Below are 115,343 nucleotides of genomic sequence, written 5' to 3'. Positions count from 1 at the left end.
CCGTTCCGCCGGGCGCCGTCCGCCAGTCGAGCAGCAGGCCGGGGCCGGCCGGAGCGGCGTCGTGCGCGACCGGCGTCGGCTCCGCACGCGGATCGCGCTCCATCCGTACCTCGGACAGGGGTTTGTCGCCGGCCGGGAAGTGCCGCACGGTGCGGTAGCCGACGCGGGCGTAGAACGCCGGGTTGCCCCGCTCCACCACGGCGTCGAGTGCCACCCGGGACACCCCGCGCGCCAGTGCCTCCGCCTCCAGCTGCCGCAGCAGCCTGCGTGCCGCCCCGGTACGCCGACAGGAAGGGGAGACGGCCAGCCGCCGCACCTCCCAGACCTGGGGGGAGCTGCGTACGGCCCGCACGGTGCCCACCACCCGGCCCGAGAGCTCGGCCACCCAGAGCAGTTGTCCGGCGGCGAGATCGTCCAGGAGTTCGCCGGTGTGGACCCGCGCCCCGTCGGCGGTCGGCAGACCGGGCACGAGATCGCCCGCGGAATAGGCGGCCCTGACGACCCGGGACACCGATTCGGCCAGTTTTCCCGGAACGGAACTTATGAGGTTCACGTGCATCCCCAAATGATAAGCACCGTCATAGATGTATCGGCTGTCTGTGACAATCTCGGTATCGGAAAGTCCGGCGCCGGCGACGAATACGGCTTCAATATCTGGCGCAACACGTTCCCTGCCGAGGACCTTCCCGCTCCGGGATCCTCGGTGACGGTCGCCGGAGTGGAATTCGAGTTCCCGCCGCGAGCGACCGGCAAAGGCGACAACATCCGCTGCCGTGGGCAGCTGATCAGCCTGCCGCCGGGCCCCTACGACTGGTTCTACCTCCTCGGCGCCGCCGAACGGCGCACCGAGGACGAGGTGGAGCTGCACTACGCCGACGGTGCGACACGCACCGAGTGGCTGCGGATGTCGGACTTCTGGCCCGAAACCGAGGCCTGGTTCGGCGAACCGGAGGCGTTCCGCGCGAAGGGCCTGCGCTACCCCCGGCACACCCAGCAGGGGCATCGGCCCGTCATCTGGCAGCAGCGCATCCCGGTGACCGTGCCGGGGGAGCTCGTCGCACTGCGCCTGCCGGACAACCCCGCCATGCATGTGTTCGCCCTCACCGCGGTGACGGACACGGAGGTGCGCCGTGCGGGTTGAACTGGACAAGGTCCGCCACTGGCGGCACGAACTCGGCCACTGCCTGCACACCACCGCCGGGGTGCTGATCGCCCAGCGCGGCATGGACCCCGTGGTCGTGCTCGGTGCCGCCTGGGGGTTCCACTACCCGGGCGATCTGCGGAGGGAGGAGTACTACCTGCCCGGGTTCGCCGACTCGCTGTTCAGCGGTCTGGCGCCCTACCACGGGATCCGCTCGCGCTGGCACACTCCGGCGGACCCCGCGCAGGGCTGGCAGGAGGTACGCGCCGAGCTGATCGCGGGCCGCGCCGTCGCCGTGGCCGCGGACAACTACCACCTGCCGTTCCGGCCCGCGTACCGGGACGTACACACCAACCACCTGCTGGTGGTCCACGGCTTCGACGACGAACGGGCCGAGGTCCTGGTGGCCGACCCGGTGCCGCCGGCCTTCCAGGGGACGATCCCACTGGATGCCCTCACCGCCGCCCGCGACTCCGGGAATCCGGCGCGGCACGACCGCGACATGTTCTTCACCGCCAATCCGATCGGCAACCGCTGGCTGCAGGTGGACTTCCCGTCCTCGCCCCCGGAGTTCGACCCCGCCTTCGTCCACCGGGTGATCGCCGGGAACCTGCGCGGCCTCACCGCCCCGGACGATCCGCGGACGTCGGGGCTGGCCGGTCTGGACGACTTCCTGACCGGCGCCTGGGAGCGGCTGCCGGACACCGCGGAGGTGGTGGACGAGGTGTTCATCGTGGCCGGACCCGTCCTCGCGGTGACCGGTCTGCACGCCTCCTTCCTGGAGCTGTCCGGACGGCGCTTCGGCGACAGTCGTCTGCTGGAGCTCTCCCGGCTCGTCGACGCGGTCGCGCACCACTGGTCGGCGCTGCGGATCGCGGTCGCCACCGCACGCTCCGACCGGGCCGGCGCCGTGGCGGGCCTGCGGCGCCGCTCGACCCGGCTCGTCGCCGCTCACGAACACGCACTGGAAGCCATGGCGGACTACCTGTCAGGGGTTTCCCCTACTGTCCCCGAGCCCCCGCTTTCGACAGCCTCTAGGTGTTGAATGCGTTCCCATGGGTGGAGGAAATAAATGATCGTGGCCTGCCCTGAATGTGTCTCGGACGTGGAAGTCAAGGAAAAGCCCGAGCTCAACGAAATCATCGAATGCGGTGATTGCGCGGGTGAACTCGAAGTCATTTCCCTCGACCCGCTGCTCGTCGCCGTGGCGCCGGAGGTCGAGGAGGACTGGGGCGAGTGATCAGCGTCGGGGTCGTCGGCGGCGCCGGCTATATCGGAGGAGAACTGCTCCGTATCCTCTCCGGACACCCGGAGGTGGACATCACCGCGGTCACCTCGGCCCGGCTGGCCGGCCGCAGGGTGGACGGAAGTCACCCGAACCTGCGGGGCCGCGTCGATCTCACATACGTCGCTCCGGAGCGACTGCCCGAGTGCGACGTGCTGTTCCTCACCGGCTCGATGGGCACGGACACGGACCATCGCCACGCGCTGGTGGCCCGGGCCAAACACGTCTACGACCTCAGCCCGGACCTGCGCCTCACCGACCACGACCGGTACCGGGAGTTCTACGGCGAGCATCCCGCCCCGGAACTCCTCGGCACGGCGACCCGAGGGCTGCCGGAAGCCGACCGTGCGGCGCTGCGCACCGCCGACTCCGTCAGCGTGCCCGGCTGCATGGCCACCGCCGCCATCCTGGCCCTGCGGCCGCTGGCCGTCGCCGGACTGCTGGAGCCACGCGTCACGGTGGACGGCAGGGTCGGCTCCAGCGGATCGGGCGCCTCGGCCGGTGAGATGAACCTGCACGCCGAACGCAGCGGCGTGCTGCGGGTGTTCGCCCCGCTGAACCATCGCCACCAGGCCGAGATCGCGCAGGCGACGGGCCTGGACGCGCGGATGACGGCCACCGGCGTGGACGCCGTCCGCGGAGTCCAGGTGCTCTGCCGGGCCACCGCGAGCCGGGACCTCACCGAGGCGGACATCCGAGCCGCATATCGGGCTGCCTACGCGGCGGAGCCGTTCGTCCGTGTCGTCACCTACAAGCGCGGCAACTACCGGCTGCCGGAGCCGAAGATCCTGATCGGCTCCAACTACTGCGACGTCGGCTTCGCGCTCGACCCCGCCGACGGTCAACTGCTCCTGGTCGGCGCACTCGACAACCTGGTCAAGGGCGGCGCCGGTAACGCCGTTCAGTGCCTGAACATCCGGATGGGCTGGGACGAGTCGCTCGGGCTCGACTTCCCCGGACTGCACCCGGCATGAGGTGGTTCGATGACTGACGAGATCACGGTGGTCAAGTGCGGCGGCGGGCTCTCCCACGCCCAGGAGGACATCTGCCGCGACCTGGCGCGCCTCCCGGTCGGCCGCACGGTCCTGGTGCACGGCGGGGCGGTCGAACTCGACCGGCTCGCCGACCGGCTCGGCGTGCCGCAGCGCCGGCTGACCACGCCCAGCGGCTCGTCCAGCCGGTACACGGACCCCGCCACCCTCGAGGTGCTGCTGATGGCGCTGGTGGGCAAGATCAAGCCCGCGCTGGTGGCCGCGCTGGCCCGGCACGGCGCCCGGCCGGTCGGACTGACCGGGATGGACGCGGGGTTGGTGACCGCCAAGCGCACCGCCGCCCACCGTGCCGTCCTGGACGGGCGCACCGTCGTCGTCCGTGACGACCACAGCGGCCGCATCCGGGACGTCGACCCCGCCGTGCTGGTCACCCTGCTGGAGGCCGGCTGTCTGCCCGTCGTCTCCCCGCCCGCGCTCGGCGCCGACGGGGCCGTCAACGTGGACGCGGACCGGCTGGCCGCGGCGATCGCCGGTGCGCTGGCCGGCACCCGTCCCGTACGGCTAGTGCTGCTGACCGCCGCGCCGGGGGTGCTGCGCGATCCCGCCGACGAGAGTTCCCTGATACCGCAGATCGAGCTGTCGGACGAGCCGGTGACCGAGGCGGCGGTGCACGGCGGCATGACCGCCAAGCTGCAAGCCGCCCGCGCGGCGCTGGACGCCGGGGTGGGCACGGTGGTGATTGCCGACGGCCGCGTCCCCGACCCGGTGAGCGCCGCGCTCGACGGCGCCGGCACCACGGTCAGGTTCACCGCAACGCTCGGGAGTCTGTGACATGTCCAATCCAGCGAACAACGGCGGGAAGAGCCTCGCGGACACCCGCAAGAGCCTGCTCGCCCTGCGCGCACGCCAGCGCGCAGGCGTGCGGGGCACCGGCGAGCGTGTGGTCCCGGTGGCCCGCGACCGGGAGCTGCCGCTGTCGTTCACCCAGCAACGGCTGTGGTTCCTCGACCAGCTGGATCCCGGAAAGGCCGTCTACAACGCCCCGATCGTCCTGTCGCTCCGTGCCGACCTGGACGAACAGGCGCTCGGCAGGGCGCTGAACGCGCTGGTCGACCGGCACGAGATCCTGCGCACCCGCTATCCGCTGCGCGACGGCGTGCCCTACCAGGACATCGCGGAGCCGCAAGGTGCCGTGCCGTTGCCCGTGACCGACCTCAAGGGCGCCGGCGACGAAGAGGTCAGGGGTTTCCTGCTCGGCCTGGTCCAGGAGCCGTTCGACCTCGAGAAGGGCCCGGTCCTGCGCCCTCACCTGGTGCGCACCGCGGCGCGTGAGTACGTACTCGTCCTGGCCCTGCACCACATCGCCAGCGACGGATGGTCCCTGCCCATCCTGGTCGGCGAGCTGTTCCATCTCTACGAGGCGGAACACACCGGGACGCCGGCGCAGCTGCCCGAACTGGCCGTGCAGTACGCGGACTACGCCGTCTGGCAGCGCGGCCGGGTCACCGGAGCCGTCCTCGACGAACACCTGACGTACTGGAAGGGCCGGCTCGCCGACCTGCCGACCCTCGACCTGCCGACGGACCGGCCACGCCCACCCGTCCCCTCCGGCGCCGGTGCCACCACGGACCGGCTGTTGCCGCCGGAGCTGGGCACCGTCCTGAACCAGCTCGCCCGGACCGAACGGGTCACGCTGCTCACCGTGGTGCTGTCCGCGTTCACGGCCCTGTGCGACCGCTACACCGGTCAGGACGACATCGTCCTCGGCTCGGTGTTCTCGGGCCGCGAGCGCCCTGAGATCGAGTCGCTGGTCGGCTTCTTCGCCAACACGGTCGTGCTGCGCTGTTCCACGGCCGGCGACCCGACGTTCCGCGAACTCCTCGCCCGCGCCAACGAGGCCGTCCTGGGCGCCCACTTCCATCAGGAGCTGCCGTTCGGCCGGCTGGTCGACGAGCTGCGCCCCGAGCGCGATCCGAGCCGTAACCCGCTGTTCCAGACGTCCTTCACGCTCCAGCACGCGGGCGTGGAGTCGGCCCGGATCGGGGACGTCGAGGTCGCCGCGTACCCCGCGGACGGCGACACCGCTCGCTTCGATCTCGCGGTCCAGCTCACCGAAGTGCCCGAGGGCCTGCGGCTGTGGGCGGAGTACTCCACCGATCTCTACGACGCGGACCGGGTGGAGCGGCTCTTCGGGCACTACGAACGGATCCTGTCGGCGGTGGCCGCCGACCCGGACCTCCCCCTCAGCCGGCTGCCCATGCTCACCGAGCCGGAGCACGAGCGGCTGACCGAGGCGAGCTGCAACACCGCGCCCGTACCGGACGGATGCCTGCACGAACTGTTCGAGTCGGTGGTGGACCGGTCACCCGACGCCGTGGCCACCTCCTTCGCCGGCCGCCGTCGCACCTACCGGGAACTGGAGCAGGACGCCAACCGGATGGCATGGTCCCTGCGCCGGGCCGGCACGGGCCCGGAGAGCGTGGTCGCCGTCCTGCTGGACCGGGGCCCCGAGCTGCCCGCGGCCTTCCTCGGCATCCAGAAGGCGGGCGGCGCCTATCTGCCTCTCGACCCCGACCACCCGGCCGCCCGCTGGGAGAGTGTCCTGACCGAGGCACGTTGCACCACGGTGGTCACCACCCGCGACAAGGCCGCCCTGCTCCCGACCGGTGTCACAGCCGTCTGCGTGGACGACCCCGCCCTCGACGAGCAGCCCACCGAACGGCCGCGCCTGGTCGTGCGACCGGACAACCTCGCCTACGTGATCTTCACGTCCGGTTCCACCGGGAAACCCAAGGGCGTCCAGGTCGAGCATCGGAGCATCGTCAACTTCACCCGGGCGAGCATCGACATGTTCGCCCTCCAAGTGGGCGACCGGGTGCTTCAGTTCGCCAACCCGGCCTACGACGTCAGCCTGTTCGACTTCTTCAGCTGCCTGTGCTCCGGAGCCCAACTGGTGCAGGCGCCCAAGGCGACCCTGCTGGACCCCGACCGGCTGGCCGAGCTGATGCGCACGGAGCGGGTCACGGTCACCGATCTGCCGCCGGCCGTCCTCGGACTGCTCGACGAGAGCACCTTTCCCGAACTGCGCGCCCTGTTCGTGGGACTCGAGGCGTTCCCGGGCGAGCTCGTGAACCGGTGGAACATCCCGGGGCGAGAGTTCCACAACGGGTACGGCCCGACCGAGGCCACCGTCGCCTGCATCGACTACCTCTGCCCCGACGGCACGTACACCAGCATGCCGCCGATCGGCACCCCGATGGCGAACTACCGGGCCCACGTCGTGGACCGGTACGGCAACCCGGTGCCGGACGGCATCCCCGGCGAACTCCTCATCGGCGGCGTCGGAGTGGCCCGCGGATACGCCCACCAGCCCGGGCTCACCGCTGAGCGCTTTGTGCCCGACCCGTTCGGCCCCCCCGGCGCCAGGCTGTATCGCACCGGGGACCTGGTGGTCCGGCGGAGCGACGGCAACCTCGCCTTCCTGGGCCGGGTGGACAACCAGATCAAGATCCGTGGGCTGCGCGTCGAACCCGGTGAGATCGAGCAGGCCGTGCAAGGCCATGACGCCGTCGACGAGGCCGTGGTGATCGTGTCGGGTTCCGGCGCCGACGCCCGGCTGGTGTGCTACCTGACCGTCACCGCCGGCCGAGAGGTCACTCCCGAGGAGCTGCGCAGGCATCTGACCGGACTGCTGCCCGCCCACCTGGTCCCCGCGACCTTCGTGGAACTGCCCGAGCTGCCCCGGGCCGGCAGCGGGAAACTGGACCGCAAGCGGCTGCCGGAACCCGGTGCGGGCGCCGTACGCCGGGCCGTACCGCCCAGCACCCGGACCGAGCTGATGCTCGCCGAGATCTGGCGTGAACTGCTCGACGGGACGCTCGAGATCGACGTCCACGACAGCTTCTTCGCCGTCGGCGGCAACTCGCTCAAGGTGACCCAGCTGGCCTCCCGGATCCGCACGGCGTTCGGTGTGGAGGTGGAGCTGCGGGAGCTGTTCGTCCGGTCCACCATCGCCGAGCTCGCCGAACTCGTGGAGACGAGCGAGCTGGACGAGGCATCCGACGACGAACTGTCGGCGATCCTCGCGCATTTGGAGGAGACACAGTGACCAGCTCCGCACCTGCGGTCGCCCTCAGCCACGACGCCTTCCGGCAGGAGGTGCGACGGTTCTTCCGCGGCCCCGAGGCACAGCGCACCCTCGCGGCCGTCGCCGGACACCGGCCCGACGAGGAGGCCGCCCGTCTCAACCTGTACCGGCTGCTCGGCGAACGCGGATGGCTCGCCCCGAACTGGCCGGTCGCCCACGGCGGCCTCGGCCTCGGCGCCCCGGAGGCGGCGGTCGTCACCGAGGAGATGACGCTTGCCGGGGTGCCCGACGACGTCCACGTCCTGAGCATCGACATCGTCGGCATGTTCCTGCTCAAGGCGGGCACCGAGGAGCAGAAGAGCCGGTATCTGCCCGCGCTCGCGCGTGGTGAGCAGACAGCCAGTGTCCTGTTCACGGAACCCGAGGCAGGCTCCGACCTGTCCGCGCTGCGCACTCGGGCGGAGCGCGACGGGGAGGGCTGGCGGCTGTACGGCACCAAGGTCTTCAACATGAAGACCCAGTTCGCCGACTTCTCGCTGTGCGCTGCCCGCACCACCGACGGCGCGGTCGGCATGCACGGGATCACCCTGTTCCTGCTGCCGGTCCGGTCACCCGGCGTGCACATCGAACCGGTGCCGAGCATCCAGAACGACCGCTTCAACCTGGTGGTGATCGACGGAGTACGGCTCACCGCGGCGGACGTCGTCGGAACCGTCGACGAGGGCTGGTGGCAGCTGAACGAACTGCTCCAACTCGAGCGCACGGGCATCGACTTCCACGGCAAGGCACGACGACTGCTCGACCTGGTGATCCGGCGGGCCGCCGAGACGGGCCGGCTCACCGATCCGGCCTACGCCCTGCAACTGGTCGAGCTGGACGCCAAGTTGCGGGCCGCCCGCTCCCTGGCCTGGGAGATGGTCCACAACCTCGCCGCCGACCGAGCCGACCCGGTCACCTCGGCGATGTCGAAGTGGTACGCGAGTGAGCAGTTCCGGCCCATCCTGCGCGCCGGCATGGACCTCGAGGGCGCCGGCGGTGTCCTCTCCGCCTGGGACGGGGAAGCGCCCGCCCAGGGACTGCTGGAAGCGAACTACCGCCTCGGGCCCGCCCATCGCCTGGCATCGGGCACCTCCGAGATCATGCTCTATCTCATCGCGACCAATGGACTGGGTCTGCTGTGAACGTCGCCGAACTCTTCCACGAGGAACTCAATCCGGTCCTGCGTCGCCTCGGCGCCCGAGCCAAGGGCGCCGGGCCCGTACCGCCGGACGAGGAGGAGACCGAGGTCCGCCGGGGCGTGTGGTCCACCCTCGCCGAACTGGACGGCCTGCGCCCGGCGCTGCCGCCCCGGCTGGGGGGACCGGCCGACGCCATGGCGGGCCGGGTACGGGCGGCCGAGCTGATGGGACCCGCGCTCTATCAGAGCCCCTACCTGGACACCATGATCGCGGCCGACCTGCTGGCAGCCGACGGCCGTCATGACAAGCTCCTCACCTCGATGGCGTCGGGGGAACGAACCTGCGCCCTCGCCGTGCGGGAACACACCACGGACGAACCGGGCACGCCCGCGCCCCTCGCGCCGGACCGGGCACGCGGCCTGGTCAGCGGCACCCGGCGCTTCGTCGCCTTCGCCGCCGAGGCCGACTTCCTGCTGGTGATCGGCGAGGACGGCCACGCGCTGGTCCCGGCCGACGGACCCGGCGTGCGCCTGCACCGTCAGGACGACATCGGGCGCGGGGACCTCTACCGGGTCACCCTCGACGGCGCGGCGGCGGTCACCGACGGTCTGATCACCGCGGGACCGCACTACTCTGCCGCCCTGGCCCGTGGCAGGCTCCAACAGGCCGCCTATCTCACCGGCCTGACACGCGCCGCGCTGGAACTCACGGTCGGCAGGCTGCGACAGCGCTCGGCCTTCGACCGCCCGCTGGCCAAGCAGCAGGCTCCCGCCTTCCGGCTCGCGGCGCTGGCCGCCGAGGCCACCGCCGTGAGCAGTCTGGTGCACGCGGTGGCCGACGACGCCGACCGCGGGGCCGACATACGGCTGACCGCCGCGCAGGCCCTCTTCCTCGCCGCCGACCTGGCCCGCGAGGCCACGGCGGAGGCCGTGCACCTGCACGGCGCCGCCGGACTCACCGAGGAGTACGACGTCTCGGTGTTCTACCGGTGCGCCGCCGTGGAGTGCGTGCGGCTCGGCAGTCCGACCCAACTGCGCCTGGAGGCAGCCCGGTTGCTGGCCGCGGCGTACGAACCGACCTCGGAGTGACCCATGAACTCGCTCACGAACCCGGTGCCGCTGCTCCAGGACCTGATCCGCATCGACACCACCAACCCGCCCGGCAACGAGATCGCCTGCGCCGAGTACCTGATCGACCGCTTCGCCCACCGCGACGACCTGGACATCAAAGTCCTGGGCCCGAGCCGGGACCGGGCGAATCTGATCGTACGTTTCCCCGGCCGCGGCGCGGCCCCGCCGCTGCTCCTGCACGGGCACTCCGACGTCGTGCCGGTCACCGGCCAGGACTGGCAGCACCCGCCCTTCGAGGCCAGGCTCGTCGACGGTGAAGTGTGGGGCCGCGGTTCCGTCGACATGAAGGGCGGCCTGGCGATGATGGTGTCGTCGCTGGCCCGTCTGCACGAGGCGGGCCAGCGGCCGGCCGGAGACGTCGTCCTCGCGGTGGTCGCCGACGAGGAGCACGGCAGCATCGCCGGAGCCCGGTGGCTGACCCGCGAGCACCCCGAACTGTTCTCCGGGATCCGGTACGCGGTGGGCGAGGAGGGCGGAGCGGGCATCGAACTCGGCGGGCAGCGCTTCCATCCGATCGTTGTCGCGGAGAAGCGCGCCTGCTGGTTCAGGGTGACGCTGCGGGGCCCCGGCGGCCACGCCTCGCGCCTGGCGCCGCCGCAGACCCCGATGCGGCAGCTCGGACACCTGCTGACCGCCCTGAGCGGCGCGCGGCTGCCGCGCCACCTCGGTCCGGCCGCCCACCGCATGCTGACCGAGCTGGCCGGCCACCTGCCCGACCCGCTCGCCGGCCGGCTGCGCTCGCTCCGGGACGACGACGGTGACGCGCCCCCGGCCGGGCTGCCGGAGGACCAGGCCCTGCAGATCGACTCGTTGCTGCGCAACACGGTCAACCCCACCGTCGTCCGGGCCGGCGACAAGATCAACGTGGTGCCGGGCGAGATCACCGTCGACCTGGACGGCCGCATCCTGCCCGGCGACCACACCAGGGAGGAGTTCGTCTCCGAACTGCGGGCCCTGATCGGCCCCGAACCGCCCCTGGAGCTGCTGGTGGAAGGCTTCGCCGTGGACCAGAGCAGGATCCCGGAGCCCGAGTTCGGCGGCTTCTACGAGACGCTTGCCGACATCACCCGCAAGGCCGACGCGGACGCCGCGCCGCTGCCGATGATGTCGCCGGCCTCCACCGACGCCGGTTTCTTCGCCCAGTTGGGCATCCGCTGCTACGGCTGGCTGCCGATGAAGGTGCCGGCGGGCAGCCCGTACCGGACGCTGCTGCACCGCGCCGACGAGCGGATTCCCGTCGAGGCGCTGGAGTTCGGCACCCAGTGCATGACCGCGCTGCTGCGCGACTACCGGTAGCCGTAGCCGGCCACCGAGGTATTCCTTCACTCCGCGGGAGCCAAGATGACCGAAGACCTTTTCGTGCTGCCCGCCTCGTTCGGCCAGCAACGGCTGTGGCTGCTGGAACAGATCCAGCCGGACACCCCGCTGTACAACGAGGCGGTGGGACTGCGGCTGCGCGGCAGCCTCGACCCGGACGCCCTGGCCGCGGCGATGACCGAAGTGGTGGAGCGGCACGAGGTACTGCGGACCGTGCTGGAGCTGGAGGGCGCCGAAGTCGTGCAGGTGGTGCGCGCGCCGGAGCCGGTGCGGCTCACGGTCGAGGACGTGGACGGCGGCCACGACGCGGCGCTCGCCGAGGCGCGCCGCCTCGCCGAGACCCCCTTCGATCTGGGGCGTGGACCGCTGATCCGCTGCCGGCTGATGCGGGTGGCTCCCGAGGAGCACCTGTTCGCCGTGGTGGTGCACCACGCGGTGGCCGACGGCTGGTCGCTGGGCGTGCTGCTGAGCGAGCTCACGGCGCTCTACCCGCCCGCGGTCCGGGGTGAACGGCTGGATGTGCTGCCCGAGTTGCAGGTGCAGTACGCGGACTTCGCGGCCTGGCAGAAGCAGCGCTGGGACGAGGGTGAGCTCGATGAGCAACTGGCTTACTGGAAAGACCAGTTGACCGAGTGTGAACCGCTCCGGCTGCCCGTGGACAGGCTCCCGGGCGGGACGCCGGACTACGGGACGGTGCAGGCGCCGCTGGCGCCGCCCGCTCTCATGATCCGTCAGCTCCGGGCGGTCGCCTCGGACGGGGACGTCACCCCCTTCATGGTGGTGCTCGCGGCCTACGCCACGGTGCTCGCCCGCTGGACCGGGCAGCACGACGTCGTCGTCGGACTGCCCTTCGCCGGTCGCACCCAGACCGAACTGGAGTCGCTCGTCGGCTTCTTCGTCAACACCCTTCCCGTACGCCTCGACCTGTCGGGTGATCCCGACTTCCTCAGCCTGCTCCGGCAGGTACGGGAACGCTGCCTGGGCGCCTACCAGCGCCCCGACGTGCCCTTCGAGGTGCTGGTCGACACCCTGAAGCCGCAGCGGCGCCCGGGCCGCACCCCGTTGACGCAGACCATGCTGGCCGTGAACAACACATGGCTTCCCCAGGCGTTGGAGGCCGCCGGACTGAGGATCGAACCGGTGCCCCTGCTCCAGGAGCGCGCCCATTTCGAGGTGACCGTCGATCTCGACGGAGCCGACGACGCACTCAGCGGCTCAGTGGTGCTCCAGTCGGACCTGTTCGCTCAGGAGACCGCGGACCTGCTGGCCCGGTCCGTCGTCACCGTGCTGCGAGGTGCGTCGGCGAACCCCGGAGCGGCTGTGTCGCAGCTGCCCTGCCCGCTGGCCGACCGCAGTCCGGCCGTCACGGCGGACGCGGAGGACTCGGCTCAACGGGAGCCGCTGCCCCGTGAGGAGCTCGGCGGCCGGCCGACCACGCGGACCGAGGTGCTGCTCAGCCGGTTGTGGGCCGAGGTGCTCGACGTCGAAACGGTCGGCGTCGACGACGAGTTCTACGCCACCGGCGGCAACTCCCTGCGGGCCGTACGGGTGGTGATGCGCGCACGGGAACTCGGCGTCGAGCTGCCCGTGGAGAAGGTGCTGGGGGAACACACCATCCGGGAGCTGGCGGCCACGGTCTGAGCCGCCGGCCCGGTCTCACAGCTGCCGCAGCCGCCAGATGGTGCGGTTGGCGACCGGGATCACCGACGCCAGCAGGACGAAGGGCGCCAGCCACAGCGTCGTACGCGCACCGATGCCGTCGACCAGCACACCGGCGAGGGCCGCACCGACCGGGATGGTGCCGAAGTTCATCAGCCGGTACGTGGCGTTCATCCGCGCGTGCAGCTCGGGCGGTGTGACCTTCTGGCGCACCGTCACGGCGATCACGCTGCCCGCGGCGGAGCCCGCGTACCCGAGGAAGAGGCCGACCGCGGACGCCCAGAAGACCGCTGTGTCCGAACCGGTGTACAGCGGCAGCAGGAAGTAGGCGTTGGTGGAGAAGGCCAGAGCGACCAGCAGACTGGGGCCGTAGCCGATGCGCTCGAAGAGGAAGGGCACGCAGACGGCCCCGAAGATCGCTCCGATCCCACCGATCACGGTGACCAGACCGTAGGCGAACGTGCCCATGTCGAGCTGACGCACGAAGAAGACCAGAAAGGCCACGTTGACCAGCGATCCGCCGGCGTTGTAGATGGCCGCGTGGAGGGCGATGGCACGCACCGGCGGATTGCCGAACACCGCACGCAGGCCCTCGGCGAGCTCCCGGCGCAGATCTCGCTCGGCGGGCGGCGGCTCGGGCTTCTCCCGGGTGCGGACCGCGATCATCGCCACTGCGGAGACCAGATAGCTCAGCGCGTCCAGGAACAGCACACTGGCCGCCCCGAACGCGCCGGCCAGCCAGCCACCACCACCCGGACCCATCGTCGCGCTCACGGCCTGATCAGCGGTGAGCTTGCTGTTGGCCGAGCCGAGGTGTTCCGGCGCGACGAGGCGCGGCAGGTACGACCGGGCGGCGATGTCGTACACCACGCTGAGAGCCCCGACGAGCACGGCGACCACATAGACGTGCGCGAGGGAGAGTACGTCGAGTACGGCGGCGACCGGGATGGTGACGACCAGCACGAATCGGGCGAGGTCCGTGGCGATCATCACGGGCCGGCGGGCCCGGCGCTCCTGCCACACGCCGACGAACAGCGGCAGCAGGAAGAACGGCAGCGTGTAGAACGCCTCCAGCAGCCCGATCTGGGTGCCGGAGGCGTCCAGTGTGCTCACCATCACCAGCGGGAGGGCGAACAGCGTCATCTCCGAGCCCAGTTGCGACACGAGGTCGCCGGTCCAGAACAGACGGAAGTCCCGCTGCTTCAGGAGGCCGCCCGGCGCGGGCGCGGTCTGCGTCATGACGTCTCCCGAAGGTGGCAGTTGGCGGTCAGACCAGGGCACGCCCATGGGCGCCGAAGCGGCGTCCTGCCGAACTGCGCAGGTCCGCGGTGACGTTGATGCGCCGCAGCCAGCGGTCCGTGCCGTCGTAGCGGGCCTTGAAGGGCCTGCGCCCGTGCACGGCCCGCTTGTTGTCGATGATCAGCAGCTCGCCGGAGGCCAACGCCACGTCCCGCATACGCGCTTCGAAGGCGTCGAGAATGCCTTGCAGCGCCCGCTCGGCGAGGGCGTCGCCCAGGTCACGCTGCATGAACGCCGGGTCGATCCGGACGTAGGGCATGTCCGGGTCGCCGCCCAGAATGGCGATCCGCTCCGGCTCGTGGTTCATCCGTCGTATGCGCTCGAAAGCGGCCGCCTGGCCGTCACCGTCGTCGATCCCGGTGGTCGCCGCGTTGAACTGGGCCGTGTGCGACTCGTCGGGCAGGATCACGAACCGGTCCTCGAAGAGGACCTTGCGGTGCTCCTCGTCGAGTTCCAGATCGTGGGCCGACGCGAACATGGTCGGCACCGCGTCCGGGTTGCGCAGACAGAGCAGCATGATCCAGTCGGCCCGGTGGGGATGGAACGCGTCCTCGTTGTGCCATTCCAGCAACGTCGTGGAGCTCGAGCCGAGTTGCTCCCCCTCGTGCCCCTCGATGGGAAACACGTCCAGGACCAGCTTGCCCCGCTGCTGCGACAGATAGGAGAAGGGGTCGCCGAGCAGGGAGCCGATCATCAGCAGGAGAGCCGTCGCCGTGGTCACCTCGGCGGTGTCCGGCGCGGCGGTGTAGTCGTGCGGTGTCGCACCGACGGCCTGCTCGTCCAGCGGCAGGCCGGACAGCACCAGCCCGCCGTTCGGACGGCCCGTCAGCCGGAACCCGTTCAGCACGGAGCGCATCCGCTCCGGCGCGCGATGTGCGTGAACGGCGATCTCGGCCAGCAGGTGCTCGAGGTCGGCGGGCTTGGCCGCGCCGAACTCCTCGACGAAGGCCTCGGCGAGCGCGCGCAGCGTGTCGGCCTCCGCCGACGTCAGCCGGAGGCATGGCATGCCGTCCTGCGGGCTCAGCGCGGCCTCGAAGTTCTGTGTACGGGTCCCGCCCACGTTGGTCCTCCCTGGCCGCGGGTCATGCTTCATCTCGGGCAACGACATCCGTACCGAGAATGTGCGATCCGCAAGGACGGACACAGTCAGGAGGAATCCCTACGACGTGGCAGCGCCACGTTCTGACAGGGTCGACGCACCGGCAGTGTCGAAAACCCAGGGGGACGAAGACGGTGGAACACGTCATCCAAGCCGACCGGTACGGTGCCACGGAGGACTACGCGGACACGGCCGGACTCTGTGTGCACCATGCCATCGAGCGATGGGTGGCCCTACGGCCCAAGGCGGCCGCCTGCCGGTTCGAGGGCGAGGAACTCAGCTACCTCGAACTGGACCGGCGTGCCAACCGGCTGGCCCGGCATCTGCACCGCCTCGGCATCGGCCCCGAGACGGTGGTGGGCGTCCTGCTCGACCGCGGCCTCGACCTTCCGGTGACGCTCCTCGGCATCCTCAAGTCGGGCGCCGCCTATCTGCCGCTCGACGTACAGCAGCCCGCGAGCCGTCTCGCGTACATGGTCCAGGACGCCGGATGCGAGATCGTGGTCACGACGAGCGGGCCGGCCGCCAGGCTGCCCGACGACGTCCTGCCGGTCTGCCTGGACGATCCCGCCATCGCGGCGTCGCTGGCCGCACTGCCCGGCGACGACCCGCACTACCCGGCCCTCCCCGACAACCTGGCCTACCTGCTGTACACGTCCGGATCGACCGGAGCTCCCAAGGGCACGCTCGTCCAGCACCGCTCGGTGGTCAACATGACCGAGTACTGCAGGCGGGCCTATCGGCTCGAACCGCCGGACCGCATCCTGCAGTTCGCGAACCCGTGCTTCGACGTGAGCGTCTTCGACATCTTCGCCGCGCTCTGCAACGGGATCACCCTGGTCCAGGGGGCGCGGCTGACCCTCCTCGACCCGCGGGCGCTCACCGCGCTGATCCGCGACGAACGGGTCACCGTGATGGACATACCGCCCGCTGTGGCCCGTCTCCTCGACCCCGCCGGACTCCCCGATCTGCGGATGGCCAACATCGGGGGCGAGGCGCTCCCGGGCGAGCTGGCCGACCGTTTTCAGGCAGAGCACCGGCAGGTGCACAACACCTACGGGCCCACCGAGGTCACCGTCACGTCGACGGACTATCTGTGCCCGCCCGGGCTGCGTGAGAGCAGGCCACCGATCGGCCGCCCCATCGCCAACCTCCAGGCCCACGTGGTGGACGAAGCCGGCCGGCAGGTCCCCGTGGGCGTCGCCGGTGAGCTTCTCATGGGCGGGGTCGGGGTGGCCCGCGGCTATCACGGGCGCCCGGCGCTGACGGCGGAGAAGTTCGTGCCCGACCCGTATGGCCCGCCCGGGGCCCGGCTCTACCGCACGGGCGACCTCGTGCGGCGGAGGGAGGACGGCAACATCGAGTTCCTCGACCGGATCGACACCCAGCTCAAGGTGAACGGCCACCGGGTCGAGCCGGGCGAGATCGAGGCCGCGCTGGAGACCCACCCGCGCGTCGGTGCCGCCCTGGTCGACCTCACCGGTGACGGCTCGGACCGCACACTCGTCGCCTTCCTGGCGCCGCCGTCCGACGCGGCCGACGCACCGTCGATCGCGGAGGTCCGCGCGCACCTGCGCCCGCTGCTGCCCTCCTACATGATTCCCGCCCGGATCGTCACCGTGGACGCAGTACCGCTGACGGCCAACGGAAAGGTCGACCGCGCCGCACTGCGCGACCTCGCGGCCGACCGGGACTGAGCCCTCATCACGCGACGATCAGCCGCTGGTCGAACAGCGCCCGGTAGAACGGCTCGTGCCGGGCGCTGAACTCGGCCAGCATCTCGTTGTTGTGGACCGTGACGGCGTACTCGGTCGACTTGGCCGTGAAGCCGGAGCTGTTGCTGACGTCGGTGTGCCAGCGGTCGGAGCGCTGCCACTCCTCACGCCTGCCGGGACTCCACTGCAGTGCCTCGGGCCGCTGCGGCAGGCCCACCGCAGCGCAGAACGCGGCCATGGTCCGCTCCGGCCTGGACACCAGGTCCTCCGAGTCGAGGACCACCGGACGCTGCCCGGTGGCGGACACCGCCTCGTACAACTCGTGCATCTGCTCCAGCCCGATGTCCTTGGCCGACATATCGGGCCGCAGGGCGTAGTACGACGCGGCGATCTCGTCGGGGTGCCGGATCAGGAACGTGTGCCGGACCTCGCGCAGGAAGACGTCGTCCGCGAGCACCGCGGGATAGCGGTAGTCGGTGGTGTCCTTGAGGAACACCGGCTGCCGAGCCGACAGCGCCCGCATCGCCGCGATGAGTTCGACCTCGGTGCGCACGACCCGTCCGTCGACCGTGGTCTCGCCGAAGTCGACGATGTTGCAGAACGGCTCGTGCAGCGCGGCCAGATCGCCGCGTTCGACCATGGACCGGAAGAACGCGGTCGACCTGGCCCTCGGGGCGCTCCACATGGCGATGACGCGGGGGATGTCCTGACGGTCGTTCACGGGCGGTTCCCTCATATGTCGATGGTGCGGATACCGATGCTCTGGCCGAATCCGGAGGCGGTCCAGACGATCGTGTCGGGGCGGGGCGAAGTGAGCGCCGCGGCCGGCACGTCGGCCCTGTAGGCCAGCAGCCGCAGGGGCAGCGGCGCGTCACCGCGCAGCCGCAGCACCACGTCGTAGCCGTCCGCCGGCGCCACCAGGTGGCAGCCCCACTTCCACGGGGTCGAGGACGGCCGGTTCTGCCCGCCCGGCATGCGCCTGCCTTCCACGGTGACGTCGACCAGCTTCGTCCCGCGGGTGTCGGCGTAGAACGACAGCGCGGTCGCCGTCGCGTCCGAGCTGAGCCGCAGCCGCACCTCGCGCACATCGCCGCCGAGGCTGCGCTTGCCGGTCACCTCGGCCTCCGGCAGGGACGTGCTGCCGCCTCGGGCCGGCCCCTTGCGGTAGCCACCGGGGCCGATCAGCGCGGGAACGTCCTTCTCGGCGGGCGACTTGGCGCCCTGCGTGTAGCGGGACACCCAGGGCCGGCCGGAGTCGGCGCCGCTGTACCAGGAGGCGGTTCCGGTGTCGGCGTCCTGGACGTAGAACAGGGCGACCTGTGCGGGGTGGCGTCCGTCCACGCCGTCCCGGGCTCCGCCGACGCCCACCAGGGCCGTCCCCAACAGCGCCACGACCGCAACCGTCACGGGCACCGCTCGGCGCCGGGGGAGCGGCAACAGGGCGGGCAGCAGGGGCAGGAGCAGCAGCGCGACGATCACGAGCGCCGCCGACACGAACGCGAGCCCGATGGTGGGAAACAGGATCGCGAGGAGCGGCACGAAGAGCACGATGGCCGGCAGCGCGGCGGCGCAGAGTGCGGGCCCGAGCCAGGGCGACTTCTCCGGCAGGCGCAGGCCCACGGCGAGTCCCGCCACGCCGAACAGGGCGGGCCAGACGAACAGATACGAGGCGCCGGGCATCGCGACGGCCGTGAGCAGCGCCAGTACGGCGAACCAGCACAGCGCAGCAGCGCTCACAGCGAAGGCGTCGGTGCGCCGGCGCATCCACAGCAGCCAGCACAGACACACCGCCAGCGTCAGCACCACCAGACCGGCGACCGCGGGACCGGGGCGGTACGGATCGCCGAAGGTGAACGCGGCATAGTGCGGCCTGATCATTACCAGCAGCGTCCAGCCCAGATAGCCGACAGCCGCCGAACCGATCAGCGGCAACGGCAGCGTCCCGGCGACCAGGGCGAGCCCGCGCAGCCGTAGGAGTCCGCGCCGACGGGACAGCAGGAGGACCACCGCGATCGCGACGGCGGCCAGTGCCGCGAGGACCGGACCGAGCCACTGCGGATAACTCACCAGCAGCCCGAACACCGTGAAGTACGTGCTGGAGCCGGCCCCCGGCGGGGCGATGTCCTGGTCGGCCAGCTGCCTGGTCGCCGCCAGCACCGTGGAGCCCATGTCCTGCAGGGTCCCCTGCCGTTGGGCGGACAGGTTGTCCAGTTCGGTGTCGTAGCGGGCGGAGCCGCCGACCACCGCGAAGTTCATCCCGGTGAAGCCGGCCTTCTTGAACACCGACAGGTCGGTGTCGTTCGGCAGCAGCCGGTAGATCTCGTCGGACATCGACGTGACGAACGGTGTGTGGTCGGACAGTGCCGAAAGAAATGCCGAGTTGTCCTTGCCGGTCTCGAACATCACCACCGGCCCCGTGGTGCCGCGCGCCTCGAGGTTGAGGATCACCGTGTGCTTCGGATTGCCCGCCGACGGGGAGTCCGTGAAGGCCTTGGCGCCGATCGACCCCGGCTCCTCGCCGTCGGTGAGCAGGAACTCCACCGTGTTGCGGGGCGCCGGACCGGACTTCAGCGCGCGGGCCGTCTCCAGGACGGTCGCGACGCCCATCCCGTCGTCGGTCGCGCCGGGCCCGGTGAAGACCGAGTCGTAGTGGGCGACGATCAGCACGCGGCCCTCTCCCTCGGTACCGGGGAGTGTGGCGCGTATGTTGGCGGCCCGCCCGGCAACCGAGGCGTGGTCCGGATAGCTGTCGGCGGCGGTCGTCGCCTCGACCTCGGCCCGCAGACCCAGCGCGCGGAACCGCTCGACGAGATACTCCCGGACCTCGGCGTTGGCGACCGAACCCATCGGCCGCGGCTCGGCGGCGATCCGCTCGATGTACGGCTCGGCGCGCCCCGCGGAGAACTGTCCCGCCGGCGCCCCGGAACCGGCCGGGCTCGGACCTCGCAGCGGGATGAGGGCCAACGCCGCGAACACGACGAGCCCGAGCATCAGCAGCAGCGTGCCGAGCCGGGCGGGCGGCAGGCGCTTGAACCGAGACAAGGTCCCTCCCAGGTGTCCGGGCCATCCTGCCCTTTGCGACAGAGCGCGGGCTGTCCGTCATTTGCCCGACTGCCGGGTCTCCCTGGCTCATCCGCACCCTGATAACGGCGCACTGTCGGCCACGGTGGGAGGGAGCTGTATGCGCGAGGACCTTCGGCAGAGGCTTGCCCGGCTCAGTCCCGCACAGCGGGAACGCCTGCTCGAGGCCATGCGCACCGAGCGGCTGCAACGCAGGGCCGAGGACACGATTCGCCCGGCGGGCCGGGACCGTGCCCTGCCGCTGTCGTTCGCCCAGTCCCGCATGTGGTTCCTCGACCAGCTGGCGCCGGGGCTGCCGCTCTACAACACGCCGCTGGCGATGCGCCTGCGCGGCCCGCTCGACCGCCGCGCCCTGGCGGGAGCCCTCGACATGGTGGCGGCCCGGCACGAGGTGCTGCGCACCCGGTACGTCGGCACCGACGACGGCCCGCACCAAGTGATCGACCCGGTGGGACCGTTGGCCCTGGAGACCCTCGAGCTGGGCCCCGTCGCCGAGAGCGAGCGGCACGCGCGCGCCCTGCGGGTGGCCGCCGACGCCAGCGCCCGCCCCTTCGACCTCGCCCGCGGCCCGCTGGTGTGGGGACTGCTGGCGAGGTTCACCGACGACGACCACGTCTTCGTCCTCTCGATGCATCACATCGTGCTCGACTCGTGGTCGGTTCCGTTGCTGATGCGCGAACTCGCCGAGTGCTACGAGGCGATACGGGCCGGACGCGCGCCCGCGTTGGCGCCGCTGCCGGTGCAGTGCGCCGACTATGCCCTCTGGCAGCGCGAACGACTCGCGGGCGAGGGGCCGGCAGCCGACCTGGACTACTGGCGCACGACACTGGCCGACCTGCCCGTGCTGGAGTTCCCCACCGACCGGCCACGTCCGGCCGAGCGGACCTGGCTCGGCGAGAACGTCACCGCGACCTATCCGGCCGAGCTGCAACGCGGTCTGGCCGAACTCGCCGACCGCAGCGGGATGCGGCTGCTCCCGGTCATGGTGGCGGGCTTCGCCGCACTGCTGTCCCGCTACAGCGGGCAGCACGACATCGCGCTCGGTTCGGTGTTCACCGGACGCAGCCGGCCCGAGATCGAACCGCTGATCGGCTACTTCGCCAACACCGTGGTCCTGCGCACCGACACCTCCGGCGACCCCGGCTTCCGGACCCTGCTGGGACGGGCCAACGACATGGTGCTCGGCGCGCATTCGCACCAGGACCTGCCCTTCGACCAGCTGGTCGAGAAGCTCGATGTGCGGCGGGACCCGACCCGCAATCCGCTCTTCCAGTTCGCCCTCTACCAGGCGGATACGGACCGCAGCGGAGCCCGGCTCGGCGACGTACTCGTCGAGGAACTGCCCATCGAACTGGGCACGTCCCGCTTCGACGTGGGGCTCGGTTTCTCGGAGCCGCCGTCCGGTGGCCTGCACCTGAGCATGGAGTTCTCGACCGAGCTCTTCGACCGGCCCCGGATGACGCGGCTCCTCGACCACTACCGGCACATCCTGCAGTCCGCCGTGGCGCGGCCGGACACCCCGCTCAGCGAGCTCGCCGTCATGGCGCCCACAGAACGCGAGCAGGTCGTGGCGGGATGGAACGCCACAGCGCGCCCGACCTCCGCACGCACCGTCAGCGACGCGTTCCAGACCACGGTGACCGAGCGCCGCGACGATCCGGCGCTGCGCTTCGGCAACCTGGAGATGTCCTTCACCGAGCTGAACGCCAGGGCGAACCGCCTGGCCCACCTGCTCATCTCGCGCGGCGCGGGCCCCGAACGGCAGGTCGCGCTCGCCATGCGACGCAGTGACCACCAGATGGTGAGCATCCTGGCCGTGCTCAAGGCCGGTGCCGCCTACATGCCGGTGGATCCGGACTACCCGGCCGAGCGGATCGGCTTCATGCTGGCCGACACCGACCCGGTGCTGGTGCTCACCACCGTCGCCGACGAGCAGGTCCTCCCCGCGGGCTGCGGCATCAAGACCATCGTGCTCGACAGTGGGGACACCCTCCGGGACCTGGCCGAGCGGCCCGGCACCGACCCCACCGACTCGGACCGCATCGCTCCGCTCGACCCGGCGCACCCCGCCTACGTCCTGTACACCTCGGGCTCCAGCGGCAGGCCCAAGGGCGTGGTCGTCGAACACCGCAACCTGGTGAACCTGCTGGACAGCCAGCGCCGCCGCGTCATCGACCCGGCGGCGGCCGCGCTCGGCCGCCCGCTGCGGCTCGCGCACGTGCTCGCGCTCTCCTTCGACGGATCGTGGGACGGCATGCTCTGGCTGCTGGCCGGCCATACGATGCACCTGCTGGACGACGAGACCAGGCGCGATCCCGCGATGACGGCCCGTCTGATGATCGATCGGCGCATCGACGCCATGACCTGTACGCCGTCCTTCGCCGAGCAGCTGATCGGCGGCGGTGTGCTCGACGACGAGCGGTACCGGCCCTCGGTGCTGACGTTCGGCGGAGAGCAGATCAGCGAGTGGATGTGGCAGCGGCTGCGGACGACGCCGGGACTGCGGGCCTGCAATGTGTACGGGCCCACCGAGGCGACCGTGCTCGCCACCATCGGCGACTTCTCGGAGTCCGAGCACCCGGTGATCGGCGCTCCCGTGGACAACGTACGCACGTATGTGCTCGACGAGCACCTGAACCCGGCGCCCATCGGCGTGCCCGGCGAACTGTGCCTGGCCGGGGCCGGAGTGGCACGCGGCTACCTCCACCAGCCGGGCCTGACCGCGGACCGGTTCCTGCCGGACCCCTGGGGCGGTCCCGGCGCACGGATGTACCGCACCGGGGACCGGGCCCGCTGGAACGCCGACGGGCACCTCGAGTTCCTGGGCCGCACCGACGGTCAGGTGAAGCTGCGTGGATTCCGTATCGAACTCGGCGAGATCGAGAGCGCGTTGACCGACCACCCGGACGTCGCACAGTCCGTGGTGACCACGCACACCGCGGCCGGGGCGGGCGGTGAGCGACTGGTCGCCTATGTCGTGCCGCGACCGGGCGCGGACCTGTCGCAGGAGGCGCTGAGCGACCACGTCGCACGGATCCTCCCCCGCCACATGCACCCGGCCGCGTACGTCGAACTGGCCGCCCTGCCCTTGACGGTCAACGACAAGCTGGACCACAAGGCCCTGCCCGCCCCGGACTTCGCCCGCGCACCCCACTCACGTGGTCCGAGGACCGAGCGGGAACGCATGCTCTGCGACCTGTTCGCGGACCTGCTCGACCTGCCCGCAGTGGGCCTGGACGACGACTTCTTCGTGCTGGGCGGACACTCGCTGCTGGCCACGCGTCTCGTCAGCAAGGTCCGTTCGGTGTTCGGCGTCGAACTGCCGGTGGGCAGCCTGTTCGAAGCCCCGACGGCATCCGGCCTGCTCGCACGGATCGATGCCGCGTCGGGTGCCAGGGCCCCGCTGGTCCGGACGGCACGCCCCGAACGCGTTCCGCTCTCCCACGGGCAACGGCGTCTGTGGGTGCTCAACCAGCTGGACACCGGCAGCGCGGTCTACAACATGCCGACGGCACTGCGGCTCTCGGGCGAACTGGACCTGCGCGCACTGCGGGCCGCGCTCGCGGACCTGGTGGCCCGGCACGAGGTGCTGCGCACGGTGCTGCCCCAGGCCGACGGTGAGCCGTACCAGCGGATCCTGGACGCGCGGACGGGCGCACCGGTGCTGCGCACGCGGGAGGCGATGGCCGGGCAACTTCCGGAGCTGCTGGAGGAGGCCGCCGCAGAGGGCTTCGATCTCACCGTGGACCTGCCGCTGCGCGTGCACCTCTACCGCATGGGCGAGCACGAGCACGTCCTGTTCCTCGTGCTCCACCACATCGCCGGGGACGCCTGGTCGGCCGTACCGCTGGCCCGCGACCTCTCGGCCGCCTACGCGGCCCGCCTCGGCGGAGAGGCTCCGGACTGGGCACCGCTTCCCGTGCAGTACGCCGACTACACGCTGTGGCAGCGCGACCTGGTGGGCACCGAGGAGACCGCGCCAGGCACAGCGCCGGGGCAGCCGGCGGTCGCAACCGCGGAAGAATCCGCCGAAGGATCCGGGTCCGAGGACACCCTGGCCGTGCGCCAACTGGCCTACTGGACCCGGCAGCTTGCCGACCTGCCCGATGAGCTGGACCTGCCGACCGACCGGCCCCGGCCCGCGTCCACCGGCTACCAGGGCATGCTCGTGGACCTGGACATTGACGCCCAACTCCATGACAAGCTGCTGGAGTTGGCCCGTTCGAACAACGTGACGCTGTTCATGGTGCTGCAAGCGGCGGTGGCGGCGTTGCTGACCCGGCTGGGGGCGGGCGAGGACATCCCCATCGGTACTCCGGTCGCCGGACGGACCGACGAGGCGCTGGACGATCTGGTCGGCTTCTTCCTCAACACCCTGGTGCTGCGCACCGACACCTCGGCCGACCCGAGCTTCGCCGACCTGCTGGCCCGCGTACGGCGGACGGATCTGGAGGCCTACGCGCACCAGGACGTCCCCTTCGAGCAGCTCGTGGAACTGCTCAGGCCGGCCCGGTCGCTGGCCCGCCACCCGCTCTTCCAGGTGAGCCTGATGCTGCACAACACCGCGGAGCCCGAGTTCGTCCTGCCGGGTCTGCGCGCCGACATCGAACCGGTCGGCACCCGCACCACCAAGTTCGACCTGACGTTCTCCGTGTCCGAGCGCCGGGACGAGGCCGGTGCGCCGTGCGGTATCACCGGCGTGGTCGACTTCGCGACCGATCTCTTCGACCGGGAGAGCATCGAGGCGCTGGCGGCACGCCTGGTCCGGCTCCTGGACGCGGTGGCCACCGACCCCGCACGGCCCATCGGCTCAGTCGAACTGCTCGACCCCGAGGAGCGCCACACCCAGGTGGTGCGCTGGAACGACACCGCGACCGAGCGGCCGGCGTCCCGGTGGCTCACCGACCTCTTCGAGGAGCAGGCCGCACGGACCCCAGGGGCGACGGCCGTCCGCAGCGACGACGGCTCCCTCACGTACCAAGAGCTGAACGGCCGGGCCAACCGGCTCGCGCGCAGGCTTTCGGCGGCGACGACCGGCCCCGACCCGATGATCGCCCTGCTCCTGCCGCGCGACGCCGGCCTGCCGGTCGCCCTGCTGGCCGTGCTGAAGGCGGGAGCCGCCTACATCCCGCTGGACGCCGCCTACCCCGCCGAACGCATCCACCGCATGCTGACGGACGCCGCGCCGGAACTCGTCCTGACCACGGCCGAGTACGCCGGTCAGCTGCCGGCGGACGTACCCGTCCTGCGCATCGACGAGGCGGAGCGGGACGCTGCCCGGCTCCCGGCGTCCGACCTGACGGACGAGGAGCGCCCGGCCTCCCGGCATCCGCACCGCACCGCCTACGTCATCTTCACCTCGGGATCGACCGGCCGCCCCAAGGGCGTGATGGTCTCGCACGGAGCGCTGCTGAACCTGCTGCTCGCCATGGGGGAGACGACCCGGATCGGGCAGCGGGACGTCCTGTTGGCGGTGACGACCATGGCCTTCGACATCGCGGCCGTGGAGATGTACCTGCCGCTGCTGACCGGCGCCACCGTCGTCATCGCCGGTCCCGACGCCGTCAGGGACCCGGCTGCCCTGTGCGGACTCCTCGCGACCGGTGCGGCCACGATGATGCAGGCCACTCCTTCGCTCTACCGGGCGATGCTCTCGGCGGACCCCGACGCGCTGCGCGGGCTGTCGCTGCTGGTCGGCGGGGAGGCGCTGGGAGCCGACCTCGCCACCCGTCTCGCGGAGACGGCGGGGCGTATCGTCAACTGTTACGGCCCCACCGAGACGACGGTGTGGTCGTCCCTCAAGACGCTGACCGGCGAAGCGGGGATCCCCTCCATCGGCCGGCCGATCGCCAACACCCGCATGTACGTTCTCGACGAGGCGCTGCGCCCGGTGCCCGTGGGCGTCACCGGGCGGCTCCACATCGCGGGCGACGGGGTGGCCCTGGGCTATCTCGGACACCCCGCCCTCACCGCCGAGCGGTTCGTGCCCGACCCCTTCGGACCGGCCGGCTCACGGATGTACGACACCGGCGATCTGGCCGGCTGGACCAGGTCCGGCGAACTGCGCTTCGCCGGCCGGGCCGATCAGCAGGTCAAACTCCGCGGTTTCCGGATCGAACCGGGCGAGATCGAGGCGGTCCTCACCCGCCACGAGACCGTCGCCGAGGCCGCGGTGATCCTGCGCGAGGACCAGCCCGGCCTGCACCACCTGGCGGGATACGTGGTCGCGGCCCCCGGCGCCGAGATCGACGTGGACCGGCTGTGGACCCACGCCCGGCGGGAACTGCCGGACTACATGGTGCCGGCGAGCCTGGTGCCGCTGCCCCAGCTGCCCCTGACACCGAACCGCAAGATCGACCGGAAGGCCCTGCCCGCACCGGCGTTCACCTCGCGCGGCCGTCGTCCGGGCACATCGGCGGAGCGCGCCCTGTGCGCCCTGTACGCGGACGTCCTGGGACGCGCCGAGACCGGCATCGACGACGACTTCTTCGCCCTCGGCGGGCATTCCCTGCTGGCGGCGCGCCTCGTCGGGCGGGCCCGGCAGGAACTGGGCCTGCGGATCACCATCCGCGACCTGTTCGAGGCGCCGACGGCCGCCGGACTGCTGGAACGGTCGGCCGGCGGCGACCACGCGGGCTTTCCCGTCCTGCTGCCGCTGCGTGAAACAGGGACGAGGACACCGCTCTTCTGCGTCCACCCGGCGGCCGGCGTCAGCTGGGGCTATCGCGGACTGCTGCCGCACCTGCCGCCGGACCAGGCCGTCTACGGGTTGCAGTCCAGGGGGCTGACAGAGCCGGACCGCAAGCCGATGAGCACGGCCGACCTGGCGTCCGAGTACCTCACGGAGATCCGCAAGGTCCAGCCCCAGGGGCCTTACCACCTGCTCGGCTGGTCCTTCGGCGGTCTCGTCGCCCACGACATCGCCACCGTGCTCCAGACGGAGGGACAGCAGGTCGCCACCCTCACCCTGCTGGACAGCTTCCCCTTCACCGACGACACCGAAGCCCTCGACCACGACGACCCGGCGCTCCTGACGGCCGTCGCCGAGTCACTCGGTCATGCCTCGGCCGACGACCGTCTCCTCGCCGAGTTCGGGGAGGCCGGCCTGCGCGCCATGGCCAAGGTCTTCGCGGACAACGTGAACGTGCAACGGCACTTCGCTCCAGGGGTGTTCGACGGCGACGTGCTCTTCTTCGCCGCCATGGCGGACCGCCTTCCGGGTGCGCCCGACGCCGCACAGTGGCAGCCGTACGTGACCGGGGGCATCGAGGTACACCCGGTGGACGCCGTCCACGGGGCCCTGACCGGCCCGGCCGCGGCAGCCGAGATCGGCCCGGTACTCGCCGCCCGGCTGATGTCATGACGATCGCATTCCTCACCCACGGACGGAGCGGGGTTGTACGTGTTCACTGATCTTCCTGCCCTGGTGCGCGGCCACGCCGAACAGCAGGGCGAGCGGCAGGCGTTGACCTTCGCCGCGACAACCCTTGGCACGCCGCGGACCGATCTGACGTACGCGGACGTGGACCTGCGCACCCGCGCCGTTGCGGGCATGCTGCGTCGGCGACTGCGTCCCGGCGAGCGGGCACTGATCGTCATGCCGACCGTGCCCGAGTTCGCCGCGGCCTTCCTCGGCTGTCTCGCCGCCGGCGTCGTCGCCGTACCGCTGCCCGTGCCGGTCGACGACTCCGCCACGCAACGGGTGCTGAACGTGGCCAAGGACTGCGCTCCCGCCGCCGTACTGACGACGTCCCTGGTCCGTCAATTCCTGGGTGACGCCCCGGTCGTGCAGCAGCTCGGCGCCTCGGTCGACTGGATCGACGTGGACCTGGTCGAGGAGGCGGAGGCCGCCGACTGGCATCCGGTGTCCATCGCCGCGGACGACACGGCATTCCTGCAGTACACCTCGGGTTCGACGAAGGCACCGCGCGGTGTGGTCGTCCCGCACGGCAGTCTGATGCACAACGAGGTCGCCATCCAGAAGACCTTCCAGGTCACGCCCGGCTCGACGAGCGTCAGCTGGCTGCCTCTCCACCACGACATGGGACTCATCGGCGGCCTGCTGCAACCGCTGTTCACCGGCGCGCGCGCCGTCATCCTCGATCCGCTCTCCTTCCTGCAACGCCCCGCCTCCTGGCTGGAGGAGATCTCACGGGAGCGGGCCCAGATCAGTGGCGGGCCGAACTTCGCCTACGACCTGTGCCTGCGCAAGGTCACCGACGAGGAGAAGGCGCGCCTCGACCTCAGCTCGTGGCGCCTGGCCTTCAACGGTGCGGCGCCGGTGTCGCCGCGCAGCCTGAGGGCGTTCAGCGAGGCCTTCGCGGGCACCGGCTTCCGTCCCTTGGCGCACACTCCGTGCTACGGCCTCGCCGAGGTCACGCTGTTGGTGGCGAGCGCCGACGCGGCCGCCGAGTGCGAGAGCCGCACCTTCTCCGTCACCTCCCTGGAGGAGGGCCGGGCGGTGGAACGCAGCACCGCCGCCCCGGACGATGCGCCCGGCACCGGGGACGCGGTCCGGGAGCTGGTCGCGTACCGGCTGCTCGATCACGCCGCCGTGCGGATCGTCGATCCGGCCGACGGGCGGCCCCTGCCCGACGGCCAGGTCGGCGAGATCTGGGTGCACAGCGAGAGCAACGGGGCCGGCTACTGGGGCGGCGGCGACGACACCCGCGACGTCTTCGGCGCCACACCGTCGGGCACCACACCGTCGGATGGCGCACCGTCGGGTGGCGCACCGACCTCCCACGTGCGCACGGGCGACCTCGGTTTCGTCCACGCCGGCCGGTTGCACGTGACCGGCCGCATGAAGGACCTGGTCATCCACCGGGGCCGGAACCTGCACCCCGAGGACCTGGAAGTCGACGTTGCCGCGAGCAGTCCGTCGCTGCGGCCGGGCTGCGGTGCCGTCTTCAGCGTCGACGACGACGGGGAGGAGGTGATCGTCGTCTGTCAGGAGGTGCGTCCCGGCCTCACCGACGACCAGTACCCGGCGGTTGCCCGGGGGATGAAGGACGTGCTGTCCCGTCAGTACGGCGTGGCCGCCCGGACCATCGCGCTGCTGCCCCCGGGAGCCGTCCCCAAGACGTCCAGCGGGAAGGTGCAACGCCAGGCGACCCGCGCCCGGTTCCTCTCCGGCGAGTTGCCCGTGCTGTGGTCGCAGACGGCCCGGGACAGGCAGGCCGGGGCGGCGCGACTGACTGACCTGGTCAGCGCCCGAAGCCTGCGGGAGGCGACCGGCCGGGAGCGCCGGACGCTGCTCACCGACGCCCTGTGCGGGTACCTCCAGCGGGTTCTCGGCGAGGACGAGCCGCTGGACGGCACGGCCTCGCCCACGTCGCTGGGGCTCGATTCGCTGACATCCCTCCAGCTGCAGCACGAGCTGGAGAGCCTGCTCGATGTGCGGCTCCGGCCGAGCCTCGTCCTGCGTGCCGGTTCCCTCGCGGAACTGGCGGAGATCGTGCTCGACCACGCGGAGACCACGGGCGGCACGGACGCCGAAGCCGCCGTCGAACCGGCGCCCGCCCCTGCCGACGGGCCGCAGGAGTACGAACTGTCGGAGACACAGCGCGCCCTGTGGTTCCTGCAGCGGACCTCGCCCGAGAGCTACGCCTACAACGTCACCCGGGCCTTCAGCCTGACCGGTGACGTCGACATGGAGCGGCTGTCCGGCGCACTGACCGAGGTGGTGGCCCGGCACGCCACCCTGCGGTTGGCCCTCCACACGCACGACGGTGAACCGCGTGCCCGTATCGAGCCCGTCGCCGACGTACAGCCGGAGACGGTGGACGCGCGGTCGTGGTCGGACGACCGGGTGCGGGACTGGATCCAGGAGCTGGCGACCCGGCCCTTCGACCTGGAGCGGGACCGGTTGCTCCGGGCGGCGGTTCTGCGTCGCGCGGACTGCCGGCTGCTCGTGCTGTCCCTGCACCACCTCGTGTGCGACCTGACGTCACTCGCCCTCGTCGTCGCCGAACTGGAGCGGGCGTACGTCTCGGGCGGCGCCGCGCAGGACGACGGCCGGCAGGAGCGACTGCCCGCCCTGGTACCGGCCGTGTGGGAGCGCACGACGCTGACCGAGCGGGGCGACGAACTCACCGCGTTCTGGAAGGAACAGCTCTCCGGAGAGCTGCCCGTCCTGGAACTTCCCTCCGCCGGCCGACAGCGCGGTCACGCGGGCGGCACGGTCACGTTCGAGAGTTCCGCACCACAGCTGCGGGCGCTGCGACATGTCGCCCGGCAGAACGGCCACACCCTGCACAACGTCCTGCTGGCCGGTTTCCAGGTGCTGCTGCACCGCGTGAGCGGCCAGCCCGACCTGGTGACCGGCGTCCCGGTGGCCGGACGGACGCGCCAGGAACTCGCCGCGCACGTGGGGTACCTGGTCAATGTGCTGCCGATCCGCTCCCGCTTCGGCCGGGGCACCGCCTTCACGGACTTCGCCGCGACGGCACACCGCACGATGCTGGACGCGCTGGACCACCAGGAGCTGCCCTTCCCGGTCCTGACCCAGCAGCTCAACCCGGACCGTACCTCGGGCGCGCCGCCCGTCTTCCAGGCCATGTTCAGCCACTACTCGACGGCACTGCCCGGGGGCCGTGCCGTGGCCGGTGCGGTCCTCGGCGATCCCGCCGCCGAACTGGACCTGGGCGGGGTCGTCCTGCGCGGCTTCGCCGTCGCGGACCCCACCACGCAGTCGGACATCGCGCTCAACGTCGTGGAGCTGCCGGACCGGCTGCAGTTCGGGCTGCAGTACGACACCGCGCTGCTGCCGCGGGAGCAGGCCGAGCGGATCGCGGACGCCTACCGGACGCTGCTGGACGCGATCGCGATGGACCCGCGCACGGACGTGACCGCGCTGTCCCTCGTGGATGCCGACGGCGTACGGGACCTGTTGGAGACCGGGACCGGGCCGCGTATCGAACGCGAGGAGCACTACCTGGCCACGTTCGAGCGGCAGGTGGTCCGCACCCCCGCGGCCGAGGCCGTCGACGACGGCAGCGAACGGCTGACGTACGCGGAACTCAACGGCCGCGCCAACCACGTGGCGCAGCGGCTGCGGGCGGCCGGCGTCGGTCCCGAGACCCATGTCGTGGTGTGCGCCGGGCGCACCGTCGGTTTCCTGGTGGCTCTGCTCGCCATCCACAAGGCGGGCGCGTGCTATGTGCCGATCAGCCCCACGGAGGCACCTCGGAGGGTCGCGGAGATGGCGGCCACGCTCGGCGCGCGGGCGGTGATCGCGGACCGGACGGGCCGGGAACTGTTCGACCAGGCGCTCGGCGAGCGGGACGACATCGCGCGGCCCCACATGTTCGACATCGACGAGGTGGGCGCCGGCCATGTCGAGCAGAACCCGCACTGCCCGACGCCGATGATCGGCAGCGCCTACATCATCCACACGTCGGGTTCCACCGGTGTGCCCAAGGCCGCGGTCGTGACGATGGGCGGGCTGACCAACCATCAGTGGCAGATGATCGAGCACTTCGGCGTGGGGCCGGAGGACTGTGTCGGCCAGACCGCGCCGGCCACGTTCGACATCTCGCTCTGGCAGTTCCTCGCCCCGCTCATGGTGGGCGGTCGGCTGAGGATCGTCGACGACGGGCGGGTGATGTCCCCGTCGAAGCTGCGGGACGCCGTCGTGGAGAGCGGGATGACCCTCATGGAGGTCGTTCCCGTCATGGTGGCCGCCCTCCTCGAGGCCGGTGTCCAGCACGAACCGCACGCCCTGCGGGCGATGATCTCCGGTGGCGAGGCGCTGAGCTGGGACACCGCGCGGGAGTGGCTCGCCCAGTGTCCCGGGGTCGAGCTGTACAACGCCTATGGGCCCACCGAGTGTGCCGACGACGTCAGCATCCACCGGGTGACCGAGAACTCCGACCAGTCCCGGCCGGTTCCGATCGGCAAGCCCCTGGCCAACATGACGGTCCATGTGCTGGACCCCGAACTGCGGCTGGTGCCCAGAGGAATGGTGGGTGCCCTCTGGGTCGGCGGGATGGGCGTGGGACGTGGCTACCTGGGCAACCCGGGCCGCACCGCCGTGGCCTTCATTCCCGACCCCTTCGGCGAGCCGGGTGCGCGGCTCTACCGCACGGGCGATCTCGTGCGGTTCACGGCCGACGGCGATCTCGAGTACATGGGCCGGGTCGACCGGCAGTTGAAGATGCGCGGACTGCGTATCGAGCCCGGCGAAGTGGAAGAAGCCCTGCGCGAGATCCCGGACGTGCTGGACGCGGTGGCCAAGGTGCACCACACCCGGCAGGGCATGTCACTGGTCGGCCATCTGGTGATGGCGGGGGAGGGGGAACCACGGCAGCTCATGGCCGGCGAGTACGAGGACATCAGACGGACGCTCGCCGATCGGCTGCCGCGGCACATGATCCCCACGGTCTTCGTGCGCCGCACGGAGCTGCCCCGCCTGAGCAACGGGAAGATCGACTACGGATCTCTCGACTACCGGCCCGTCGGTTCCGCGGGCGAGATGAGCGCCGAGTTGCTGAGGGATCCGGTGGTCGCCGCGGTCCGGTCGATCTGGGGCGAGCTCCTCGAGCACGAGGGGGTGGCCTGGCAGGACAATTTCTTCCTGCTCGGCGGCCACTCGCTGCTGGCACTGCGAATGATCGACAAGGTGGGCCGGCAGCTCTCGGTCGACATGGAGATTGAAGCGATATTCGCCAACCCGACCCTGAATGAATTCGTCGACGCGGTGCGCCGTGCCAAGCCCGCGGCGCGGGTCAATAAGCCGATACGGCGTATTTCCAGAGTTCCGGTCGGAGGTGACCGTACGCGCCGCCTGGAACCGTAAACATCCAGCTCAGAGCCTGGGGAGTCTGCTGCACGCCGCTATGTGATGGAGGCGTGAGTGTAATTCGTGCTGCCTGGAAATTGGATTCGATGTGGGTCTTGAATTTCTTCTTGAAATTCAGTCGAACGTCGTGTTTGGATGACTGGGCAATTCGGTCCGTGCCCTGGTTCGGGTACTTATCTGAGGAGTTCATATGCAGAGCAATGAGACGCAGGACCTCGCGTTCGAAACCCTCATGGAGGACGAGTACGAGGCCCCGCAGCACTGTCTGATCCCCACCTGCGCCTGACCCGGCGCCGCCGCCCGGTGTTCCCCACCGGGCGGCGGACCACTCTCGTTCGAGGAGGGCTGAGCCGATGCGGGTACGTCTCTCGCGGCTGCTGATCTTCACCAGCAGGAACGGACAGCTGGTGTGCGACGATCCGGTCAACCACCGCCAGTTCGCCCTGCGCCCCGCGGTATGGGACCTGCTGCCGCACTACACGGTGTGGGCACAGCCCCGGGAGTCCGACACCCACGTGGTCAAGCAGCTCCTGGAGTCGGGCCTGCTGATCGAGGAGGGCTCGCCCGAGCACCGGCGTGAGGACGAGCTCGGACCCTGGCGTACCTGGGGCACCGCCGCCACCTACTTCCACCTGGCCACCCGCACCCACGACAGCGAGCGGTTCGTCACGGCGGCCGAGGACACCGCCCGGCTGCGTGAGAAGGGCGAACAGGAGCCCCAGCCCGAGCCGTTCAAGCGCTACGGCACCGAGCCGGTGACGCTCCCGGCTCCGGACCCGCTGCCCATGGAACTCACCCAGGCGCTGCGACGCCGTCGCACCACCCGGCGCTTCGCCGCGCGGCAGCCGGTCGGCCTGCGGCAGCTGAGCACCATGCTGCACTGGGCAGGGGGAGTCCAGCACCGCGTGGACCTGCCCGGCTTCGGCGTCTCGCTGCTGAAGGCGAGCCCCTCCGGCGGGTCGCGCCACCCCATCGAGATCTATCCGGTGATCCGGTCGGTCGAGAACGTGCGACCGGGCCTCTACCACTACGCACCCGACGTGCACGGCCTGGAACCGCTGCGCGAGGAACCCCTGAGCGACGAGGAGATCCTGCACTGGTGCGGCGACCAGAGCTTCGTGGCCCGCGCCCCCGTGCTCTTCCTCTACACGGCGGTCCTGGAGCGCTCGGCCTGGAAGTACCCGATGGGCAGGACGTACCGCGCGATCTACGCCGAGCTGGGACACGTGAGCCAGACGACCTACCTGGCGGGTACGGCACTGGAACTGGGCGTGTTCTTCACCGCCGCGCTCCGCGACGAGACCGTGGAGCGCGACCTGGGCGTGCACTGGAACACGGAGATCCCGCTCGGCGTCAGCGGTTTCGGGACGCCGGACGAGGAGGAGGCCGAGCGGCAGGCGGCGATGCTCGACGGCGGCCCGGCCGGCTTCTCCTATCCGCGCGACGCCTGGGACGGCCTCGGGTGAGCCGCGTCCCCGGCGCACCCTCCATGTCCGCGGCCGCCCGCACGGCCCCAGGTGGAGAGGGAACCCCGTGACCGACGACCGACCCGCGGACAGCCCCGTACGGGTCCTCATCGACCTCGCCCGCGTCGACCGCAATGTGCGCCGGCTGCACGCCCGCGCGGCCGCCCGCGGCGTTCGCGTCCGGGCTCATGTGAAGGGACACCGCACCGCCGAACTCGCGCTGCGCCAACGCGCGGCGGGCGCCGTGGGCATAGCGGTCACCCAACTCGCCCAGGCCCGCCAGTACGTGGCCGCCGGCATCGACGACGTGGTGATCGCGCACCCCTGGCCCGAACCCTGGAGGTGGCGCGAAACGGCCGAACTTGCCCGGCACTGCCGGGTGTCGGCGCACGTCGACAGCGAGGCCGCCGTCGAAGGGCTGGCCGACGCGGCGGCCGAACTCGGCGTCACCGTCGGCATCCGGGTGCAACTCGGCACCGGCCTCGACGCCACCGCCACACCCGACGGCCGCCTCCTCGCCCTGGCCCGCGCGGCAGCCGCCCGCCCGTCGCTGCGGCTCGACGGCGTCACCGCCTACCAGGCACTGCTCAGCGCCGAGGACGCGAAGGACGCGGCGGCCATCGGGCGGTCAACGGCCGCGTACTGCCTGCGGATCGCTGCGCTGATGCGAGCGGCGGGCCTGCCCTGCCCGGGTGTCGCCGTCGGAGGCACACCCACCGCGGACGGGGCCCTCGCCGAACCCGGCGTCACCGAGATCTGCTCGGGAGCGTACGCCCTGCAGGACGGGGGCATGCTCGCGATCGGCGCCTGCGCGCCCGAGGACGTGGCCGTGACCGTGGTCGCGACGGACCAGGAGGCGGCGGACCGGGTGCTCGACCAGCACCCCTACCCGTGGCAGACCGCCCTGGACCACCAGCGGTTGGCCAGCACGGCACCACCGGGAGCCAGGCTGAGCCCGCCGCACATCTGCGCCCTCACCCCGCAGGTCCGGACGGTCACGGTGTACGAACACGACGAGAAACGGCGCATTGGCATATGGCAGGTACTCAACACCCAGGACACACCTCCGGCACGGCCGACGAACCCCGGCCGGACGAAGGGGAGTTGAGCAAACCCGCCCCGCCCGGCCGCCGGAACGCGCTGGGCGTCCTGCGGGTGCGTTCCTTCCGGCTGTTCTTCATCGCCCAGTCCAGCTCGTCGCTGGGCGACTTCCTGGTCGCGCCCGCACTCGCCTTCGCCATCCTGGATCTCACCGGCTCCGCCGCCGCCATCGGACTGGTACTCGCCGCCCGGACCGTCCCCCTCACGCTGTTCATGCTCGTCGGGGGCGTGCTCGCCGACCGGCTGCCCCGCCAGCGGGTGATGCTCGCCGGCGATCTGGCCCGGTTCTGCTCCCAGGCCGTCACCGCGGCACTGGTGTTCAGCGGCGACGCCGCCGTCTGGCAGCTCATGGCCCTGCAGGCCGTGCACGGCACGGCCACCGCGCTGTTCATGCCGGCCGTGACCGGACTGGTGCAGGAGTGCGTCCCGGCACCCCAACGGCAGTCCGCCAACGCCCTGCGCAGCATCTCCCACTCGGCCGCCATGATCGCGGGGCCGTTGCTGGCCACGCTCCTCGTCCTCACCGCCGGGACCGGCTGGGCGATCGCCGCCGACGCCGCGACCTTCGCCGTCAGCGCCTACTGCCTGGCACGACTGGGACTGCCCCGCGACGCGACCGTGCCCACCGGCCGGGGCGGCCACATGCTGAGCGAACTCCGCGAGGGATGGCGGGAGTTCGCCTCCCGCACCTGGGTCTGGTCCATCATCACCATGGCCTCGCTGAGCAACATGCTGTACGCCGTCTTCACCGTCCTCGGCCCCGTGCTGAGCGAACGGGAGCTGGGTGGACGCGGCGCCTGGGGCGCCATCCTCACCGCCTTCGGGGCGGGCGCCGTCCTCGGCGGCGCCGGGGCCCTGTGGCTGCGCACCCGCCACCCGCTGCGCACCGGGCTCCTGGCGACGGCCCTCTTCGCCGCCCCGCCCCTCGTCCTCTCGCAGGCCTCCACCACGGTGCCCGCGGCGGCGGCAGCGTTCGTCGGGGGTGCCGGCCTGATGCTGTTCAACCCGCTGTGGGAGACGACACTCCAGGCAGGCGTCCCCGCCTCCGCGCTGTCCCGGGTCAGCGCCTACGAATGGTTCGGCTCCTACGCCGCCCAGCCGATCGGGCTGATGCTCGCCGGACCGCTGGCCGCCCAGGCCGGCATGCGCACCACCCTGCTGGCCGCCGGGCTGGCACAACTGGCCATCAGCCTGGCCCCCCTCGCCCTGCGGGACGTACGCAGCCATTCCGTCGAAAGGCAGGAACACCGATGACCCGATCCCAGGGCACACCCTCCGGAGCCGGCCAGGACCGCCCCTGGATGAACGCCCTCAGCCGCGGGCGGGTGCCGGGCCCCAGGCTGCCCCAGCAGCGAGTCGTGGACGGAACCGGCCCCAGCACCCGCAGCGTCCACGCCGGCACCTACCAGGACCCGGTGACCGGTGCCGTGGGGACCCCGGTGTTCCAGACCAGCACGTTCACCTTCAGCGATGACACCTACCAGGCCTTCGAACAGGGCGACATCAGGGACGTCCCGATCTACGGGCGGTACGGCAGCCCCAACCAGTGGGCCGTGCAGGAGAAGATCGCCGCACTGGAGAACGCCGAGAGCGCCCTGGTGTTCTCCTCCGGCATGGCGGCCATCACGACGACCCTGCTGGCCCTCACCAACCGTGGTGGCCACATCGTCTCCTCCCGCGATGTCTACGGCGGCACCTTCAACCTGCTGCGCGAGGACATGCACCAGCTCGGCCGCGAGGTCACCTTCACCGATCCGGTCGACATGGAAGCCATCCGCGCCGCCGTCCGCGACAACACCCAGGTGCTGTTCTTCGAGACCCTCACCAACCCGCTGCTGAAGGCCGCGCCCCTGGTCGAACTCGGGCGCCTCGCACGGGAGAAGGACCTGCTCCTGGTCGTCGACGGCACGTTCCTGCCGCCGGTCTGTCTGCGCGCGCTGGAACACGGGGCGCACCTCGTGCTGCACAGCGCCACCAAATACCTCAACGGGCACAGCGATGTGACGGCGGGCGTCGCCGCCGGGCCACGCAAGTACGTCGACCGGATCTGGGCCCAGATGCTCAAGTTCGGCGGCTCGCTCGACTCGATGACCTGCTTCCTGCTGGAGCGTGGACTCAAGACACTGGCCCTCAGGATGCGCGCTCACAGCGAGACTTCCGTCGCCGTAGCCGCGTTCCTCGCCGGCCATCCCGCGGTACGCAAGGTCCACCACCCCTCCCGGCCGGACTACCCCTACCCCTGGCTGCACGAGATGGCGCCCGACGGCTTCGGCGGCATGGTCTCCTTCGAACTGGACGGCGGGGACGAGGCGGCCCTGAAGCTCCTGGACCGGTTGCGCCTGCCCGTGGTCGCCACCAGCCTCGGCGGAGTGGAGTCCCTGGTCAGCCTGCCGTTCAACACCTCGCACAGCTTCCTGACCAGGCGCCAGCGGGCCGAGGTGGGGATCGCCCCGGGCCTGGTGCGCTTCTCGGTGGGCATCGAGGACGCCGACGACCTCATCGGCGATCTCGACCAGGCCCTCGGTGGCCTGTGACCCGGCCGGAGACCCGCGCCACCCGCGAGGGAAAGGACTGAGCAGTATGCGCAACGGACTGAACATCGCCGGAGTGTCGGAGATGGTGCACGAGATACGGGAGATCCCCGCGGAGGCGGTCGCACGCTTCGCGGTGGAGACACCGGCCGGCGCCGCCACCCCGGGAAGCGTCACCTCCCGCACGCTCACGGCACGCAACGGCACCGTACGGATGGCCCGCGACTTCCGGCTGGGCCACCGCCTGACCGTGACCGCCGACGAACCGGACGGCGCCCGGCCCACCCCGTACGAGTCGGCACTGGCCGCTCTCGGGGCCTGCGTCATGGTGACCTCCGTCAACGGCTACACCGCCAGGGGCGTCACTCTCGGCGCGATGTCCATCACGGTCCGGGCCGACCTGGAGCTCGACGCGACGGGACGGCCCGTAGCCGGGCGGCCGCTTCAGAACATCGCCTGGCGCTGCGACGTCGACTGCGACACGGACCCCGACACGGCCCGCTCGATCAACCGGCTGGTGACCGCCTTCAGCCCCAACCACCGGGTGTTCCTGGACGCGGCCCCGCTCGACACCGTCGTCCTCGTCGGCGCCGACGGCCGGACGACCGCCCTCGACGCCCCTGCGCCCGGCGCGGATTCCGAGGCGGCGGGCCCTGCCCGCAGCACCACCGTCGAAGCAACCGTGACCTGGGAGTACGGCTCCGAGGGCAGCTATGTCACCACGGTCGGCACACCCGGCGCCCGCCCGCGGTCGGGCCCCTGGGGCGTGGATCAGGCGAAGCAGATGCTGGGTATCGACCGTGCCCCCAACTCGCAGGAGATCCTGCTCGCCGCACTCTGCGCCGAACTGACCTCACTGCTCCCGGACGGCAGCGTGCTGCGGGCCGCCGGCCTCCTCGACACCCGCGGCATGCTGAACGTCGCACGCGAGGTGCCCAGCCGGTTCCACGGCCTGTCCCTCGAAGCCGTGTCCCAGGACCTGTCGGCGAGAGACCTGTCCCGGGCGCTGGCACGCTCCGTACTCCTCGCCACACTCGCCACGCCACTTGAGGTCGACGTCGAACTGTGGCTCGCCGGGCGGCAGGTGGTGTCCGACCACAGCATCACGGCGGATGCCGAGGCCGTACGCGACGAACTGACCCGGAAGGCCGGGCAGCAGGCCGAACAGACGAACAGCCAGAAGGACGCCGGCCATGACGGCTGAGAGAAGTCACCAGGGGGACCGCATGACACAGCCGGTCTGCACATGCCGGCCCGGCGCGACGGTATGGCTGACGGGCCTGCCGAGTTCCGGCAAGAGCACGCTCGCCCGGCAACTGGCCGATTTGTTGCGCTCGCGGGATCGCCGGGTGGAGGTGCTCGACGGGGACCGGCTCAGGCAGGTCTTCTCGCCCGACCTGGGCTTCAGCCGCGAGGACCGGAACACCAACGTCCAACGCATCGGCACGATGGCCCAGGTACTCGCCCGCAACGGAGTCCTCGCGCTCGTACCGGTCATCGCCCCGTTCGCCGACAGCCGCGAGGCCGTCCGCAAACGCCATCTGTCCAACGGCACGCCCTACTTGGAGATCCATGTCGCCGCGCCGCTGGACGTGTGCGCGGCACGCGATGTGAAGGGGCTGTACGCCAGGCAGGCCGCGGGCGAGATCAGCGGACTGACCGGCGTCGACGACCCCTACGAGGTGCCGGAGACACCGGACCTTCGCGTGCGGACACATGCTCAGCCCGTGCACGAGTCCGCCGCAGCGGTCCACCGGCTGCTCGTCGAACGGGGGCTGGCGTGACGGCCCCGGCCGCGCCCCGGGTCGCGGCCCGCTCGTTCGCGCTGTCCCACCTGGACCGGCTGGAGTCCGAGGCCGTGCACATCCTGCGCGAGGTCGCCGGCGAGTTCGAACGGCCGGTGATCCTGTTCTCCGGCGGCAAGGACTCCATGGTCGTGGTGCACCTCGCGTTGAAGGCCTTCACGCCGGCACCGGTCCCCTTCCCGCTGCTGCATGTGGACACCGGGCACAACTTCCCCGAGGTCCTCGACTTCCGGGACCGGGTGGTGGCGGCACACGGGCTCCGGCTGCACGCGGTCCCGGTCCAGGACTACATCGACAGCGGGATGCTGCGTGAACGCCCCGACGGCACCCGCAATCCGCTCCAGACCCTTCCGCTGACGGAGACGATCCGGACCGAGCGGTTCGACGCGGTGTTCGGCGGCGCCCGGCGCGACGAGGAGAAGGCACGCGCCAAGGAGCGGGTGTTCAGCCTGCGCGACGAGTTCTCCCAGTGGGATCCGCGCCGTCAGCGTCCGGAGCTGTGGAACCTGTACAACGGCCGGCACGCCCCCGGCGAGCACGTCCGTGTCTTCCCGCTGTCCAACTGGACCGAACTGGACGTGTGGCAGTACATCGCCCGGGAGCGGATCGAGTTGCCGCAGATCTACTTCGCGCACCGGCGCGAGGTGTTCAAGCGGGACGGGATGTGGCTGACCGCGGGCGCGTGGGGCGGCCCCACGAAGGCCGAGCGGGTGACGACCCGGCAGGTCAGATACCGAACCGTCGGTGACATGTCGTGCACGGGCGCCGTCGAATCGGAGGCCCGCACGGTGGAGGACGTCATCGCCGAGATCACCCGGTCCAGGCTCACCGAGCGGGGCGCGACCCGCGCCGACGACAAGCTGTCCGAGGCCGCCATGGAGGACCGCAAGCGCGAGGGGTACTTCTGATGAACGCCGACACACTGCGCTTCGCGACCGCGGGCTCGGTCGACGACGGCAAGTCCACTCTGGTGGGCCGCCTGCTGTACGACTCCAAGTCCGTCCTGACCGACCAACTCGAGGACGTGGCGAGGGCATCGCGAACCGCGACGCCCGATCTGGCCCTGTTGACCGACGGGCTGCGGGCCGAGCGGGAACAGGGCATCACCATCGATGTGGCGTACCGCTACTTCGCCACGTCGCGCCGCCGGTTCATCCTCGCCGACACCCCGGGCCATGTGCAGTACACCCGCAACATGGTGACCGGCACCTCCACCGCGGACCTCGTCGTCATCCTGGTCGACGCCCGCAAGGGAGTGGTCGAGCAGACGCGCAGGCACGCCGCGATCGCCGCTCTGTTGCGCGTCCCACAGGTGGTGCTGGCCGTGAACAAGATGGACCTGGTCGGCTACGCGGAGTCGGCGTTCACTCCGGTCGCCGACGAATTCACCGCGTACGCCGGCGCGTTGGGCGTGCCGCACGTCACCGCCGTCCCGATCTCCGCCCTCGAGGGCGACAACGTCGTGGAGTCCTCGGCCGCCATGCCCTGGTACGACGGCCCCACCGTCCTTAGGCATCTGGAGACCGTCGAGGCCGGGCACGATCCGGCCGACGCCGAGGGACGCTTCCCGGTGCAGTACGTGATCCGCCCCGGCAGCGCCGAACACCCCGACTACCGCGGCTATGCGGGCCAGATCGCGGCCGGCGCCTTCCGGGTCGGCGAATCGGTGACGGTCCTCCCCTCCGGCCACACCTCGACCATCACCGGGATCGATCTGCTCGGCAGGCCGGTCGACGCGGCGCGGGCCCCGCAGTCGGTCACCCTCCTCTTCGCCGACGACATCGACATCGCGCGCGGCGACCTGATCGTTCCCTCCGCGGACCTGCCGACCACCAGCAGGGATGTCGAGGCGACGGTCTGCCATGTGGCCGACACCCCGCTCACCGTCGGCCGGCGTGTCCTGATCAAGCACACCACGCGAACGGTGCGGGCCCGGGTCGAGGAGATCCCTTCGCGGCTTGGGCCGGACGACCTTTCCCAGCGGCCGGAGCCCGGACAACTGGTCGCCAACGACATCGGCCGGATCCGGCTGCGAGCCGCCGAACCACTGGCCCTGGACGCCTATGCCGACTCCCGCAGCACCGGTTCCTTCCTCCTGATCGACCCGGCCGACGGCACGACACTCGCCGCCGGCATGGCCTCACCGGTGCCGAGGACCGGCCACCTGGCTCCTCCTGAACCGCCGACCGCATCAGCTTCCTCGATCACGTGACAGCGACGCGGCGAACGATCCCAGTCACAGCGCCAGGTCCGCGCCGCCTGCCCGAGCCCGGCGGCGGACCCGCGTCCTCAGGAGCGCCGCGGCACCCGCTCGATCGCCACCATGGCGGCATCGTCCCCCAGATGTCCGCCGACGTGCCGCATCAGGTCCTTGCACAGGTGGGCCAGGAGGGCGTCGGGCTCCTTGTCGGCTTTGCCGGCCATCCGTTCCGCGAGCGGGTAGAAGGCGCCCTCGCGGTTGCGGGCCTCGATGACACCGTCCGTGTAGAGAAGGACGATGTCGCCGTACTCGAAGGCGAACTCCTCTTCGGACAGCTCGGTTTTCATGAATTCGGTGAGGCCCAGGGGTGGTGCCGGGTCGCGTACCTCGAGGGGTCTGACGTGGCCGCGACGCAGCAGCAGGGGCGAGGGGTGTCCGCAGTTGATCAGGTGAAGGACCGGCTCGTTGTCCGGGATGTCCAGTGCGGCGGCAGTGATGAACGCTTCGCCGCGATCCTCGGTCGCGCTGTCCAGAGCAGCGGGGTCGTCCAGGTCCGAGGAGACGGTTCCCTCGAGGAAGGCCATGAGCGCCGGTAGATCGGCCTGCCGGTGGGCTGCGCCCCGGAACGCGCCGAGCAGGAGGGCGGCATCTCCGACGGCTTCCAGGCCGTTGCCTCTGACGTCGCCGATGACGATCCGGGTCCCGTGTGCCGTACGAGCGGCGGCATACAGATCGCCGCCCAGCTGCGCCTCGGATTCGGCGGCCAGGTAGACCGACGCGATGTGCAACGAGCCGACACGCTGGGGAAGCGGCTTGAGCACCACCTCTTGCGCGGCCTTCGCGACCGACCGCAGCTGACTCAGCTCCCTTTCATGACGCTCGCGCCGGGCCGCGAAAGAGATCGCGAACGCTGACATCAGGATCAGAATGATCAGCTGAGAGGAGTGGTTCAGATCGGCGATGCTGGTGCGCACCACCGCCACCAGGGCCTGGGCCGATACGGCGAGGGCGCCGACGCATGCGGTCGTCCGGGGACCGGCGAACGACGCGGTGACGGCGGGCGCGGCCACCAGGAACGGCCCGAGGTGGACGCTGGGCGGAGCCAGGATGTCGACCACCGTGACGATCACAATCATCATGATCGGCACCGCCAGCAGCACATGACGTGGCTCCTGTGACCCACGATGATCTTTGAGGCGTCTCGGAACCATACATTCTGGATACACCCCACCGCGCCCCGGCGCCCGCACCGACGCCCACGGCGCACGCGGCCCCGGATCAGTCGCGCGAGGTGGTTTCCCGCACCCAGGGCAGCGCGAACCGCTCCAACAGCACCAGAGCGAAGTAGAGCAGGATGCTCATCAGCCCGATCAGGATGATCGCCGCCCAGGCGGTGGCGGTGTCGCCGACCCCGCCTGCCTGCACGATCAGAAAGCCCAGCCCGCTCTCACCGGCCTGGAACTCGCCGATGACCGCGCCGATCGCGGCGAGCGGCATGGCCACCTTCAGCCCGACGAAGATCTGCGGCAGTGCGGCGGGCAACCGTACCTTCCGGAACGCCTGCCAGCGGGAGGCGTCCAGCGAGCGCGCCAACTCGGCCAGGTCCGCGGGGGTCGACGTGAGGCCGGTCGCGGTGGACAGCACGATCGGGAAGAAGCAGAGCAGGAAGACCATGGTCAGGACCGGCTTCTGCCCCCAGCCGAGTGCCCCCACCAGCAGTGGCCCGAGCGCGATCTTCGGAACCGCGTTGACGGCGACCAGCAGCGGCGTGAACATCCGCTCCAGTACCCGCGAGCCCGCCAGCGACAGTCCGATCAGGACTCCGCAGGCGCTGGAGAGAACGAACCCGACGACGGTCTCCACCGTGGTGTCCCCGGTGTGCTCCAGGAACCGGCCCGGGGCCGCGGTGAACGCCGAGAGCACGGCACCCGGCGGAGGCAGCACTGCCGGGTGGATCACCTCCAGCGCTGACGTGAGCAGCCACCACACACCCAGTGCGACCAGCAGCCCGGCCGACGGCAGCAGCACGACGCCGATGCCGGTTCTGCGCTGCGGTCCCGGTCCGAATCGCGGCACCGGCTCCGGGCCCGCCGCCGAGGCTTGCGGCGGCTTCGAGAGGTCGCTCATCCCATCCTTCTCCCGGCGCGGCGTGATCAGCCTTTCGGCACGAGGTCGAAGTCGATGATCCGATCGGCGGTCATTCCCTTGGGCAGCGCGCCCGCATCCTCCAGGATCGCGATACTCCGCGCGACCCGTGCGGAGTCCAGCGTCCCGGTCGCCGTGCCCGAACCGTCCGGCGTCACGTACTCGGCCATCAACTCCAACTCGGCGGCCGCGGCTGCCGGGTTCGTGGCGTCCACGTTCCGCTTCAGGATCTCGGAGGCCTCCTTGGTATGGGCGAGGCTGTACTCCAAACCCTTGAGCAGCGCCTTGCTGAACCGCTTCACCATCTCCGGATCCTGCTCGGCGATCTTCGTAGAGGTGATCAGCACGTTCCCGTAGAGATCGGGTATCACGTCGCTGTACGGCAGCAGGACGGCCTTCTTCTTGGTGACCGCCTCGACGGTCGGCTCACCCACCACGAACTGGCCGATGCCGTCCACCGCACCGCTCGCAAGCGTGCCCATCAGCGTCTGTGCCTCGCCATTGACCCAGGTCACCTTGTCGGCGTCCACTCCGGCCAGTCGCGCGTACGTCGGGAAGAGGTTGCGCACGACGGAGCCGGGTGTGTCGGCGAGCCGCTTGCCCTCGAGGTCCTTCGGCGCGGCGATGCCGTTGCCCTCGGTGGTGGCGATCGCGGCCATGGTGTGCTGCTGGATGGCGGCCACCGCGACGAAGTCCTTCGCCTGGCCGCTGCCCATGTGCAGCAGACCGCCCGTGAGGTCGATGGGCCCGAACTGCGCCTGGCCACTCGCCACGGCCGGAATGACGCCGCCCGTGCCCTGGCCCGGCTTGATCTCCACGTCGAAGCCGGCCTCCTCGAAGTACCCCTTGTCCTTCGCGACCCAGGCGTACGAGTCCCGGCCGAAGTTGCCGAACGAGGTCAGATAGGTGACCTTCCTCAGTGCCTTGTCGTCGTCACCGGCACCTGCGTCGGAATCCGAGCCGCCACACCCCGAGACCAGTGCCAGCGCCGTGGCCAGAGCCACCGCGGCGACCGTACGGGCGAACCTGTTCATGCGCACAGTGTTGTCCTCTCCGACCGCCGACTGTGCCGAGGGCATGACACTCAGTACGGTCAACAGCCTACGAGGGCCCGGCAGTTGTGGGCCAGGTGTGCGGCAGTGGGGATACAGAGACGGGGCGACAGGTACCGCTGGGCGGCCCGCTCCGGGTAGCCTGACCGGGCGTCACGAACCGGCCGGCATGGCGATCGCCAGTGGATGGGGAGACCGCCGGATGATCAGACTCACCGGTGTGTCCCGGAGCTTCACCAACCGCTCCGGTTCGACAGTGGCACTCCAGGACATCGGCCTTCACATCACCGAGGGCGAGTTCGTGGCGGTGGTGGGCCGGTCCGGGTGCGGCAAGTCCACACTGCTGCGGCTCATCGCCGGACTGCTGCCGGTCACCGAGGGCGAGATCACCATCGGCGGCGAACCGGTCAACGGAGCCAGGCGGGATGTCGCCATGCTGTTCCAGCGGCCGGCCCTGCTGCCCTGGCGGTCCGTCCTCGACAACGTCCTGCTGCCCGTGGAGATCTTCGGCCGGCGCCGGTCCGAGCACCGCGACCGGGCGCACCGGCTGCTGGAGACGGCGGGACTCAGCGGCTTCGAGAAGCACCGGCCGCACGAGCTCTCCGGCGGTATGCAGCAGCGTGTCGCACTGTGCCGGTCGCTGATGGGCGAGCCCCGGGTACTGCTCATGGACGAACCGTTCTCCGCACTCGACGCGCTGACCCGCGCGGACCTCGCGGTGGAGCTGCAGCGCATCCACATCGAGAACGCGGCCACCGTCGTCTTCGTCACCCACTCGATGGACGAGGCCGTGCTGCTCGCCGACCGGGTGGTCGTGCTCACCCCGCGCCCGGGCCGGATCCGCAGGACCGTCGACATCGCGATTCCCCGGCCGAGGACGCTGGGCCGAACTGCGCACCTGGACGAAGTGGCCCGGTGCACCGCCGATCTGCACGAGCTGCTGATGGAACGGGACATATCCACGCCGGTCGAAACGGAGGGGTGATGACCGCCCGGGTCTGCGTCTTCACCGAGCCGCACCGCGGCGCCGATTACGAGGATCAGCTGCGCTTCGCCCAACTCGTCGAGGCCTACGGGTTCGAGGGGTTCTTCCGGGCCGACCACTACCAGGCCATGGGCGCCGATCCCGGGCTGCCCGGCCCCACCGACGCCTGGCTCACGCTGGGCGCGCTCGCCCGGGAGACCTCCAGGATCCGGCTGGGCACCCTGGTCACCTCGGCCACCTTCCGGCTACCGGGCCCGCTGGCTGTGACGGTGGCGCAGGTGGACCGGATGAGCGGGGGGCGGGTCGAACTGGGTCTCGGCGCCGGTTGGTACGAACGGGAGCACACCTCGTACGGCATCCCGTTCCCGCCCGCCACGGAGCGCTTCGACCGGCTGGAGGAGCAGCTGGCCGTGCTCACCGGCCTGTGGCGAACACCGGTCGGTGAGCACTTCAGCCACCACGGTGACCACTACCAACTGCTCGACGCGCCCGCTCTGCCGAAGCCCGTGCAGGTGCCGGCGCCGCCGATCATCGTCGGGGCCGCGGGCCCAAGCGGACGCCGCAGCTGGCCGCTCGGTATGCCGACGAGTTCAACATGCCCTTCAAGTCGGTGGCAGAGACTGCCCGGGCGTACCGACGAGTTGCCGAGGCATGCGAGCGGACCGGCCGGGCGGAGGCCGGTCGGGCACCGCTGGTGCTCTCGACCGGTGTCGTGGTCGCGATCGGCCGCACCGACGCGGACGCGCAACGGCGTGCCGCCCCCCTGCACGTCAGGAGCGCGCTGCCACCGGAGGACCCGGTGATCGGATCCCCGGCCCAACTGGTGGACCGGCTCGGCGAGTTCTCCGCCATCGGCACCGGCCGTTTCCACCTCCGACTGATCGACTTAACCGACCTCGACCACCTGGAACTCATCGCCGGCGAGGTCCTTCCGCAGCTGTAGCGCATGGATGCAGCAGGGCTCAGTCCCGGGTGCGAACCGGCTGAGCCCCGCTGCCCACAGAGAGTGCCTAGCCGTTGGGGACGGTGTCCTCGAACGTGGTGCCGGCTGTGCGGTAGGCGCTGATCTTTGCCGCGACCTGAGCCGGGCTCAGGACCTGGTCCTTGACGTGCAGGACGTAGTCGACCTGCTCGTCGTAGGACCGCGGAGTGGTGCTGGTCTGGCCCGCGAGGTCGATCAGCCACTGGTTGAAGTTGATGGACATGGGGCGCTCGGGCAGGTACGCGGCGTCATGGGTGCCGAAGAGCAGTCCGTCGACGTAGTACTTGATGGAGCTGTTGTCGATGGTGAGCACCAGGTCGTGCCAGCCCGCCCAGCTCTGCCGGGACTCGGTGTGCTGGTTGACGGCCTGCCAGGGCTCGGGGTTGTAGGTCTCCCAGGACGTCGTGTACAGGATGTTGGCGGGCTCGCCCCAGCCGCCGTTGGGCAGGTACTCGAAGTCGTACTCCGCGTAGTCGTCGGCCATGGGCGCCTTGAGGTCGTTGATGGTGAAGAACGTCTGGACGAGGCGGTCACCGTCCGGTCCGGACACGGGCGCGTCGGAGAACTTGACCCGGGCCGCGTAGGTGCCGTTCTTGAACTTCATGGCCTTGGTGAGGACTTCGGTCTGCTTGGTGCTCTCGGCCGTGCCCGCGGTCGAGGTTCGCAGGTTCATCACCGAGTTGCCGCCGGAGCCGGCGAAGGTGACGTTCTCCGGGGACCACGTGGCACCGGGCACCCCCGGCCCGCCGGAGTTGGCGCGCACGTTCCAGCCGTTCGCCGAGATCCTCGGGTCGCTGGAACTGCCGTAGTTGAAGTCGTCGAACAGGCTCTGTCCGCCGGCCGGAGGATCGGTGGGCGGGTCGGTGGGGGGATCCGTCGGGTCGTTGCCCTCGGGGGCCGTGCCCCACACCGTGCTGCCGGATACCTGAGCGGTGACCTTCGACCAGTCCGCGTACGACGTCCGGGAGGGACCGAAGGAGTAGTCGTCGCCCTGGTTGAGCGTCTGCCAGTCCGCCCGGTGGAAGCGCAGCTGCATGTCCCCGGTGTCGGCGCCGGGCGCGAGGGTGCCCGCCCCCGCGGTGAAGCCGATGTCCAGGTAACGGTCGGCGGTGGCCGTGGGATTGGCCAGGGTGCCGAAGGTGCCGGTGATGTTGGCACAGCCCTTGACCGCCCAGGAGCAGGCGAAGCGGTAGGCGGCGGCCGAGTCGGCCTTGAAGTAGTAGCGCACCTTGACGGTGCTGAGCGGCAGGGTGCCGGAGCCGGTGTTCCTGACCTTCAGCCAGGGTTCGGCCTGGTCAGCCGTGACGCCCGTGGCGCCGGTCCGGTACTGGACCGTCACCGCGTCGGTCGCGGCGCTGGCGGTTCCGGTCAGGGCGGTGAGGCCGGTGGTGCCCATGGCCATGGCCACGGAGGCGGCCGCGGCGATACGCAGCCTGCTCGGAGTGGTTCGGGACTTCATGCCGATTCCTTCCAACACGGGATGTGGGGTTCGTCGTGCTCGGGGGATCAGGGGTGGCGGCGGACATCGAGGGCGTCGAGGCGCGGGACGTGCCGGTCCAGGCGGGAGCGGAAGTCCGCCCACGGGGTCGGGCCGCTCCAGGCGCGGTCCGCCAGGGCGCACAGGCGCGGATAGGTGAGGTACTCGAGGCGGCCGGGCGTCGCGGCGTACTCGGTCCACAGCTGCGCCTGGGTGCCCAGGACGCGGGCGGCGGCTTCGGGTGCGGCCCCCTCGGGGACGGGATCGTGCGTGTGTACGTCCCTCAGCGCCACGACGGCTCCTGGCTGCGCCGGCTGCTCCTGGGTTCCGCCGCTCTGCGGATAGTCGAAGTAGGTGGCGCGGTGGTGGGCGTTGATCACCTCGTGGCCGCGCCCGGCTGCGGTCAGGGCATGTGCGGGGTCGCGCCAGGCCATTACGGTGAAGTGGTCGGGCAGCTCGATTCCGGTCTCGGCCCAGCCGACCGGCCGTCGACCGTTCCGGGCCAGGAACGCTCCGACGCGGCCCAGGAACCACTCGTGAAGAGCTGCGGGACCGTTCAGCCCCGCGTCCCGGGCGCGCCCCCCGGCTTGAGGGCTCTGCTCCCATTCGATGGTGGGGCATTCGTCCCCGCCGATGTGGATGTAGGGGGAGGGGAAGACGTCCATGACCTCTTCCAGCACGGTGCGGCAGAAGTCGAAGACCTCCTCGTGGACTCCGAGGACGGTGTCGCACACGCCCCACTTGGTCCACACGTCCAGCACCCGGTCGGGACGGTTGCCCAGGTGCGGATACGCGGCCAGGGCGGCACGGACGTGGCCGGGCATCTCGATCTCGGGCATCACGGTGATGCCTCGGGCAGCCGCGTACTGCACCAGGTCGGCCAACTCGGCGCGGGTGTAGGCCCCGCCGTGCGGCACACCGCCGTGGTCATCGCTGCCGGCGCGGGTCATGGACCGGGCACGATGGGCGCCGATCTCGGTGAGCTTGGGATACGCCGCGACCGGCATCCGCCAGCCCTGGTCGTCGGTCAGATGCAGATGAAAGACATTGATCTTGTGCAGGGCGAGGAGATCGACGTACCGGCGCAGGTAGGACACCGGCTGGAAGTGGCGGGCCACGTCGAGCATCGCTCCGCGCCAGCGGTGCCGGGGGACGTCCGTGATCTCCACACAGGGCAGTGACCATCGCACACCGCGGTGCGGCGTTGCCGCCAGGGCTTGCAGGGGCAGGAGCTGGCGGATCGTCTGCACACCGCGCAGCAGGCCGGTGGTCCGTGCTGCGCGCAGCAGTACGGACTGAGGTCCGACCGTCAGCCCGTATCCCTCGCCGCCGAGCCCGGTCAGGGCCGGGTCGAGGGCCAGGACCACGGCGGCGTCCTCGGCGGAATGCAGCGGCAGGCCGGTGGCAGGGGCGAGCAGGGTGCGCAGCAGCTGGGCGGCGGGTTCGGCACCGCTGCTGATGCGCAGGCAGGTATGGGGCCCGAAGGTGAAGTGTCCAGCTCTGGCATGGGCCTTGGTGGGGCGGGGGAGCAGGGAGAAGGCCCCAGTCGGGGGTGCGGGCACAGCTGTCTCCGGGGGTCGGGTACGGGGCAGGGCGGGGAGTGTCAGCCCTTGACGGCGCCGGCGGCGAAGCCGGCCGTCACATGGCGCTGGAGCAGCAGGAACACGGCCAGCGCGGGGAGGGCGAAGAGCGTGGAGGCAGCCATGGTGGCGCCCCAGTCCGTGCCGAAGACGTTCTGGAAGGACGACAGCCACACGGGCAGGGTGCGGCTGTCCTGGTGCTTGATGATCAGGAAGTTGGCGTAGGTGAATTCGTTCCAGGCGGTGATGTAACCGAACAGTGAGGTGGCCATCAGCCCGGGGGCGAGCAGGGGGAAGGCGATGTGCCGAAAGGCGCTCAGGCGCGTGCAGCCGTCGACCTGCGCTGCCTCCTCCAGCTCCGGTGGGATGGCGGCGATGAACCCGCGCAGCACCACGATGGTGAAGGGCAGCGTCATCATGAAGTAGACCAGCGTCAGGGTGGGCAGCCGGTCGAGCATGGCGGTGTCGCGGGAGATGATGTACACCGGGATGATCAGCGCCTCCCACGGCGCCATCTGTGCGATGAACACCATCAGCATGAACTGCCGTCTGCCACGCCAGCGCATGCGGGCCACGGCGAACGACGCGCCCAGTGCGACGAGCAGGGAGAGCAGGACGGCGCCCAGTGTCACGAGGATGCTGTTGCGCCAGAACAGTGCGAAGCCGTCGGCATCGACAGCGGCTCGGAAGTGGTCCAATGTCCAGGTGCGGGGCAGCAGTTGGGGGCTTTCGGACTGGATGTCCCGGTTGGGCTTGAACGCGGTGGCGACCATCCAGTACACGGGGAAGAGACAGACCACGACGATCACTCCGGCGGCGAGGTGCAGCGGCATGCGCCGCAGCCGAAGGCGCAGCGGCAGCGGCAGGCGCGCCGTGCTCCTGGTGACGCGCGGGATGCTCATAGAGCCTCGCCCTCCTGGCGGAACATCTGTCGGAAGTAGAAGACGAGCACGCCGGCCAGCATCAGCACGGTGACCATCGAGGCGGCCGAGCCGAGGTCGTAGCGCTGACTCGACAGCGCGGTCTGCACGGCGTAGACGGGCAGGATGGTGGTGGCGTCGCCCGGGCCGCCGTTGGTCATCACCCAGATCTGTACGAAGGCCTTGAAGGTCCAGATGGCCTCCAGCGAGAACACCAGCATGAAGATCGGCCGGATCATGGGGAACGTGATGGCGCGGAAGATGCGCCGTGCCGAGGCGCCGTCGATGCGCGCCGACTCGTACAGTTCCGTCGGCACGGTGACCAGGGCCGAGTACAGGGTGATGGCGGCGAACGGCACCGACTGCCAGACGATCAGCACGACCAGGATCGTGAAGGCGGCCGGACCGTGGGCGAACCAGGGGTAGCGGTCGAACGACGTGAACCCCAGCTGTTGCAGGGCCCAGTTGACGATGCCGAACTCCGAGTGGAACAGCCACTGGAAGACCGTCGTGGCGGCGATCACCGGCATGGCCCAGCTCAGCACGAGCGCACTGAGGACGGCTGTACGGCCCACCCGGCCCAACCGCTCGATCACCAGGGCGACCAGGGTGGCGAGCAGCATGATCAGGGCGACGTTCACGGCCATGAAGAGGAACGTGCGGCGCACGACCTGCCAGAAGTGGGCGTCCGTCAGCAGGGTCTCGTAGTTGCGCAGGCCCACGAACCGGGCGTCGCCTTGGATGAGTTGACGCAGCTGGAAGTCCTGGAGCGATATCAGCACCGTGCGGACCAGGGGGTACGCGAGCAGGTACAGCATGCCCAGGATCGCGGGGGCGATCAGCACATAGGGCCAGACCCTGCTCCCGACGGGCCCGCGCCTGCCCCCGCGGCCGGGCCGGGCCGACCCGTTGACCGGCCTCGGGAGCGACGTGGGTGGCGTGCCGGCTTCACGGACGACCGTCACGATGTCCTCTCCTCTCGGTGTGCGGCTCCGCACTGTGCGGCGGGTTCACTCGGTGTGCGGCTCGCGCCGTGCAGCGGGTCCAAGGGCACGGGCGCGCCGGGCGCGGCATCGAAGACGGCTCAGGATCCCGTCGCCATGGCCGCAGTGATGGACGCGGACGCCTTCGCAGCCTCGGCCCGGGCATCGGCGCCGGTGAGCACGGCGGTCATGTAGTCCTTGATGGGGTTCTTCGCCTCGACGGCGGCCCAGCCGGGGGTGTTGGGTGTCGCCCGGCCGACGGCGGCGCCCACGGCCATCGCGGAGGCACCCGGGTCGGCGGCGACCGCGTCGGCCAGGGTCGTCTTGTTCGGTACGTAGCGCATGGCCGCGGCGAGCTTGCGCTGCCAGGCGTCACCGGTGAGTTCCTTGATGAACGTGAAGGCGGCGTCCTGCTTGCCCGATGCCGTCGGGATGACGAGATCGGAGCCGCCGGTGAACACCGAACCGGGCCGTGCTGCGGTCTTGCCGGGGATCGGGAAGAAGCCGAGCCTGCCCTTGAGGCCGGGATTGTTCGCGATGACGACGTTGGCTCCGCCGGGCGTCGAAATGATCTGCGCCACCTGCCCCTTGGCCATGACCTCGGCCTGCGGCGGCTGCGCCTCGTCGGCGTCCTTGGGGCCCTTGCCGAGAGCCTGCAGCTGCTCGTAGAAGTTCATGCCGCGTACGGCCTGCGGGGTGTGGAGTGCGCCTTTCCAGGTGTCGCCGGACCGTGTCGCGAGGTCACCGCCCTCGTCCCAAATGAACCCGGCCAGCGCGTACCACATCTGCCCCGGCAGGTAGATGCCTTGTGTCCCGCCCGTGTTGAGCTTCTCGGTCGCGGCGATCCACTGGTCACGGGTCTTGATGGCAGCGGCGTCGACGCCGGCCTTCTTGAACAGGTCAGTTCGGTAGATCACGACGCGGTTGGCCGCGTAGTACGGGATGCCGTACTGCTTGCCCTCGTAGGCGCCGGGTTCGGCCAGTCCCTTGAGCCAGTTGCCGCCGCCGAGCTCGTCGACCTTGTCGCTGAGGTCGAGCAGGCCACCGCTCTGTGCGAACTGGGCGACCTGGGTGTTGCCCGTCTCGATGACATCCGGAGCGTCATTGCTCGCGAGGGCGGCGGTCACCTTCTCGCCGATGCCGTCCCACTCCTGGATCTGGACCTTCACGTCGATGTCCGGGTGAGTCGCCTCGAAGCCCGCGACGAACTCCTTCTGGAACTGCGCCGAGACGCTGTCGCGCATGAGCCAGACATCGATCGTCGTCCGGCCGTCGGCGGATTCACCGGACGAGTCCGAATCGCCGCCGCAGCCACTGAGGCCGCCGGCGAGCACCAGCGCGGAAACACCAGCAAGCATGCGGAGCTTCACAGTTCACCCCTGGGAGGAAAGCACCACGCCACCTGACCAGTTGAGTGACTGGTCAGGTGACCTCTTGTTGGTCGATGAAGTTGGCATAGACCAATCGAAGCGTCAACCCTCCGCGCTGGCCTGCCTTTTGATTGAACGATTCACGCTGAGTCGTGTCGTGGCGGGGCGATTGACGGCTACACTCCATCTGACCAGTACTCGATCAGTGGTAAGAATTCGTGGACTGGTCAGGTGCAGTCACGAACGGCGGGGCGGGAGCAGCAGCATGAACGCTGGCGAGTCGGGGACGGTTCTCAAGCGAGAACGCGTCCGGGACCACATCCTCGAACTCATGGAATCGCTCAACCCCGGCGACGCCATCCCCTCCGAGCGGTCCCTGTGCGCCGCCCTGCACGTCTCCAGGCCGACCCTGCGGGCAGCCGTCGACGAACTGGTCGCCGCGGGACTGCTTGTGCGTGAGCACGGCCGAGGCATGTTCGTGGCGCCGGAGAAGATCACACAGGAGCTGGTCTCGGACCACCGGGCCATGGTCGTTCCCAGGGCGGCCGGCGCCTGGACGAGCCGTCTGCTGGAGTTCACCACCATCGCCGCCGGGGCCCGGGTCGGCCGCAAGCTTCACCTGTCACCCGCCGCCGACATCGTCTACGTGGCACGGCTACGCCTCGTCGACGGCGACCCCATGGCCATCGAGCACCTGCACATTCCCGCAGCACTGGTGCCCGCGCTCACCGCGCAGGAACTGGAAACGGGCGACCTGTACGAGCACCTTCACGACCGCCATGGAGTCCGGGTCAGCGAAGCCGTGCAGACGATCGAGCCCACCGTCGTCAGCCAGGCCGAGGCCAAGATCCTCGACGTGCCGCACCTGTCACCGGCGCTCCTCTTCGAACGCCTCACCACCGACACCAACGGCCAGGCCGTCGAGTACGTCCACTCCATCTACCGCGGCGACCGCTACCGCATCGTCACCCGCCTGACCCTGGGGGGTCGGCCGACCGGTGACGACCAAGCGACCAGGACGGAATCCATCCCGGGCATCCCGCCCGGTGTCTTCCCCCAGCAGGAAGCCGTCGTTCTCACAGCTCAGGGGGACGTGCACGCCGACCGGTGAGGTGTCAGGAGGAGCGGCTCAGCCGGGACGGTGACCCTGTCGTCTGACTGCCCTCGTTCCCCAGGGTCAAGGTGTCGGCGCCGGTCTTCGCCAGGGTGTAGACGTTGCCCCGCGCGCACAGCACGCCTGCCGACGGATCCGTGGGTGCGCTTGTGACCGCCTCGAAGACCATGGACGCGCCATGCGTCTCCCGTAGACGCAGCGTCTCGGTGCACCCGAGGTTCCGGCCTGTGCCCTCCTCGGTCACGTGGCTGACCTGTCTGCCCACGATCTCGCCCCGGCCCCCGGCGTGGAGGGTGACGGTCACGGCCACCCGGGTCGTGCGCGCGTTGACGATGCCGTCGCCGGCGGGGTTGCCTGGGCCTGTGCCCTTCCAAGTGCCCACCCAGGACGCGGGCAGGGCATTCCCGGCAGCGTGGGGGACGGTGAGACGGAGGCCGGCGGGGTCGTACGACCGTTCCCGCCCGCGTCGTCATCAGTGCCGTCGGGCCAGGCGAGCGCCGTGACGACGGCCGCCGTCACCACCGTGCCCGCGGCCACGGCGGCCGTCCATGCCCGCGCCGACCGACGGCCGGACGCGGAACCGGCCCCGGACGGGGCGAGGGGCAGGGGGCCGGGAGCGGGACCCGACGGGAGAGCGGGAGGAGAGCCGTGCGCAATCGGCGGGCCGTACGCGGTCGGTGGCCCGAACCCGGTCTGCGGTGCCGGGGCGGGCGCCGGTTGTGACTCTGGGGGGAGGGGCGCCGAGTGTTCCAGCAGCGTCGCCAGCTCGGTTTCCCGCGCGGCGATGTCCGCATCGAGGCGCGGCGGCCGTGCCGAGGCCCAGACGCCGGGTCCCGCCTCGAGCCTCTCCAGCAGCTCGTCCGCGGTGGGACGGTCCTGCGGTGACTTCGCGAGGCAGGCGGTCAGCAAGGGTGCGAGCGGCTCCGGCACGCCGTCGAGCGCGGGCTCCTCGTGTGCGACGCGGTAGAGGAGTTGGGCGGCGGACGGATCCTCGCCCGGGTGCAGAAAGGGCCCGTTCCCGGTGGCGGCGTACACCAGGACCGCGCCCAGCGAGAAGATGTCGCCGGGCTCGGCCGATATTCCCCCGGTGACCTGCTCGGGCGCCATGTAGCCGGGGGACCCGATGACACCGCCGGTACGGGTGTGCCGGGTGTCGTCCGCGGCTCGGGCGATTCCGAAGTCGATGAGCAGCGGATGGCGGCGGGCGAGCAGCACGTTGGACGGCTTCACGTCGCGGTGCGCGAGCCCTGCCCGGTGCACGGCCCGCAGCCCCTCGGCCAGTTCCGCCGCCAGGGCCCGGACGGCGGACTCGGACAGCGGGCCGTCGCACGCCACCCAGTCCGCCAGCGACGGCGCTGCCACGTACTCCGTGGCCAGCCATTGCGGCCGGTGCCCCGCGGGGCTGTAGTCCACGACCGACACGGTCCACGGGGAGCGCACCTGGTCGCTGCTGGCGATCTCGCGGGCGAACCGCTGCTCGAACCCGGGGTCGAGGCCGAACTCGGTGCGTACGGTCTTGAGGGCCAGCGGACGACCCGACGCCGTGCGGGAGAGGAACACCTGCCCCATGCCGCCGGCGCCGAGTCTCGCCAACAAGGGGTAGCCGCCGATGGCCGGCGGATCGGCGGGATCCAGACGTCTCATGAACCTCTCCGGGCGCTGCTCGGACCGCAGGGACGGTAGACCGTGGCTGCGGGGGACAGGCACCGTCCGTGATACACGCGGGCCGTTCCTGCACGCGATGCATTCATATCAGTTCATATCCTGAGCACATGGCGGGGCGGCACCGTACGGGCTTGTCGGCCCGGGCCGTCATCATCACCGCGCTACACGTTCGGCCGCGCCCCACAGGAGCCTCACATGTCCGACAGTGCCCCCGAGCCCCGTCCCGGCAACGCAGAGGCAATGCCCCTGGGCACCGGTACCCGCCAGTGGCTCTTCCGCCCGCCGCGGCGCCACGGCGAGGTCGACACCGGTCGCAGCGTCAGCTTCCTGGAGCTCTTCTACGACCTCGTCTACGTCGTCCTGGTCGGGCAGGCGGCCCACACGCTGGCCGAGGACTTCTCCTGGCGGGGAACGGCAACATTCGCCGTGGTCTTCGGGCTGATCTGGATCGCCTGGCTGAACGGCACCCTCTTCTACGAACTGCACGGCCGCGAAGACGGTCACACCCGCTCCCTGATCTTCGTGCAGATGCTGCTGCTGTCCCTCATGGCGGTCTACGTCGGCCACGCCGACGGCGACGACGGCCGCACCCTGGCTGCCCTGTACGCATTGCTGCTGGCCCTGCTGTCCTACCAGTGGTACTCCGTGTACCGACAGGACGAACCGGAGCTGCGCAGGACGCCCCGCCGCTATCTGATCGTCATGGTCGCGGGCATCATCGCGATCGCGGCTTCGGTACCTCTGTCGGCCGACGCCCGTCTCGTCGTTTGGGCGCTGTTCGTCGTCGCGTGGTGCAGCGTGGAGTGCGTCATTCTCATCTCCTGGCGCAGAGCGCCGAGTTACGACGTCGTGACCGAGCCCATGGTCGAACGCTTCGGGCTGTTCATCATCATCGTCCTCGGCGAAGTCGTCATCGGTGTCGTGAACGGCCTGACGGACACCGAACGCAGCACACTCGTCACGACGACGGGCCTGCTCGGCCTCGCCATCGGCTTCGGTTTCTGGTGGAACTACGCCGACTTGGTGTCCCGACGGCTGCCTCGCGAGTCCGGCCACTCCCTGGCGACATGGATCTTCACTCACCTGCCGACGTCCATGGCCGTGGCGGCAGCCGGCGCGGGCATGGTCGGACTCGTGGAGCACGCCACCGATCACCGGACACCGGTCGCCGTGAGCTGGCTGATGGGTGGGTCGGTGGCCGTCATGCTGATCGCCATCGTGGTGCTTCTGCCCACCCTGGCGGACTACGACCGCCTCCCCTCCGTCTACCAGTCGGTGCAAGCCGTGCTCGTCGTGGCAGCCGTCGGTGCCCTTCTCGTCGGCTGGTCCCGCCCCGCCCCCTGGCTCCTGGCCCTCATCCTGTTGCTCCTCCTCTCCGCGACCTGGGTCTTCGCATTCGTGCGCTGGCTGAGACAAGGCTCCCTGATCAACGAGAGAGCAGCCGACTGACACCGACAGGAGGCAGACCCAGGTCGGCCGTCGGAGTCGGCTTGTATCGAGCGTTTGACACAAGATTCCGACCAGGGCATCTTGTACCCACCGTTTGGTACAAGTGTTCCTGGGGGATCTCCACGTGCTCGACACCGTCCCGCTCCAGTCCCGGCTCCTCGACCACGCCGACCACTACGCCCGCTGGTCCGGCCTGGCCATCGGTATCGTCGCCGCGCAGCACTTGGTCATGATGGAGAGCGGCGACATCACGATCCCCCTGGTGTTCGCCATCACGGCGTTCGGCTTGTGCGCGGTGGGCGGTGTCCTGCTCGGCGACGCCCTGACGCTCGGTCCCCAGGAAGCGGTACGCACCGCGAGTCTCGCCCCGCGTCTGGTCAGAAACCACGTGCCGCCCCGTATGGCGCCCCTGCTTCTCCTGCAGGCGGCCTCCCTCGTCGGTCTGCTGGTCATGGGCGCCGTCACCGCTTCCGCCGGCCCCGACCGGACAGACGGAGCGGGGCGTGTCATGGTCGTCGCCTGTGAGGGGCTGACCGCATCCCTCGGCCCCTGGCCCGGCCTCTACTACAGCGGCCCGATGTTCGCGGCCCTCGTGGTCGGAACCCCCGCGTGCGTCTGGGCCCTGCGCCGTATCGCCCACGGGCCGGGCGACTACCAGCAGCGCCGCGACCGGGCGTGGGCGATCACGGGAGCCTGGGGGCTGCTGGTGTCGAGCCAGGTCCTGCTCGTCGTTCTGATGCTGCTCATCGCGCTCACGGAAACGGCCTGCGCAGGCCCGCTCGGTGCCGCCACCGTCATGGTGATCTGTCCCCTGGGTCTGCTGAGTCTGTTCACGTTCGGGTGGTCCCTGGTAACCGTGGTGGCGCCGCGGGCGGTTGACGACGAGGCAGCACGATGGGAATTTCCGCGATGAGCGACCGCACCGTCCGCGTCGACACGACCAGCCAGGTACCGCCCTACGAGCAGATCCGCGCCCAGCTGGCCGCACTCATTCGCACCGGTCGGCTGACCGAGGGCGAGCGCCTGCCGACCGTGCGCCAACTCGCTGCCGACCTCGGTCTGGCGCCGGGCACCGTGGCCCGCGCCTATCGCGAGCTGGAGGCCGCGGAGCTGATCCGCACCCGCCGTGGCGCGGGCACCCGGGTGGCGGCGCTCCCGTCCGGACCGCGCGTCCACGACGCCCCTCAACTCGGCACTCTGGCCCGGGACTTCACCTCCGCCGCCCGAGCGCTCGGAGCCGACACCGAGGACATCCTGACCGCCGTCCGCGACGCCCTGAACTCGGGGCCCGCCTCCCCTTCGGCCACCGTCGACCGTGGAGCGGGCGGCCCCAGGTCGACGGAGGCGTCGGTGAAGGTCACGGGTGTGAGGCACGGGCGTGAGGCGCAGGCTTGAGCGGCACGCGCCTGGTCGGCGGACGCCGCAAGCCGCGGTTTCCGGTGGTCGTTACGCCGGGTCGATACGGGAGACGCTGCCGCCGATGGCGAGTACGTACAGTTCGCCCTTGCCGCCCTGCGCGAAGGAGATGACCTCGCCGCCGTTGACTCCCAGGTCGTGCACGGCTGTCACCTTGCCGTTCTTCAACTGCAGGGAGCGGACGGTGCCGTCGCAGTAGTCGCTGTACACGTACTGACCCTTGAGGGCCGGGATCGCCTTGCCCCGGTAGACGTAGCCGCCGGTGACCGAGCAGCCGAAGTTGGCGCGGTCGTACTCATGGACCGGCGGCACATGGTTCGCAGGTTCCGTGCCGCCGCGGAAGGGATGGGTGCCCTCCATCTGGGACCAGCCGTAGTTCTCGCCGCCCTTGCTGCTCGCCGGGGCCCAGTCGATCTCCTCCCAGTCGTTCTGGCCGACGTCACCGATGAAGAGGTCGCCCGTGCCCGGGTCGAAGGAGAACCGCCACGGGTTGCGCAGCCCGTACGCCCAGATCTCGTCCTTCGCGTTCGGGTCGTTCACGAACGGGTTGTCCGGCGGGATCGCGTACGGCTTGCCGCCCCTCGGGTCGATCCGCAGGAGCTTGCCGAGCAGGGTGCCGAGATTCTGTCCGTTGCCGTGCGGGTCGCCGCCCGAGCCGCCGTCGCCGAGCGCGATGTAGAGGTAGCCGTCGGGGCCGATCTTGATGTCGCCGCCGTTGTGGTTCGCGTAGGGCTGGGTCTGGGTGATGACCGTACGCCGGGTCTGCGGCTGGATCTTGCCGTTCCGTAGGGCGAACTCGTCCACGGTGCTGGTGCCTTCGAGGTTCGTGAACGAGATGTAGAAGTGCGCGAACGTCTTGTCGAACGCGATGCCCAGCAGCCCGCGTTCGCCGTCGGTGGTGGTCTCCGCGGTGATGTCGAGGACGGGCTGACTGAGCCCCTTGCTGTCCAGGACCCTTACGGTGCCCGGGCGTTCGGCGATCCAGAGCTTCCCGCCGGGACCGGCGGCGCCGGCCGTCGGATTCTGGGCCGTGGCCATGTTCTTGAGGGTGACCTTCGCTGCCCGCCGTGGGGCCTCGGGCTCGTCGGCCGACGCCACGGTCAGGGCTAGGGAAGCGACGAGACAGATGGTGCCGATGATCGCCGTGCTTCGGATGCGAACTCTCACCGAGATCCTCCTGGAGGCGGTGAATCGGCAGGTCGCGCGGCTGCTGGAGCTTGTCGCGGGGTGCCGCTCGCGCCAGCACGCAACCTGGTGGGGGGTGTGGGGAGAGAGGAGCGGTGTGCTACTGGCTGGCTACGTATGAGGATACTGAGACAGTGCCGCTTGGTATAGACCAGCTGCGTGAAGAAGAGGCCCCGCTCGAGGTCCCGCAAGCCAGGCACCGCGAAGCCCTTGGGGTGGAGGCGCGCCTACAAGCTCCGTAGGCGCGCCCCCGTTCCTCGCGGTTCTGGTTGCTTCAGTTCAGTGGTTCCACCCAGATGGTGCGGTAGCGCACCTTGTTGCCGTGGTCCTGGAGGCGGATGGCCCCGGCCGACGGTCCCTCCGGGGCGCCGCCGCCGGTCGGGCCGTCGATCGCGATGTCGTCGTGGATCTTCTTGCCGTTCCAGACGACGGTCACCCGCGCATCGGCCGTCTTGGTGCCGTCGGCGTCGAAGCGGGCCGCTCGGAAGGTGATGTCGTACGTCTGCCAGGTCTCCGGCGCTGTGGCCGCGTTGACGTCCGGAGCCTTCTTCAGATAGATCGCTCCGGCTTCGTTCGTGTCGAGCGTCGTGTCACCGAAGGAGTCGAGGATCTGCAGCTCGTACCGGTCCTGGAAGTAGACGCCGCTGTTGCCGCGGTCCTGACCGGTCACGTCGTCCGGCAGGAGCGGGACGCGGAACTCCACGTGCAGCTTGAAGTCCTGGTAGGCGTCCTTGGTGCGGAGGTCGCCGCAGCACACCTCCATCGATTGCTCGTCGGTCAGCGGCCATTCCACCGCTCGTCCGTCCGTGTGCTGCCACTGCCCCTGTGACGCGGCGGACCCGTCGAAGAGGGTGACCCGGGCGCCGTGCGGGCGGACGGTGATCAGGTCCAGATTGACATGGCCCGTGTCGCCGGAGTCGAAGCGGTACGCGATGGTGTTCTTCCCCGCGCGCAGCGTGACCCGTTCGGTCCGGGTCGACCAGGTGTCCCAGTTGCCCGTCGAGGCCAGCTTGGTCTGTCTCAGCTTCTGCCCGTTGGCGTACAGGGAGAGGGACTTGGTGCCCTGGAAGGGGTTGGGCCCGTTGGAGTAGCGAAGGTTCACGTCGTAGTCGCCGGCCTTCGGGACGGTGACGTCGAACGTCGTGGCGGCCTTGCCCTCGGTGCCGTAGCTGTCGACGAAGCCGCTGCCCGAGTAGCCGGTGTGGTCGGTGTTGATTCCGGCCGCTCCGGTCAGCCGCGCCTCCTCGGCCTCGTACAGCGTCGCGGGTGGCGGCTGCTTGCCCGGCAGGGTGTTGAGCGTGTACCAGGCCTCGGTGCTCCACAGCGTCTCACCGGACGTGGACGCGAAGGGGCGTGGTGAACGGACGTGCACGACGCGGCCCGGCTCGAGACCGTCAAGGCGTAGCGAGACCGTGCGCCCGTCGTCGGCGAGGGTCGCCGAGCGGACGTTCAGCCGCTCCTCGGCGATCTTCGGTCCTCCGTAGTCCGATGTGGGGGTGTAGCGCCATTGCTCGGCCTGGTAGCGGGAGGCCAGCTTCTCCGCGGTCGCCTGGGACAGCGGCTGGGTGTACTCCAGGTCGAAGCCGCCGGGGACGGCGCGCATCTCCTTGATGTCTAAGGTGTTGCCGTCGTTGGGCGCCAGCTTCTGGAGGCCGAACTTCAGCTTTCCTTCCTGGCCCCAGTTGCCGTCCGCGCCGAGGCCGCCCGCGTAGACCGCGCCGTCCGGGCCCATGGTGATGCGGTTGACGCCGGCTTCGAGGCCCTGCGTGTAGCGGAACACGGCGCCCTGGTACTGGCCCTTCACCTTCTCCAGATAGGCACGCTGGAGCCCGCCGTAGGTGACGTCACCGAGGAGCATCTGCCCGGCGAACCGGCCCTTGGTCAAGTACAGCGGTGTGCTGGGGGAGTTGGCGATCTCGTTCTGCGGCAGCCACAGCACCGGTTCGGTCACCGACCGGTCGTCGAAGGGGCCCGAGGGCTCGGTGTAGTGGTTGAAGAAGCGGTCCTGCTTGATGTGGACGAGCTTGGACGCGGGCAGCCAGCCGCCTTGGTTGTCGGTGGTGAAGATGTCGCCGCCGGGGCCCCAGCCGATGCCGTTGGGCGTGCGCAGGCCGCCTGCGATCGGCTGGATCTTCCCTGTCTTCTTACTGATCTTGTACGTGGTACCGCGCCCGGGTGCCGGCTGCGGAGTCGTGGTCGCGCCGCCGTAGTTGATGGCGACGGAGAGGTTCACGTAGAAGTAGCCGTCGCGGTAGAGCAGCCCGAAGGCGAACTCGTGGAAGTTGCCGCCGTAGGGCCACGTGGCGACGGTGCGGTACTCGTCGGCGACGAAGTCCCGGTCGGTGTCGACCAGTTGGGTCAGCTCGTGCTTCTGCGACACATACAGCGAGCCGTCGACGTACTTGATGCCCATGGGCTCGCGCAGCCCGCCCGCCACCTTCTTCACGGTCACCTTGTCGCGACTCGTGTTGCCGGTGACGTTGTCGAGGAGGTACGCCTCGCCCGTCGTGGTCTGTGAGCCGCCCCAGGTGGTGATGGCCAGGCGTCCGTCGGGCAGCCAGTCCATGCCGGTGACCTGGGGCTCGAAGCCGTCCGGGCGCAGGTCGGTGAGGGTGAGGTCGGGGCGTACGTCGGTCAGCGGCAGGCCGTCGCCCGGGCTGTCCGCTCCCGACTCGCACTCCTTGCGTCCCGGGGCGGTGACCCGAACCACCCCGGCGTCGGTGCTCAGTGCCTCGCTCGGCACCGTGGTGAAGTCGTTCGCGGACGGTGGCTTCCATGCCAGCGCGAGGCGCTGCTCGCCGCCCCGTTCGAAGTAGTCGATGCGGAACGGGTGGGATCCGGCCGTGAGTTGGACGGAGCCGTCCTTCGGCTCGGCCCCGTGCAGTCCGTCGTGGTCGATGACCGTCCGGTCGTCGATGGTCAACCGGGAGCCGTCGTCGCTGGTCAGACGGAAGGTGTAGGACCCGTCGTCGGGGACCACGAGGTAGCCGGACACCTCGGCCGAGAAGTTGTCGGCGAAGCCGCCGAAGTCACCGGTCGTGGACCAGTCCACGGTCGGCATCAGCTTGTCGTGGTTGGGGGTCTGCCCCGGCTTGAGCGTGCACAGCTTGCTGAGCGGGACCTGGGTGTCGAACACCCGCAGGGTCACTCCCGGTTCCTGGGGTGGGATGTCATCAGGGGCGGCGGCGGACGGGGGCGCCGTCCACACGCCCCCGACGAGGAAGGTTCCGAGAAGCAGGGGGGTGAGCCGTCTTCGGGCGCGGCGGAACAACCGTAGATGCATCGGTCCTCCAGAACGGACCGGAGGCCGCCGGATTGCACTCCGGTCGAGATACCCGCTGCGCGGGGGCGCGCAGAGGCGGTACTCGTGCGGTTGCGCCGATACCGTAGGGGACTTTCGCCGAGCGCGTCCATACTTTGTCATCAGTCGGTTCAAAGTCCGATCGGTGAACCGGTCCTGCACCGGACGGCCGGCCGATGCAGACTGTCTCTGCCGTTCGCCTGCCGGCGCGTGCGGTGGCCCTTGGACGTGCGGAGATCGACGGAGATCCGATGGAACGACGCCAACTGGAGTACTTCATCGCGGTCGTCGAGCACGGCGGTTTCACAGCCGCGGCCAACGCGCTCCACGTGGCGCAGCCTTCGCTGTCGCATGCGATCCGCACCCTGGAGCGCGAATGCGGCGGGAAGCTGTTTCATCGGCTCGCGCAGGGCGTCTGCCTCACCCCGGCCGGTGAGGCGCTGGTGCGGCCGGCCCGGCAGGTCCTGCGCGACCTGTTCACGGCGGGTTCCCTGGTGCGGGAAGTACTCGGGCTCAGCGGCGGCCGGCTCGACATCGTTTCGCAGACGACCCTTTCGGTCGACCCCCTGGCCGACATGCTGGGCCGCTTCCACCGCGCCCATCCGCAGGTCAGCGTGCGCGTGGTCGATCCGGAACGGGGGCCGGCCGTGGCGCAGATGGTCCTGGCCGGGCAGTGCGAACTCGGTCTGGTGGACGCCTCGGTGCCCACGGCGGACCTCAGCGGGATCGACCTGCCGGAGCAGGAGATGCATGTGGTGCTGCCCGCCGACCACCCGCATCCGGCGGGCGACACCATCACCTCCCGTCAACTGGCGGCGCTGGACCTGATCGTGACACCTCCGGGCACCGAGACCCGGGCGGCGGTCGACGACGTGTGCACCGCCCTGGGCGTAGCACCGCACATCGCGGTGGAGACCGCGCACCGCGCGATGATCGTGCCGCTGGTCCTCTCCGGCGTCGGCGCCGCCGTACTGCCCGCTTCCATGGCCCGGGACGCCGCACTGCGCGGGGCGCGGATGCTGTCCCATCGTCCGCGGCTGCTCCGTCACGGCCGACTGGTCTGGCGATCGGGTCAACTGTCCCCGGCCGCCCAGGCGTTCGTGGACCTGGCCTCCTCACCCGCCCGGGACGGGCATATCCAGTAGGTATAGAAGGTCTCTACCGCCTTCATTCAAAACCGGTTCACGTGAACTCGAGCGACCTCGTTGACCGGCCCCAGCGGCGACTGACACCTTGACTGCATCGCAGGTCGGAGCATTTCCGAGGTCCCCAATAGTGCTCTGCAACGCCGCTACTCAGGCTGCGAAAAGAGGGTGTGATTTCCCCGCCGGGCCATCGAATCGGAGAATTGAATGACTGACTTCGACGCGGGACGGCACATACTTCCGCGGCCGGATGTCCGCCGGCCGCTGACGGCCGCGATGGACGTACACGACCAGGAGACCGCCTTCACCCCCATCGGCCCGGTCCCTCCGCCCGAGGGCGCCCCGAACGTGGTGATCGTGCTCGTCGACGACCTCGGGTTCGGTACCTCCAGCGCGTTCGGCGGACCGTGCGAGATGCCCGCCGCGGAGCGGCTCGCGGACAACGGGCTGCGCTACACCCGCTTCCATGTGACGGCCCTCTGCTCGCCCACCCGCCAGGCCCTGCTGACCGGACGCAACCACCACTCGGTCGGCATGGGCGGCACCACCGAGATGACGACCGCGGCCCCGGGATACAACGGGTTCCGGCCGCGCAGCGCGGCGACCATGGCCCAGATCCTGCAGGGCAACGGCTACAGCACGGCCGCCTTCGGCAAGTGGCACCAGACCCCGCCGCGCGAGATCAGCCGGGTCGGTCCGTTCGACCGCTGGCCGACGGGGGAGGGGTTCGACACCTTCTACGGGTTCATGGGCGCCGAAATGAACCACTGGTACCCGCTGCTGTACCAGGGCACCACCCCCATCGAGCCCGATCGCCGGCCCGAGGACGGCTATCACCTCTCGGAGGACCTCGTCGACCACGCCATCGACTGGGTGCGCACGCAGCGCACACTGACTCCGGACCGGCCGTTCTTCACCTACCTGGCGCTGGGGGCCGCACACGCCCCGCTGCACGTCGGCCGCACATGGCAGGAGAAGTACCGCGGACGGTTCGACCACGGCTGGGACCGGCAGCGCGAACTGACCCTGCAACGGCAGCGGGAACTCGGCGTCGTCCCCCCGGAGGCCGAACTCGCGCCCTGGGCCGAGGGCGTGCCCCACTGGGACGAGCTCAGTGACAACCAGCGCCGGCTGTCGGCCAGGTTCATGGAGACGTTCGCCGCCTTCACCGAACACGCCGACGTCCAGGTCGGCAGGTTCGTCGACGCGCTCGAGGAACTCGGCGAACTCGACAACACGCTCTTTCTCTACATCCTCGGGGACAACGGCGCCTCGGGCGAGGGAGGCATCGAGGGGACGGTCGTCGAGCACCGGCTCGGGCACGGCGTGGTGGACGACCCGGACGAGATGATCGACCACCTGGACGAGATCGGCGGACCGCTCACTTACCCGATCGCGCCGGCGGGGTGGGCGCTGGCCCTGAACACCCCCTATCAGTGGACCAAACAGGTGGCCTCGCACTTCGGCGGCACCCGCGACGGCATGATCCTGCACTGGCCGCGAGGAGTGCAGGAGCGCGGCGGGCTGCGCCACCAGTTCTCGCATGTGATCGACATCCTGCCGACGATCCTCGACTGCGCGGGAATCCCGGCGCCGTTCAGCATGGACGGGGTGCCCCAGCAGCCCATCGAGGGCACGAGCATGCACCGCACGCTCACCGACCCCGCCGCGACGGAGCACCGCCGGACCCAGTATTTCGAAATGTGCGGGAACCGGGGCATCTACCACAACGGCTGGATGGCGGTCACCCGGCACGGCACCCCCTGGGAGATGGTGCCGGACAAGGACCGGCGGTTCACCGACGACGTCTGGGAGCTCTACGACATCGACCAGGACTGGAGCCAGGCGCGCGACCTCGCCGCCGAACATCCCGAGCAGCTGCGCCGGTTGCAGGACCTGTTCCTCATCGAGGCCGCGAAGTACCAGGTCTTTCCCCTCGACGACCGGGTCACGGAACGGGAGAACCCCGCCGTGGCGGGCCGTGTCGATCTGCTGGGCGAGCGGACGTCCATCACCTACCGCGCGGGGATGCGACGGTTCACCGAGGAGACCACCCTCAACGTCAAGAACCGTTCGCACAGCATCACCGCGGACGTCGATCTGCCGGACACGGACGCCGAAGGCGTGATCATCTCGCAGGGCGGCCGATTCGGTGGCTGGAGTCTCTACGTCACCGGCGGCAGGCCGGCCTACGCCTACAACTACTTCGGCATGAACCTGTACACCGTGCGCGGCGAAGAGCCCCTGGCGGCCGGACGGTACGAGATCCGGCTCGAGTTCGGCTACGACGGCGGAGGACTCGGCAAGGGCGCAACCGCCGTCCTCCTGGTGAACGGCGAGAAGCACGCGACCGGACGGGTCGCGCGGACCATCCCCTACTACTTCTCCTTCGACGAGACCCTCGACGTCGGAGTGGACCTGAGCACCCCGGTGACCGACGACTATCCCGCCCTCGACAACGAGTTCACCGGCACCATTCACACGGTGCGCATCGACCTGGACGACGGGAGCGCCGAGCCGTCCGAGTTCGACGGAGGACTGCACCGGCGCGTGATGGGGGCGCAGTGAGCTGCTGCACGCCGTCCGGCGGGCGGGCCACGGACCGGGCGCAGCACCGACCGTCCACCGTGCGGCAGGCCACGCCCGAGGGCATGGTGGCCGTCCCCGCCGGCCCGTTCCTCATGGGCAGCCAGGACGAACTCTCCTGCCCGGCCGACGGCGAAGGCCCGGTGCGCACGGTGGACGTCGACGCCTTCTGGATCGACGCCTGCACGGTGTCCAACGCACAGTTCGCGCAGTTCGCCGCCGAAACCGGATACGTCACCTCCGCCGAGCGCATCGGCTGGTCGTTCGTGTTCGCCGGGCTGCTCCCGGACGACTTCCCGCCCACCCGGGCAGTGGCGGCAGCCCCCTGGTGGCGCCAGGTCGAGGGCGCCGACTGGCGCCGTCCCGACGGACCGCACTCCGCCTGGGAGTCCCGGCCGGATCATCCCGTCGTCCATGTCGACTGGGACGACGCCCGCGGCTACTGCGCGTGGGCCGGCAAAAGGCTGCCCACCGAGGCGGAGTGGGAACGTGCCGCCCGAGGGGGCCTGCATGCGAAGGCGTTCCCCTGGGGCGACGAGTTCGAGCCCGGTGGGCGGCCCCGGATGAACGTGTGGCAGGGCGACTTCCCCAGCCGGCACCCCACCGCCGACGGCTGGTACGGCACCTGCCCCGTCGACGCCTTCGAGCCCAACGGCTTCGGCCTGTACAACACCACCGGCAACGTCTGGGAATGGTGCGAGGACCCGTTCTCCCCCTCCCTCGGCGGACAGCCGCGTGTCACCAAGGGCGGCTCCTATCTCTGCCACGCCTCCTACTGCCGCCGCTACCGGGTCGCCGCCAGGCAGGGCCTCTCTGCGGACTCCGCAACCGGCAACGTGGGGTTCCGGTGTGCCCTGGACATGACCTGATCCCTCTTCACCCCACCATCCGCACGGCGCGAGGCGCCCGGCGCACAAGGAGCAGGACCATGGCACAACGAGCAAGAAGGTGGCGCTCCTGCGCCGCGGCGACGGCCGTACTCGGCCTCACCCTGACCGCGTGCAGCGGGGCGAAGGTCGGCGAGGACAGCGGCGCGGCGGCAGGTGGTCCGGGGGAGTGCGGCACCTTCAATCTCGCGGTCAGCCCGTGGGTGGGCTATGAGGCGAACGCGGCGGTCATCGCCCACGTCGCGGAGAAGGAACTCGGCTGCAAGGTGGTCCAGAAGGACCTGAAGGCGGAGATCGGCTGGCAGGGATTCGAGACGGGCGAGGTCGACGCCATCGTGGAGAACTGGGGCCACGACGACCTGAAGAAGAAGTACATCACCGAGCAGAAGACCGCCGTCAACGTCGGCCCGACCGGCAACAAGGGAATCATCGGCTGGTACATCCCCCCGTGGATCGCGAAGAAGTACCCGGACATCACCGACTGGCAGAACCTCGACAAATACGCCGCGAAGTTCAAGACCTCCGAGTCGGGCAGCAAGGGCCAACTCCTCGACGGCGACCCGTCGTACCAGACCAACGACGAGGCCCTGGTGAAGAATCTGAACCTGGACTTCAAGGTGGTGTACGCGGGCAGCGAGACCGCCCTGATCCAGGCTTTCCGGGACGCCGAGAAGAACAAGAAGTGGGTGATCGGCTACTTCTACGAGCCTCAGTGGCTGTTTTCGGAGGTGCCGCTGGTCCACATCGATCTGCCCCAGCACACGGCGGGCTGCGACACCGATCCCGCGAAGGTCGCCTGTGACTACCCCGTGTTCGACCTCGACAAGATCGTCAGCACCCGATTCGCGAAATCCGGCAGCCCGGCCTACGACCTGGTGAAGAACTTCACCTGGACCAACGACGACCAGAACACCGTCGCCAGGTACATCGCGCTCGACAAGATGACACCACAGGCGGCCGCGAAGAAGTGGGTCGCGGCACACCCCGACGAGGTGAAGGCCTGGCTCGGGTAGCGCCGTGCGGGCGGGTCACCGAGCCGATCACGCTTCAACTGGTCACAGACCGCCGAGCTTGCCGGCCGCGTCACGTACGGAGCCGAGCGCGTCCACCACGGCGTTGCGCCGCCTCGCGCCCGCCGCTCGGTCGGCCGGCACCAGCCGCGCGGCGGCCTGCACGGCGTAGGTGTCCGGGTCGCCGAAGGCGGTTCGCGGGTGCTCTCCCGTCTCCGCGCAGTGCGCCGTGACCTCCTTGACCGCCTGGAGCACGACTGCCCGGTCCACGCCCGGCTGCATGGCCAGCCGTACCTGGAAACGCGCCATCCACTTCTCACGGTCCTTCTCCGCCGCCGCGTCCGTCGTCCGGTCCTTCTTCGCCACGTGCTCTCCCGGGTGATCTGCAGCCGTCTGTTGTGGAGTTGGACGTCGAGACATCGAACCGGGTTGCGTAAGCGGAAGGGGAACTGTTGGACAGCGGCCCATCCGCGTCGACCTTTGCACGCGCAGACGAGTGCGTCGCGACCGTCGTCCAGCGCGGCGCCGCGGCGCGCCCGTTCTCCGCACCGGGCCACTCGGCGCAGTGGCTTGGCCGACCAAGCGGCGTTCCGGCGCGATCCGTGACGCCACGACCGGCACCGAGGAAGCGAGAGAACACCATGGCGAAGAAGGCGAAGAACGGGCCGCACCGTGGACGCGTCGCCCGAGGAACCGCAGTACGAGGTGCGCAGCGGCGTTTCTGCGAGCTCATCGCTCGACGGCAGGGGTGAGACCACGAGGCCGGGGTAACCGCGTTCGTACGAAGGCCTTATTGCAAGGGCGTTATAGCCGACCGTCTCAGGAGGACAGCCGTGCCAGGCATGTTGGACAAGATCAAGCAGTTCAGCAGGAGCCCGCAGGGGCGACGTGCCGTGGAGGAGGTACGCCGGGCCTCTCGCGACCCGCGGCGCCGGGCCCAGGCCCAGCGGCTGCTCGGCAAGCTGCGGGGACGGCGCCACTGAAGCGCCCGGTGTGCTTCCCCCGGCGACCGGGCGCCGCGCCGACGGTTGTTCACTGAAGGGTGCGAGTCGTGTCGGCGCCTTCGGTGCGTCGAGCGGTCCGCAGGAGCGCCGCGCATCCATGGGGACGCATTGTCAGTGGCAGGCGCAACAATGCGGTCCAGCAAGATCAACGTTGGGTTCGGAACGAGGCGCGCGCTGTCCGTCCTCCACCCTGGAAAGGCCGTACAGATGCCCCTCGCGACCTCCCGCGCCTCGTACTCCGTCGCGGACACCGACTCCGCGGCCGACACGGTTCACCCTGCGCGCCGCGGCGAACCCGACCGGCTCGGGCGGGCGTCCCGTACGGACCTTGCCCGCCTGAGTGCACCCTTCCCACTGCACCCGCCCAGATCCACGGTGCCGCTCGACGCCCTCGCTTCCGAGGTGCTGCGCATCGTGTCCGACTCCCGCACACCCGTCTTCGTGACCGTCCACGAGGGCGGACGAACCCGCTACGGCTACTGGCGCCCGGTCGACTCCGCCACCGGCAGAGGCGGCTGCTACGTCGCCCTGCCCACCGACGTGTGCGACAAGCTGCGTTCCGGCGGACGCATCGAACTGGGCGAGCCCGTCACCGATCCGTCCAAGACCACCTACCGGATCAGGCCCGCCCGTGCGCGCGCGAAGACCGGACGCCCTGAAGGCAGTGCAGCGTGACTCGTGACCGGGTGACCGGCTGAAGCCGTCGCACTGCCCCGCCGCATCCCCAGGAAGAGAGCCCGATCCGGGCAGGCGCGCCGCCCGACTGAACGGCGGTGCGGAGACTAGGGCTTGGGGATCCAGATCCTGGTGTATTCCTCATGGAACGGCTCGGTGTCCCTGTACGTCTCCTCCCTGCCGACCACGATCACGGTGTCGTCGTGCCGCAGTACATGGCGCAGCTCGATCGCCGCGGTGGAGGAGGCCAAATCATTGTCGGCGGCGGCCAGTTCGGACCACGTCCGTCCGTCCCGTGAGGTCCAGATGGCCCCGACGGTCCGCTTCCCGTCCGGGAGGTTCGCCGCGCCCACGCCGATCAGCGTTCCGTCGGCGTCCACCACGCTCGACAGGCGTTGCTCGGTGAGCGGTACGGCGGTCGGATCGGGGAGCTGTCCCGTCCTGAAACGACCGGTCTTCTTCCAGGAGTCGTCGGAGCTCCGCGTCCAGCATGCGGGTGGGCCGTGCACGTCGTAGGGGGATTCCAACGTGTCCATGGCGCGCGTGCGTTCAGGTGTCGCGACCGTGGCGCCGCAGATCAGCGGGGAGTCCTGGTAGGTCAGGGCCGCCGTCGGCCACAGCGCACCGGGGAGCCGATCCGCCATCGACGTCCAGGCGCCGCTGCCGTCACGTGAGGTCCACGCGGCGGGCGAGTAGACGGATGCGGGGGTGTCGTCGGGCGAGGCCGCGGGCGGCGGCGGATCCTGTCGGTAGCCGGCAGTCATCACCTGGTCGTCGAGGGAGAAGACACCGAGTTCGAAGAGTTCTGTCTCCTGACGCGGAAGGGGTTGTGCGATTTGCCCCCAGGTCCAGCCGTCCACGGAGGCCCAGATCTCCACGTCGGTGTCCGCGCCCTGGTCGGGGTTGTCCGTCGGCTGGATGAGGGCGACGACACCTGTATCGGTGCCGGCCGCGCCGTGCAGGATTCCCGCAGGCGGCGGTGTGCCGCGGCCCGGCCCCGCGGCGGGCGTCCACCGTCGGCCGTCCTTCGACGTCCAGACCTGAGTGGTCTGCCGACCCGAGGCCACGAGAAAGCCGCCCTTGCCGGACATGGCGACGGCCCCGATCGCGTCGAGGTCGTCGTTGCGGCCCGCCGGTCCCAGATCGGCCGCCTGCCACGTGCGGCCGTCGGACGACACGAAAGCCTTGGGCAGCAGCCGGAATCCGAGTTCCGCCGAGGGATCCTCCTCGCTCGCCATGCCGGCGATGACGAATCCGTACGGGGTCGCCGTCGCGGCACGCGTCTCGAAACCCTCGGGAAGCCGGGTGCCCGACACCTGCGCCCACGAGTCGTAGGTGCGCCCCTCGGGACGGTCGTCGGACCAGGGGCCGGCCAGGACAACGATCACCACAGCCGCCACAACCATGACAGCCGGCACCGCGATCACCCGGAGGCCGGGCCCGGGGCGGCTCATGGCGTCGTCCCCGTCGCCGCAGACGCGCCGGATGCTGCGGTGGGCGCCGGCGCGCAGTCCTCGCAGCGGGCATCGGGCCGCCATTGGCGGCGCTCGCTGTCGTAGCTGTACGACGGGGAGTCCGCGACGGACGTGGTGCGGAACGGTTCGCCGTGGTCGGAGACCGTCGTTTCCCGGCGCTCGCCGCCGTCGATCCAGTCCAGGTGGAGGACCCAGTCGCAGTCGCACGTACGCGTGTCCACCCGGATCCAGAATTGCTCGGGGTCCCCCTCGGAGACCTTGAACGGGAACGTGACGGAGTGGTCCTGCCCCTGCCCGGCAGGCTCCGCGCCGCCTTCTTCTCCGGTCACGTCGGTCTCACGGGCCGGGGCAAGCAGCGGGTTCGGTTTGTCGAGGTCCAGTACGAAGGAGCGATAGCTGAAGGAGCCGCATCCCTCGGCCGGTGGTTCGAAGGTCCCGGCGATCGGGCTCCTGCGGGCGACCACCTCGACGCGAGCCCCTGTGAGCACGACGGCCGCCGCCGACGGGCTCTGCACGGTCACCACCAGGACGTTCCCGCGGGCGATGACACCAGTGGCGGCGAGGTCGCCGGGTGGCCCCAGCCTGCTCGGCCGTACCGGCTGAACTCTGCCCTTCCCGGCCTCGCACCCGTTCATGGGATCGCGCCACGTCGCGTCCCATGCCACCGCGGACTGTGCCGAAGGATCGCCGCCGAACAGGCCCATGACGCCCGAGACCAAGTGCGCGCCGAAGCCCGAGATGACGGCGGTCCCGAGCGCGGCACCTGCCGCGACCGCGATGCCCACCAGACGGGCGCGCCTGGTGCGGGGGCGGCCGTCCTCGCCGTCCTCCTCGTCGTCCGCATCACCCGACGCCGGATTGCCCGACGCCGGTTCACCGGGTGGCGCACCAGCGGAAGGCGGATCGGTCGATGGAGGAACGGGGGCAGATGGCTCCGGCCCCGCCGAATCGGGCTGTGGCGTCGGGCGGTTGGCGGACGCGGGCCCGGACCCGGAACCAGTGCCGCCCGACAGCGGGTTGGGCGGATTCGGCGGGTCCACCGACGGTCGACCGGGATCGTTGCGTGCCAAAGTTACTTCCCCCCGAAGCGGCTCGGCGTCGTCGCAGAGCGTGCGCATAGCATGGCACGGAGTGAATGTGTCGCCGCAGGAAATCGCGTGAACGGGCATGGCCGGAAGGCGAGTTGCTTCCACCAGCCCCATACGTGTCATCCGGGCCCGCTTCGGCCGGAGTGATCACGGCACCTGACTCCCCGAAGCCGAACCGCAAGAGCAGGCACGCCCCAAGCGATCACGCGTGCCAACCGCGCCCGTACAGACCCCGAGCTGCCGCCCGCCCGAAGGATCCCGTCGCTGGCGTCGGTGGCCCGACCGGCGCCCACGGTTGCTTCCCGGCCCACCCCGACCCTAGGATGAATGCGCTTTCATTCACGTGTCGGCGCATCGCACGACCAGCACGGAACGGGGGATCGATCATGAAGGGCGCCGCATTGTGAGCGCCACACCCACGGTGTACGACGTCGCCGAGCGCTCCGGCGTGTCCATCGCCACCGTGTCCAGGGTGTACCGCAACCCCGACTCCGTGCGGGTCGCCACCCGTGAGCGAGTCCTCGCCGCAGCCCGGGAACTGGGATACGTACCCAGCGGCAACGCGCGTGGTCTCGCCAGCCGTTCCACCGGCGTCCTCGGCCTGTGCTTCCCCGACTACGCGGACCCGGACACCGCGGACATCGAGGACGACGACGCGGCGATGCTCTACTCGGACCAGATCATCCGGGGCATGGAACGCGCGGCCCGCCGCCACGGCTACGCCCTGTTGATCGCCGCATCGCTCGAAGGCGGCCCGGAGAGCCTCGTCGCCAAGGTGGCCGGCCGGGTCGACGGCTTCGCGGTGCTCGCGCGGACCGTGCCGACCGAGGAGCTGGAGGTGATCTCCCGGCGCCAACCGGTCGTCATGCTCGCCGGCCCACGCGCGGATCCGTCCCTGGACCACCTCGACCATGTCGAAGTGGCCAACGAAGACGGCCAGTACGAGCTGACCCGACACCTCCTGGACGATCACGGACTGCGCCGCCTCGCCTATGTCGGGGTCGACGACACGTCGCCCGACGTGGAGGCCCGATTCCGGGGCTTTCGCCGGGCGTGCGCGGAGGCCGGGGTCGACACCGGGGAAAAACCCGCGCTGCGCATGCCGATGATGACGCAGGCGGAGGGCGCCCGAGCCGCGGATCTGCTCTGCGAGGCGAGCGGCGAGCGGCCCGAGGCCTTCGTGTTCGCCAACGACCAGATGGCCGTGGGCGCACTCCAGGCGCTCGAACGTGGTGGTGTGCGAGTGCCGGACGAGGTGGTCGTCACCGGATTCGACGGCATCCCCCTCAGCCGCATCGTCCGCCCCTCCCTGACCACGGTGCGCCAGCCGATGGTGCGCCTGGGGGAGGCGGCCGCCGAACTGCTGATCGGACGCCTGCGCGGCGAGAGCAGCGCGGAGCCGGTGTCCCTGGTACTTCCGGTGAGCCTGGCCCGCCGGGCGAGCTGCGGGTGTTCGGATGCGGGGTCGGGGACGTTCGGGGCCGTCTGAAGGTGACGTCGTCTGGAGGCGGTGCCGCGTGGCGGTGGTGTGGCTCGGAATGGCGTGGCAGGAAAGCCCCGTTCACCTGGACCCGGATCCTCCGGCGGCCTCGTTCCCGCCCAGACCGAGCCCCTTTGATAGACATGCGCAATCAACGCAGCGCCGTTGAGGAGGTGTCAACCTGCTCAAGCAGTTGCGCGGCCCAGCCACGCGACTGGACTGCTTGGGGAATTGAGGCGGCTTTCAAAGGTGCACGCCCCAGCCCAGCGTGACAGCATCCCGGCCATGGCCATCGCACACCCTAACGGCGACTATACGATCACCAGGATGTACTCCGTGCCCGATGACGCCTGGTACCTGGAACTGGACCATACGGCCGGGCAACGGAATCTCGTGATCGCGATCATCCCTGATGAGGACCCGGCAAGGGATCCCACATTGTGCTTCAACGCTCGGGGGCCACACCTGGACGTCCCGTACGAGGTCATGCGCTGGTTCATGGACCAGGTCGAGGAGGAGATCCGCACCTCTCGTGCCTGGATGCTTCTGAGGCCCGAACTCGTCGAGATCATCTACCAACTGCGGCAGGAACACATGGGCGCTGTCGACGATGACGCTTTCGGGCACGTCCTGGCGGAAGTTCGCACCGCAGTCTCCGACGCGGACCTCCCTGCAGTTCTCGAGGCTGCCTTCGGGCGGAACCCCGACGGCACCACCATCGACCATGTCCAAGCGCCCCAGCCGGCAGACGGCCAAGGAGGCAAGCTCTAGGCGGATAAGCCGAGCCGTCGGCGAAAGAAGCCAGCTGTAACGCGGTTACACCTCGCCGTCATGTCTGCAGCGGCCCGCTCCCATTGCCGTGTCCGGCCCGCTCAAGCGCCCCGTGGGTCGCGAACTGTCCGGGTGGCGGTACGGAGGAGAATCGACAGAGCAGAGGCATCAGCATGAAGGACCTGTGAGCGCGTGACGCCGTCGCCGCCTCCAAGTTGACGAGGACCCCACGGCTTCCGTATGCACACGGACATGGCTGCGCACCGATGCCGATGCCGATGCCGATGCCGGAGAGCTCTCAGATGCAGCGAGTGATTGCGGAAGCGGGGCACGGTGAGCAGGTCGCTGCCACGAACCGGTCGTCCGGAGGCGTCGCGCGCCCCGATCCCCCCGCCGAAGCTCTCCCGAGCAGGCCGAGGCGGCGTCGAGCAGGCCACCGGCACCGGTCCCGGTAGCCCGTCGCGGCGCCTAACAGGGCGACTACCCGGTCGCCGAGGACAGGCGCGGCGGGATCCGACGCGGCCGAGTTCCGCGAGCCCGCGCGAGCGCCGCAGCACCGTCGCTCATCCGCGCAGCTGCAGCGGGCGCCGGCGATACGCCCGCTCCTCTCCGTCATCCACGCGGCATCCCGAGCCACGCCCGATCGCGAAGCCATGACCAGTGGGCCCGTCGACCGGTAGCACCAGCAAAGCCGTGCAGCGCGCTCGCCGAACGGGCCGTAGGAGATCTCCCGCACCTGACAGCCATAGCGTTCCCCGACGAACCGGCCGTCGGACACCGCCTCGGCGGTCGCACCAGAAGGCGTCGAAGCCGGACGGCGCGGCAGGCGCACCGATGACCAGCAGGTCATTTGGGGTATGGCCGTGCCAGGGGCCCAAAGCCAAGGGCGGCCGGCGGGCGGCGCACGGCACCCGCAATCACCCCACACGAGCCGCACCGTCGGGCGCCTGGGCGGATGCACGGACAGCGGCATCGGTCACAGATCCTTTCACTATGCATTGATCCGCTTTACGTTGCTGTCGCACCGGTCGGTCACGCAAGGCCTCGTGTCACCCGTGCCCCGCGGACCGTCCGCAGGGTGTCGCGCTCGTTACCGGAGTGTGACCGTGGCCCCTCTTGCCAGGCCCCGAAGCGCTGCAACAGAGTGATGTATGCGCTTACAGGCAGCGCATACATTTTTCATCAGAGCTCAAGGAGGAGCCCTCCATGAACCGCGCCGCCGTAACCGGGTCGCTCGCCCTCACCCTGGCGTCTGCGCTCACCCTCACCGCCTGTGGCGGCTCGGGTGGTGCGGGCGTGGCAGCCGATGCCGAGCAGACCCTGACCGTCTGGGCCATGGGCACGGAAGGCGAGAAGCTCGGCGACGTCGCCAAGGAGTACGAGAGGACGCACTCCAACATCACCGTCAAGGTCACGCCGATCGGCTGGGACGTCGCGCACCAGAAGCTGGTCGCCGCAGCCGCCGCCGGGAAGCTGCCCGACGTGGTGCAGATGGGCGGGACCTACCTGGGCGAGTTCGCCGACATGGGCGTCCTGGAACCGGTCGACACCAAGACGTTCAAGGAGGACGACTTCTTCCCGGCCGCCTGGCAGCAGGGCGAATACGACGGCACCGCCTACGGCGTCCCCTGGTACGTGGACACCCGCGTGCTGTTCTACCGCACCGACCTCGCCGCCAAGGCCGGCATCAAGAAGGCCCCGGCCACCATGGCCGAGCTCCGGAGCGCGGCGAAGGCCTACCAGGAGAAGGCAGGCTCCAAGTGGGGCCTGTCCATACAGCCCCGCGGCCTGGACACCGTGCAGAGCTTCTACCCGTTCCTGTACTCGGCCGGCGGCGCCATCATCGACGACGACGGCAAGGCCGTCGTGAACTCGTCCTCCGCCGTCAAGGCGCTGGAGAACTACGGCAGCTTCTTCAGCAAGGACCTCAGCGACAAGTCCGTCCAGCCCGGCTACGACGTGACCAAGGACTTCAACACCGGCTCCGTGCCGATGTTCTTCGGCGGCCCGTGGATCACGAGCCTCCTCGACGAGAACTACCCCGACATCAAGGGCAAGTGGGCCATCGCCCCCGTTCCCGCCGACCAGTCCTCCATCTCCATGGCCGGCGGCTCCAGCCTCGCCGTGTCCGCCGACAGTGACCACAAGGCCGCGGCCAAGGAGTTCGTCTCCTACCTCACCGACGCCAAGGGCCAGGCCGACTGGTTCGAGCGCACCAAGGACCTGCCCGCCAACACGGCCGCCTGGAAGTCCGGCGACCTGGCCACCGACCCCACCCTCCAGATCTGGCGCAAGCAGATGGACACCGCCGAGAGCACTCCCTCCCAGCCCAGGCTGACCGAGATCACCTCCAAGGTCGACGCGGCCATCGAGTCGGTCACCCAGGGCAAGTCCGGCGCGAAGGCAGCCCTGGACAAGGCCCAGTCCGAGATCGAAGGCCTCGTGCAGTAAGAGAGCGTGCCCCCCTCATGTCCCTCACGACTTCACCGGCCGCACCCCACGCGGCCGTCGACAAAAGCCCCGAGCCCGGCACACCTTCGCCCCGCGGGCGCCGCTCCCTGAGCAGACACAACCTGACCGGATGGCTGTTCTCCACACCTTTCCTGGTGCTGTTCGGCCTGTTCATGCTCTTCCCGATCGTCGCCACGCTCCTGATGAGCTTCACCGACTTCGGTGCCCGCAACGTCACTCGCCCCTTGGAGGCGGAGTTCGTCGGCCTGGACAACTACACCCGGCTGTTCCAGGACGACACCTTCCTCAAGGCCCTGTTCAACACCGCCTACTTCGTCGTCGTCGGCGTGCCCGCGACGATCGTCCTGGGGCTCCTCGCGGCGATCCTGCTGAACAACGGCATCGACCGCGCACGCACGTTCTTCCGGATCGGCTTCTACGCCCCCGTCGTCACGACCATCGTGGCTGTGGCCATCGTCTGGCGGTTCGTGCTCGACCCCTCCGACGGTCTCATCGCCTCCCTCGCCTCCGAAGCCGGCCTCAGGGCGCCGGACTTCCTCGGTTCCGAGACCTGGGCCATGCCCTCCCTGATCTCCATGGCCGTCTGGCGCAACCTCGGCACCGTGATGGTGCTGTGCATCGCCGGCCTGCAGGCGATCCCGGCCGAGGTCCGCGAGGCCGCCCGCCTGGACGGCGCGGGTGCGTGGCAGGAACTGCGCCGCATCACCGTCCCCCTGCTGCGGCCCACACTGCTGTACGCCACCGTCATCACCTCCATCGGCTACCTCAACGTCTTCGAGGAACCGTTCGTGATGACCCAGGGCGGCCCGTCCGACTCCACCCTGACGGTCTCGCTCGACATGTACCGCGAGGGCTTCAACTTCTTCCACATGGGCTACGCCAGCGCCATGGCGTACGTCCTGTTCGTCGTGATCATGGGCATCACGGTGCTCCAGCTCCGCCTGCTGAAGGACAACACCCGATGACCGCCGAGACAGCCGTCAAGGCACACCGCCCGCGCCGCACCGGACGCGTGCGCAAACCGCTGCTCTACACCGTCGCCTCGGTGGGCCTGCTGGTGATGGCCGCCCCGTTCCTGTGGATGGTGCTGTCGGCGTTCAAGAGCCGGCAGGACCTCATGGCGAGCCCACCCGTGTGGATCCCCACCCACTGGACCCTGGAGAACTTCACCGCTCTCCTCGACCAGCTCGACATGCCGAGGTACTTCCTCAACTCGCTGATCGTGGCCGTCCTGGTGACCGTCAGCAACCTGCTGTTCTGCTCGATGCTCGGCTACGCGCTGGCCAAGCTCGACTTCACCGGACGCTCCAAGGTCTTCGGCGTGGTCCTGGCGGCGCTCATGGTCCCCGGCAACCTCATGATCCTGCCGCTGTACGTGCTGATGAACGGCATGGGCCTGATCGACACGTACGCCGGTCTCGTCCTGCCGTTCGCCGCGGGCGCCTTCGGGGTGTTCCTGATGCGGCAGTTCATGCTCCAGGTCCCCGACGAACTGCTGGAGGCGGCCCGCCTGGACGGCGCGGGGGAGTGGTACATCTTCTGGCGGATCGTGGTGCCCCTGGTCAAGCCGGCTCTCGCCACGCTGACGATCTTCACGTTCCTCGGCTCCTGGAACAACTTCATCTGGCCCCTGATCGCCACCAACGACCCCGACAAGTACACCCTGCCGGTGGCTCTGGCGACCTTCGCCAACGATCCCAACCGTACGGTCGCCGGTGGCAACGGCATGCTGATGGCCGGCTCCCTGCTCGTGGTCCTTCCGGTCCTGTTCGTCTTCGCCGTCCTGCAACGGCACTTCACCCAAGGCATCGCCACAGCAGGCCTCAAGTAGGCGCACCAGCACGTCAGACCCCGGCCCTCGCCTCGACGGCCTCGGGGCGCCAAGCCCACGCCCCACGGCCGCGGGCCCGGGCCCGGGCCGCCATGCCCGCACACCCCCACCCCCACTACCGGAAAGACAGCGACACACGATGACGTACCGCACCACGCCCTTCCCCGACGGCTTCCTGTGGGGTGCATCCACCGCCGGTCACCAGATCGAGGGGAACAACGTCAACAGCGACTGGTGGCGCAAGGAGCACGATCCGGCGGCCGGCATCGAACAACCCAGCCTCGACGCCTGCGACAGCTACCACCGCTGGGACGAGGACATGGACCTCCTCGCCGAACTCGGCTTCACCGACTACCGCTTCGGCATCGAGTGGTCCCGCATCGAACCCGTCCCCGGCACCTTCTCCCACGCCGAGATCGCCCACTACCGCCGCATGGTCGAAGGTGCCCTCGCCCGCGGGCTGCGCCCGATGCTGACCCTGCACCACTTCACGGTCCCGCAGTGGTTCGAGGACCTCGGCGGCTGGACCGCGGACGGCGCCGTCGACCACTTCGTCCGCTACGTCGAGCACTGCGCGCCGATCATCGCCGACGGTGTGCCGTACGTGTGCACCATCAACGAGCCCAACATGATCGCCGTCATGGCCGGTGCCGCGAAAGCCGGCGACCAGGGATTCCCGCCGGCCGGCCTGCCCACCCCGGACGAGGAGACCACCCACGCGATCATCGCCGCGCACCACGCGGCCGTGAAGGCGTTGCGCGGCCGGCACCCCGCCATCAAGGTCGGCTGGACCGTCGCCAACCAGGTGTACCAGGCGCTGCCCGGCGCCGAGCAGGTCACCGCCGACTACCGTCACCCCCGCGAGGACGTCTTCATCGAGGCCGCCCGTGGGGACGACTGGATCGGCGTGCAGTCCTACACCCGCACCAAGATCGGCACCGACGGCCCGATCCCCGCCCCCGAGGACGCCGAACGCACCCTCACGCAGTGGGAGTACTACCCGACCGCCGTCGGCCACGCCCTGCGCCACACCGCCGACGTCATCGGCGACGACACCCCGCTGATCGTCACCGAGAACGGCATCGCCACCGCCGACGACAGCCGCCGCGTCGACTACTACACCGGCGCCCTCGACGCGGTCGCCGCCTGCCGCGACGACGGCCTCAACATCCAGGGCTACCTGGCCTGGAGCGCCCTGGACAACTACGAATGGGGCTCCTACAAGCCCACCTTCGGCCTCATCGCCGTGGACCCCGACACCTTCGCGCGCACGGCCAAGCCGTCCGCCGCCTGGCTCGGCGCCCTCGGCCGCGAGCGCACCCTGCCCCGCATCGGCGGCTGAACCACCAGGACGGGCGAGGGCCGGCCGGCCCCTGACACCGGCCGGCCCCCGCCACACCCCCCTCTGTACGACCCTCGGCACGCCCCTGCACCACCGCACCCGCACACCCGTCCGCCCACGCAAGGGAGCCAGTCCCGATGAACCGTCGAAGCTTCCTGACCGCCGCCACCGCCACCACCGCTACGGCCGTCACCTGCGCGACCCCGTTCACCGCCCACGCCGCCCCCGCATCCCGCTCCACCACCGACCGCCGCCTGCTGCACGAGTGGTTCACCGCGACATACCGCTCCATGGAGGCCATGACGACCGAACTCGGCCTGGCCGCCGACAAGATCGACGTCAGCGGCAGCGGCACCCCGGTGCCCTCGGCACAGACCTCGCCCACGAACATCGGCTGCGGCCTGTGGTCCACCGTCGCCGCCGCCGGACTCGGCGTCATCTCCGGGACGACCATGCGCCGCCGCCTCGACCGCGCACTGAGCGCCGTCGAGCGACTGGAACGCGCCCACGGGTTCTGGTTCAACTGGTACGACGCCCACGACGGCTCACTGCTGACGACCTGGCCCGAGACCGGCGACCCGATACGCCCGTTCCTGTCCACCGTCGACAACGCCTGGCTGGTGACCGGCCTGCGCATCGCCGCCCACGCCGACCCCGCCCTGCGCTCACGCGTCGGCGCGCTCCTCGCCGACGCGGACTGGTCGTACTACCACACGCCCTACGACCCGGCCGATCCCGTCGCCGGGCCCGGCCAACTGCGCGGCGGTTACTGGCCGGACAAGCCCGGCAAGGGCGAACCCACCGCCCACCACTACGGCGCCCTCAACACCGAGCCCCGGATGGCCAGTTACCTCGGCATCGCCGACGGCTCGCTGCCCACCGACCACTACTGGCACCTCTTCCGCACCCTGCTGCCCGGCGCGGGCCAGGAACAGGAACCCGAGGGCGAGTACGTCGAGATCGACGGCGTACGGGTGTGGGAGGGCCACTACACCTACCGGGGCCGCGACCTCGTCCCCACCTGGGGCGGCTCGATGTTCGAGGCGCTGATGGTCCCGCTCTTCGTGCCCGAGGCCGAGTGGTCCCCGAACTCCTGGGGAACCACGCACGAGCGCTTCGTCCGCAGCCAGATCGAACACGGCCTGGACGAGCAGGGATACGGCTACTGGGGCTTCTCCCCGGCCTCGATTCCCGAGGGCGGCTACCGCGAGTACGGCGTCGATGCCATCGGTATGCAGGAGGACGGCTACCACTCGCTCGGAGTCGTCACCCCGCACGCCAACTTCCTCGCTCTTCCCCAGGCGCCCACCGAGGCCGTCGCCAACCTCCGCGGCCTGGACCGCGCCTTCGGCGCCTACGACGACCGCTACGGCTTCCGTGACTCGGTCGACGTCACCACCGGCCGCGTCAGCGACTTCGTCCTCGCCCTCGACCAGGGCATGATCACCGCGGCACTGGCCCAGCACCTGCGGCCCGGCCTGCTCCAAGCCCCCTTCCGCACGGGCGGTTTCAGCGGCCGAGTGCGGCCGCTGCTGCGCAAGGAGCGGTTCTCGATCTGAGCCGAGAATCCCCCTGCTAGGGTGCGCCGATGTCGTCGATCAAGCAGTTCCAAGTCACCTTTGACTGCGCGGAACCTGAGCGTGTCGCTCGCTTTTGGTGCGAGGTGCTGGGGTACGTCCTGCCGAAGCCGCCGGAGGGGTTCGCCTCCTGGGACGATTACCACCGCTCCCTGCCTGCGGAGGATCGGGGTGCATGGGCCGCCTGCAGTGATCCCTCAGGTGTCGGCCCGCGACTGTTCTTTCAGCGCGTTCCCGAAGGCAAGGTCGTCAAGAATCGGGTTCATCTCGACGTGCGGGTCGGCACCGGGCTCGTGGGTGAGGAGCGCCTCGCCGCGCTCGAGGCCGAGTGCGCGCGCCTGATCCCGCTCGGCGCGGTACGCGTGCAGCTGCTGCCTGCCGATGACGAGAACGAGTCGTGCATCGTGATGCAGGACGTCGAGGGCAACGAGTTCTGTCTCGACTGAGCACCCTCCGAATCGGGAATGCCGGCTTGGGTGAATGGCTATTCACCAGCTATGGTGAATAGCCATTCACCCGCTGCCTCGCCAGGCGCTGCCCGCTGGAGTGCCGATGGACCGGACCGCCGCGATACACAAGCCGCCCTGCGTGAGCACCCTCCGCGACCGGCTCGCCGTGCCGGTGCTCGCGTTCGGCGGCATCCTCATGGCCGTCATGCAGACCGTGGTCGTGCCCCTGCTGCCCGACCTGCCCCGGCTGACCGGCGCCTCGGCGGGCACGGTCTCGTGGATGGTCACTGCCACCCTGCTGTCCGGCGCGGTCCTCACCCCGGTACTGGGTCGGGCCGGCGACATGTACGGCAAGCGGCGGGTCCTGATGTCGGCTCTGGGGCTGATGACCCTGGGCTCGGTCGTGTGTGCCCTGACCTCCGACATCGGCGTGCTGATCGCCGCCCGGACGCTGTCCGGAGCAGCCGCCGCGGTCGTCCCGCTGTCCATCAGCATCCTGCGCGACGAGCTGCCGCCGGAGCGTCGGGGATCGGCCGTGGCGCTGATGAGTGCCACCGTCGGCATCGGCGCCGCGCTGGGCCTGCCGCTGGCAGCCGTGATCGTGCAGTACGCGAACTGGCACACCATGTTCTGGGTGACCAGTGCCCTCGGCGTGGCGGGCGTGACGCTGGTCCGGTGGGCGGTGCGGGAATCGCCGGTGCGGCAGCCGGGCCGGTTCGACGTCTCCGGCACGCTGGGCCTGGCCGTCGGGCTGGTGTGCCTGCTGCTGGGGGTGTCGCAGGGCGGGCAGTGGGGCTGGGGCAGCGCACGGGTCGTAGGCCTGTTCGCCGGGGCCGTCGTCGTGCTCGCCCTGTGGTGCAGGCAGCAGCTGCGGACGAAGGAGCCGCTGGTGGACCTGCGGCTGGTGGCCGAGCCCAGGGTCGGCCTGTCCCATGTGGCCGCCCTGCTCGCCGGTTTCGCGTTCTACGCCAACACCCTGGTCACCGCCCAGCTGGTGCAGGCCCCCAAGGCCACCGGGTACGGACTGGGTCTGTCCATCGTCGCCACCGGCATGTGTCTGCTGCCCAGCGGTGTCGTCATGCTCCTGCTGTCGCCCGTCTCCGCCCGGATCTCCGCCGCACGCGGGCCGCGCATCACGCTCGCGCTCGGGGCCGCAGTGATCGCCGCCGGTTACGCGGTCCGTATCGCCGACAGCCGCGACCTGTGGATGATCATCACGGGGGCCACGATCGTCGCCACCGGAACCACCCTCGCCTACTCGGCGCTGCCCACGCTCATCCTGCGAGCCGTGCCGGCCGAGCAGACCGCCTCCGCCAACGGCGTCAACGTCCTGATGCGGACGATCGGCCAGGCCGGCTCCAGCGCGGCCGTGGCCGCCGTCCTCGTGCACCACACCGGCGTGGTCGGTGGCGCGCCGGTGCCCACCCTGCACGGCTACCAGCTGGCGTTCGCGACAGCGGGCGTGGTCGCCCTCGGGGCCGCGGCCGCGGCGCTGTGCATCCCCGGCGACCCCGCACAGGCGGTCACGGATGGGCCGGAGCGAACCGGCGACAGCCCCCGGGGCGCGCGCGACGAGGCGATGGAGGGAGCATGAGTGCCGTGAGCACTCCACCCGTCACGCCCGCACCGGCCCGCAGGGACGCCGAGTCGACCAGGGCGGCCATCCTCCGGGCGGCCCGCCATCTGCTGGCCCGGCACGCCCACGCCGACATCACGCTCAAGGCTGTCGCCGACCGTGCCGGGGTGAGCCCGCCGCTGATCCTGAAGTACTTCGGCAACAAGGACACGCTGTTCGCCCAGGTCATGTCCTTCGAGGCCGACGCCGACGCCTTGCTGGCCGCACCTCTTACCGAACTCGGCCCGCACATGGTCCGGCACGTGCTGGTCAGCCAGTCCGAGCAGGGCGCCGACCCGCTGCTGCGGATCGTGTTCGCGCCCCTGCACGGTGAGCAGGGCGACATCCTGCGCGCCAACTTCCGCACCCAGGTCACCGACCGCATCACCGCCCGCCTCACCGGCCCCGACGCGGGCCTGCGCGCCGAACTGGCCGTTGCCACCCTGCTGGGCCTGGGCGTGATGTACGGCATCGCCCGCGGCACCGAGGTGCGTGCGAGCACGGTCGACGCCTTGGTCGACCGGTACGCGCCGGCTGTGCAGGCGTATCTCACGCCCTGAGCGCCTTGCCATCAGTCCATGGCTGTGGCTCCCCGGTCGGTGAGGGTGCGATCGAGGAGGGGCAGCAGGCGGTCCCAATGCCGCTGCAGCGCACCGGGGTTGAAGGCGTCCGTGTCGGACATGGTGAAGCCGTGGACGGTGCCGGGATAGATCTCCGAGGTGTGGTCGACACCCGCTGCGTCCAGGGCCCGGTTGAGCTCGCCGAGCGCCTCGGGCGTCATATCGGTCTCGGCGTGGCCGAGGTGGACCCGGGCGGTGAGCGGCGAGAGGAGACGGCGCAGGCTGTCGGGCCCGTCGGCGCCCACGGGGCCGTGGAATCCGGCGACGGCGGCCACCTGGTCGGGATGGGCGGCGGCGGTGCGCATCGCCAGGAGGCCGCCGATGCAGTAGCCGGTGACCGCCACCGGTCCGGCGGCCACCTCGGGCTGGGCGGTGAGGAACCTGAGAAAGGCATCCGCGTCGCTGAGGACACGGTCGGTGGTGTGCGCCTCGATCAGAGGCATCAGCTGGGCGAAGACCGCAGGCCGGGCCTCTTCACCGATGTACTCGGGAAGCTCGATCACCGGCGCCGGCCCGTGCCGGTAGAAGAAGTTGGGAACAAGCACGTAGTACCCGTGTCCGGCCAGTTCGCAGGCCATCTCCCGCAGCACGGGCCGGATGCCGAAGCCGTCCGCGTACATCAGCACCCCTGGGTGCCGCTCGCCACGGTCGGGGCAGGCGGCGAAAGCGTCGGCCCGGCCGTCCGCGGTCGGAATGTGCAACAGCTTGGTGAGCATGAGTTCTCCTGTCGTGGTCCACGTGTCGAGTGCTGATCAACACGACAGGAGGCGGAGCCCGCGCAGCAGCGCCGGATCCCCGGTCCAACAGCGGGCCGGCACCGGCCCGTTCGGCGCTCAGAGGAGCGCCGGGTCACCAATCCGTGTGTGGCGCAAGGCCGTCCCGGTAGTCATCGCCGCACAACGTAGCCCACCGGACAGGGGCGATGCCAGTGACTGGAGTGCCAATAGTGTGGCCGCATGCCTGACATGTTGAGTTCCGGGAGAACCCGCGCCGCGCTTGCCACGTCCGCACGCGTATCGGTCGAGTTGCTGTTGGTGTTCGCGACGGTTGCGGTGGCCCTGTGGGGGCTGGCCCGGATGTGGTCGGTCGTGTGGCCGGTGATAATTGCCCTGTTCCTCACCACGCTGACCTGGCCGATGACCCGTGCGCTGCGGCGGCGTGGGTGGCCCTCGGCGTTGGCCGCGTTGCTGGTGACCCTGCTGTTCCTCCTGGCCATCCTCGGCATCGTGGCGCTGATCGCGGTTCCGGTGGCGTCCCAGTCGGGCGAGTTGAGCGACGGTGTGGTCGAGGGCATCAAGAAGATGCGCGAGTGGGCAGCGGGGCCACCGCTGAACATCGGCGACGACCAGATCACGACTGCCCTGGACACCGCGGCCGCCCGCGTCCAAGGCAGCGTCGGCAGCTTGGTCAACACCGTCGCAACGGGAGTGGCCACCACGCTCAGCGGCCTGGTCACGGCCATCCTGGCGGTCTTCCTGATGTTCTTCTTCCTCAAGGACGGCCCGCGCTTCCTGCCGTGGCTCGCCCGCCAGTTGCCCGGTCGGCTCGCCAAGGACGTTCCGGTCCTGGCCGAGCGAGCCTGGGACACCTTGGGCTCGTTCATGCGGTCCCAGGCACTCGTCGGCATGCTCGACGCCGTCTTCATCGGACTCGGCCTGTGGATCCTGGACGTACCGCTGGTGCTTCCGCTGACGGTGCTGACCTTCGTCTCCGCGTTCGTGCCCATCGTGGGCGCGGTGTTCGCCGGTTTCGTCGCGTGTCTGATCGCGTTGGTGTCGAACGGTCCGACGGACGCCCTGATCGTGCTGGGGATCATCCTCGTGGTGCAGCAACTTGAGGGCAACGTCTTCCAGCCCATGATCCAGAGTCGTGGGCTCGGCCTTCACGGGGCCGTGATTCTGCTGGCGGTGACGTTGGGTGGCAGCCTGGCCGGCATCGTGGGCAGTCTTCTCGCCGTGCCGGTCACCGCGCTGATCGCGGTGATCTGGAACTACCTGCGGGAGCAACTCGCCGAGCCGCCGCAGGAGCCGGAGGCCGAGAAGTCGCCGGCTGGTGTCGCGGTCCCGGAGATGTGACACCGATCGGGCGGAGAGGTCGCAGGGCGCCCTACGCGCGCACCGGCTCCGTCACCGGTCAACCCCTGCCCGGCAGCGATCCGGTGCGAGTTCCCGCAGTCTGCTCGCCCTCGTGCGGTGGGGCCTGGTGCCCGGCGCCGGGGGCGAAGTAGTCGGCATCCTTCGGCCGCTGGGCCCCCGGGCGTGGACGGGGCGCCGGCACGAGATGGGGGATGTGCTTGGAGCAGTGCACATACGCCTCCTCCACCGTGATGTGCACCCAGAATTCGGGCCTGCGTCCAGGAGCGGTGTCCACGGGAAGGTGGGGGTAGGCGCGCCGCTGCTCCTCGTCCCGGTGGAGCCGGGCTCCGCCATTGACGTGCAGGCCGATGTGGTCATGGGCGAAGTCGACGAAGAGCAGGCCGATATGCGGGTTCTCGGTGATGTTTCCCGCACTGGCGAGGACGCCGTTGCCACGGTACTCGGGGTAGGTGAGAGTGCCGTCGTCAAGCACGGTGACGAAGCCCGGAGGGCCTGCACGGAAGGTGACGTCGCAGGCTCCGCCGGCGTCCGACGTGGACAGGAACGCCATGGTCTGGCGCCCTATGAAGTCCGCCATCTGTGGTGTCAGACGAGCCTGCACCTGGCGGTCGTAGAAGGTGGCGGCCTGGTCGGCCGTGCCGAGAAGGTGCTGCAGGCGGCGCTCGCCGACGGAGCCGGTGGACTCGTGGGTGTGGTTCACGGAACGCGTTGCCTTCCTCTTGCCTGCAACTGGGCGTGGCGCCACGGCACTCTAACGCCGGATGGAGCACGGTGTCGTGGCCGGCATACGGGCGGGGCGGCGTCTTCGCCGCCCCGCCCTGCTGAGTGTGCTGGTCAGCGGACCGTCCGGGCCGCCTTCTCGATGATGTGGGTGACGGCGTCCGGGTGGGACACGCTCACAGCGTGGGAGGACTCGATTTCCATGATCTGGGCATTGGCGCGCTTGGCCATGTAGACCTGGGCATCCCGCGGGATGATCCGGTCATTGGAGCCCACCAGAGCCCAGGAAGGGATGGTCTTCCAGGCGGGCTCACCGGACGGCTCGTTCAGGGCAGTGCCGGTCCCGGGACGCTGGGTGGCCGCCATGAGGGCAGCGGTATCCGCGGGGACATCGGCACCGAACGCCTGGTGGAACCTGGCCTGGTCGATGGAGAAGTCGAAGTCCTTGGAGCCGTCGGGCTTGGTGATCGGGACGGGACGCAGAACGTCGCCGATGACGCTGCCCTCGAACTTGCTCACCAACTCGTTGGCGCTCTCGCCCTTGTCGGGGAGGAAGGCGTCGGCGTACACAAGTGCCTTGACGTTGTCGGAGCCGTAGGCAGCGTTGCTGATCACCGCTCCGCCGTAGGAGTGCCCGACAAGCACCACCGGCCCGTCGATGCCGGCCAGCAGGTTCTTGACGGAGGCGGCGTCGCCGCTGAGGCTGCGCAGCGGATTGGCCGCGGCGATCACCGGGTAGCCGTCGTTCTTCAGCTGTTTGATGACGCCGTTCCAGCTGGAGGAGTCGGCGAATGCGCCGTGCACGAGCACGACGGTCGGCTTGGCGGCCTTTACGGGGCCGCTCCTGGCGGCGCTCGCCGGACCGGCCGACGTAGCGAAGAGGGCGGTGGCGACCGCTGCGGTGGCCATGAGGGTGAGCGGCGTGCGGGCATGCTGAAGACGCGAATGGCGGTACATGAGGAGCCCTTTCGAGGCAGAGGTGTCAGCTATTTCTGGGCATATGGGCCGAGTCCCGACCCGGTGAATCTGCTGCGGCTGGGCAGCGCACTACGTCAGTTGCTGCGGAAGGCGGTGCGCAGGGTGCGAATGGCCTGCTCCACCGCGGCAGTTGTGGCCTGCGTGGGCCGGAGGGGGTTGAGCATCATGAAGTCGTGCAGGGTGCCGTTGTAGCGGATGCTCGTGGTGGGGACGCCGGCCTGGGTCAGCTTGCGGGCGTACGCCTCGCCCTCGTCCCGCAGCACGTCGTTCTCGTCGACCATGACGAGCGCCGGCGGCAGCCCGCGCAGCTCCTCCAGGCTCGCCCGCAGCGGCGAGGCGGTGATCTCCGCCCGCTGGGCGGGATCGGTGGTGTAGCAGTCCCAGAACCAGGCCATGCCCTTGGCCGTGAGGAAGGGCCCGTCGGCGAACTCCCGGTAGCTGTCGGTGTCCTGGGCCGCGTCCGTGACGGGGTAGTACAGCGACTGGTGCAGGAAGGTCACGTCGCCGCGGCGCTTGGCCATGTGAGCCAGTGCGGCCGTCATGTTGCCGCCGACGGAGTCACCGGCCACGACCAGCCGGGAGCCGTCCAAGCCCGCCTCGGCGCCCTTTGCGGTGATCCACTGAGCGGTCGCGTAACCCTGCTCGATGGCGACCGGGTACTTGGCCTCCGGCGAACGGTCGTACTCGACGAAAGCGACGGCGGCATCCGCGCCGACGGCCAGCTCGCGCACCAGACGATCGTGGGTGCCGGCATTGCCGAGGACCCAGCCGCCGCCGTGCATGTAGAGAACGACCGGCAGCGCGCCCTGGCTGCCGACGGGCTTGACGATACGTACCCGCACGTCGCCGACCCCGGTCTGCACCGTGATCCACTTCTCCTCGACGTCCGGCTTCTCGACAGGCGCCGCCTGGAGGTCGTCCAGGACCTTCCGGGCGCCCTCCGGGCCGAGTTCGTACAGGTAGGGCGGATTGGCCGTCGCGTCCGCGAGTTCCTGCGCTTCAGGCTCAAGAATCGGCTCAGTCATTGCTGCGCTCCTTGGGTGGGTGGTGGGCTTTTTGCCCGCTTTAACCCATATGACAGGGAGCCTGCCCAAGGTGTGACAGGCGTCGCGTGGAAGGCGACGCCCACTCGGCTCGTCGACGGTCCGTCGGGTGGGAGGGGGGTGTCGACCGGGGGCCGCTGTTCGGGTCGGGGTTCCTGCCCGCGCGGCGCGTTCTCGCGGGCCCGGGTCGGCAGGTGGCGCAGGATGCGGGGCATGTTTGCCGGTTTCATGGCCCGGGTGGTCGAGCTGCTGTCGGGCCGGCAGGGGCGTTCGCTGCATGTGAGGGCGGCCGCAGCCGCGACGGTCGTCCTCGGGGTCGTGATCCTGGTGGGTTCGAGCCTGGTCGTGTCCGCCGAGCGGGGTGCGCCCGGGGCGCGGCTGACCACGTATCCGCGGGCGTTGTGGTGGTCGGTGGAGACCGCGACGACGGTCGGGTACGGCGACTTCTATCCGGTGACGTTGTGGGGGCGGCTGATCGCGGTGGTGGTGATGGTCGTCGGGATCACGGCTTACGGGATGGTCACCGCGGCCCTGGCCACCTGGTTCGTGGGGCGGGACGAGGAACGCCGGCACCGCCGCATGCACGAGGCCGAGCAAGCGGTGGAGCAGACGTACGCAGAGGTGACCCACGCGGTGCACGAGCGTTTCGACCGTCTCGAGCGAATGCTGGAGGGTGGCGGCAGGACGCCGTGACTCCTACGAGGAGCTTCACCCGCGGCTGAACCAACTGGCCCGCCGGGACTCGGGCATCAGGACTCAGGCATGCGGGGTGGGCCGATAGATGAGCTCCTGGATGTGGCCGTCCAGCGTCCGGTTCTCGATCAGCTCGAGGTCGAAGTCGGCTGCACCGTGGAAGATCGGGTCCAGCCCGGTCCGGCCGGTGATCACCGGGAAGAGCGTCACCTGGACGCGGTCGACCAGACCGGCGGCCATCAGCGCCCGGTTCATCGACAGGCTGCCGTGCGAGCGCAACGGTACGTCCGACTCCTCCTTGAGCCGGGCGACGATGTCGACGGCGTCGCCGCTCGCGACGGTCGCGTCCGGCCAGTCGAGGGGTTCTTCCAGGGTGGTCGAAACGACCGTCGCCGGCATGTTCCTCATCCGCGTGACCCATGGGTCACGCACCTCGGACTCCTCGGTGCTCGACGCCAACATCTGCGCGAACAAGCGATATGTGTTGGCCCCGAAGACCATCCGCTGCTCCTCGCCGTACAGGGCGAGGCGGTGGTCGAGGAGCTCGGGGCCTTGCTTCCCCCAGTAGCCGGTCCAGTCACCGCCGGCGGCGCCGTATCCGTCGAGGCTGGAAAAGACGTCGAAGGTGTAGGTCGCGGTCATGGTGCTCTCCTCGAGTGCGGTTGATCGCCTGCTGGAAATACAGACCGGCAACCACGGCGGGACTCATCGCAGCACCTCGGATTGACGGATTCACGTTCACTCCCGCCGGGCAGTGAGGGGAGTGAATGTCATGAGCACGACTACCCTTCCCCCACGAGGAGGTCGATCATGCACGTACGTAGGCTGACCGGCGGCCTGGCCGCTGCCTGTGTGGTGTCGCTGTCCCTGATGGGCGGCCAGGCCGTGGCCGGTCCGCTCGACGAGACGGGCGCCCCCCTGGCCGCCCGTGTCCTCACCTACGACGCCGGCGGCTCCGCGGAGTTCAGGAGCGCCGTCGACCGGGGCGCGGCGATCTGGAACGAGAGTGTCGACGCCGTCGAGCTGCGGCCGGCCGGCGCCGGGCAGCGCGCGAACATACGGGTCCTCGCGGACAACGGCTGGCCGCGCGCCCTGCCCACCAGCCTGGGCAACGGAACCGTCTACATCGGGCGCCAGGCCGTCGACCAGGGCTACGACACGATCCGCATCTCCGCCCACGAACTCGGGCACATCCTGGGCCTGCCCGACCGTAAGCCCGGACCGTGCTCGAGCCTGATGTCCGGGTCCAGCGCCGGCACCGCATGCACGAACCCGTACCCGGACGCGGCGGAGAAGGGGGAGGTGGAGGGGAACTTCGGCGGTGTGCTCGTCGGGCGGGCCCCGGCGGCGGATGCTGAGCTGATCGTGGACTGACACGTACCGCACCACGCATGAGCAAAACGAGCCCGCCCGGTGCCCTGCTGGCACCGGGCGGGCTCGAAATCTGCCCGACCTGCAGCCGGAAGCCCGCCCTCGTGCTCGTCCTGAGGCGGGGCGCCCCCTCGGCGGGCCCGGCGACCAGGTGGGCGACGGATACGGCGGCACTGGCCGAGCCCGTCATGGCCGCCTGACCCTGACCGTCCGTACCGAAGGCCTCGTGCCCGATCCCGTCCGCCGCCTCCTCCGCCGACCGCGCGTGCGGGGCCGGAGCGATGCGGGGATCCTACGAATGGGGCGGCCTGCCGCCGCGTCGGCCTTGGCTCGGGCCGCGCTCCGGACCGTCGCCACGACCCGGTGACCGAGATGCCCTGGAGGCGGAGATGACGTTGAACCGGCTCGGCCTGGTCGTGCATGGCGGACGTCCGGAGGCCGTGGAGGCTGCTCGGGTGGTTCGTGCGTGGTGTGCGGAGCACGCCGTGGGATGCACGGACATCGACGTGTGGGGCGAGGGCGGGCGGCGCAGTGCCCGTGCGGAGGTCGAGGCCGCGGGCAATCCCGACCTCGTCGTCACCCTGGGCGGAGACGGCACCTTCCTGCGCGGCGCCCGGATGGCCGCGCAGAACGACGCCCTGGTCCTGGGCGTCGATCTCGGCCGGGTGGGCTTCCTGACGGAGGTGCCGGCCTCAGGGGTGCGTTCCGCGCTGGACGCGGTGCGCGAGGACCGGCTCAGGATGGACACGCGGATGCTGCTCGCCCTGCGCGCCTCCTGCCGGCTGAAGGTACCGGCGGGTCTGGAGGAGTGGGTGCGGTACGGCCGCGGTCCGCTCCTGCCGCCGCCCCCGGTGCGCCCGGACTGCGAGGTCAACGACGAGTGGGGCATCCCCCTCGACGTGACCGCCCTCAACGACGTCGTACTGGAGAAGCTGGCCAGGGACCGCCAGGTGTCGGTCGGCGTGTACGTCTCCGGCCGGCTCCTGGCCGCCTACTCCGCCGACGCGCTGCTGGTGGCCACCCCGACCGGCTCGACCGCCTACAGCTTCGCCGCCGGCGGACCCGTCGTCTCACCGCGGGCCGAGGCCCTCGTCTTCACGCCGGTCGCCCCGCACATGGCGTTCGACCGGTCGATCGTCACGGCCCCCGACGAGCCCGTCGGACTGCGCGTCCTCGAGCGGTCGGGACCGGCCGCCGTCAGCATCGACGGGCAGGTGCGGGGCGTTCTGGACCCGGGGGACTGGATCGGTGTGTACGCGGCGCCGCGCCGGCTGCGCGCCGTCCGGCTCGGCCCGATGGACTTCTACGGCCGGCTGCGCGAGCGGATGAACCTGACCGACGCCCCGGCCGCCGTCGCCGACGGGAGTCCGGCGCCTCTCTGGTCGGTGAGCACGCCCCCGCCCGGCGACCTCGCCCATCTGGCACTGCTGGGGGTTCCTGATGATCCGGCCTCCGTTCTGTGACAGCCGCGCCGACCGGGCGGCCTCGTCGCCGGGCCCCGTCCTCCGCACCTGGGTCATTCCCCCGGCCCGCCCGCCGAAATGCCGACTGGCCCCGCGCAGGAAGGCACCTGCACGGGGCGTCGGCGGGTTGGTGCGGGCGTCAGGCGCAGAGCACGCGCGTCTCCGGCGTGAAGACCGGGCCGCCGCTGGTGTTCGTCGCGTCGCTGAACTCGGCGTAGTAGTACGAGTAGAAGCCGATGTTGCCGTTGCAGCCCGAGTCGGCGGCGACCTGGAGGGTCAGCGTGACCGTGCGGCTCTGCCCGGGCGGGATGGTGGCGCCGTAGTTCTGGCCGAGGTTGCTGGGCCCGGTGCCGGCGCAGGGCGTGCTGCCGGCGGCCGTGGTGAGGGCGCAGCCCGTGAAGCTGTACTTCAGGTCGGGGCGCTGTGTGGTGAGCCAGGTCGGCTCGATCGTCTGGTAGACGAACAGGACGTCGTACGTCTTGTTGTTGGTCAGCGTCATCGAGAGTTGCACCGTGCCGCCGGGTGTCGTGGTGGCGGAGTCGGCGGTGAACGTCAGGGCGGCCGGTGCGGGGTCGGCGCTCGCGCTGGGGGCCAGACCGAACACGGCGAGCAGGAGACCCAGGACGGCGGTGAGACCCAGGCGTCTCATACGTGGTGATCGCATGGCCCGGGAGGCTAGGCATCCGGGCCGCACGGCGTCTGCCCCGCGAAGGTCGTTCCTGTCGCCGACAGGCCGAATGTGTGTCCTATGTGACGAGTGTGCGACGGATGTGTGAAGCCCCTGCTGGGGGTGCATTTGCGCACGGCACGGGGCGGGAGGGGCCGCCTGTGGGGAGTGGCGCGGTGCGCGTCGCCCACGAGGTGCCTGATGCCGATATTGGCGTGATTCCGGATGTGCCGGGTGCCGTGACATGTCGCCCGGTGCGGAGATTCTCGGGCATTCGTCGATTTCCGGCCTCGGCGGACACTGACGGTATGACCCGCACTCTCGTGGACCCGTACTCCGTCCCGGACGAACTGCGTCCCTACCTCCAGGAGGTCGTCCAGCGCACGCACGCCCTGTGCGGATCTGACCTGGTGAGCGTCATCGCCGTCGGCTCCGTCGCGCTCGGTGACTACCGGCACGGACGCAGCGACGTCGACGTGACGGTGGTCGTGGACGGCACCGCCCCCGGCCCAGTCGTCCCCGAACTGGCCGCCGCACTCGCCCACCCCGCCCTGCCCTGCCCCGCGGCGGGACTGGAGCTCGTGGTCTACGACCGGAACTTCACGGCCCGGCCCTCCGGCGAGGCCGGCTACCTGCTGGACATCAACACCGGACCGCTCCTGCCCGAACGGGCCAGCGTCGACCCGTCGGAGTCGCCGGCGTTCTGGTACGTCATCGACCGTTCCGTCGCTCACCAAGCCGGACGCGTGCTGTACGGCAGGCCGGCGCGGGAGGTGATCGCCGAGCCCGCACGCGCCGACGTGCTCACCGCACTCCGTGCCTCGGTCCGTGAGCACAGCAGCGGCGAAGGGCATCTCGCTGACAACCGGGTCCTCAACGGATGCCGCTCCGTTCAGTTCTGCCGTACGGGCCGCTGGCAGGCCAAACGCCGGGCGGCTGAGGCGGTCGCGGCATCCGAGGAACGCTTCCGTCCGCTCCTGCGGGCCGCACTGCACAGCTACGAGCGCCCCTCCCGCACCGCCGCGACCACGCTGCCCACCACCGACGTACACACCTTCTTGGCCTGGGTGGCCGAACGCGTCGACGAGTCGTCCGACGCGGACCGGAGGGGGTAGCGGCGCCCGCCCCGAACCTCAGTCCCCTGGACGAGCAGGGTCAGGCCCGGCCGTCCCGGCGGTACCCAGAGCGAGCCGGGACCCCTCCATCTTTCTGAGCAGCGTCAACCCCTGAGTGGCCCGCGGGCGCACCGCGGCCGGGCCGGCCGGGCTCACGGCAGCAGACGCTGTTCCTTCGCGACCGCCACCGCGCCTGCCCGGGTGTCGACGCGGAGCTTGTCGTAGATGCGGCGCAGGTGGGTCTTGACGGTGGCCTCGCTGATGAACAGGGCGCGGGCGATGTCGCGGTTGCCGATGCCGCGGGCGAGCTGGGTGAGGATGTCACGTTCGCGGTCGGTGAGGGTGGGGCGGGGCCGGCGGAGGTTGGCCATGACGCGGCCCGCGACCGGCGCGGACAGGGCGGGGCGGCCCTCGGCGGCGGCGTGGATCGCGGCGAAGAGTTCGTCGGGGCGCTCGGCCTTGAGCAGATAGCCGGTGGCGCCCGCCTCGATGGCGCGGGTGATGTCGGCGTCGGTGTCGTAGGTGGTCAGGACCAGGACGTGGGGCGAGGAGGCGCCGGGCGTCGAGGTCAGGCGGCGGGTGGTTTCCACGCCGTCAATGCCTTCGCCCAGTTGCAGATCCATCAGCACCACGTCCGGCGCGAGTTTCGCGGCCAGTGCGAGCGCCTCCTCGCCGGTGCCGGCCTCCCCGACGACCTCGATGTCCGGGGCGCTGTCGAGCAGCGCGAGCAGTCCGGCCCGTACGACGGCGTGGTCGTCGCAGACCAGGATGCGTACGGCAGCTCGGGCGGGGGTCATCGGGGCGCCTCCAGGGGAACAGCCGCGGACAGGACGGTGCCCGCGCCGGGCGCGGAGTCGACGGTCAGGGTCCCGCCGAGCGCGCGCAGCCGGGCCCGCATGGCGGGCAGTCCGTGGCCGCGTCCGTCGGCGGGGAAGTCGGGCAGCGTCGCCGGGTCGAAGCCGTGGCCGTCGTCGGAGACGTCCAGGACGACCTCGTCGTCGAGGAGGGTCAGGGTGAGGGCGGCGCTGTCGGCCGAGGCGTGCTCGCGGACATTGGCCAGGGCGCCCTGGGCGATGCGCAGCAGGGCGGACTGGACCCGGTCGGGCAGCTGAGGGAGGCGCTCGGCACCGTCGACGTGGACGCGTACGGTGAGGTCGGTCCCGGATTCCCGCCCGGCCAGGGTGCGCAGGGCCTGGTCGAGGCCACTGCCGGTGAGGTCGGCGGGGGCCAGGTCGTGTACGAAGCGCCGGGCCTCGGCGAGGTTGTGCGCGGCGACGGACGCGGCGGTGCGTACATGGCCGCGGGCCTTGTCCGGCTCGGTGTCCCACACCCGGTCCGCCGCCTGCAACAGCATCTGCTGGCTGGACAGCCCCTGGGCGAGCGTGTCGTGGATCTCCATGGAGAGCCGCTGGCGCTCGGCGAGAGTACCTTCGCGGCGTTCGGAGGCGGCGAGTTCGTGGCGGGTGCGGATCAGGTCGTCGATCAGGACGCGCTGGCGCGCGGTGTGCCGTTCCATCTGCAGGAACACGGCGGTCGCGAGGGCTGCGACGGCGGGTGGCGCGAGGACCAGGTTCGGGTCGAAGCGGCCCGCGAGCTGCACCTGCGCGGCGACGACGAACACCGTCAGGACGGCCACGAGAACCAGCGCCGCGCGGGCCGGCAGCGTGCGCAGGCCGGTGTAGAAGAGCGGCACCGCGCACCAGGCGAAGCTGGGCGCCAGCACGACCAGGACCATCCACACCACGACGACCAGCGCCAGCCACGCCGAGTGCCTCCACGTGGGTTGGGGGCGCGTGTCGCCGGTCCTCGGCCCCAGCAGCTGCAAGGCGGCGAGCACGACGCACAGCGCGATGATCCACGGCGTCCGCGGTTCGCCGGGATGACGCAGCACGAACCGGGCCAGCGCTCCGCCGAGCAGCAGGAAGAACGCCGCGTGCATCACGACGCCGAGCCACCGGGTGTCCACGGTGCTCGGTTCGTACGACCGGTTCGGCATCCGGGGTCCGCCTCCTCTCCTGCTCGCGCCCGCTGAACTGGGCAAACACCTCCATTGTGACCCGGTGCCCGGGCCCGGCAGGTCAACCGATCGGATGACCCCGGTGTCGTCCGTCGCGCTGCCCCCAGGCAGCCGGAACGTCGACGGTCCGGGCCCTGTTTCGGGCCGAGGGTGGAGAGCGGACGAAGCGGGGCGGCAACCGGGCCGCCCGCCCACCGAAGGAGTGGACCGACCCATGAACCCCGTGCACAAGAAGTTCTCCCGCCGCGCTCGCGTCGCCACCGGCGGTGCCGTGCTCGCCGTCGTCGCCCTGGCGGGCTTCGGTGCCGTGTCCGCGAACGCCTCGGCGCCTGCCGCGACGCCCGCGACGGCCACCTCGGCCGGCGCCCCGGCCCGGGCCACCACCACCTCCACCCACCTGACGATCGACGCCGCCACCAAGGCGGCGCAGGCCGCGCTCGACGCCGCCGAGAAGGAGAACCAGCGCGTCACGGTCGCCGTCGTCGACCGCAACGGCAACACCCTCGTCACCCTGCGCGGCGACGGCGCCGGTCCGCAGTCCTACGAGTCCGCCGAGCGCAAGGCGTACACCGCGGTCTCCTGGAACGCCCCCACCTCCCAGCTGGCCGAGCGCCTGGAGCAGGCCCCGAACCTGAAGGACATCCCCGGCACCCTGTTCCTCGCGGGCGGCGTCCCCGTCACCGCGGGCAACGCGCCGATCGCCGGAATCGGTGTCGCGGGCGCTCCGTCCGGCGCGCTGGACGAGAAGTTCGCGCAGGCGGGGGCCAACTCGGTGACTCGCTGACATCCGGACCGCTTCACGTGCCGCTGCCGAGCACTCCGGCAGTGAACTTCGCCAGCTGTTCGCGCAGTTCCTCGCGCGGCACCGCCTTCTGACCGGCCAGGTATGCGACGAGGTCGGCCCGGGTGGCGGCGAGCAGCGCGTGGGCGGTGAAGTCGCTGCCGGACAGGCCAGGGACGCGCTCCAGTAGGTCGCGGAGCAGAGCGTGCCAGCGGTCGTAGTGGTCCGTGCTGTAGGGGCTGTCCGAGCCGGATGTCTCCAGGGCCAGTGCGAGATGCCGGTTGTCGAGCTTGAAGCACAGGACGGCGTCGAGTAGGGCCGGCACGCGCTCAAGCGGCGGCGTGTCCGGGCCCAGCGGCGCAGGGCCCTCTTCCACGGCGACCCTCAGGGGCTCGAGTCGCGCGGTCACCAGCGCGTGGATCAGGCCTGTGCGGTCGCCGAATGCGCGGAAGAGGGTCCCCTTGCCGACGCCGGCCGCTGCCGCGATGTCGGCCATGGTGACCTCGTCGGGGCTCCGGCATTCGGCGAACAGGGTGTCGGCGGCCGTGAAGGCGGCCGCCCGGTTGCGGGCCGCGTCCTTGCGGGGCTTGCGTTCGGCCATGGGGGTCGGCATGGGGCTCCTCCGTTGCTCCTCCGCTTGCAATGCGGACCGACGGTCCGTATCGTTCCCGGAAGAAGCGGACCGCTGGTCCGTATCGTACGGGAGGGCAAGCCCATGCACGCAACCACCTCACCGGCAGATCTGTACCGTCACAGCCTGCGGCTGCTGCTGGACAAGGACATTCCCGCCTGGGTCGGCCTGTGGGCCGACGACGGTGTCATGGAGTTCCCCTTCGCGCCCCCGGACTGGCCCGAGCGGTTGGAGGGCCGGGAGGCCGTCGCCGCCTACATGCGCGACTACCCGGACCACATCGACCTCCACGGCTTCCCCGACCTGCGGATACACGAGACGACCGACGCCGGGACCATCGTGGTCGAGATGCGCGGGGTGGGCCGTATGGTCGAGACCGGAGGCCCCTTCGACATGACCTACATCGCCGTTGTGACCGTTCAGGACGGGCGTTTCACCTCCTACCGCGACTACTGGAACCCCCTCGCGGTCCAGGCACCCGGCGCCGACTTCACCGGGAGCAGCGCCCGATGACCGTCCCCCGCACCACCCTGGTCATCGGCGCCACCGGCACCACGGGCAGCCGTACCGCCGCACAGCTCATCGCCGCCGGCCACCGCGTGAAGGCCGCGAGCCGTCGCGCCACTCCGCTGCCGGGCACGGCACCGGTCCGCTTCGACTGGTACGACCCCGCCGGCTTCGGCGACGCCCTCACCGGGGCCGACAGCGTCTACCTGGTGCCTCCGGTCGGCGATCCGGACCCGGCCGCTGTCATGCTGCCCTTCCTGCGAAAGGCCCGCGCCGGCGGTGTGGAGCGTGCCGTACTGCTGAGCTCCTCGGCCATCCCCGAGGGCGGCCCGGCAGTGGGCGCGGTGCACCGGGCCCTGCCCGACCTGTTCGACGAGTGGGCGGTGCTGCGGCCCTCGTGGTTCATGCAGAACTTCACCGGCACGCACGCCCACGCCGACAGCATCCGCGAGCACGGCGTCATCCGCACCGCCGCCGGGAGCGGCCGGGTCGGCTTCGTCGACGCCGACGACATCGCCGCCGTCGCCGTACGGGCCCTGACCGACGACCGCGCCCCCGACACGGACCTGATCCTGACCGGGCCGGAGGCACTCAGTCACGACGACATCGCCGCGATCGTCACCCAGGTCACCGGCCGCCCCGTCACCCACGACCGCCTGACCTACGACGACATGCGTGACCGTCTCGCCGCGGTGATCCCGCCGGAGTTCGCCACGATGCTCGCGGGCATGGACCGCGCCATCGCCGGGGGGGCGGAGGACCGGACCACCGACACCGTCCTGCGCCTGACCGGCCGCCTGCCGAACGGGTTCCCGGTGGTCGCGGCACGGGAGCTGACAGCGACGCATCCCTGAACCTTCCACAGCGCCCCCGAACAGCCCCGTCGTGCCGGTACGGTCACCCGCCCCGCGGGGAAGGATGACCCTCATGGCGAGCATCGTCGTACTGGGTGCCGCGCTCGGCGGCCTGCAGACCGCTCTGCTGTTGGCCGCGGACGGCCATCAGGTGACCGTGCTGGAACGCGACCCGCATCCCCCGCCGTCGGAGCCGGACGTGGCGTGGGCGCAGTGGCATCGCCCCGGCGTCCCACAGCTGCGCCTCACTCACCTCCCGCTCGCCCGTTGGCTTCAACTGGCCGAGGCGCACCTGCCGGGCCTGGTCGGGCAGATGACGGCGGCGGGGGCCGTCCGCATGAACGCGCTGGCGCCCGAACCGGGGCTGCGCGGGGGCCTGTCGGCCGCCGACGCGCGCTTCGACACGCTGGCCGCCCGGCGGTGCCTGCTCGAGTACGTCACCACGCGCGCGGCCGAGGCCGCCGGTGTCCGCATCGAGCGGGGCGTGGCGTGCCGGGGCCTGCGGAGCGGGCCGGGTGGCGGACGCGGCGTCGGCCGTTCCGTGCCCCACTCGCGCGTACCGCATGTCACCGGCGTGGAGACGAGCGCGGGACCACGGACCGCCGATCTCGTCGTGGACTGCACCGGGCGCCGTTCGCCGCTGCCCTCCTGGCTGCGTGACATCGGCGTACCGGGCCCGGTCGAGAAAACGGGGCGGCGCGGATTCACCTACCACTGCCGCTACTTCCGGTCGGCCGACGGCGCCCTGCCCGCGAGTACGTTCCCTCTGATTGAGGAGCACGGTTCCCTCGGCCTTCTCCGCATCCCGGCCGACCACGGCACCTACTCACTCGGCCTCATCAGCCGCAGCGACGACCACGAACTGCGTCGGCTGCTGCGCCACGAACGCGCCTGGTCGGCCGCCGTGCGCCTGTTCCCCGGCGCGGACGCCTGGCTGGAGGGCGGATCCCTCACCGATGGGGTCCGGATCATGGCCGGACTCACGGACCGCAAGCGGACCCTGTACGACGCCGAAGTCCCCCTCGTCACCGGGCTGGTGGCCGTCGGGGACGCGTGGGCGGTCACCGTGCCGAGCATCGGCCGCGGACTGGCGATGAGCCTCCAGCACAGTGTGATGCTGCGTGACGTCCTCCGGCAGAACGGCACCGGTGACCCGGTCGGCCTCGTCAACGCCTTCGGCCGAGCGACGCGCGAAGGTCTGGAGCCGGTGTACCGGCAGAGCACCTCCTACACCCGTCACCGCCTGGCCGAGATGGACGCACACGCGGCCGGCCACCACTACCGGCACCCCGACTGGGACCGGGCGAGGGCACTGACGCTGCTCGCCGGCCGCGACTCCGACGCGCTGCGGGCGGAGCGGGCCGGGGCCCACCTCCTGCCCGGTGCGGGGGAGGAGATGAGCGCTCCGGCCCTGGTGGAGGCGGTGACGCGGGCCGTGGCGGAGGTCGAGCAGCGTATGCCACCGGGCCCTTCGCGGTCGGAGGTCCTCGACGCCATCAGCGTGTAGCGCCCAGTGCCCGGGACTCGGCGCTTGGTGAAACAGTGGGCCCCCTCACGCACCCCCCTCCGCACCCGTGTCATCGAGCGCGTACAGCCCACTCACCCGCGCTCCACGCAACCGCTTCGCCTCGATCGCCTTCATCCCCGCGTGCAAGGCGGTCGTGCCATGGCGGTACGCGTCCTCGATCGGCTCGTAGTAGGTGAGCGCGAAGTACGTGAACGGCGCCGGGCGTTCGGGATCGATGCCGACGGCGCGCAGCCAAGTGGTGCTGCCCTGGTGGTAGTAGAGGCAGAAGCCGAACATGCGGGAACCGTCGTATGCGGCTACGACTCGGGCGCGTTCGCCCATGGCGTCGGCCTGTCGTTTCAGCAGGCCCGTCATCGCGTCCGTGTCGTCACCGTGGCCGTGGGATCGCTGCAGCGCAGCCAGGAGCCGCCCGGCGTCCTCGTAACAGTCCATGAGGTCCACGCGACGTACATCGAGCCCCGCCGCTTCGAACGCGGCGCGTTCGTGACGTATCGAAACGCGGCGCTTGGACGGCAGAGCCGCAAGATAGTCGTCGAACCCGGCGCCGGGCAGCGGAATCGTCGCGTCGTCCTCCATGTGCTGCGGGGGCGTGCCGTACAGCGGCGCGAGCCGTCGCGTGGCGGACTCGGTCAGATAGGGCCACCAGTGCGAGGTCCCGTGTCGCCCGGCGTGCTCGCGTGCCGCATCGCGGAGCAGGGACAGGCACTGGACCTCGACGTCGTCGCGAAGGTCCGGGCCGGTCAACGGCGTGTTGTGGTAGCCGCGTCGGGCGCCCGTGATCACGCGAGGCTTCTGCGCGCCGGGCGGCAGATGCGCGGGCTCGTAGTAGGTGTTGGGCTCGCTGTGCACGAGATACAGAGGGGCTGCCGCGGCGAGGGTGCCGTCGTGGTCCCGGATCAGCACGTACGCGGCAGTCGCGGTCGGGTCGGTCTCCTCACCGGCGAGCCAGCGGTGTGACAGGTACACCCCCGCGTGCTCGGCGAGCCGGTCCCAGTCCGCCGCCGGCACGTCGTGGACGCTGCTGACGATCTCGGTCTTCACATCTGCTTCCTTCCGCCCTGCGCGGCAGGGGACTTGAGGGCCGGGATCGCGGCAAGGGCCACGAGACACGCCACGCCCTGCACGGTCCAGGGCAGCAGGGCATGGGCGTCGAGGAGGCCGGTGAACAGGGCGGGGGCGGCGATGTTGCCCGTGGACCAGGAGAGTTGGTACAGGCTCTGCCTGCTGCCGCGGGCGGCGCCCGGGGTGAGCGTGACGGACAGTTCGCTGACGGCGGGCGAGTAGAAGATCTCGGCCAGGCTGAACAGCACGATCGCCGTGACCAGGGCCGGCCATGCGGGCAGGTCGACGTCGGGCAGCGCGGGCGCGGCGAACGCCGGCATGGCGCACACCAGCAGGACATGGCCGAGGGCCATGGTGTGCCGGGGCTGCCCCGGGGCGGCGTGTGCCGTCAGCGGGCTGGTGAGGGTGGAGACCATCGCGGTGTTCACCACGAGCAGGATGCTCGCGGACCAGGCGGGCAGGCCGAGCGTCTCGGTGGCGTACACCGCGATGAGCACCGACAGCATGGCCTGGGACAGGACGAAGGGGATGTTGCAGGTCACCAGGAGCAGGTAGCGGCGCATGTCGGCGGTGTCGGACCTGGTGCCTGCCGTCCCCTCCTCGCTCGGCGGCTCCTCGGGGGCGCTCTGCGGCAGCGGGCTCGTTGGAACACGGGCGAAGCAGAACGCCGCCAGCAGATACAGCGGCGCGGCCGCGACGACGAGCCACGTGAGGGCGTCCGTGCCGAACAGGGCGAGCGCGCCGGCTGCCAGTAGTGCCCCGACTCCGATGCCGATGTTGCGCAGGCTGCCGGTGAAGGCGAACCAGCTGCGCGTCTCCGCAGCCGGTGCGGCGTGCAGGATCAGCGTGCGCTGCGCCGTGTAGTAGGAGTTGATGCCGGACTGCACCAGAAGGTAGGCGCAGGCGATCTGCCAGGGCCGCTCGGCGAGGAGGAAGGAGAGGAAACCGGCCGCGCCGACGACATTGGCGATGACGGTGAGGTGTCTGGGCCCGCGCCGGTCCATGAACCGGCCGGCGGCGAAGACGACCGGCAGGGCGGCCAACTGGCCCACCGTGACAGCCGCCCCGACCGCGGCGAGGGGCAGCTCGCGCACGGTCGTGAAGTACAGCAGGCCCAGCGGCAGGAGCATGCCGTTGCCGAGGGAGTCGATGAGATTGCCGGTGATGAAACGGCCGTGTCCGCGTGTGGCGGGGATGCCGAGCACGCGACGCAGCCGGGACTCACGGGGCGCACGGGGCGTGACGGTGCCGGTCATGGAGTGAGCAAGGCTCGGATCTTGCCCAGGATCTCCGGACGCGGCCAGCGCGCTGTCCGATGCAACTCCTCCAGTTGCTTGACGGTCTGTTCTTCGTCTCCTTCGGAGAGAGTGAAGACGACGATGTCTCCGTGACTGGTGTCGTCGATCACCAACTCGTGGGCCGTCACCAGATTCAGACGGTCCGTCAGTTCGGACCGCGCCGACTCCGGCAGGCGCTCGGGGGAGAGGAACTCGATGGCCCATCCCGTACGTCGCACAGGGGCCGGGCTGTAGTCGCCACGGGCCATGGCCGCCAGGGCGTCGAAGGTGTTCGTCGCGGAGGCCGCGCAGGACAGTGTGGTGGCGCCGCCGATACGGGGGTTGATCTCCAGGACCACGTACCGCGAACCGGTGTAGATCATGTCGATGTTGACGGAGCCCCGGACGCCGAGGTCCTCGCACAAGGCGACCAGCTTGGCCGCGACGGGTTCGAAATCGGCGTCGGCCTGCGGTCTGGGGCCGCACCAGCGCAGGTCGGCGAAGGTGAACACGGGCTCGGTGCCCGCCGTGCCGGTCCAGCACACGGGCAGCACCCGGTACTTGCCGGGCTCACCCACCACATCCACCGAGCACAGCGCTCCCGCCACGCACTCCTCGATCACCGCGGACACCTCGGGCGGATCGGCGAGGTACGCGTCCAGAGCGGCGGCGTCGGGCAGGGCCCTGATGCCCATGCTGGTGGAGTCCCACAACGGCTTGGACAGGAGGGGATAACCGACACCGGCGGCCGATGCGCGCAGGGCGTCCGTGTAGGCGGGAATCGCGACGCCGCGCCCGGCGAGCAGGTCGGAGTCGACCTTGACGCCGCGCGGGGTGTCCAGGCCCGCGCGGGCGAGGAGTTGCTTGGTCTCCCACTTGTCGCACAGGGCGAGGGTCGACGGCAGCGGGGTCATGACCGTGGGGATGCCCCGGGCGTCGAGGAGTTCCCTGACGGTGGCGTCCCGCAGCGCGTTCTCGCACGGCAGGGAGATGGATACGGCGGCGTCCGCCCCCCACTCGGCGACCTCGCGGGCGAGTTCGGCGGGTGTGACTGCGGGATCGAGGCGGCGGCGCATGCCGGGGAAGTCCCCGTCGTCCGCCGTGCCGTGCGTGTGGAACAGGCAGCTCTCGACGCCCTGTCGGGCCAGGTCGCGGACGGTTCGCTGGATGTACGGGTCGGCGCGTCGGATCTCCACGGATCGCACAAACGCGATCTTCCGGACGGGATTGCGCACGGGTCAGCTCACTTTCACCAGGGAGTCGGCGATCACTTGGCCGGCAAGGCGGCGGGCCTCGTCGACGGACGCGGCGCGCGCCACGACGTGCCCGACCCGGCCGGAACTGTCGGACGGTTCGGGCACCCGTTGTCCGGGACGAATGTCGATGTGGCTGTGCGTGCCGGGCAGGTCGGGAATGAGGACTTCCTCCACCACCCCCGCCCGGTCGGGCAGCAGAAAGCGCAGCGCGGCCGCCTCGTCGCGGGTCGGCGCGATGTACGGCAGCCGCCCGGTGACGGCCTGCAGATAGGCGGCCGCTTCACTGATCCCGGTGGCGGCCTCGACGATCTCGCAGATGTTGTCGCCGGGCAGCCGGGCGCCGGTCTCGATGACGACCGGCCCGCCGCCGGGAGGGATCTTCACCTCGGTGTGGGCGATGCCGTTGCGCACGCCGACAGCGAGCGCCGCACGCGCGGCGGTGTCCTGGATCGCCCGTACTGTGCGCGGGTCGAGCCCGGCCGGGCAGGAGTGCCCGGTCTCCACGCGGTAGGTGCCCGCCGTGGTGTCCTTGCGGACCACGGGCAGCGGATAGGGCACTCCCTCGTGCACGACCGTGTCGGCGGAGAACTCCTCGCCGGGCACGTAGCTCTGCAGCAACACGCGTGAGTCCAGCGGCAGACCGTGCGGCTCGGCGCGGGTGAACCGCCCGGCGGCGGCCACCGCGGCATCGAGGCCGTCCGGTCCCGCCACCACGCTCACACCCCAGGAGCCGCCCTGCTCGGCCGGCTTGACGACCAGCGGCCACCCCAGCCTGCCGGAAGCGGCTACAGCGTGGGCCTGCTCGGCGCCGGTGACCACCGCCTCCGCGGGGGCCGCCACGCCCGCGGCGCGGAACGCCTCGGCCATGGCGATCTTGTTGCGGGCGGCCTTGGCGCGCAGCGGATCATTGCCCGGCAGCCCGAGGCGTGCGGCGAGCAGAGCGGCCAGCGGGGTCAGCAACTCCCAGCAGACCGCGACTCCCGCGATGCGCTGCTCCCGGCAGAACACCTCCATGTCGTCCAACGCGCGCTTGGTGTCGGCCAGTTCGGTCAGGCACACCCCGGCGAGGCCGCGGGTCAGCCACGGTTCGTAGCCGGCGTGCACCCGCTCGTCGGTGGCCGCGTACAGCCGTATGCCCAAGCGGGCGGCGGCCTCCGCGAGGAAGCGTCCCGCATTGCCCATCGGCTCGATCACCATCACGCCGGTCACGCCCGGCTCGTCGCTGCTGTCCACGAACCCAGTGGATCGGTCACGGCTGCGCACCGTCCATCGGGCTGTTCTCTGAAAACAACTTGCTGATGACAGGCCTGAGTTGGCCGAAGCCACAAGGATGACGCCCCGTCGGCATACGGGAGTTGGTGCACAACACCGATAGCTTCAACAAAATGTTGCGTGTTCGGATCGGGGTGCAAGGTCAACCGAACGGCATGGTGCGAAGGAGTCATCCATCGTGAACAGCCCGCACGACCAGCTCGCCGAGTACATCCAGCAGGGCGTCATACCCCCCTACCAGTACTCGTATCCGCCCCGCTCCACCTACCGGCCGCTCGACGAGGGCGCCTGGGACATCCACGACGTGTGGGCGAGGGACCTGGCCAGCCATCCGGTCCCCGAACTCAACCTGTATCTGCACGTCCCGTTCTGCCGCTACAAATGCGGGTTCTGCAACCTCTACACGGTCATCTCCACCGACGAGGACCTGTACGACGCCTACACCGACGCGCTCTGTACGCAGCTCCGCGACCACGCGGAGGTCATCCGGGCGCGCCGGCTGCGGACCGTCTACATCGGCGGCGGCACGCCCGCGCTGCTGTCCACCCGGCACTTCGAGCAGATCTTCACCACCCTCGGCGAGATCTACCCCAACTGGCGTTCCACCGTCGAGGAAGTCGCCCTGGAGGCCACACCGGACTCCATCGTCGCCGACCCCGACGGCTTCGGGCGGCTGCTCGACATGGGCCTGACGCGTGCCAACATCGGGATCCAGTCGCTGGTCCCGCAGGAGATCCGCGAGGCGGGGCGGGGCCAGGCGGGCGAGGACGTCATCCGCCGGGCCGTCGAGATCGTCCACGAGCGCGGACTGCCGGACCTGTCGACGGACCTGATCATGGGGTTCGCCGGGCAGACCCCCGAGACCTGGCGCCACTCGGTGGACGAGCTGGCGAAGCTGGCGCCGACGACCATCTCCACCTACTTCCTCACGGTGCGACCGGACGCATGGTTCTCCCGGACCGGCGCGTACCAGTACATGTGGAAGCCGGAGCTGTACGAGCGTTACGACTACGCCCGCGAGGTGTTCACCGCCCACGGGTACGTCCAGGAGGGCTCCGTCCGCTACAAGAAGCCCGGCCGCGGCGGCTATGTGCAGAAGGTCCTCACCTTCCACGGCGTGCCTCTGCTCGGCCTCGGTGTCGGCGCCCGCTCCTACAGCTCCGTCCTCGACTACATGACCGGCAGCGTCAAGCCGTCCCTGAGTGAGGTCGCCGACTACATCGAGAACGCCAGGGCCCACCGCCTTCAGCCCACGACGGGGTTCGCCCTCACCCCGGAGGAGATCGTCCGCAAACGGCTCGTGCTCGACACCTTCGATCTCGATCTGTCCGAACTCGACCGCTTCGGCCTGGACGCAATTGCCCCCGAAGTGGACCAAATCCTAGACGCAGCCCAGGCCAACGGACTGATCCACCGGGTAGGCCCGCGCCGCGTCCAGCTGACGCCCAAGGGCTTCAAGTACCGCGACATCCTGTCCTGGATGTGCTACTCCGACCACGTCAAGAAGCTCGACCGCGAGTACTACGAGGGCCTGCACGAGGCCAACACGCGGGCACGCAAGAACATGGGTACGCCTGTGCGCATCACCGGGATCGGCACCGCACGGGAGACGGTGTGAGCGACCTGTTCATCGCCGCGGGCGGCGGCGGGGACCCCGTGGGCACCGCGATCACCGCGGCGACCGTGGGCCGCGTCCTCACCGGCACACCCCTCGACGGGACCACGATCGCCACGTACGCCTGGGAACGCCTCGAAGTCGACCCCACCCCCGGCCCGCTCGGGGTTGTGCACTTCGCCGACCTCGCGCACCACGCGGGCGTGCCGGTGATCGCCCCCACCACGCGGCCGATCCCGCCCGCCGGCTCCACGCTGCCCGCCCTGGCGGCGGACCTGCCGGCACGTCTGGCCCTGCTCGACCCATGGCAGGGGCTGTCCGCACTGGCCGAACAGATCCGACGCCTCGTGGACGCCGGACACGACCACGTCCGCATCGTCGACGTCGGCGGCGACATCCTCGCGCACGGCGACGAGGACACCCTGTGCAGCCCTTTGGTGGACGCCCTGGTCCTGGCCGCCTGCCGGCTCGCCGGGGTGCCCGCGACCGTCTACGTCGCCGGGCCGGGAGCCGACGGGGAGATCCCCCAGGCCGCCGTACTGGACCGCCTGGACGGCGACGCGCTCACCCCGCTCGCGCAGGACGTGGCCGCGGTCCGAACAGCCCTGTCCTGGCACCCCTCGGAAGCCTCCGCCCTGTTCGCGGCGGCCGTCGACGGCGTACGCGGACCGATCCGTACGGTGAACCACCTCATCCCGCTCACGGACGCCTCCGCCCGCATCCACTCCACCACCCTGGACGATGCCCTCGCCCACAACACGGTCGCCGCCCACCTGCTCGGCGTACTGCCGCCGACCCTGGAGGCCGCCGCCGACCTCTCGGCCAAGCTCACGCAGATCCATGAGCTCGAACGAGAGCGCGTCGCGGCTGCGGAGCCGCCGGCACCCGCCCGAGCCGCGCTGCCCTGGACGGAGCAGGCCGCGTGGCAGGCGATCCGGAGCGCGGCACAAGGCGCCCCGCACGTCAGCCTCCGCTTTGCCGCCCACGCGCTGGGTTTGACGTGGCGTCAGATCTCGTCCCTGCGTGCGCTGTTGGGTGCCGAGGGTGCGGTGCTGACCTTGGCCTGAGGTGTGCGCCCGACGTCGATTCGGTGCCGTGGCGCGTCGCGGCACCGAATCGGCAGGGCAGGTCACGGTATTTGATAACTCACCGGTACACGGCCGTACTCAATTGTCAAAACAGACATAAACAGGGCGCTATCGCCTGGGAGTCGTGAAGGTTTTCACGTCGATGTGACTTTCCCCATTGCGCCGCCCGAACGGTCCCGTGAGTCTCACGTGGAACATGCGTCCGAAGAACTGTTATCCCGGGCTCACCGATCGATCTCCCAAGTATCGGACAGCATCGTTCGGCGTCGAGGACAGGGAAGTTTTGATGAGTACAGAGCGCACTACGGAGTCGGTGGCACTGGTGATCGCTGCCCGCAGCGGCGAGCCGGCGGCTCAGGACGCCCTGGTCAGCGCCTACCTCCCGTTGGTCTACAACGTCGTGGGACGGGCTCTGAACGGCTCGGTCGACGTCGACGACGTCGTGCAGGACGCGATGCTGCGTGCCCTCGACGCGCTGGGCGGGCTGCGTGCTCCCGAGAACTTCCGTTCCTGGCTCGTCGCCATCGCGATGAATCAGGTGCGGGCGCACTGGCATGCCCGGCAGGTGGCACCGGGCGGAGTCGAGGAGGCCGAGGATCTCGCGGATCCGGGCGCCGACTTCGTGGACCTGACCCTGATGCAGCTCCAGCTGTCCGGTCAGCGCATGGAGACCGCACGGGCGACCCGCTGGCTGGAGCCGGACGACCGGGGGCTGCTGTCGCTCTGGTGGCTGGAGTGCGCCGGCGAGCTGACGAGGGCCGAGGTCGCCGAGGCCCTGGAGCTGTCGCCGCAGCACGCGGCGGTCCGGGTGCAGCGGATGAAGGCCCAGCTGGAGGCGGCCCGCGTGGTGGTGAGGGCCCTCGACGCGCGGCCACGCTGTGCGGAGCTGCAGGGCCTGCTGGCCTCCTGGGACGGCCGGCCCTCGGCACTGTGGCGCAAGCGAATAGCCCGGCATGCCCGTGGTTGCTCGCATTGTTCCGGTTTGTGGAGCGGGTTGATGCCCGCCGAGGGACTGTTGGCCGGTCTGGCGCTGGTCGCCGCGGCACCCGCGCTGCTGGAGAGCGTGCTCTCCGCCGCCGGCGGTATGGCCTTGGCCGGCTCGGCGTCCCAGCTGAGCGCGTCGGGAGGCCACGGCGGGTCGGGCCCGGGAGCGGGCGTCCGGTCTGCCTCCCGTACCGAGGCGCGTCGACGCCGCCGCAACCGTCGCCGGGCCGTCGGCGGCGCCGTCGTGGCGGCCTGCGTGGCGGGCGGCGCCCTGTGGTACTTCGACACGGACCCCGGGAACGGGAAGGAGGACGCGGCCGCCGCGCGCAACCCCGGCGCTCCCGCCGCCGATCTTTCGGAACCGAGCCCCCTCGAGACGTCCCCATCGGCCTCGAAGTCGCCGTCCCCGTCCGCCTCGCCCTCGAAGAAGGCCAGCCCCTCCAAGTCGCCCAGCCCCACGAAGAAGAGCGTGCCGGACCCGCAGCCCTCCACCCGGCCGACCCGGACCGCGTCCAGCACCCCGCAGACGCAGGCGGCCCCGTCGGGTGCCGTCGCGCAGGTGGTCGCGCTGGTCAACAAGGAGCGGTCGGCCGCCGGCTGCGGTCCGCTGTCGCAGGACTCCCAGCTGAACCAGGCCGCGCTGCGCCACTCCGAGGACATGGACGCCCGCGACTTCTTCGACCACACCAACCCGGACGGCGCCGACCCCGGGCAGCGTGTCACCGCCGCGGGCTACAGGTGGTCCACGTACGGAGAGAACATCGCCCAGGGCCAGCAGACGCCCGAGGCGGTGATGGAGTCCTGGATGAACAGCCCGGGCCACCGCGCCAACATCCTCAACTGCTCGTTCAAGGACATCGGCGTGGGCATCCACAAGGCTTCCGGCGGCCCGTGGTGGACCCAGGTCTTCGGCGCCAAGCAGTGAGGCCGGAGCCGGCGGTCACAGCATGACGTGCTTGACCTGCGTGTAGTCGAGCAGGCCGGTCATCGAGAGGTCGCTGCCGTACCCGGAGTGGCCCACGCCGCCGTGCGGCATCTCCGACACCGTGGTGCCGTGGGTGTTGACCCAGACGATGCCGGTCCGCAGCGCACGGCTCGCACGCATCGCCCGGTCGTGGTCGCGGGTCCAGACACTCGCGGCCAGTCCCTGGGTGACACCGTTGGCCAGGCGGAAGGCCTCGGACTCGTCGGTGAAGGGCTGGACGGTGACGACCGGCCCGAACACCTCGCTGCGGACGATCTCGTCCTCCTGCCGCACCCCGGCGACCACCGTGGCCCGGTGGAAGTAGCCGGGGCGGGGCAGCGCCGTACCACCCGTGACCACCTCGGCGTGGTCGGGCAGCCGCTCCAACAGGCCACTGACGCCCGCCAGTTGAGCGGCGTTCGCGAGCGGCCCGAAGTCGGCGCTCTCGTCGTCCGGCGCGCCGGGCAGCAGTCGGGAGGCCCGGTCGGCGAAGAGGTCCAGGAAGGTGTCGTGGATCCGCCGGTCGACCAGGATCCTGGTCGCGGCCGTGCAGTCCTGGCCCGCGTTGTAATAGGCCAGCGACGACAACTGCTCGACCGCGTCGTCGAGATCGGCATCCGCGTGGATCAACACCGGTGCGTTGCCGCCGAGTTCCAGGTGCAGCCGCTTGAGGTCGGCGGCTGCCGCGGCGGCGATCTGCTGCCCCGCGCGGACGCTTCCGGTGACGGCGACCAGCCGGACGTGCTGATGGCCGACGAGGGAGCGTCCGGTGTCGCGGTCGCCGCACACGACGTTGAGGACGCCGGGCGGCAGGTGCTCGGCGGCCAGCCGGGCGAGGAGCGAGGCCGACGACGGCGTGCTGTCGGACGGTTTCAGGACGACCGTGTTGCCCGCGGCCAGCGCGGGAGCGATCTTCCACACGGCCATCATCAGCGGGTAGTTCCACGGGGTGATCTGGGCGCAGACGCCGACCGGCTCGCGCCGCAGCACGGAGGTGCGGCCCGGCGTGTACTCCGCGGCGGCTGCGCCGGGCAGGTTGCGGGCCGCTCCGGCGAAGTACCGCAACACGTCCACGATCGCGGGCAGTTCATCGCGCAGGAACAGAGCGCGCGGCTTGCCGGTGTCGGCCACCTCGGCGCCCGCCACCGCACCGGCCTCCCTCTCCAGGGCGTCGGCGATGTGCAGCAGTGCGGTCTGCCGCTCGGCCGGAGTCGTCAGCGACCAGCCGGCAAAGGCCTCCTCGGCCGCCCGGCATGCCGCGTCCACGTCCTCGGCACCGGAGAGCGGCGCCGTGCCGTGCAGCAGTCCGGTGGCCGGGTCGATCAGCCGGAGGGTGGCGCCGGAAGCGGCCGGCACCTCCTTTCCGCCGATGTGGTTGAGGACGGTTGCGAGGTCGTCGGTGTCAGCCACGGCGCAGTACCTCCTCGGCGGCGCCGCGGCCGGTGCGGACGGCGCCCTCCATGTATCCGGCGACCCACTGGTCGGAGCCGCAGACGTAGAACGGCGGTTCATGGGTGCCGTGCAGGGGGCCGACGGCCATGACTTCGCCGGGCGGCCACTGGGTGACGTATCCCTGGGTCCACGGGTCGGTGCCCCACAGCCGCAGATGGCAGGCGGTCGGCCGGAGGGCCTCGTCGCCGAACATGCCGGCCATCTCGGCGAGCAGTTCGGGCGTGCGCAGCTGGGGTGGCGTCCCGAGCAGGACGCCGTAGCGCTCGGGCGGGATCAGGGCCGACAGGACGCCCTCGTTCTGCGGCCAGGTGCTGCCCAGCACCCCCTCGGCCTCGGACAGACCGTTCAGGTCGGCGTCCCGCCAGAAGGGGCGGTCGTACACGGCGGCGAACTTCGCGGCCGTCGCGTGACGTTGCCGGTGCAGCGAGGCGAGCCGGGCCTCGCTGACGCCGCTGATGGCGACATCCCGCAGCGGTCCGACCGGCAGCGCGCTCACCACCGCTGTCGCGGTGAGGACCTCACCGGTGAGAAGGCGCACCGAGCAACGGTCGGGGCGGATGTCCAGGGCGGCGACGGGGGCGCCCAGCCGGATGCGCGGGCCCAGTTCACGGCCCATCACCTCGGCGAGCGTCGCCGAGCCGTCCGCGAGCCGCAGCCCCTCCCAGTCCTCGTAGTCGTAGTCGCCCTTTCCTGAGCCGGGCACCGCCGCGCTCTTGCGCAGCGCGGCCAGCAGGGAGATTCGCTCGTACGAGCCTCCGGCCAGGGCGAGTTGGCCGATCTCCCACAGGCGCACCACCGCGGGCGTGGCGTGCCGGGAGCGCAGCCAGTCGGCCACGGACAGCCGGTCCAGGGCGCTCGCGTCGGGATGGGACCAGGGATCGTCGGGGTCGACCGTGGCGGCGAGCGCGGCGAACTCCGCGCCGAGCCGCTCGTGCAGGGCCGCGTCGCCGGGGCCGAACCAGTGCGGGGGATCGCCGGCCGAGTTGCCCTCCGGCGTGGCACGGGTCATGCGGCCGGGTTCGGCGACATAGCTGGGAACCAGCTCCAGGCCGAGTTCCTTGGCCAGTTGCAGGTACGCGGTGTGGGCATGGCCGACCACTTCGCCGCCCAGCTGGACGAAACGGCCGTCGGGTGTGCGGGTCTGCTCGACCCGGCCGCCGACGCGGTCCCGGGCCTCCAGGACCAGCACGTCGGTGCCGGCGGCGGCCAGGTCCCGGGCGGCACTCAGGCCCGCCAGACCGGCGCCGAGCACGATCACGTCGTGATGCATCAGCTTCGCTTTCATGACAAGAGCTCGTCGGCAGAGCTCGTTCCACAGAGCTCTGCCGACAGAGCTCATACGACAGAGCTCGTGAGGAGACAGGAAGTCAGGCGAGGACCAGACAGTGTTCAGGCCGCCAGCCGAACTCCACCGTCTCGCCGCCGCTCCAGCGGTCCTCCATGCGGGCACGTGCCGTGTTCTGCTCCAGCACCGACAGCGTGACGCCCGGGGCGAGTTCGATGAGGTAGGTCGTGGTCGGGCCGCTGTAGACGGTCTCGCGGATCACGCCGCTCAGCATCGACATGCCCGGTTCGAAGTCCGACAGCCAGATCTTCTCGGGGCGCACGGACACGCTCACGGCAGTTCCGTCCGCGATCTCGGAACGGGGGCCGACGGGCAGTGCCGGCCCCTTCTCCAGGGCCACCTCACCGCCCCGGTAGGTGCCGGTCATCAGGTTGGAGGTGCCCATGAAGGAGGCGACGAAGCCGGTGGCGGGGTGCTCGTAGATGTCCTCGGGAGTGCCGCACTGCTCGATGCGGCCCGCGTTCATCACGGCGATCCGGTCGGACATGGTCAGCGCCTCGTCCTGGTCGTGGGTGACGAAGACGAAGGTGATGCCCACCTCGCGCTGGATCTGCTTCAGCTCCACCTGCATCTGCCTGCGCAGCTTCAGGTCGAGCGCGGCCAGCGGTTCGTCGAGGAGGAGTACGGCCGGCCGGTTGACCAGCGCGCGGGCCAGCGCGACGCGCTGGCGCTGCCCGCCGGAGAGCGTACGGGGTCTCCGGTCCGCGAACCCGGCGAGCTGGACCAGGTCCAGCATCTCCCCGACGCGCTGCCGGATCTCGGCCTTGGCGACGCCTCTGCGCTTGAGGCCGAAGGCGACGTTGTCGGCGATGCTCAGGTGGTCGAACAGGGCGTAGCTCTGGAAGACCGTGTTGACGTTGCGCTTGTTCGGCGGCAGCGCCGTCACGTCCTCACCCGCGAGCAGCACCGATCCCTCGGTGGGGTCGCTGAACCCGCCGATCATGCGCAGCGTGGTGGTCTTGCCGCAGCCGGACGGGCCCAGCAGGGAGAAGAAGTGGCCGGCCTCGATGTCGAGGTCCAGGTGG

The 115,343-nt window shown here is 70.5% G+C and carries 91 protein-coding genes and 1 pseudogene (2 of these 92 only partly in view); 56 read left to right on the top strand and 36 right to left on the bottom strand.

The window, feature by feature from the left end:
- Window positions 1–559: the 5' portion of a GNAT family N-acetyltransferase gene (locus ACZ7M7_RS30880; protein WP_472122397.1), read on the bottom strand. The gene continues 278 nt to the left of window position 1, outside the view; the window shows 559 of its 837 coding nt (coding positions 1–559); it begins with the start codon at window positions 557–559; its stop codon lies beyond the left edge, outside the window.
- Window positions 560–565: 6 nt separating this feature from the next.
- On the opposite strand from ACZ7M7_RS30880, the gene ACZ7M7_RS30875 reads away from it, so the two are divergent.
- Genes ACZ7M7_RS30875 through ACZ7M7_RS30830 form a run of 10 tightly spaced genes read left to right on the top strand, consistent with a single transcriptional unit; the run spans window position 566 to window position 12,771 of the window.
- The gene (locus tag ACZ7M7_RS30875; protein WP_383626174.1) at window positions 566–1,141 is read left to right on the top strand and encodes a hypothetical protein; all 576 of its coding nucleotides are present in this window, start codon (window positions 566–568) and stop codon (window positions 1,139–1,141) included.
- On the top strand, window positions 1,131–2,186 hold the full coding sequence (locus ACZ7M7_RS30870) for a BtrH N-terminal domain-containing protein (RefSeq protein ID WP_472122394.1): 1,056 nt from the start codon (window positions 1,131–1,133) through the stop codon (window positions 2,184–2,186). Before ACZ7M7_RS30875 ends, ACZ7M7_RS30870 begins: the two co-directional genes overlap by 11 nt.
- A gap of 27 nt (window positions 2,187–2,213) precedes the next feature.
- Window positions 2,214–2,381, top strand: a complete 168-nt coding sequence (gene lysW, locus ACZ7M7_RS30865) for a lysine biosynthesis protein LysW (RefSeq protein ID WP_369269311.1) — start codon at window positions 2,214–2,216, stop codon at window positions 2,379–2,381.
- Entirely contained in the window at window positions 2,378–3,400 is a 1,023-nt protein-coding gene (gene argC / locus ACZ7M7_RS30860) for an N-acetyl-gamma-glutamyl-phosphate reductase (RefSeq protein WP_383598291.1), read from the top strand. Before lysW ends, argC begins: the two co-directional genes overlap by 4 nt.
- A gap of 9 nt (window positions 3,401–3,409) precedes the next feature.
- Window positions 3,410–4,249, top strand: a complete 840-nt coding sequence (locus ACZ7M7_RS30855) for a [LysW]-aminoadipate kinase (RefSeq protein ID WP_451166349.1) — start codon at window positions 3,410–3,412, stop codon at window positions 4,247–4,249.
- 1 nt (window position 4,250) lies between these two features.
- Window positions 4,251–7,526: a non-ribosomal peptide synthetase gene (locus ACZ7M7_RS30850; RefSeq protein WP_472122390.1), complete on the top strand. Its 3,276-nt coding sequence runs from the start codon at window positions 4,251–4,253 to the stop codon at window positions 7,524–7,526.
- On the top strand, window positions 7,523–8,686 hold the full coding sequence (locus ACZ7M7_RS30845) for an acyl-CoA dehydrogenase family protein (protein ID WP_472122388.1): 1,164 nt from the start codon (window positions 7,523–7,525) through the stop codon (window positions 8,684–8,686). Before ACZ7M7_RS30850 ends, ACZ7M7_RS30845 begins: the two co-directional genes overlap by 4 nt.
- Entirely contained in the window at window positions 8,683–9,771 is a 1,089-nt protein-coding gene (locus tag ACZ7M7_RS30840) for an acyl-CoA dehydrogenase family protein (protein WP_472122386.1), read from the top strand. Before ACZ7M7_RS30845 ends, ACZ7M7_RS30840 begins: the two co-directional genes overlap by 4 nt.
- 3 nt (window positions 9,772–9,774) lie before the next feature.
- Window positions 9,775–11,109, top strand: a complete 1,335-nt coding sequence (locus ACZ7M7_RS30835; RefSeq protein WP_472122384.1) for a M20/M25/M40 family metallo-hydrolase — start codon at window positions 9,775–9,777, stop codon at window positions 11,107–11,109.
- 45 nt (window positions 11,110–11,154) lie between these two features.
- On the top strand, window positions 11,155–12,771 hold the full coding sequence (locus ACZ7M7_RS30830; RefSeq protein WP_472122383.1) for a condensation domain-containing protein: 1,617 nt from the start codon (window positions 11,155–11,157) through the stop codon (window positions 12,769–12,771).
- 15 nt (window positions 12,772–12,786) lie between these two features.
- On the opposite strand, the gene ACZ7M7_RS30825 is transcribed toward ACZ7M7_RS30830, so the two are convergent.
- Window positions 12,787–14,028 carry an MFS transporter gene (locus ACZ7M7_RS30825; protein WP_472122381.1) on the bottom strand — a complete coding sequence of 414 codons (1,242 nt, stop codon included), beginning with the start codon at window positions 14,026–14,028 and terminating at the stop codon, window positions 12,787–12,789.
- Between the two features lie 28 nt (window positions 14,029–14,056).
- The gene (gene gntD, locus ACZ7M7_RS30820; RefSeq protein ID WP_383598268.1) at window positions 14,057–15,148 is read right to left on the bottom strand and encodes a guanitoxin biosynthesis L-enduracididine beta-hydroxylase GntD; all 1,092 of its coding nucleotides are present in this window, start codon (window positions 15,146–15,148) and stop codon (window positions 14,057–14,059) included.
- A 173-nt stretch (window positions 15,149–15,321) separates the two neighbouring features.
- Here gntD and ACZ7M7_RS30815 point away from each other — a divergent pair, with 173 nt between their 5' ends.
- Window positions 15,322–16,884: a non-ribosomal peptide synthetase gene (locus ACZ7M7_RS30815; RefSeq protein ID WP_472122380.1), complete on the top strand. Its 1,563-nt coding sequence runs from the start codon at window positions 15,322–15,324 to the stop codon at window positions 16,882–16,884.
- A 7-nt stretch (window positions 16,885–16,891) separates the two neighbouring features.
- Here the strand turns inward: ACZ7M7_RS30815 and ACZ7M7_RS30810 are convergent, their stop codons facing one another.
- Together ACZ7M7_RS30810 and ACZ7M7_RS30805 are read right to left on the bottom strand one after the other, a co-directional pair.
- Window positions 16,892–17,638, bottom strand: a complete 747-nt coding sequence (locus tag ACZ7M7_RS30810; RefSeq protein ID WP_472122378.1) for a sulfotransferase-like domain-containing protein — start codon at window positions 17,636–17,638, stop codon at window positions 16,892–16,894.
- Window positions 17,635–19,944, bottom strand: a complete 2,310-nt coding sequence (locus ACZ7M7_RS30805) for a M20/M25/M40 family metallo-hydrolase (RefSeq protein WP_472122376.1) — start codon at window positions 19,942–19,944, stop codon at window positions 17,635–17,637. The genes ACZ7M7_RS30810 and ACZ7M7_RS30805 overlap by 4 nt, the downstream gene beginning before the upstream one ends.
- A 139-nt stretch (window positions 19,945–20,083) precedes the next feature.
- On the opposite strand from ACZ7M7_RS30805, the gene ACZ7M7_RS30800 reads away from it, so the two are divergent.
- The 10 genes from ACZ7M7_RS30800 to ACZ7M7_RS30755 all read left to right on the top strand — a co-directional run bounded on the left by ACZ7M7_RS30800 (window position 20,084) and on the right by ACZ7M7_RS30755 (window position 41,900).
- The gene (locus ACZ7M7_RS30800; RefSeq protein ID WP_472122374.1) at window positions 20,084–27,346 is read left to right on the top strand and encodes an amino acid adenylation domain-containing protein; all 7,263 of its coding nucleotides are present in this window, start codon (window positions 20,084–20,086) and stop codon (window positions 27,344–27,346) included.
- Window positions 27,347–27,385: 39 nt separating this feature from the next.
- On the top strand, window positions 27,386–32,782 hold the full coding sequence (locus tag ACZ7M7_RS30795) for an amino acid adenylation domain-containing protein (protein ID WP_472122372.1): 5,397 nt from the start codon (window positions 27,386–27,388) through the stop codon (window positions 32,780–32,782).
- Between the two features lie 356 nt (window positions 32,783–33,138).
- On the top strand, window positions 33,139–34,251 hold the full coding sequence (locus ACZ7M7_RS30790; RefSeq protein ID WP_383598250.1) for a SagB family peptide dehydrogenase: 1,113 nt from the start codon (window positions 33,139–33,141) through the stop codon (window positions 34,249–34,251).
- Window positions 34,252–34,318: 67 nt separating this feature from the next.
- Window positions 34,319–35,359: an alanine racemase gene (locus ACZ7M7_RS30785; protein ID WP_472122370.1), complete on the top strand. Its 1,041-nt coding sequence runs from the start codon at window positions 34,319–34,321 to the stop codon at window positions 35,357–35,359.
- The gene (locus ACZ7M7_RS30780; RefSeq protein WP_472122368.1) at window positions 35,356–36,606 is read left to right on the top strand and encodes an MFS transporter; all 1,251 of its coding nucleotides are present in this window, start codon (window positions 35,356–35,358) and stop codon (window positions 36,604–36,606) included. Before ACZ7M7_RS30785 ends, ACZ7M7_RS30780 begins: the two co-directional genes overlap by 4 nt.
- Window positions 36,603–37,886, top strand: a complete 1,284-nt coding sequence (locus tag ACZ7M7_RS30775) for a trans-sulfuration enzyme family protein (protein ID WP_472122366.1) — start codon at window positions 36,603–36,605, stop codon at window positions 37,884–37,886. The genes ACZ7M7_RS30780 and ACZ7M7_RS30775 overlap by 4 nt, the downstream gene beginning before the upstream one ends.
- 46 nt (window positions 37,887–37,932) lie before the next feature.
- The gene (locus tag ACZ7M7_RS30770; RefSeq protein ID WP_472122364.1) at window positions 37,933–39,087 is read left to right on the top strand and encodes an OsmC family protein; all 1,155 of its coding nucleotides are present in this window, start codon (window positions 37,933–37,935) and stop codon (window positions 39,085–39,087) included.
- 22 nt (window positions 39,088–39,109) lie between these two features.
- The gene (gene cysC / locus ACZ7M7_RS30765; RefSeq protein ID WP_472122362.1) at window positions 39,110–39,667 is read left to right on the top strand and encodes an adenylyl-sulfate kinase; all 558 of its coding nucleotides are present in this window, start codon (window positions 39,110–39,112) and stop codon (window positions 39,665–39,667) included.
- Window positions 39,664–40,596, top strand: coding sequence for a sulfate adenylyltransferase subunit CysD (cysD, locus tag ACZ7M7_RS30760; RefSeq protein ID WP_472122359.1), 933 nt, complete (start codon window positions 39,664–39,666; stop codon window positions 40,594–40,596). Before cysC ends, cysD begins: the two co-directional genes overlap by 4 nt.
- Window positions 40,596–41,900 (top strand): sulfate adenylyltransferase subunit 1, encoded by a 1,305-nt coding sequence (locus tag ACZ7M7_RS30755; RefSeq protein ID WP_472122356.1) that lies wholly within the window; start codon window positions 40,596–40,598, stop codon window positions 41,898–41,900. The genes cysD and ACZ7M7_RS30755 overlap by 1 nt, the downstream gene beginning before the upstream one ends.
- Before the next feature lie 77 nt (window positions 41,901–41,977).
- On the opposite strand, the gene ACZ7M7_RS30750 is transcribed toward ACZ7M7_RS30755, so the two are convergent.
- From ACZ7M7_RS30750 to ACZ7M7_RS30740, 3 genes are all read right to left on the bottom strand, one after another.
- Window positions 41,978–43,027 (bottom strand): PP2C family protein-serine/threonine phosphatase, encoded by a 1,050-nt coding sequence (locus ACZ7M7_RS30750; protein ID WP_472122353.1) that lies wholly within the window; start codon window positions 43,025–43,027, stop codon window positions 41,978–41,980.
- Between the two features lie 139 nt (window positions 43,028–43,166).
- Window positions 43,167–44,015, bottom strand: coding sequence for an ABC transporter permease (locus ACZ7M7_RS30745; RefSeq protein WP_383626119.1), 849 nt, complete (start codon window positions 44,013–44,015; stop codon window positions 43,167–43,169).
- A gap of 26 nt (window positions 44,016–44,041) precedes the next feature.
- On the bottom strand, window positions 44,042–45,067 hold the full coding sequence (locus ACZ7M7_RS30740) for an ABC transporter substrate-binding protein (RefSeq protein ID WP_472122349.1): 1,026 nt from the start codon (window positions 45,065–45,067) through the stop codon (window positions 44,042–44,044).
- Between the two features lie 220 nt (window positions 45,068–45,287).
- Here ACZ7M7_RS30740 and ACZ7M7_RS30735 point away from each other — a divergent pair, with 220 nt between their 5' ends.
- A complete protein-coding gene (locus ACZ7M7_RS30735; protein ID WP_472122346.1) occupies window positions 45,288–46,070 on the top strand; it encodes an ABC transporter ATP-binding protein in 783 nt (260 codons plus the stop codon).
- Window positions 46,070–47,013 (top strand): annotated as a pseudogene (locus ACZ7M7_RS30730) (LLM class F420-dependent oxidoreductase). The gene ACZ7M7_RS30735 and the pseudogene ACZ7M7_RS30730 overlap by 1 nt, the downstream one beginning before the upstream one ends.
- 67 nt (window positions 47,014–47,080) lie before the next feature.
- Here ACZ7M7_RS30730 and ACZ7M7_RS30725 read toward each other — a convergent pair.
- The 5 genes from ACZ7M7_RS30725 to ACZ7M7_RS30705 all read right to left on the bottom strand — a co-directional run bounded on the left by ACZ7M7_RS30725 (window position 47,081) and on the right by ACZ7M7_RS30705 (window position 53,382).
- Complete coding sequence (locus ACZ7M7_RS30725; RefSeq protein ID WP_472122344.1) at window positions 47,081–48,511, bottom strand: cellulose binding domain-containing protein; 1,431 nt, start codon at window positions 48,509–48,511, stop codon at window positions 47,081–47,083.
- A 47-nt stretch (window positions 48,512–48,558) separates the two neighbouring features.
- The gene (locus ACZ7M7_RS30720; protein WP_472122342.1) at window positions 48,559–50,091 is read right to left on the bottom strand and encodes a beta-N-acetylhexosaminidase; all 1,533 of its coding nucleotides are present in this window, start codon (window positions 50,089–50,091) and stop codon (window positions 48,559–48,561) included.
- Between the two features lie 41 nt (window positions 50,092–50,132).
- Window positions 50,133–51,011: a carbohydrate ABC transporter permease gene (locus tag ACZ7M7_RS30715; protein WP_472122339.1), complete on the bottom strand. Its 879-nt coding sequence runs from the start codon at window positions 51,009–51,011 to the stop codon at window positions 50,133–50,135.
- Window positions 51,008–51,994, bottom strand: coding sequence for a carbohydrate ABC transporter permease (locus ACZ7M7_RS30710; RefSeq protein ID WP_472122337.1), 987 nt, complete (start codon window positions 51,992–51,994; stop codon window positions 51,008–51,010). Before ACZ7M7_RS30710 ends, ACZ7M7_RS30715 begins: the two co-directional genes overlap by 4 nt.
- Window positions 51,995–52,113: 119 nt before the next feature.
- Complete coding sequence (locus tag ACZ7M7_RS30705) at window positions 52,114–53,382, bottom strand: extracellular solute-binding protein (protein ID WP_472122335.1); 1,269 nt, start codon at window positions 53,380–53,382, stop codon at window positions 52,114–52,116.
- A 265-nt stretch (window positions 53,383–53,647) separates the two neighbouring features.
- Here ACZ7M7_RS30705 and ACZ7M7_RS30700 point away from each other — a divergent pair, with 265 nt between their 5' ends.
- A complete protein-coding gene (locus tag ACZ7M7_RS30700) occupies window positions 53,648–54,493 on the top strand; it encodes a GntR family transcriptional regulator (protein WP_472122332.1) in 846 nt (281 codons plus the stop codon).
- 4 nt (window positions 54,494–54,497) lie between these two features.
- Here the strand turns inward: ACZ7M7_RS30700 and ACZ7M7_RS30695 are convergent, their stop codons facing one another.
- Both ACZ7M7_RS30695 and ACZ7M7_RS30690 read right to left on the bottom strand, forming a co-directional pair.
- The gene (locus tag ACZ7M7_RS30695; protein ID WP_472122329.1) at window positions 54,498–54,800 is read right to left on the bottom strand and encodes a hypothetical protein; all 303 of its coding nucleotides are present in this window, start codon (window positions 54,798–54,800) and stop codon (window positions 54,498–54,500) included.
- A complete protein-coding gene (locus tag ACZ7M7_RS30690) occupies window positions 54,797–56,140 on the bottom strand; it encodes a serine/threonine-protein kinase (protein WP_472122326.1) in 1,344 nt (447 codons plus the stop codon). The genes ACZ7M7_RS30695 and ACZ7M7_RS30690 overlap by 4 nt, the downstream gene beginning before the upstream one ends.
- A 216-nt stretch (window positions 56,141–56,356) precedes the next feature.
- Between ACZ7M7_RS30690 and ACZ7M7_RS30685 the strand changes: the two genes are divergently transcribed.
- The 3 genes from ACZ7M7_RS30685 to ACZ7M7_RS30675 all read left to right on the top strand — a co-directional run bounded on the left by ACZ7M7_RS30685 (window position 56,357) and on the right by ACZ7M7_RS30675 (window position 59,005).
- Window positions 56,357–57,610, top strand: a complete 1,254-nt coding sequence (locus tag ACZ7M7_RS30685; RefSeq protein ID WP_472122324.1) for a low temperature requirement protein A — start codon at window positions 56,357–56,359, stop codon at window positions 57,608–57,610.
- Between the two features lie 124 nt (window positions 57,611–57,734).
- On the top strand, window positions 57,735–58,523 hold the full coding sequence (locus ACZ7M7_RS30680; protein WP_383598188.1) for a hypothetical protein: 789 nt from the start codon (window positions 57,735–57,737) through the stop codon (window positions 58,521–58,523).
- On the top strand, window positions 58,520–59,005 hold the full coding sequence (locus tag ACZ7M7_RS30675) for a GntR family transcriptional regulator (protein ID WP_451166408.1): 486 nt from the start codon (window positions 58,520–58,522) through the stop codon (window positions 59,003–59,005). The genes ACZ7M7_RS30680 and ACZ7M7_RS30675 overlap by 4 nt, the downstream gene beginning before the upstream one ends.
- Before the next feature lie 51 nt (window positions 59,006–59,056).
- On the opposite strand, the gene ACZ7M7_RS30670 is transcribed toward ACZ7M7_RS30675, so the two are convergent.
- Together ACZ7M7_RS30670 and ACZ7M7_RS30665 are read right to left on the bottom strand one after the other, a co-directional pair.
- Window positions 59,057–60,193 (bottom strand): PQQ-dependent sugar dehydrogenase, encoded by a 1,137-nt coding sequence (locus tag ACZ7M7_RS30670; protein WP_472122320.1) that lies wholly within the window; start codon window positions 60,191–60,193, stop codon window positions 59,057–59,059.
- A gap of 292 nt (window positions 60,194–60,485) precedes the next feature.
- Window positions 60,486–63,494 carry a 3-keto-alpha-glucoside-1,2-lyase-like domain-containing protein gene (locus ACZ7M7_RS30665; RefSeq protein WP_472122317.1) on the bottom strand — a complete coding sequence of 1,003 codons (3,009 nt, stop codon included), beginning with the start codon at window positions 63,492–63,494 and terminating at the stop codon, window positions 60,486–60,488.
- A 269-nt stretch (window positions 63,495–63,763) separates the two neighbouring features.
- On the opposite strand from ACZ7M7_RS30665, the gene ACZ7M7_RS30660 reads away from it, so the two are divergent.
- The 4 genes from ACZ7M7_RS30660 (at window position 63,764) to ACZ7M7_RS30645 (ending at window position 69,143) form a co-directional block, all read left to right on the top strand.
- The gene (locus tag ACZ7M7_RS30660; RefSeq protein WP_472122314.1) at window positions 63,764–64,657 is read left to right on the top strand and encodes a LysR family transcriptional regulator; all 894 of its coding nucleotides are present in this window, start codon (window positions 63,764–63,766) and stop codon (window positions 64,655–64,657) included.
- A 207-nt stretch (window positions 64,658–64,864) separates the two neighbouring features.
- Window positions 64,865–67,225 carry an arylsulfatase gene (locus tag ACZ7M7_RS30655; RefSeq protein ID WP_472122311.1) on the top strand — a complete coding sequence of 787 codons (2,361 nt, stop codon included), beginning with the start codon at window positions 64,865–64,867 and terminating at the stop codon, window positions 67,223–67,225.
- A gap of 83 nt (window positions 67,226–67,308) precedes the next feature.
- Window positions 67,309–68,112, top strand: coding sequence for a formylglycine-generating enzyme family protein (locus tag ACZ7M7_RS30650; protein ID WP_472122494.1), 804 nt, complete (start codon window positions 67,309–67,311; stop codon window positions 68,110–68,112).
- Between the two features lie 59 nt (window positions 68,113–68,171).
- Complete coding sequence (locus tag ACZ7M7_RS30645; RefSeq protein WP_472122308.1) at window positions 68,172–69,143, top strand: ABC transporter substrate-binding protein; 972 nt, start codon at window positions 68,172–68,174, stop codon at window positions 69,141–69,143.
- Window positions 69,144–69,185: 42 nt separating this feature from the next.
- Here ACZ7M7_RS30645 and ACZ7M7_RS30640 read toward each other — a convergent pair whose 3' ends face one another.
- Complete coding sequence (locus ACZ7M7_RS30640; RefSeq protein ID WP_451166420.1) at window positions 69,186–69,506, bottom strand: hypothetical protein; 321 nt, start codon at window positions 69,504–69,506, stop codon at window positions 69,186–69,188.
- A 467-nt stretch (window positions 69,507–69,973) separates the two neighbouring features.
- Between ACZ7M7_RS30640 and ACZ7M7_RS30635 the strand changes: the two genes are divergently transcribed.
- Window positions 69,974–70,123, top strand: coding sequence for a hypothetical protein (locus ACZ7M7_RS30635; RefSeq protein ID WP_328883549.1), 150 nt, complete (start codon window positions 69,974–69,976; stop codon window positions 70,121–70,123).
- Window positions 70,124–70,351: 228 nt separating this feature from the next.
- Window positions 70,352–70,819, top strand: a complete 468-nt coding sequence (locus tag ACZ7M7_RS30630) for a cell envelope biogenesis protein OmpA (RefSeq protein WP_472122305.1) — start codon at window positions 70,352–70,354, stop codon at window positions 70,817–70,819.
- Between the two features lie 107 nt (window positions 70,820–70,926).
- Here ACZ7M7_RS30630 and ACZ7M7_RS30625 read toward each other — a convergent pair whose 3' ends face one another.
- Window positions 70,927–72,273 carry a hypothetical protein gene (locus ACZ7M7_RS30625; protein WP_472122302.1) on the bottom strand — a complete coding sequence of 449 codons (1,347 nt, stop codon included), beginning with the start codon at window positions 72,271–72,273 and terminating at the stop codon, window positions 70,927–70,929.
- The gene (locus ACZ7M7_RS30620; protein ID WP_472122299.1) at window positions 72,270–73,079 is read right to left on the bottom strand and encodes a hypothetical protein; all 810 of its coding nucleotides are present in this window, start codon (window positions 73,077–73,079) and stop codon (window positions 72,270–72,272) included. Before ACZ7M7_RS30620 ends, ACZ7M7_RS30625 begins: the two co-directional genes overlap by 4 nt.
- Window positions 73,080–73,785: 706 nt before the next feature.
- Between ACZ7M7_RS30620 and ACZ7M7_RS30615 the strand changes: the two genes are divergently transcribed.
- The 10 genes from ACZ7M7_RS30615 to ACZ7M7_RS30570 all read left to right on the top strand — a co-directional run bounded on the left by ACZ7M7_RS30615 (window position 73,786) and on the right by ACZ7M7_RS30570 (window position 85,479).
- A complete protein-coding gene (locus ACZ7M7_RS30615) occupies window positions 73,786–74,871 on the top strand; it encodes a LacI family DNA-binding transcriptional regulator (protein ID WP_472122296.1) in 1,086 nt (361 codons plus the stop codon).
- 276 nt (window positions 74,872–75,147) lie between these two features.
- Window positions 75,148–75,633, top strand: coding sequence for a hypothetical protein (locus ACZ7M7_RS30610; protein ID WP_472122293.1), 486 nt, complete (start codon window positions 75,148–75,150; stop codon window positions 75,631–75,633).
- A gap of 1,206 nt (window positions 75,634–76,839) precedes the next feature.
- Window positions 76,840–78,084: a sugar ABC transporter substrate-binding protein gene (locus ACZ7M7_RS30605; protein ID WP_472122290.1), complete on the top strand. Its 1,245-nt coding sequence runs from the start codon at window positions 76,840–76,842 to the stop codon at window positions 78,082–78,084.
- A gap of 17 nt (window positions 78,085–78,101) precedes the next feature.
- Entirely contained in the window at window positions 78,102–79,070 is a 969-nt protein-coding gene (locus tag ACZ7M7_RS30600; RefSeq protein WP_472122287.1) for a carbohydrate ABC transporter permease, read from the top strand.
- A complete protein-coding gene (locus ACZ7M7_RS30595) occupies window positions 79,067–79,936 on the top strand; it encodes a carbohydrate ABC transporter permease (protein WP_472122284.1) in 870 nt (289 codons plus the stop codon). The genes ACZ7M7_RS30600 and ACZ7M7_RS30595 overlap by 4 nt, the downstream gene beginning before the upstream one ends.
- Window positions 79,937–80,075: 139 nt before the next feature.
- Window positions 80,076–81,278 (top strand): glycoside hydrolase family 1 protein, encoded by a 1,203-nt coding sequence (locus ACZ7M7_RS30590; protein ID WP_472122281.1) that lies wholly within the window; start codon window positions 80,076–80,078, stop codon window positions 81,276–81,278.
- Between the two features lie 137 nt (window positions 81,279–81,415).
- A complete protein-coding gene (locus ACZ7M7_RS30585) occupies window positions 81,416–82,837 on the top strand; it encodes a glucoamylase family protein (RefSeq protein WP_472122279.1) in 1,422 nt (473 codons plus the stop codon).
- A 29-nt stretch (window positions 82,838–82,866) separates the two neighbouring features.
- Window positions 82,867–83,301, top strand: coding sequence for a VOC family protein (locus ACZ7M7_RS30580; protein ID WP_383598139.1), 435 nt, complete (start codon window positions 82,867–82,869; stop codon window positions 83,299–83,301).
- Window positions 83,302–83,407: 106 nt separating this feature from the next.
- Window positions 83,408–84,898: an MFS transporter gene (locus ACZ7M7_RS30575; protein WP_472122277.1), complete on the top strand. Its 1,491-nt coding sequence runs from the start codon at window positions 83,408–83,410 to the stop codon at window positions 84,896–84,898.
- A complete protein-coding gene (locus ACZ7M7_RS30570) occupies window positions 84,895–85,479 on the top strand; it encodes a TetR/AcrR family transcriptional regulator (RefSeq protein ID WP_383598134.1) in 585 nt (194 codons plus the stop codon). The genes ACZ7M7_RS30575 and ACZ7M7_RS30570 overlap by 4 nt, the downstream gene beginning before the upstream one ends.
- 11 nt (window positions 85,480–85,490) lie before the next feature.
- On the opposite strand, the gene ACZ7M7_RS30565 is transcribed toward ACZ7M7_RS30570, so the two are convergent.
- Window positions 85,491–86,255: a dienelactone hydrolase family protein gene (locus tag ACZ7M7_RS30565; RefSeq protein WP_472122275.1), complete on the bottom strand. Its 765-nt coding sequence runs from the start codon at window positions 86,253–86,255 to the stop codon at window positions 85,491–85,493.
- 240 nt (window positions 86,256–86,495) lie between these two features.
- Here ACZ7M7_RS30565 and ACZ7M7_RS30560 point away from each other — a divergent pair, with 240 nt between their 5' ends.
- Window positions 86,496–87,614 carry an AI-2E family transporter gene (locus tag ACZ7M7_RS30560; RefSeq protein ID WP_383598128.1) on the top strand — a complete coding sequence of 373 codons (1,119 nt, stop codon included), beginning with the start codon at window positions 86,496–86,498 and terminating at the stop codon, window positions 87,612–87,614.
- 58 nt (window positions 87,615–87,672) lie between these two features.
- Here the strand turns inward: ACZ7M7_RS30560 and ACZ7M7_RS30555 are convergent, their stop codons facing one another.
- The 3 genes from ACZ7M7_RS30555 to ACZ7M7_RS30545 all read right to left on the bottom strand — a co-directional run bounded on the left by ACZ7M7_RS30555 (window position 87,673) and on the right by ACZ7M7_RS30545 (window position 90,358).
- The gene (locus tag ACZ7M7_RS30555) at window positions 87,673–88,335 is read right to left on the bottom strand and encodes a pyridoxamine 5'-phosphate oxidase family protein (protein ID WP_383598125.1); all 663 of its coding nucleotides are present in this window, start codon (window positions 88,333–88,335) and stop codon (window positions 87,673–87,675) included.
- A gap of 134 nt (window positions 88,336–88,469) precedes the next feature.
- Window positions 88,470–89,312, bottom strand: coding sequence for an alpha/beta fold hydrolase (locus ACZ7M7_RS30550; RefSeq protein WP_472122272.1), 843 nt, complete (start codon window positions 89,310–89,312; stop codon window positions 88,470–88,472).
- A 95-nt stretch (window positions 89,313–89,407) separates the two neighbouring features.
- Window positions 89,408–90,358, bottom strand: coding sequence for an alpha/beta hydrolase (locus tag ACZ7M7_RS30545; protein WP_472122270.1), 951 nt, complete (start codon window positions 90,356–90,358; stop codon window positions 89,408–89,410).
- A 231-nt stretch (window positions 90,359–90,589) separates the two neighbouring features.
- Between ACZ7M7_RS30545 and ACZ7M7_RS30540 the strand changes: the two genes are divergently transcribed.
- Window positions 90,590–91,069, top strand: a complete 480-nt coding sequence (locus ACZ7M7_RS30540) for a potassium channel family protein (RefSeq protein ID WP_383598116.1) — start codon at window positions 90,590–90,592, stop codon at window positions 91,067–91,069.
- 63 nt (window positions 91,070–91,132) lie between these two features.
- Here ACZ7M7_RS30540 and ACZ7M7_RS30535 read toward each other — a convergent pair whose 3' ends face one another.
- Window positions 91,133–91,711 (bottom strand): dihydrofolate reductase family protein, encoded by a 579-nt coding sequence (locus ACZ7M7_RS30535; protein WP_383598113.1) that lies wholly within the window; start codon window positions 91,709–91,711, stop codon window positions 91,133–91,135.
- Between the two features lie 168 nt (window positions 91,712–91,879).
- Between ACZ7M7_RS30535 and ACZ7M7_RS30530 the strand changes: the two genes are divergently transcribed.
- The 3 genes from ACZ7M7_RS30530 (at window position 91,880) to ACZ7M7_RS30520 (ending at window position 93,903) form a co-directional block, all read left to right on the top strand.
- Complete coding sequence (locus ACZ7M7_RS30530) at window positions 91,880–92,443, top strand: snapalysin family zinc-dependent metalloprotease (RefSeq protein WP_472122265.1); 564 nt, start codon at window positions 91,880–91,882, stop codon at window positions 92,441–92,443.
- 17 nt (window positions 92,444–92,460) lie between these two features.
- Window positions 92,461–92,640, top strand: a complete 180-nt coding sequence (locus ACZ7M7_RS30525; RefSeq protein ID WP_472122262.1) for a hypothetical protein — start codon at window positions 92,461–92,463, stop codon at window positions 92,638–92,640.
- Window positions 92,641–92,829: 189 nt separating this feature from the next.
- Complete coding sequence (locus ACZ7M7_RS30520; RefSeq protein WP_472122259.1) at window positions 92,830–93,903, top strand: NAD(+)/NADH kinase; 1,074 nt, start codon at window positions 92,830–92,832, stop codon at window positions 93,901–93,903.
- A gap of 139 nt (window positions 93,904–94,042) precedes the next feature.
- Here ACZ7M7_RS30520 and ACZ7M7_RS30515 read toward each other — a convergent pair whose 3' ends face one another.
- Window positions 94,043–94,552 carry a COG1361 family protein gene (locus ACZ7M7_RS30515; protein ID WP_383598101.1) on the bottom strand — a complete coding sequence of 170 codons (510 nt, stop codon included), beginning with the start codon at window positions 94,550–94,552 and terminating at the stop codon, window positions 94,043–94,045.
- Window positions 94,553–94,878: 326 nt separating this feature from the next.
- On the opposite strand from ACZ7M7_RS30515, the gene ACZ7M7_RS30510 reads away from it, so the two are divergent.
- Window positions 94,879–95,685, top strand: a complete 807-nt coding sequence (locus tag ACZ7M7_RS30510; RefSeq protein ID WP_383626038.1) for an aminoglycoside adenylyltransferase domain-containing protein — start codon at window positions 94,879–94,881, stop codon at window positions 95,683–95,685.
- Window positions 95,686–95,837: 152 nt separating this feature from the next.
- On the opposite strand, the gene ACZ7M7_RS30505 is transcribed toward ACZ7M7_RS30510, so the two are convergent.
- A complete protein-coding gene (locus tag ACZ7M7_RS30505) occupies window positions 95,838–96,482 on the bottom strand; it encodes a response regulator (RefSeq protein WP_472122255.1) in 645 nt (214 codons plus the stop codon).
- Window positions 96,479–97,681, bottom strand: coding sequence for a sensor histidine kinase (locus ACZ7M7_RS30500; protein WP_472122252.1), 1,203 nt, complete (start codon window positions 97,679–97,681; stop codon window positions 96,479–96,481). Before ACZ7M7_RS30500 ends, ACZ7M7_RS30505 begins: the two co-directional genes overlap by 4 nt.
- A gap of 235 nt (window positions 97,682–97,916) precedes the next feature.
- On the opposite strand from ACZ7M7_RS30500, the gene ACZ7M7_RS30495 reads away from it, so the two are divergent.
- Window positions 97,917–98,486: a GlcG/HbpS family heme-binding protein gene (locus ACZ7M7_RS30495; RefSeq protein WP_383598089.1), complete on the top strand. Its 570-nt coding sequence runs from the start codon at window positions 97,917–97,919 to the stop codon at window positions 98,484–98,486.
- Between the two features lie 13 nt (window positions 98,487–98,499).
- Here ACZ7M7_RS30495 and ACZ7M7_RS30490 read toward each other — a convergent pair whose 3' ends face one another.
- Window positions 98,500–99,084 (bottom strand): TetR/AcrR family transcriptional regulator, encoded by a 585-nt coding sequence (locus tag ACZ7M7_RS30490; protein ID WP_451166635.1) that lies wholly within the window; start codon window positions 99,082–99,084, stop codon window positions 98,500–98,502.
- A 114-nt stretch (window positions 99,085–99,198) separates the two neighbouring features.
- Between ACZ7M7_RS30490 and ACZ7M7_RS30485 the strand changes: the two genes are divergently transcribed.
- From ACZ7M7_RS30485 to ACZ7M7_RS30475, 3 genes are all read left to right on the top strand, one after another.
- Window positions 99,199–99,627 (top strand): nuclear transport factor 2 family protein, encoded by a 429-nt coding sequence (locus tag ACZ7M7_RS30485; protein ID WP_383598086.1) that lies wholly within the window; start codon window positions 99,199–99,201, stop codon window positions 99,625–99,627.
- Complete coding sequence (locus tag ACZ7M7_RS30480; protein WP_472122248.1) at window positions 99,624–100,475, top strand: NmrA family NAD(P)-binding protein; 852 nt, start codon at window positions 99,624–99,626, stop codon at window positions 100,473–100,475. Before ACZ7M7_RS30485 ends, ACZ7M7_RS30480 begins: the two co-directional genes overlap by 4 nt.
- 73 nt (window positions 100,476–100,548) lie before the next feature.
- Complete coding sequence (locus tag ACZ7M7_RS30475; protein WP_472122245.1) at window positions 100,549–101,982, top strand: FAD-binding oxidoreductase/lyase; 1,434 nt, start codon at window positions 100,549–100,551, stop codon at window positions 101,980–101,982.
- A gap of 45 nt (window positions 101,983–102,027) precedes the next feature.
- Here the strand turns inward: ACZ7M7_RS30475 and ACZ7M7_RS30470 are convergent, their stop codons facing one another.
- From ACZ7M7_RS30470 to ACZ7M7_RS30455, 4 genes are read right to left on the bottom strand one after another with little or no spacing between them, the layout of a single operon-like run.
- Complete coding sequence (locus ACZ7M7_RS30470) at window positions 102,028–103,044, bottom strand: GNAT family N-acetyltransferase (protein ID WP_472122242.1); 1,017 nt, start codon at window positions 103,042–103,044, stop codon at window positions 102,028–102,030.
- A complete protein-coding gene (locus ACZ7M7_RS30465; protein ID WP_472122239.1) occupies window positions 103,041–104,321 on the bottom strand; it encodes an MFS transporter in 1,281 nt (426 codons plus the stop codon). The genes ACZ7M7_RS30470 and ACZ7M7_RS30465 overlap by 4 nt, the downstream gene beginning before the upstream one ends.
- Window positions 104,318–105,577: an ATP-grasp domain-containing protein gene (locus ACZ7M7_RS30460; protein ID WP_472122236.1), complete on the bottom strand. Its 1,260-nt coding sequence runs from the start codon at window positions 105,575–105,577 to the stop codon at window positions 104,318–104,320. Before ACZ7M7_RS30460 ends, ACZ7M7_RS30465 begins: the two co-directional genes overlap by 4 nt.
- Window positions 105,578–105,580: 3 nt before the next feature.
- Complete coding sequence (locus tag ACZ7M7_RS30455) at window positions 105,581–106,831, bottom strand: ATP-grasp domain-containing protein (protein WP_472122233.1); 1,251 nt, start codon at window positions 106,829–106,831, stop codon at window positions 105,581–105,583.
- A gap of 217 nt (window positions 106,832–107,048) precedes the next feature.
- Between ACZ7M7_RS30455 and ACZ7M7_RS30450 the strand changes: the two genes are divergently transcribed.
- From ACZ7M7_RS30450 to ACZ7M7_RS30440, 3 genes are all read left to right on the top strand, one after another.
- Entirely contained in the window at window positions 107,049–108,488 is a 1,440-nt protein-coding gene (locus ACZ7M7_RS30450) for a coproporphyrinogen-III oxidase family protein (protein WP_472122230.1), read from the top strand.
- Window positions 108,485–109,552, top strand: a complete 1,068-nt coding sequence (locus ACZ7M7_RS30445; protein ID WP_472122227.1) for a DUF1152 domain-containing protein — start codon at window positions 108,485–108,487, stop codon at window positions 109,550–109,552. Before ACZ7M7_RS30450 ends, ACZ7M7_RS30445 begins: the two co-directional genes overlap by 4 nt.
- Window positions 109,553–109,859: 307 nt before the next feature.
- Window positions 109,860–111,482 carry a sigma-70 family RNA polymerase sigma factor gene (locus tag ACZ7M7_RS30440; RefSeq protein WP_472122224.1) on the top strand — a complete coding sequence of 541 codons (1,623 nt, stop codon included), beginning with the start codon at window positions 109,860–109,862 and terminating at the stop codon, window positions 111,480–111,482.
- Window positions 111,483–111,497: 15 nt separating this feature from the next.
- Here the strand turns inward: ACZ7M7_RS30440 and ACZ7M7_RS30435 are convergent, their stop codons facing one another.
- The 3 genes in view from ACZ7M7_RS30435 to ACZ7M7_RS30425 are tightly spaced (at most 28 nt apart) and all read right to left on the bottom strand, a layout consistent with a single transcriptional unit that may run on beyond the window.
- Entirely contained in the window at window positions 111,498–112,931 is a 1,434-nt protein-coding gene (locus ACZ7M7_RS30435; RefSeq protein WP_472122221.1) for an aminobutyraldehyde dehydrogenase, read from the bottom strand.
- The gene (locus ACZ7M7_RS30430; RefSeq protein WP_383598055.1) at window positions 112,924–114,312 is read right to left on the bottom strand and encodes a flavin monoamine oxidase family protein; all 1,389 of its coding nucleotides are present in this window, start codon (window positions 114,310–114,312) and stop codon (window positions 112,924–112,926) included. Before ACZ7M7_RS30430 ends, ACZ7M7_RS30435 begins: the two co-directional genes overlap by 8 nt.
- A 28-nt stretch (window positions 114,313–114,340) precedes the next feature.
- Window positions 114,341–115,343, bottom strand: the 3' portion of a protein-coding gene (locus tag ACZ7M7_RS30425) for an ABC transporter ATP-binding protein (RefSeq protein WP_472122218.1). 68 nt of this gene lie beyond the right edge of the window; the window shows 1,003 of its 1,071 coding nt (coding positions 69–1,071); its start codon lies off the right edge, out of view; it ends in the stop codon at window positions 114,341–114,343.

It is taken from the genome of Streptomyces sp. NPDC111606 (genome assembly GCF_055656945.1).
The sequence above is the reverse complement of the archived record's forward strand: the minus strand, read 5'-3'. Positions and strand labels throughout refer to the sequence as shown.

Bases quoted from the DNA above. Each gene is read 5' to 3' on its own strand.
- ACZ7M7_RS30750 (WP_472122353.1), bottom strand. From the start codon at position 43,027: ATGATGATTGTGATCGTCACGGTGGTCGACATCCTGGCTCCGCCCAGC.
- ACZ7M7_RS30660 (WP_472122314.1), top strand. From the start codon at position 63,764: ATGGAACGACGCCAACTGGAGTACTTCATCGCGGTCGTCGAGCACGGC.
- ACZ7M7_RS30480 (WP_472122248.1), top strand. From the start codon at position 99,624: ATGACCGTCCCCCGCACCACCCTGGTCATCGGCGCCACCGGCACCACG.
- ACZ7M7_RS30590 (WP_472122281.1), top strand. From the start codon at position 80,076: ATGACGTACCGCACCACGCCCTTCCCCGACGGCTTCCTGTGGGGTGCA.
- ACZ7M7_RS30835 (WP_472122384.1), top strand. From the start codon at position 9,775: ATGAACTCGCTCACGAACCCGGTGCCGCTGCTCCAGGACCTGATCCGC.
- ACZ7M7_RS30650 (WP_472122494.1), top strand. From the start codon at position 67,309: ATGGTGGCCGTCCCCGCCGGCCCGTTCCTCATGGGCAGCCAGGACGAA.
- ACZ7M7_RS30735 (WP_472122346.1), top strand. From the start codon at position 45,288: ATGATCAGACTCACCGGTGTGTCCCGGAGCTTCACCAACCGCTCCGGT.
- ACZ7M7_RS30655 (WP_472122311.1), top strand. From the start codon at position 64,865: ATGACTGACTTCGACGCGGGACGGCACATACTTCCGCGGCCGGATGTC.
- ACZ7M7_RS30810 (WP_472122378.1), bottom strand. From the start codon at position 17,638: ATGAGGGAACCGCCCGTGAACGACCGTCAGGACATCCCCCGCGTCATC.
- ACZ7M7_RS30855 (WP_451166349.1), top strand. From the start codon at position 3,410: ATGACTGACGAGATCACGGTGGTCAAGTGCGGCGGCGGGCTCTCCCAC.
- ACZ7M7_RS30725 (WP_472122344.1), bottom strand. From the start codon at position 48,511: ATGAAGTCCCGAACCACTCCGAGCAGGCTGCGTATCGCCGCGGCCGCC.
- ACZ7M7_RS30530 (WP_472122265.1), top strand. From the start codon at position 91,880: ATGCACGTACGTAGGCTGACCGGCGGCCTGGCCGCTGCCTGTGTGGTG.
- cysC (WP_472122362.1), top strand. From the start codon at position 39,110: ATGACACAGCCGGTCTGCACATGCCGGCCCGGCGCGACGGTATGGCTG.
- ACZ7M7_RS30630 (WP_472122305.1), top strand. From the start codon at position 70,352: ATGCCCCTCGCGACCTCCCGCGCCTCGTACTCCGTCGCGGACACCGAC.
- ACZ7M7_RS30485 (WP_383598086.1), top strand. From the start codon at position 99,199: ATGCACGCAACCACCTCACCGGCAGATCTGTACCGTCACAGCCTGCGG.
- ACZ7M7_RS30570 (WP_383598134.1), top strand. From the start codon at position 84,895: ATGAGTGCCGTGAGCACTCCACCCGTCACGCCCGCACCGGCCCGCAGG.
- ACZ7M7_RS30465 (WP_472122239.1), bottom strand. From the start codon at position 104,321: ATGACCGGCACCGTCACGCCCCGTGCGCCCCGTGAGTCCCGGCTGCGT.
- lysW (WP_369269311.1), top strand. From the start codon at position 2,214: ATGATCGTGGCCTGCCCTGAATGTGTCTCGGACGTGGAAGTCAAGGAA.
- ACZ7M7_RS30550 (WP_472122272.1), bottom strand. From the start codon at position 89,312: ATGTACCGCCATTCGCGTCTTCAGCATGCCCGCACGCCGCTCACCCTC.
- ACZ7M7_RS30675 (WP_451166408.1), top strand. From the start codon at position 58,520: ATGAGCGACCGCACCGTCCGCGTCGACACGACCAGCCAGGTACCGCCC.
- ACZ7M7_RS30440 (WP_472122224.1), top strand. From the start codon at position 109,860: ATGAGTACAGAGCGCACTACGGAGTCGGTGGCACTGGTGATCGCTGCC.
- ACZ7M7_RS30505 (WP_472122255.1), bottom strand. From the start codon at position 96,482: ATGACCCCCGCCCGAGCTGCCGTACGCATCCTGGTCTGCGACGACCAC.
- ACZ7M7_RS30685 (WP_472122324.1), top strand. From the start codon at position 56,357: ATGTCCGACAGTGCCCCCGAGCCCCGTCCCGGCAACGCAGAGGCAATG.
- ACZ7M7_RS30540 (WP_383598116.1), top strand. From the start codon at position 90,590: ATGTTTGCCGGTTTCATGGCCCGGGTGGTCGAGCTGCTGTCGGGCCGG.
- ACZ7M7_RS30755 (WP_472122356.1), top strand. From the start codon at position 40,596: ATGAACGCCGACACACTGCGCTTCGCGACCGCGGGCTCGGTCGACGAC.
- ACZ7M7_RS30600 (WP_472122287.1), top strand. From the start codon at position 78,102: ATGTCCCTCACGACTTCACCGGCCGCACCCCACGCGGCCGTCGACAAA.
- ACZ7M7_RS30585 (WP_472122279.1), top strand. From the start codon at position 81,416: ATGAACCGTCGAAGCTTCCTGACCGCCGCCACCGCCACCACCGCTACG.
- ACZ7M7_RS30625 (WP_472122302.1), bottom strand. From the start codon at position 72,273: ATGAGCCGCCCCGGGCCCGGCCTCCGGGTGATCGCGGTGCCGGCTGTC.
- ACZ7M7_RS30645 (WP_472122308.1), top strand. From the start codon at position 68,172: ATGGCACAACGAGCAAGAAGGTGGCGCTCCTGCGCCGCGGCGACGGCC.
- ACZ7M7_RS30850 (WP_472122390.1), top strand. From the start codon at position 4,251: ATGTCCAATCCAGCGAACAACGGCGGGAAGAGCCTCGCGGACACCCGC.
- ACZ7M7_RS30875 (WP_383626174.1), top strand. From the start codon at position 566: ATGATAAGCACCGTCATAGATGTATCGGCTGTCTGTGACAATCTCGGT.
- ACZ7M7_RS30800 (WP_472122374.1), top strand. From the start codon at position 20,084: ATGCGCGAGGACCTTCGGCAGAGGCTTGCCCGGCTCAGTCCCGCACAG.
- ACZ7M7_RS30665 (WP_472122317.1), bottom strand. From the start codon at position 63,494: ATGCATCTACGGTTGTTCCGCCGCGCCCGAAGACGGCTCACCCCCCTG.
- ACZ7M7_RS30595 (WP_472122284.1), top strand. From the start codon at position 79,067: ATGACCGCCGAGACAGCCGTCAAGGCACACCGCCCGCGCCGCACCGGA.
- ACZ7M7_RS30490 (WP_451166635.1), bottom strand. From the start codon at position 99,084: ATGGCCGAACGCAAGCCCCGCAAGGACGCGGCCCGCAACCGGGCGGCC.
- ACZ7M7_RS30715 (WP_472122339.1), bottom strand. From the start codon at position 51,011: ATGAGCATCCCGCGCGTCACCAGGAGCACGGCGCGCCTGCCGCTGCCG.
- ACZ7M7_RS30745 (WP_383626119.1), bottom strand. From the start codon at position 44,015: ATGAGCGACCTCTCGAAGCCGCCGCAAGCCTCGGCGGCGGGCCCGGAG.
- ACZ7M7_RS30525 (WP_472122262.1), top strand. From the start codon at position 92,461: ATGAGCAAAACGAGCCCGCCCGGTGCCCTGCTGGCACCGGGCGGGCTC.
- ACZ7M7_RS30580 (WP_383598139.1), top strand. From the start codon at position 82,867: ATGTCGTCGATCAAGCAGTTCCAAGTCACCTTTGACTGCGCGGAACCT.
- ACZ7M7_RS30770 (WP_472122364.1), top strand. From the start codon at position 37,933: ATGCGCAACGGACTGAACATCGCCGGAGTGTCGGAGATGGTGCACGAG.
- ACZ7M7_RS30830 (WP_472122383.1), top strand. From the start codon at position 11,155: ATGACCGAAGACCTTTTCGTGCTGCCCGCCTCGTTCGGCCAGCAACGG.
- ACZ7M7_RS30430 (WP_383598055.1), bottom strand. From the start codon at position 114,312: ATGAGCTCTGTCGGCAGAGCTCTGTGGAACGAGCTCTGCCGACGAGCT.
- ACZ7M7_RS30535 (WP_383598113.1), bottom strand. From the start codon at position 91,711: ATGACCGCGACCTACACCTTCGACGTCTTTTCCAGCCTCGACGGATAC.
- ACZ7M7_RS30775 (WP_472122366.1), top strand. From the start codon at position 36,603: ATGACCCGATCCCAGGGCACACCCTCCGGAGCCGGCCAGGACCGCCCC.
- ACZ7M7_RS30790 (WP_383598250.1), top strand. From the start codon at position 33,139: ATGCGGGTACGTCTCTCGCGGCTGCTGATCTTCACCAGCAGGAACGGA.
- ACZ7M7_RS30575 (WP_472122277.1), top strand. From the start codon at position 83,408: ATGGACCGGACCGCCGCGATACACAAGCCGCCCTGCGTGAGCACCCTC.
- ACZ7M7_RS30515 (WP_383598101.1), bottom strand. From the start codon at position 94,552: ATGAGACGCCTGGGTCTCACCGCCGTCCTGGGTCTCCTGCTCGCCGTG.
- ACZ7M7_RS30520 (WP_472122259.1), top strand. From the start codon at position 92,830: ATGACGTTGAACCGGCTCGGCCTGGTCGTGCATGGCGGACGTCCGGAG.
- ACZ7M7_RS30495 (WP_383598089.1), top strand. From the start codon at position 97,917: ATGAACCCCGTGCACAAGAAGTTCTCCCGCCGCGCTCGCGTCGCCACC.
- ACZ7M7_RS30740 (WP_472122349.1), bottom strand. From the start codon at position 45,067: ATGAACAGGTTCGCCCGTACGGTCGCCGCGGTGGCTCTGGCCACGGCG.
- ACZ7M7_RS30545 (WP_472122270.1), bottom strand. From the start codon at position 90,358: ATGACTGAGCCGATTCTTGAGCCTGAAGCGCAGGAACTCGCGGACGCG.
- ACZ7M7_RS30565 (WP_472122275.1), bottom strand. From the start codon at position 86,255: ATGCTCACCAAGCTGTTGCACATTCCGACCGCGGACGGCCGGGCCGAC.
- ACZ7M7_RS30510 (WP_383626038.1), top strand. From the start codon at position 94,879: ATGACCCGCACTCTCGTGGACCCGTACTCCGTCCCGGACGAACTGCGT.
- ACZ7M7_RS30500 (WP_472122252.1), bottom strand. From the start codon at position 97,681: ATGCCGAACCGGTCGTACGAACCGAGCACCGTGGACACCCGGTGGCTC.
- ACZ7M7_RS30610 (WP_472122293.1), top strand. From the start codon at position 75,148: ATGGCCATCGCACACCCTAACGGCGACTATACGATCACCAGGATGTAC.
- ACZ7M7_RS30560 (WP_383598128.1), top strand. From the start codon at position 86,496: ATGCCTGACATGTTGAGTTCCGGGAGAACCCGCGCCGCGCTTGCCACG.
- ACZ7M7_RS30825 (WP_472122381.1), bottom strand. From the start codon at position 14,028: ATGACGCAGACCGCGCCCGCGCCGGGCGGCCTCCTGAAGCAGCGGGAC.
- ACZ7M7_RS30690 (WP_472122326.1), bottom strand. From the start codon at position 56,140: ATGAGACGTCTGGATCCCGCCGATCCGCCGGCCATCGGCGGCTACCCC.
- ACZ7M7_RS30475 (WP_472122245.1), top strand. From the start codon at position 100,549: ATGGCGAGCATCGTCGTACTGGGTGCCGCGCTCGGCGGCCTGCAGACC.
- ACZ7M7_RS30700 (WP_472122332.1), top strand. From the start codon at position 53,648: ATGAACGCTGGCGAGTCGGGGACGGTTCTCAAGCGAGAACGCGTCCGG.
- ACZ7M7_RS30605 (WP_472122290.1), top strand. From the start codon at position 76,840: ATGAACCGCGCCGCCGTAACCGGGTCGCTCGCCCTCACCCTGGCGTCT.